This window comes from Kluyvera sp. EC_51 (assembly GCF_019584505.1).
GTDB lineage: Bacteria > Pseudomonadota > Gammaproteobacteria > Enterobacterales > Enterobacteriaceae > Kluyvera > Kluyvera sichuanensis.
On record NZ_VDAG01000092.1, the window covers coordinates 57,672 to 173,014 of the forward strand.

Annotated in this window: 95 protein-coding genes, 1 tRNA gene and 1 pseudogene (2 of these 97 cut by a window edge); 49 read left to right on the forward strand and 48 right to left on the reverse strand. The window is 55.7% G+C overall.

Annotated elements, in window-relative coordinates:
• The 3 genes in view from rhmD to yfaU are tightly spaced (at most 53 nt apart) and all read left to right on the forward strand, a layout consistent with a single transcriptional unit that may run on beyond the window.
• A protein-coding gene (rhmD, locus tag FHC49_RS17075) for an L-rhamnonate dehydratase (protein ID WP_220440393.1) crosses the window boundary here: on the forward strand, positions 1–1,017 show its 3' portion. It extends 189 nt beyond the left edge of the window; 1,017 of the gene's 1,206 nt are visible here — the last part of the coding sequence; its start codon lies off the left edge, out of view; the stop codon is at positions 1,015–1,017.
• Between the two features lie 53 nt (positions 1,018–1,070).
• A complete protein-coding gene (locus FHC49_RS17080) occupies positions 1,071–2,360 on the forward strand; it encodes an MFS transporter (RefSeq protein ID WP_220440394.1) in 1,290 nt (429 codons plus the stop codon).
• 14 nt (positions 2,361–2,374) lie between these two features.
• Positions 2,375–3,178, forward strand: a complete 804-nt coding sequence (gene yfaU, locus FHC49_RS17085) for a 2-keto-3-deoxy-L-rhamnonate aldolase (RefSeq protein WP_185666854.1) — start codon at positions 2,375–2,377, stop codon at positions 3,176–3,178.
• A gap of 26 nt (positions 3,179–3,204) precedes the next feature.
• On the opposite strand, the gene glpC is transcribed toward yfaU, so the two are convergent.
• The 4 genes from glpC to FHC49_RS17105 all read right to left on the reverse strand — a co-directional run bounded on the left by glpC (position 3,205) and on the right by FHC49_RS17105 (position 8,276).
• A complete protein-coding gene (gene glpC / locus FHC49_RS17090) occupies positions 3,205–4,395 on the reverse strand; it encodes an anaerobic glycerol-3-phosphate dehydrogenase subunit GlpC (protein ID WP_220440395.1) in 1,191 nt (396 codons plus the stop codon).
• Positions 4,392–5,651, reverse strand: coding sequence for a glycerol-3-phosphate dehydrogenase subunit GlpB (gene glpB, locus FHC49_RS17095; protein WP_220440396.1), 1,260 nt, complete (start codon positions 5,649–5,651; stop codon positions 4,392–4,394). Before glpB ends, glpC begins: the two co-directional genes overlap by 4 nt.
• The gene (gene glpA / locus FHC49_RS17100) at positions 5,641–7,269 is read right to left on the reverse strand and encodes an anaerobic glycerol-3-phosphate dehydrogenase subunit A (RefSeq protein WP_220440397.1); all 1,629 of its coding nucleotides are present in this window, start codon (positions 7,267–7,269) and stop codon (positions 5,641–5,643) included. Before glpA ends, glpB begins: the two co-directional genes overlap by 11 nt.
• Before the next feature lie 128 nt (positions 7,270–7,397).
• Positions 7,398–8,276, reverse strand: coding sequence for a LysR family transcriptional regulator (locus tag FHC49_RS17105; RefSeq protein ID WP_220440398.1), 879 nt, complete (start codon positions 8,274–8,276; stop codon positions 7,398–7,400).
• A 185-nt stretch (positions 8,277–8,461) separates the two neighbouring features.
• Between FHC49_RS17105 and FHC49_RS17110 the strand changes: the two genes are divergently transcribed.
• Complete coding sequence (locus FHC49_RS17110; RefSeq protein WP_220440399.1) at positions 8,462–9,652, forward strand: MFS transporter; 1,191 nt, start codon at positions 8,462–8,464, stop codon at positions 9,650–9,652.
• A 3-nt stretch (positions 9,653–9,655) separates the two neighbouring features.
• Here the strand turns inward: FHC49_RS17110 and yfaE are convergent, their stop codons facing one another.
• The 4 genes from yfaE to ubiG form a co-directional block, all read right to left on the reverse strand.
• A complete protein-coding gene (gene yfaE, locus FHC49_RS17115) occupies positions 9,656–9,910 on the reverse strand; it encodes a class I ribonucleotide reductase maintenance protein YfaE (protein ID WP_035892620.1) in 255 nt (84 codons plus the stop codon).
• Positions 9,910–11,040, reverse strand: coding sequence for a class Ia ribonucleoside-diphosphate reductase subunit beta (nrdB, locus tag FHC49_RS17120; protein WP_220440400.1), 1,131 nt, complete (start codon positions 11,038–11,040; stop codon positions 9,910–9,912). Before nrdB ends, yfaE begins: the two co-directional genes overlap by 1 nt.
• A gap of 149 nt (positions 11,041–11,189) precedes the next feature.
• Positions 11,190–13,475 carry a class 1a ribonucleoside-diphosphate reductase subunit alpha gene (gene nrdA / locus FHC49_RS17125; protein WP_185666860.1) on the reverse strand — a complete coding sequence of 762 codons (2,286 nt, stop codon included), beginning with the start codon at positions 13,473–13,475 and terminating at the stop codon, positions 11,190–11,192.
• Between the two features lie 399 nt (positions 13,476–13,874).
• On the reverse strand, positions 13,875–14,603 hold the full coding sequence (ubiG, locus tag FHC49_RS17130) for a bifunctional 2-polyprenyl-6-hydroxyphenol methylase/3-demethylubiquinol 3-O-methyltransferase UbiG (RefSeq protein ID WP_185666861.1): 729 nt from the start codon (positions 14,601–14,603) through the stop codon (positions 13,875–13,877).
• Between the two features lie 161 nt (positions 14,604–14,764).
• Between ubiG and gyrA the strand changes: the two genes are divergently transcribed.
• Together gyrA and rcsC are read left to right on the forward strand one after the other, a co-directional pair.
• The gene (gyrA, locus tag FHC49_RS17135; protein ID WP_220440401.1) at positions 14,765–17,401 is read left to right on the forward strand and encodes a DNA topoisomerase (ATP-hydrolyzing) subunit A; all 2,637 of its coding nucleotides are present in this window, start codon (positions 14,765–14,767) and stop codon (positions 17,399–17,401) included.
• Positions 17,402–17,625: 224 nt separating this feature from the next.
• Complete coding sequence (rcsC, locus tag FHC49_RS17140) at positions 17,626–20,472, forward strand: two-component system sensor histidine kinase RcsC (protein ID WP_220440402.1); 2,847 nt, start codon at positions 17,626–17,628, stop codon at positions 20,470–20,472.
• Between the two features lie 112 nt (positions 20,473–20,584).
• Here the strand turns inward: rcsC and rcsB are convergent, their stop codons facing one another.
• Positions 20,585–21,235 carry a response regulator transcription factor RcsB gene (gene rcsB / locus FHC49_RS17145; RefSeq protein WP_064544005.1) on the reverse strand — a complete coding sequence of 217 codons (651 nt, stop codon included), beginning with the start codon at positions 21,233–21,235 and terminating at the stop codon, positions 20,585–20,587.
• 15 nt (positions 21,236–21,250) lie between these two features.
• Positions 21,251–23,926 carry a phosphotransferase RcsD gene (rcsD, locus tag FHC49_RS17150; protein ID WP_220440403.1) on the reverse strand — a complete coding sequence of 892 codons (2,676 nt, stop codon included), beginning with the start codon at positions 23,924–23,926 and terminating at the stop codon, positions 21,251–21,253.
• An 837-nt stretch (positions 23,927–24,763) separates the two neighbouring features.
• Between rcsD and FHC49_RS17155 the strand changes: the two genes are divergently transcribed.
• From FHC49_RS17155 to mgtE, 6 genes are all read left to right on the forward strand, one after another.
• Positions 24,764–25,897, forward strand: a complete 1,134-nt coding sequence (locus FHC49_RS17155) for a porin OmpC (RefSeq protein ID WP_185666865.1) — start codon at positions 24,764–24,766, stop codon at positions 25,895–25,897.
• 103 nt (positions 25,898–26,000) lie between these two features.
• On the forward strand, positions 26,001–27,053 hold the full coding sequence (gene apbE / locus FHC49_RS17160) for an FAD:protein FMN transferase ApbE (RefSeq protein ID WP_185666866.1): 1,053 nt from the start codon (positions 26,001–26,003) through the stop codon (positions 27,051–27,053).
• Between the two features lie 73 nt (positions 27,054–27,126).
• Positions 27,127–28,188 (forward strand): bifunctional DNA-binding transcriptional regulator/O6-methylguanine-DNA methyltransferase Ada, encoded by a 1,062-nt coding sequence (gene ada / locus FHC49_RS17165; protein ID WP_220440404.1) that lies wholly within the window; start codon positions 27,127–27,129, stop codon positions 28,186–28,188.
• Positions 28,188–28,832, forward strand: a complete 645-nt coding sequence (gene alkB / locus FHC49_RS17170; protein WP_220440405.1) for a DNA oxidative demethylase AlkB — start codon at positions 28,188–28,190, stop codon at positions 28,830–28,832. The genes ada and alkB overlap by 1 nt, the downstream gene beginning before the upstream one ends.
• 81 nt (positions 28,833–28,913) lie before the next feature.
• On the forward strand, positions 28,914–30,557 hold the full coding sequence (locus tag FHC49_RS17175; RefSeq protein ID WP_185666869.1) for a multidrug ABC transporter permease/ATP-binding protein: 1,644 nt from the start codon (positions 28,914–28,916) through the stop codon (positions 30,555–30,557).
• A 127-nt stretch (positions 30,558–30,684) separates the two neighbouring features.
• Positions 30,685–32,121 (forward strand): magnesium transporter, encoded by a 1,437-nt coding sequence (gene mgtE / locus FHC49_RS17180; RefSeq protein ID WP_185666870.1) that lies wholly within the window; start codon positions 30,685–30,687, stop codon positions 32,119–32,121.
• Here the strand turns inward: mgtE and FHC49_RS17185 are convergent.
• Entirely contained in the window at positions 32,084–33,322 is a 1,239-nt protein-coding gene (locus tag FHC49_RS17185) for a SulP family inorganic anion transporter (protein ID WP_220440406.1), read from the reverse strand. The genes mgtE and FHC49_RS17185 overlap by 38 nt on opposite strands.
• Positions 33,323–33,595: 273 nt before the next feature.
• On the opposite strand from FHC49_RS17185, the gene mqo reads away from it, so the two are divergent.
• Positions 33,596–35,248, forward strand: a complete 1,653-nt coding sequence (gene mqo / locus FHC49_RS17190; RefSeq protein WP_185666872.1) for a malate dehydrogenase (quinone) — start codon at positions 33,596–33,598, stop codon at positions 35,246–35,248.
• A gap of 77 nt (positions 35,249–35,325) precedes the next feature.
• On the opposite strand, the gene eco is transcribed toward mqo, so the two are convergent.
• Positions 35,326–35,817: a serine protease inhibitor ecotin gene (gene eco, locus FHC49_RS17195; protein ID WP_220440407.1), complete on the reverse strand. Its 492-nt coding sequence runs from the start codon at positions 35,815–35,817 to the stop codon at positions 35,326–35,328.
• 181 nt (positions 35,818–35,998) lie between these two features.
• Here eco and FHC49_RS17200 point away from each other — a divergent pair, with 181 nt between their 5' ends.
• Entirely contained in the window at positions 35,999–36,499 is a 501-nt protein-coding gene (locus FHC49_RS17200; RefSeq protein WP_255581394.1) for a phospholipase D family protein, read from the forward strand.
• 585 nt (positions 36,500–37,084) lie between these two features.
• A complete protein-coding gene (locus tag FHC49_RS17205; RefSeq protein ID WP_220440409.1) occupies positions 37,085–37,627 on the forward strand; it encodes a hypothetical protein in 543 nt (180 codons plus the stop codon).
• Positions 37,628–37,897: 270 nt separating this feature from the next.
• Here the strand turns inward: FHC49_RS17205 and FHC49_RS17210 are convergent, their stop codons facing one another.
• The 4 genes from FHC49_RS17210 to FHC49_RS17225 all read right to left on the reverse strand — a co-directional run bounded on the left by FHC49_RS17210 (position 37,898) and on the right by FHC49_RS17225 (position 40,822).
• Complete coding sequence (locus FHC49_RS17210; RefSeq protein WP_220440410.1) at positions 37,898–38,263, reverse strand: hypothetical protein; 366 nt, start codon at positions 38,261–38,263, stop codon at positions 37,898–37,900.
• Between the two features lie 406 nt (positions 38,264–38,669).
• A tRNA-Pro gene (locus FHC49_RS17215) sits at positions 38,670–38,746 on the reverse strand.
• A 75-nt stretch (positions 38,747–38,821) separates the two neighbouring features.
• Positions 38,822–40,576 (reverse strand): LPS biosynthesis-modulating metalloenzyme YejM, encoded by a 1,755-nt coding sequence (gene yejM / locus FHC49_RS17220; RefSeq protein WP_220440411.1) that lies wholly within the window; start codon positions 40,574–40,576, stop codon positions 38,822–38,824.
• 18 nt (positions 40,577–40,594) lie between these two features.
• Positions 40,595–40,822 carry a YejL family protein gene (locus tag FHC49_RS17225; RefSeq protein WP_035892650.1) on the reverse strand — a complete coding sequence of 76 codons (228 nt, stop codon included), beginning with the start codon at positions 40,820–40,822 and terminating at the stop codon, positions 40,595–40,597.
• A 183-nt stretch (positions 40,823–41,005) separates the two neighbouring features.
• On the opposite strand from FHC49_RS17225, the gene yejK reads away from it, so the two are divergent.
• The gene (gene yejK / locus FHC49_RS17230; protein ID WP_035892652.1) at positions 41,006–42,013 is read left to right on the forward strand and encodes a nucleoid-associated protein YejK; all 1,008 of its coding nucleotides are present in this window, start codon (positions 41,006–41,008) and stop codon (positions 42,011–42,013) included.
• Positions 42,014–42,292: 279 nt separating this feature from the next.
• Positions 42,293–44,257, forward strand: coding sequence for a glycosyl hydrolase family 28 protein (locus tag FHC49_RS17235; protein ID WP_220440412.1), 1,965 nt, complete (start codon positions 42,293–42,295; stop codon positions 44,255–44,257).
• Between the two features lie 52 nt (positions 44,258–44,309).
• On the opposite strand, the gene rplY is transcribed toward FHC49_RS17235, so the two are convergent.
• The gene (gene rplY / locus FHC49_RS17240) at positions 44,310–44,594 is read right to left on the reverse strand and encodes a 50S ribosomal protein L25 (RefSeq protein ID WP_052285124.1); all 285 of its coding nucleotides are present in this window, start codon (positions 44,592–44,594) and stop codon (positions 44,310–44,312) included.
• A gap of 125 nt (positions 44,595–44,719) precedes the next feature.
• A complete protein-coding gene (locus tag FHC49_RS17245) occupies positions 44,720–45,679 on the reverse strand; it encodes a DUF523 and DUF1722 domain-containing protein (protein ID WP_220440413.1) in 960 nt (319 codons plus the stop codon).
• Positions 45,680–45,791: 112 nt separating this feature from the next.
• Between FHC49_RS17245 and FHC49_RS17250 the strand changes: the two genes are divergently transcribed.
• Complete coding sequence (locus FHC49_RS17250; protein ID WP_185666878.1) at positions 45,792–46,325, forward strand: lipocalin family protein; 534 nt, start codon at positions 45,792–45,794, stop codon at positions 46,323–46,325.
• On the opposite strand, the gene FHC49_RS17255 is transcribed toward FHC49_RS17250, so the two are convergent.
• On the reverse strand, positions 46,322–48,079 hold the full coding sequence (locus tag FHC49_RS17255; protein WP_220440414.1) for a DEAD/DEAH box helicase: 1,758 nt from the start codon (positions 48,077–48,079) through the stop codon (positions 46,322–46,324). The two genes, FHC49_RS17250 and FHC49_RS17255, sit on opposite strands and share 4 nt — an antisense overlap.
• Positions 48,080–48,293: 214 nt before the next feature.
• On the opposite strand from FHC49_RS17255, the gene rsuA reads away from it, so the two are divergent.
• The 3 genes from rsuA to FHC49_RS17270 all read left to right on the forward strand — a co-directional run bounded on the left by rsuA (position 48,294) and on the right by FHC49_RS17270 (position 50,875).
• Entirely contained in the window at positions 48,294–48,995 is a 702-nt protein-coding gene (rsuA, locus tag FHC49_RS17260; RefSeq protein WP_220440415.1) for a 16S rRNA pseudouridine(516) synthase RsuA, read from the forward strand.
• 25 nt (positions 48,996–49,020) lie between these two features.
• Complete coding sequence (locus FHC49_RS17265; RefSeq protein WP_220440416.1) at positions 49,021–50,220, forward strand: Bcr/CflA family multidrug efflux MFS transporter; 1,200 nt, start codon at positions 49,021–49,023, stop codon at positions 50,218–50,220.
• A 313-nt stretch (positions 50,221–50,533) separates the two neighbouring features.
• Positions 50,534–50,875, forward strand: coding sequence for a YejG family protein (locus FHC49_RS17270; protein ID WP_185666882.1), 342 nt, complete (start codon positions 50,534–50,536; stop codon positions 50,873–50,875).
• A 3-nt stretch (positions 50,876–50,878) separates the two neighbouring features.
• On the opposite strand, the gene yejF is transcribed toward FHC49_RS17270, so the two are convergent.
• From yejF to FHC49_RS17315, 9 genes are all read right to left on the reverse strand, one after another.
• Complete coding sequence (yejF, locus tag FHC49_RS17275; protein ID WP_220440417.1) at positions 50,879–52,468, reverse strand: microcin C ABC transporter ATP-binding protein YejF; 1,590 nt, start codon at positions 52,466–52,468, stop codon at positions 50,879–50,881.
• Between the two features lies 1 nt (position 52,469).
• Positions 52,470–53,492 carry a microcin C ABC transporter permease gene (locus tag FHC49_RS17280; protein ID WP_255581395.1) on the reverse strand — a complete coding sequence of 341 codons (1,023 nt, stop codon included), beginning with the start codon at positions 53,490–53,492 and terminating at the stop codon, positions 52,470–52,472.
• A gap of 2 nt (positions 53,493–53,494) precedes the next feature.
• Positions 53,495–54,586 carry a microcin C ABC transporter permease YejB gene (locus FHC49_RS17285; protein ID WP_185666884.1) on the reverse strand — a complete coding sequence of 364 codons (1,092 nt, stop codon included), beginning with the start codon at positions 54,584–54,586 and terminating at the stop codon, positions 53,495–53,497.
• A gap of 9 nt (positions 54,587–54,595) precedes the next feature.
• Positions 54,596–56,386 carry an extracellular solute-binding protein gene (locus FHC49_RS17290; RefSeq protein WP_370631772.1) on the reverse strand — a complete coding sequence of 597 codons (1,791 nt, stop codon included), beginning with the start codon at positions 56,384–56,386 and terminating at the stop codon, positions 54,596–54,598.
• 104 nt (positions 56,387–56,490) lie between these two features.
• On the reverse strand, positions 56,491–58,053 hold the full coding sequence (locus tag FHC49_RS17295) for a cyclic di-GMP phosphodiesterase (protein WP_220440418.1): 1,563 nt from the start codon (positions 58,051–58,053) through the stop codon (positions 56,491–56,493).
• Between the two features lie 123 nt (positions 58,054–58,176).
• On the reverse strand, positions 58,177–58,749 hold the full coding sequence (gene mepS, locus FHC49_RS17300; protein ID WP_185666886.1) for a bifunctional murein DD-endopeptidase/murein LD-carboxypeptidase: 573 nt from the start codon (positions 58,747–58,749) through the stop codon (positions 58,177–58,179).
• 418 nt (positions 58,750–59,167) lie between these two features.
• Positions 59,168–59,884, reverse strand: a complete 717-nt coding sequence (locus FHC49_RS17305) for a phosphatase PAP2 family protein (RefSeq protein WP_220440419.1) — start codon at positions 59,882–59,884, stop codon at positions 59,168–59,170.
• 44 nt (positions 59,885–59,928) lie between these two features.
• A complete protein-coding gene (locus FHC49_RS17310) occupies positions 59,929–60,906 on the reverse strand; it encodes a GTP-binding protein (protein WP_220440420.1) in 978 nt (325 codons plus the stop codon).
• A 124-nt stretch (positions 60,907–61,030) separates the two neighbouring features.
• Positions 61,031–62,497, reverse strand: coding sequence for a mannitol dehydrogenase family protein (locus FHC49_RS17315; RefSeq protein WP_220440421.1), 1,467 nt, complete (start codon positions 62,495–62,497; stop codon positions 61,031–61,033).
• Positions 62,498–62,702: 205 nt separating this feature from the next.
• Here FHC49_RS17315 and uxuA point away from each other — a divergent pair, with 205 nt between their 5' ends.
• Positions 62,703–63,893 (forward strand): mannonate dehydratase, encoded by a 1,191-nt coding sequence (uxuA, locus tag FHC49_RS17320; protein WP_035893479.1) that lies wholly within the window; start codon positions 62,703–62,705, stop codon positions 63,891–63,893.
• A 106-nt stretch (positions 63,894–63,999) separates the two neighbouring features.
• Here uxuA and yeiP read toward each other — a convergent pair whose 3' ends face one another.
• Positions 64,000–64,572 (reverse strand): elongation factor P-like protein YeiP, encoded by a 573-nt coding sequence (gene yeiP / locus FHC49_RS17325; protein ID WP_185666890.1) that lies wholly within the window; start codon positions 64,570–64,572, stop codon positions 64,000–64,002.
• A gap of 154 nt (positions 64,573–64,726) precedes the next feature.
• Between yeiP and FHC49_RS17330 the strand changes: the two genes are divergently transcribed.
• Positions 64,727–64,981 (forward strand): YkgJ family cysteine cluster protein, encoded by a 255-nt coding sequence (locus tag FHC49_RS17330; protein WP_185667036.1) that lies wholly within the window; start codon positions 64,727–64,729, stop codon positions 64,979–64,981.
• Here the strand turns inward: FHC49_RS17330 and setB are convergent.
• The gene (gene setB / locus FHC49_RS17335) at positions 64,978–66,159 is read right to left on the reverse strand and encodes a sugar efflux transporter SetB (protein ID WP_185666891.1); all 1,182 of its coding nucleotides are present in this window, start codon (positions 66,157–66,159) and stop codon (positions 64,978–64,980) included. The two genes, FHC49_RS17330 and setB, sit on opposite strands and share 4 nt — an antisense overlap.
• 361 nt (positions 66,160–66,520) lie before the next feature.
• Between setB and fruB the strand changes: the two genes are divergently transcribed.
• From fruB to fruA, 3 genes are read left to right on the forward strand one after another with little or no spacing between them, the layout of a single operon-like run.
• On the forward strand, positions 66,521–67,651 hold the full coding sequence (gene fruB / locus FHC49_RS17340) for a fused PTS fructose transporter subunit IIA/HPr protein (RefSeq protein ID WP_220440422.1): 1,131 nt from the start codon (positions 66,521–66,523) through the stop codon (positions 67,649–67,651).
• The gene (fruK, locus tag FHC49_RS17345) at positions 67,652–68,590 is read left to right on the forward strand and encodes a 1-phosphofructokinase (RefSeq protein WP_220440423.1); all 939 of its coding nucleotides are present in this window, start codon (positions 67,652–67,654) and stop codon (positions 68,588–68,590) included.
• A 15-nt stretch (positions 68,591–68,605) separates the two neighbouring features.
• Entirely contained in the window at positions 68,606–70,291 is a 1,686-nt protein-coding gene (gene fruA, locus FHC49_RS17350; protein ID WP_220440424.1) for a PTS fructose transporter subunit IIBC, read from the forward strand.
• Here the strand turns inward: fruA and FHC49_RS17355 are convergent.
• On the reverse strand, positions 70,278–70,529 hold the full coding sequence (locus FHC49_RS17355; protein ID WP_220440425.1) for a hypothetical protein: 252 nt from the start codon (positions 70,527–70,529) through the stop codon (positions 70,278–70,280). The two genes, fruA and FHC49_RS17355, sit on opposite strands and share 14 nt — an antisense overlap.
• Before the next feature lie 47 nt (positions 70,530–70,576).
• Here FHC49_RS17355 and FHC49_RS17360 point away from each other — a divergent pair, with 47 nt between their 5' ends.
• From FHC49_RS17360 to FHC49_RS17370, 3 genes are all read left to right on the forward strand, one after another.
• Entirely contained in the window at positions 70,577–71,518 is a 942-nt protein-coding gene (locus FHC49_RS17360) for a pseudouridine kinase (protein ID WP_220440426.1), read from the forward strand.
• Positions 71,506–72,441 (forward strand): pseudouridine-5'-phosphate glycosidase, encoded by a 936-nt coding sequence (locus FHC49_RS17365; protein WP_220440427.1) that lies wholly within the window; start codon positions 71,506–71,508, stop codon positions 72,439–72,441. The genes FHC49_RS17360 and FHC49_RS17365 overlap by 13 nt, the downstream gene beginning before the upstream one ends.
• 95 nt (positions 72,442–72,536) lie before the next feature.
• Entirely contained in the window at positions 72,537–73,787 is a 1,251-nt protein-coding gene (locus tag FHC49_RS17370) for a NupC/NupG family nucleoside CNT transporter (RefSeq protein WP_185666897.1), read from the forward strand.
• Between the two features lie 25 nt (positions 73,788–73,812).
• Here FHC49_RS17370 and FHC49_RS17375 read toward each other — a convergent pair whose 3' ends face one another.
• The 3 genes from FHC49_RS17375 to FHC49_RS17385 form a co-directional block, all read right to left on the reverse strand.
• Positions 73,813–74,907, reverse strand: a complete 1,095-nt coding sequence (locus FHC49_RS17375) for a sugar kinase (protein ID WP_220440428.1) — start codon at positions 74,905–74,907, stop codon at positions 73,813–73,815.
• 2 nt (positions 74,908–74,909) lie between these two features.
• On the reverse strand, positions 74,910–75,767 hold the full coding sequence (gene nfo / locus FHC49_RS17380) for a deoxyribonuclease IV (protein ID WP_220440429.1): 858 nt from the start codon (positions 75,765–75,767) through the stop codon (positions 74,910–74,912).
• A gap of 65 nt (positions 75,768–75,832) precedes the next feature.
• The gene (locus tag FHC49_RS17385; RefSeq protein ID WP_185666900.1) at positions 75,833–76,885 is read right to left on the reverse strand and encodes a YeiH family protein; all 1,053 of its coding nucleotides are present in this window, start codon (positions 76,883–76,885) and stop codon (positions 75,833–75,835) included.
• Between the two features lie 118 nt (positions 76,886–77,003).
• On the opposite strand from FHC49_RS17385, the gene yieE reads away from it, so the two are divergent.
• From yieE to cirA, 3 genes are all read left to right on the forward strand, one after another.
• Positions 77,004–77,870: a DNA-binding transcriptional regulator YeiE gene (gene yieE / locus FHC49_RS17390; RefSeq protein WP_185666901.1), complete on the forward strand. Its 867-nt coding sequence runs from the start codon at positions 77,004–77,006 to the stop codon at positions 77,868–77,870.
• Positions 77,871–78,004: 134 nt separating this feature from the next.
• Positions 78,005–79,474 (forward strand): amino acid permease, encoded by a 1,470-nt coding sequence (locus tag FHC49_RS17395; RefSeq protein ID WP_220440430.1) that lies wholly within the window; start codon positions 78,005–78,007, stop codon positions 79,472–79,474.
• Between the two features lie 309 nt (positions 79,475–79,783).
• A complete protein-coding gene (gene cirA, locus FHC49_RS17400; RefSeq protein ID WP_220440431.1) occupies positions 79,784–81,751 on the forward strand; it encodes a catecholate siderophore receptor CirA in 1,968 nt (655 codons plus the stop codon).
• A gap of 118 nt (positions 81,752–81,869) precedes the next feature.
• Here the strand turns inward: cirA and FHC49_RS17405 are convergent, their stop codons facing one another.
• The 3 genes from FHC49_RS17405 to FHC49_RS17415 are packed head-to-tail and all read right to left on the reverse strand — an operon-like array spanning position 81,870 to position 86,159.
• Positions 81,870–83,060: a glycoside hydrolase family 88 protein gene (locus tag FHC49_RS17405; RefSeq protein ID WP_220440448.1), complete on the reverse strand. Its 1,191-nt coding sequence runs from the start codon at positions 83,058–83,060 to the stop codon at positions 81,870–81,872.
• 20 nt (positions 83,061–83,080) lie between these two features.
• On the reverse strand, positions 83,081–84,346 hold the full coding sequence (locus FHC49_RS17410) for an oligosaccharide MFS transporter (RefSeq protein ID WP_220440432.1): 1,266 nt from the start codon (positions 84,344–84,346) through the stop codon (positions 83,081–83,083).
• A 31-nt stretch (positions 84,347–84,377) separates the two neighbouring features.
• Entirely contained in the window at positions 84,378–86,159 is a 1,782-nt protein-coding gene (locus FHC49_RS17415) for a DUF2264 domain-containing protein (RefSeq protein ID WP_255581396.1), read from the reverse strand.
• A gap of 187 nt (positions 86,160–86,346) precedes the next feature.
• Between FHC49_RS17415 and FHC49_RS17420 the strand changes: the two genes are divergently transcribed.
• Positions 86,347–87,216 (forward strand): AraC family transcriptional regulator, encoded by an 870-nt coding sequence (locus FHC49_RS17420; RefSeq protein WP_333009684.1) that lies wholly within the window; start codon positions 86,347–86,349, stop codon positions 87,214–87,216.
• A 39-nt stretch (positions 87,217–87,255) separates the two neighbouring features.
• Here the strand turns inward: FHC49_RS17420 and fghA are convergent, their stop codons facing one another.
• Positions 87,256–88,092 (reverse strand): S-formylglutathione hydrolase, encoded by an 837-nt coding sequence (gene fghA, locus FHC49_RS17425; RefSeq protein WP_185666906.1) that lies wholly within the window; start codon positions 88,090–88,092, stop codon positions 87,256–87,258.
• A gap of 138 nt (positions 88,093–88,230) precedes the next feature.
• Here fghA and FHC49_RS17430 point away from each other — a divergent pair.
• The 7 genes and pseudogenes from FHC49_RS17430 to mglC all read left to right on the forward strand — a co-directional run bounded on the left by FHC49_RS17430 (position 88,231) and on the right by mglC (position 96,403).
• A pseudogene (locus FHC49_RS17430) lies at positions 88,231–89,353 on the forward strand (YbfB/YjiJ family MFS transporter).
• Between the two features lie 112 nt (positions 89,354–89,465).
• Positions 89,466–90,134: a GTP cyclohydrolase I FolE gene (gene folE / locus FHC49_RS17435; protein WP_035893451.1), complete on the forward strand. Its 669-nt coding sequence runs from the start codon at positions 89,466–89,468 to the stop codon at positions 90,132–90,134.
• 21 nt (positions 90,135–90,155) lie between these two features.
• On the forward strand, positions 90,156–91,313 hold the full coding sequence (yeiB, locus tag FHC49_RS17440) for a DUF418 domain-containing protein YeiB (protein ID WP_220440433.1): 1,158 nt from the start codon (positions 90,156–90,158) through the stop codon (positions 91,311–91,313).
• A gap of 156 nt (positions 91,314–91,469) precedes the next feature.
• On the forward strand, positions 91,470–92,492 hold the full coding sequence (gene galS, locus FHC49_RS17445; protein ID WP_185666909.1) for an HTH-type transcriptional regulator GalS: 1,023 nt from the start codon (positions 91,470–91,472) through the stop codon (positions 92,490–92,492).
• A gap of 291 nt (positions 92,493–92,783) precedes the next feature.
• Complete coding sequence (mglB, locus tag FHC49_RS17450; RefSeq protein WP_185666910.1) at positions 92,784–93,782, forward strand: galactose/glucose ABC transporter substrate-binding protein MglB; 999 nt, start codon at positions 92,784–92,786, stop codon at positions 93,780–93,782.
• Positions 93,783–93,856: 74 nt separating this feature from the next.
• Positions 93,857–95,377 carry a galactose/methyl galactoside ABC transporter ATP-binding protein MglA gene (mglA, locus tag FHC49_RS17455; protein WP_185666911.1) on the forward strand — a complete coding sequence of 507 codons (1,521 nt, stop codon included), beginning with the start codon at positions 93,857–93,859 and terminating at the stop codon, positions 95,375–95,377.
• 15 nt (positions 95,378–95,392) lie between these two features.
• Positions 95,393–96,403, forward strand: a complete 1,011-nt coding sequence (gene mglC, locus FHC49_RS17460) for a galactose/methyl galactoside ABC transporter permease MglC (protein ID WP_220440434.1) — start codon at positions 95,393–95,395, stop codon at positions 96,401–96,403.
• Between the two features lie 71 nt (positions 96,404–96,474).
• Here mglC and tnpA read toward each other — a convergent pair whose 3' ends face one another.
• From tnpA to FHC49_RS17505, 9 genes are all read right to left on the reverse strand, one after another.
• Positions 96,475–96,909, reverse strand: coding sequence for an IS200/IS605 family transposase (gene tnpA / locus FHC49_RS17465; RefSeq protein ID WP_061379590.1), 435 nt, complete (start codon positions 96,907–96,909; stop codon positions 96,475–96,477).
• A 259-nt stretch (positions 96,910–97,168) separates the two neighbouring features.
• Entirely contained in the window at positions 97,169–98,404 is a 1,236-nt protein-coding gene (gene preA, locus FHC49_RS17470; RefSeq protein ID WP_185666913.1) for an NAD-dependent dihydropyrimidine dehydrogenase subunit PreA, read from the reverse strand.
• A gap of 2 nt (positions 98,405–98,406) precedes the next feature.
• Positions 98,407–99,639 carry an NAD(P)-dependent oxidoreductase gene (locus FHC49_RS17475; protein WP_220440435.1) on the reverse strand — a complete coding sequence of 411 codons (1,233 nt, stop codon included), beginning with the start codon at positions 99,637–99,639 and terminating at the stop codon, positions 98,407–98,409.
• Between the two features lie 212 nt (positions 99,640–99,851).
• Positions 99,852–100,298 carry a helix-turn-helix transcriptional regulator gene (locus FHC49_RS17480; protein ID WP_220440436.1) on the reverse strand — a complete coding sequence of 149 codons (447 nt, stop codon included), beginning with the start codon at positions 100,296–100,298 and terminating at the stop codon, positions 99,852–99,854.
• 181 nt (positions 100,299–100,479) lie between these two features.
• Positions 100,480–101,214: an outer membrane permeability protein SanA gene (sanA, locus tag FHC49_RS17485; protein WP_185666916.1), complete on the reverse strand. Its 735-nt coding sequence runs from the start codon at positions 101,212–101,214 to the stop codon at positions 100,480–100,482.
• Between the two features lie 188 nt (positions 101,215–101,402).
• Entirely contained in the window at positions 101,403–102,287 is an 885-nt protein-coding gene (gene cdd / locus FHC49_RS17490; protein ID WP_220440437.1) for a cytidine deaminase, read from the reverse strand.
• Positions 102,288–102,416: 129 nt separating this feature from the next.
• Positions 102,417–103,112, reverse strand: coding sequence for a CidB/LrgB family autolysis modulator (locus FHC49_RS17495; RefSeq protein WP_220440438.1), 696 nt, complete (start codon positions 103,110–103,112; stop codon positions 102,417–102,419).
• Entirely contained in the window at positions 103,112–103,510 is a 399-nt protein-coding gene (locus tag FHC49_RS17500; RefSeq protein ID WP_220440439.1) for a CidA/LrgA family protein, read from the reverse strand. Before FHC49_RS17500 ends, FHC49_RS17495 begins: the two co-directional genes overlap by 1 nt.
• Positions 103,511–103,633: 123 nt before the next feature.
• Positions 103,634–104,557: a LysR substrate-binding domain-containing protein gene (locus tag FHC49_RS17505; RefSeq protein WP_220440440.1), complete on the reverse strand. Its 924-nt coding sequence runs from the start codon at positions 104,555–104,557 to the stop codon at positions 103,634–103,636.
• Positions 104,558–104,726: 169 nt separating this feature from the next.
• Between FHC49_RS17505 and FHC49_RS17510 the strand changes: the two genes are divergently transcribed.
• Genes FHC49_RS17510 through FHC49_RS17530 form a run of 5 tightly spaced genes read left to right on the forward strand, consistent with a single transcriptional unit; the run spans position 104,727 to position 109,707 of the window.
• The gene (locus tag FHC49_RS17510; RefSeq protein WP_220440441.1) at positions 104,727–106,085 is read left to right on the forward strand and encodes an aromatic acid/H+ symport family MFS transporter; all 1,359 of its coding nucleotides are present in this window, start codon (positions 104,727–104,729) and stop codon (positions 106,083–106,085) included.
• A gap of 11 nt (positions 106,086–106,096) precedes the next feature.
• The gene (gene gtdA, locus FHC49_RS17515; RefSeq protein WP_185666922.1) at positions 106,097–107,125 is read left to right on the forward strand and encodes a gentisate 1,2-dioxygenase; all 1,029 of its coding nucleotides are present in this window, start codon (positions 106,097–106,099) and stop codon (positions 107,123–107,125) included.
• Positions 107,126–107,139: 14 nt separating this feature from the next.
• On the forward strand, positions 107,140–107,841 hold the full coding sequence (locus FHC49_RS17520) for a fumarylacetoacetate hydrolase family protein (protein ID WP_185666923.1): 702 nt from the start codon (positions 107,140–107,142) through the stop codon (positions 107,839–107,841).
• An 8-nt stretch (positions 107,842–107,849) separates the two neighbouring features.
• Positions 107,850–108,494, forward strand: a complete 645-nt coding sequence (gene maiA / locus FHC49_RS17525) for a maleylacetoacetate isomerase (protein ID WP_220440442.1) — start codon at positions 107,850–107,852, stop codon at positions 108,492–108,494.
• A gap of 19 nt (positions 108,495–108,513) precedes the next feature.
• Entirely contained in the window at positions 108,514–109,707 is a 1,194-nt protein-coding gene (locus tag FHC49_RS17530; protein ID WP_035893422.1) for a 3-hydroxybenzoate 6-monooxygenase, read from the forward strand.
• Between the two features lie 169 nt (positions 109,708–109,876).
• Here FHC49_RS17530 and FHC49_RS17535 read toward each other — a convergent pair whose 3' ends face one another.
• A complete protein-coding gene (locus FHC49_RS17535) occupies positions 109,877–111,259 on the reverse strand; it encodes a Xaa-Pro peptidase family protein (protein ID WP_220440451.1) in 1,383 nt (460 codons plus the stop codon).
• A gap of 86 nt (positions 111,260–111,345) precedes the next feature.
• Between FHC49_RS17535 and dusC the strand changes: the two genes are divergently transcribed.
• The 4 genes from dusC to FHC49_RS17555 form a co-directional block, all read left to right on the forward strand.
• Complete coding sequence (gene dusC / locus FHC49_RS17540) at positions 111,346–112,284, forward strand: tRNA dihydrouridine(16) synthase DusC (RefSeq protein ID WP_220440443.1); 939 nt, start codon at positions 111,346–111,348, stop codon at positions 112,282–112,284.
• Positions 112,285–112,439: 155 nt separating this feature from the next.
• On the forward strand, positions 112,440–113,273 hold the full coding sequence (bglG, locus tag FHC49_RS17545; protein WP_185666926.1) for a transcriptional antiterminator BglG: 834 nt from the start codon (positions 112,440–112,442) through the stop codon (positions 113,271–113,273).
• A 28-nt stretch (positions 113,274–113,301) separates the two neighbouring features.
• A complete protein-coding gene (bglF, locus tag FHC49_RS17550; protein WP_220440452.1) occupies positions 113,302–115,239 on the forward strand; it encodes a PTS beta-glucoside transporter subunit IIABC in 1,938 nt (645 codons plus the stop codon).
• Positions 115,240–115,254: 15 nt separating this feature from the next.
• Positions 115,255–115,343 carry the 5' portion of a glycoside hydrolase family 1 protein gene (locus FHC49_RS17555; protein WP_220440444.1) on the forward strand. It continues 1,306 nt past the right edge of the window, so the window shows 89 of its 1,395 coding nt (coding positions 1–89); it begins with the start codon at positions 115,255–115,257; its stop codon lies off the right edge, out of view.

Genomic DNA, 115,343 nt, shown 5'->3' on the forward strand with positions numbered 1-115,343 from the left:
GGGACGCTGATTGTTGAAGTTGAAGCTGAAAATGGGCAGACCGGTTTTGCGGTATCAACGGCGGGGGAAATGGGCTGCTTTATCGTTGAAAAACACCTGAACCGCTTTATCGAAGGTAAGTGCGTCAGCGATATCAAACTGATCCATGATCAGATGCTCAACGCCACGATGTACTATTCCGGCTCCGGCGGCCTGGTGATGAACACCATCTCCTGTATCGATCTCGCACTGTGGGATCTGTTCGGTAAAGTGGTTGGCCTGCCGGTGTATAAACTGCTGGGCGGCGCGGTGCGTGATGAAATTCAGTTCTATGCCACCGGCGCACGCCCAGACCTGGCGAAAGATATGGGCTTTATCGGCGGTAAAATGCCGACCCACTGGGGGCCACACGATGGCGACGCCGGGATCCGCAAAGACGCCGCGATGGTTGCTGATATGCGTGAAAAATGCGGCCCGGATTTCTGGTTGATGCTTGACTGCTGGATGAGCCAGGACGTTAACTACGCCACTAAGCTGGCTCACGCCTGCGCGCCTCACAACCTTAAGTGGATCGAGGAGTGCCTGCCACCGCAGCAGTATGAAGGCTATCGTGAGCTCAAACGCAATGCGCCAGCCGGGATGATGGTCACCAGCGGTGAGCACCACGGTACGCTGCAATCTTTCCGCACCTTGTCAGAAACCGGCATCGATATTATGCAGCCTGATGTGGGCTGGTGCGGCGGTTTGACCACGCTGGTAGAGATTGCCGCCATTGCTAAAGCGCGCGGTCAGCTGGTGGTCCCGCACGGATCATCGGTCTATTCACACCACGCGGTCATTACCTTTACCAACACACCGTTCAGCGAATTCCTGATGACCAGCCCGGACTGCTCAACAATGCGTCCGCAGTTTGACCCGATTCTGGTCGGTGAACCGGTGCCGCAAAATGGGCGCATTCATAAAACCGTTCTCGATAAACCGGGCTTCGGCGTTGAGCTGAACCGCGACTGCAACCTGAAACGTCCTTATAGCCACTGATCCAGCCGTGCCGTACAGCATTGATGTGCGGCCCATTTTTTGAGGATATTACGATGAGCAACACCTTGCTTGAGAGCGTGGTGAAGAAAAACCGCGCCCGTTTGATCCCCTTTATGCTGGCGCTGTACGTGCTGGCATTTCTTGACCGCTCGAATATTGGCTTTGCCAAAGAGACCTATCAGCTGGACACCGGGCTAAGTAATGAAGCCTATGCGTTGGGGGCGGGGATCTTCTTTGTGGTGTACGCCTTTCTCGGGGTGCCCGCTAATCTGCTGATGCGCAAATTCGGCGCGCGAAAATGGATTGGCTGCACCACACTGCTGTGGGGCGTTCTGTCAGCAGCGATGGCGTGGGCGGATACCGAAGCGAAATTTCTGCTGGTGCGCACGCTGCTCGGTGCTGCCGAAGCGGGCTTTTTCCCCGGTATGATCTACCTGACCTCCCAGTGGTTTCCGCAGCAAAACCGCGCCAGCATTATGGGGCTATTTTATATGGGCGCGCCGCTGGCGCTGACGCTCGGTTCACCTTTATCCGGCGCGTTGCTGGAAATGCACGGTTTTATGGGGCATCCCGGCTGGTTCTGGATGTTTATCATTGAAGGGCTGCTTGCCGTTGGCGCGGGATTCTTCACTTTCTTCTGGCTTGATGACACCCCGCAAAATGCGCGTTTCCTGACGTCCGCCGAGAAACAGGCGTTAATCAGCGAACTGGCCAGCGAAGAGCAGAAAAAGGTCACTTCGCGTTTGTCCGATGCTTTGCGCAATGGCCGCGTCTGGCAGCTGGCGATTATCTATCTGACCATTCAGGTTGCGGTTTATGGCCTGATTTTCTTCCTGCCGACTCAGGTCGCTGCGCTGCTGGGTACCAAAGTGGGGTTTGTGGCCTCGGTAGTGACTGCGATTCCATGGGTTGCGGCGCTGTTCGGTACCTGGCTGATTCCACGCTACTCCGACCGTACCGGTGAGCGGCGTAATATCGCGGCATTCACTCTGCTAGCGGCAGCAATAGGTATTGCGGTCTCCGGTCTGGTTTCACCGGTGCTGGCGATCATCGCGCTGTGTGTAGCCGCCGTTGGCGTTATTGCCGTACAGCCGGTCTTCTGGACCATGCCGACGCAGCTGCTTTCCGGTACGGCGCTGGCGGCTGGCATTGGGTTCGTCAACCTGTTTGGCGCCATCGGCGGTTTTCTGGCCCCGATTATTCGCGTTCAGGCCGAAACGATCTTCGCCAGCAATTCTGCCGGATTACTGACGCTCGCCTGCGTGGCGATTGTTGGGGTCGTTATTATTTTTTCACTGCGAGTTAATCGCACGGTGCCGCAGACTAGCACCTTACAGCATTAATTTAAGGGAGCACTATGAACGCCATTTTATCGAATCCATTTAAAGCGGGACTTTTGCAGGGAGAGGCGCAAATTGGTCTGTGGCTGAGCACGACCTCTTCCTACATGGCGGAAATTGCCGCCACTTCGGGCTACGACTGGTTGCTGATTGACGGCGAGCATGCGCCGAATACGGTCCAGGATCTGTACCACCAACTCCAGGCTATTGCTCCCTACGCCAGCCATCCGGTCATTCGTCCGGTAGAGGGCAATCGTAGCCTGATTAAGCAGGTGCTGGATATTGGCACCAGAACGCTGTTGATCCCAATGGTCGATACCGCCGAGCAGGCGAGGGATATTGTCTCTGCCACCCGCTACCCACCTGTCGGTACCCGCGGCGTTGGCGCTGGGGTGGCTCGCGCCGCGCGCTGGGGACGCGTGGAGAACTATATGGCGCAGGCCAACGACGAGCTGTGTTTGCTGATTCAGATGGAGAGTAAAACGGCACTTGAAAATCTGGATGAGATCCTCGAAGTGGAAGGTATTGATGGCGTCTTTATCGGCCCTGCTGATTTATCCGCCTCGTTAGGCTATCCGGATAATGCCGGGCATCCGGAAGTTCAGCGTGTTATTGAGCAGAGCATACGACGCATTCGCGCCGCGGGAAAGGCCGCTGGGTTCCTGGCCGTGGACCCAGAAATGGCGCAAAAAGTACTCGCGTGGGGAGCTAATTTTGTTGCGGTAGGGGTGGATACCAATCTCTATACCCGCGCGCTTGATGAACGTCTGGCGATATTCAAACCCTTGGCCGAACAACCAAAAGGAAAGGGGAGCTACTAGCGTTCTCCCCCTTTGGAAGGCGTTGTTTAAACTAACGCCCGCGCCAACAGCGTAATCGGATGCTCACAGCGCTTGCTGGTGGACATCTCAATCTGCCATTTGCAGGTTTCGCAGTCGGTAATCACCAGGTCTGCACCGCTCGCTTCAATTTGTGCGAAGAGCGGTGCGCCTATCGCCTGTGATGTTGGGTAGTTCTCCGTTTTGAAACCGTAGGTTCCCGCTATTCCGCAGCATTGTGAGTCCAGTACCTGCAGCTCAACACCCGGTATGCGCCGCAGCAGTTCGAGGGTGTACAGTGACCAGCCCATCTTTTCCATATGACACGGTGTGTGATACACCACCTTCAGTGGCAGCGGCTTTAATGGCAGTGCAGCGCCATCGTCCAGTTTGCGCCACAGCCAGCGGGTCGCCAGCTCAATGTTGTCGCGCAGGTCGTGGTTATCCACATCGAGCAGGTGCGGGTACTCATCGCGTAGCGTAAAGGTGCAGGTAGATGACGTCGCAATCACCGGCAGCTTTTTGCCGCCAATCGCCTCCCTTAGCGAGGCGACGTTGCTCTGCGCCTGGCGGCGAGCTTTGTCAAAGAACCCGTTGGCAATCAGCGGCACGCCGCAGCACTTCTCTTTGCTGAGCAGCTGCACGCCAATCCCCATCGCGTTCATCACTTTAATCAGGTCGAGCCCGAGCTGCGGGTGGTTATAATTGACGTAGCAGCCGTGGAAGAACGCCACCTGTTCGGCAAACTGCGCCTGCTGTACAGCAAGGCGAGCGTAACGGCGGCGGAAGGTGCCGAACGAGTATTTCGGCAGGGTGCGGTGGTGGTCAATCTTCAGGGCGCTATCCAGCAACTGGCGTACCGGCTTCAGGCCGGTGGCGGCGTTGACGATGGGGGCGAACGGCGTAGAGAGCGTGCCCATCAGATCGGTATGGCTGAGGATCGTATCGCGGATGCCCGGCTTTTGCTGGCTATAGTCGGCGCGGGCGCGCTGGATAATATCGCCAATTTTTACATCGGACGGGCAGGCGACTTCGCAGCGCTTGCAGTTGATGCAGTATTTTAGCGCCTCGTCATACAGCCCGGCATCTTTGCGGCGCAGGCGTTCGCCGTCCGGCCCGGCCTGTTTTGGCCCCGGATAGCGCGGGTTGACGCGGCTGACGGGGCAGACGGTGGTGCATACGGTGCATTTAATACAGTTTTCAAAGCTTTGCTGGCTCATGCTTCACCTCCAGCTAAACGGATAATCTGTGCAGCCGCGTGTAGCGCGGTGACGGCGCACACGCCCCCGCCGCAGCCCTCGGCAATCGGGTCGAAACCGCCGAGCACCGAGCCGATGGCAAACAGGTTGCGCATAGGTAAGCCCCGGAGCGCGGGATGCAGTTCGGCATCGACAATAGCGCCGGACTGCTGCCATGGCTGTGGGTCAAAGAAGTCATTGCGGTAGCCTGCGCTGCGCGAGGCGGGCTGCTGAATATCCAGCCCCATGATCGACTCACGAATACCGTCGCGCCCGGCGGTCAGGCCGTTGCTGAAGAAGCTGCCGCTGGCTAGCACCGCAAAGCGTGGGCGCAGAGGGATATCGCCGTGGTTACGCGTCCAGACTTCCCGAACCTCGCCGCAGTCGTGGCTGACGCGCACCGCTTCATCGCCCGGCATCCAGGTGCCGCCCAGCGCAACAAACCGCCGTTGCAGCGAAGCGTGCAGTCGCATGCCCGGCACTGAAGGCGGCAGCGTTGGCAGCAGCGAAAGGGTGCAGGGGAGGTTATGGTTAAGCCAGTCGAACAGCGCGGTATCGCGCAGGCCAAAGCAGGCGGGCATCACCAGCGTATCGCGCCCTTCGCTGAGCGGTAGCAGCGCCTGATGCAGCACCGACCAATGCGCTTTTTCATCCAGCACTCTGGCGATATTGACCGCGCGGAACTCGGTGGGGTTCTCGCGCAGCACATCCAGCTCCGGTAAATCGATTTCAGCGGCATCGGCGTTAAATCCCTGCTGTTGCAGGGATTCGGCAACCAGATGCGGCTGGAAATCGAGAAACCCGCTAATGCCCACCACCCGAATGCGCCCGTGTGTGAGCGGGATAATCGGCACTTCCGACGGGCTGAGCCAGGCTGGACGGTGGGTGCCCAGCGGGGTAATGCGCTGATGCGGCTTTGCCATATCGCCGAGCATGTTCATCCCACACTCTGCCAGCAGGGTCTGCGTCTGTCGCGCGTAGCGCTGCACAAGGTCAGCGCCAATCAGGCTATAGGGATGTTGTGGAGATTGCTCGCGCAGCGCGGCCAGCCCGCTGTCGAGGTCGGTAACCGGCTGGCCGTCGGGCAGAGTGCTGAGCAAGTCCAGCGAGCCGGAAGAGAAGTGCAGCGCGCTCTGGCCTCGACAAACAATCACCGCGCGCAGGCCCGCTTTTTGTAGCTGAATACCGCACAGCAGCCCGGCGAGCCCGCCGCCGATAATTACGCTATCAAATTTCATCTTCAGGCTCCTTTTTCAGGCCGCACAATCCCTGGTACACCCAGCGGGTCAGTTCGCTTTCGCGCAGCGCATCGCCCCAGGCGATCGGCTGCACGCCTTTCCAGCGCTCGTTGAGGAAGGCAGAAAGCTGGGTGAGCGATTGCGCCGAGGTGGCGGCGCGATAGCGCTGGAGCAAACCGGCGGCGCGGCAGGCACACAGCTCGCCCTGACAGGTTCCCATGCCGACGCGGGTGCGACGGCGTAAATCCAACAGGTTATTGACCGCCAGATTTTCCACCGCGTACTCCACTTCGCCTGCGGTCACGGCTTCGCATTCGCAAACCACGCTGCGCTGCAATCGACTGTTGCCGAGCCACTCCGGCGTGCGGTCGCCGTGGCGATAGACCGCCGACCCGCGTAGCGGCGCGGGCAGGGAAATCATGCGCTGGAGCGTTTTCTCTGCGGATTCGCGAGAACCGGGCAGCGGCGTTTGGGCGGTGGTGCAGGTGCCGCTGTGGTTGAGCTTGCGGCAGATAGCATCGGTGGCCCATTCCGCCATCAGACGGTAGGTCATCAGCTTGCCGCCGGTAATGGTAATAAACCCTTCCAGCCCGTCGCGCTCGGCGTGATCCAGCAGGACAATACCCCGGCTAACGTTGCGCCCGCTGGGGTCATCGTCGCTGGCAACCAGCGGACGCACGCCGCAGTAAGCGCGAAGAATGCGGGTGTTCGCCATGATTGGTGACAGCTTCTCACCTTCGCGCAGCAGGATATCCACCTCGTCGGCGGTGACGCGGCAGCGGTCAATATCATCGTAATCAATGTGCGTTGAGGTGGTGCCAATCAGCGAAATCGTGTCGCCGGGCACCAGAATATCGGCATCGGCTGGCGGGCGGCAGCGGTTGATCACGTGCTGGTTGATACGGTTTTCAAAAATCAGCAACGAGCCTTTTGCCGGAAACATGCGGATGCGCAGGTCGGCGTATTCGGCGATGCGCTGGCCCCAGATCCCGGCGGCGTTAACCACCACTGGCGCACGCAGTTCGCGTGGTTGCCCGGTGGTGTGGTTGAGCAGGCGAACGCCGCTGATGCGGTCATTATGGCGAATCAAGCCGGTGACTTCGTGGGCGGTAAAAATCGCCGCGCCGTGCTCGCGCGCGTCGAGCATATTGGCGGCGGTGAGACGGAAGGGGTCAACGGTACCGTCGGGTACGCGCACGGCACCGACTAATGCCGGGTTCACCGCGGGCTCCATTCGACGCGCCAGCGCGGGGTCGATGGCTTCGGCCTGAATGCCCGCAACCTGGCAGGCATCCATAAAGGTGCGCTGGTAGCTGAGGTCGTCTTCGGGCAGGGTGATAAACAGCCCGCTGGTGGGCTCAATGCAGTGACGGGCGATGCGCCGCAGGATCTGGTTTTCGCTGATGCATTCGCGCGCTGATTCGCTGTCGGTCACCACATAGCGTGCGCCGCTGTGCAGCAGGCCGTGATTGCGGCCGGTGGCGCCGGTGGCAATATCAAAGCGTTCAACCAGCGCAACCTTCAGCCCGCGCAGGGAGGCGTCGCGGGCGATACCGGCTCCGGTGGCTCCGCCGCCGATGATGATGGCATCGTATTCATTGACAGAGGCGCTGTCCATAATGTGTCCTCAATGTTCGTTTTAACAACATTAAGTCATGTGTATGGATTATTTTGTTTGATTTCGAACATATTCGCGCATTAATCGAAAAGAGTAATGGCGAGAAATGTGCTGCCTATCGCCTTTTATTAGATGTGCCCGTCGCCGACGAGCTGATGCAGGCAGTCGTGCAACAACTGTAAAGGGCTGCCGCTCACCGGAGGTTCGCTGGCGATAAGCGACACCTGGCGATAGAACGGCGGCTCTAGCGGCACCGAGCGTAGCGGTTGCTCCAGCGTTTTCAGGGTTAGCTCCGGCAGCAGTGCGATACCCAGCCCCTGGCGGATAAAGCTCATCGCCGTGCTGGGGTGGTTAAATTCGTATTTAATGTTGGGGGTAATATTCATGCCGGCAAACAGCGACATGATGCTCATTTCATAGCGCCCTTTACTGACAATCAGCGGCTCGTCAAACAGGGCGTTCAGCGAAATGGCTTTTTTTCCCGCAAAGGGATGATTATCTGGCACCACGACGGCAAATCTGTCTTTATACACCGGTGCCACAAACATACCTTCAACCGGAATATGCACAAAGCCGGCGTCAATATTATTGTCGCGAATCGCGTCGATAATTTCGGCGCTGTTGGCTTCGTGGGGGACGATTTTAATATTCGGATGATGCTGTTCAAAATAGCGCACCACCTCGGGCAGTACGCTGGCGCAAATACTCGGAAAGCAGCCAATGCGCAGCAGGCGTTGCGGCATTTTTTTCTCCTGCTCGGCAATCTCTTTAACCGCGCTGACTTCGCTCATCAGGCGGCGAAGGTGCGACACGATGCGAACGCCTGCGACTGTCAGCGTGATAGCCTTACGGCGCTCGCGGACCAGGATGGCGACGCCCAGCTCCTCTTCCAGCGCAGCAATGGCCTGGCTGACGGCGGACTGGGTCATGTACAGTCGTTTGCCCGCCTCGGTGAATCCCCCGCATTCGAGGACCGTTAACAGCGCGCCGATCTGCGTTAACGTCATTAGTCTTTCCTAATTAAAGTCATTAAAACGATTAATTTTACTAATTTATATCGCCTGCCTATAATTTTTTCTACGGACTGAATCACACAATCACGCACGCAATTATTTGTATTTATAATGCATTCCTGAATTATATATTCGTGATGAATGTGATAATGCGCGCCGTTTAATTAGGTTGCATATAAATGAAAGAAAAATTATGGACTAAAGATTTTTGGGCAATCACGATTATTAGCTTTATTATCTTCTTCGTATTTTATGTTCTTCTCACGCTCCTGCCGATTTACATCGCCGATAACCTCCACGCTACGGCGGAGAAAGCCGGGCTGCTGGTGACCTTTTTCCTCGCCGCCGCGATTATCGTCCGCCCATTTGCCGGGCAATGGGTGGGAAAATATTCGAACAAAACGATTCTGATGCTCTCCTCCCTGGCGTTTTTAGCGGTGACTGCGCTGTATCCGTTCTGTCATTCCATTGAAGCACTGCTTTTTATTCGCGTGCTGCACGGTATTACCTTTGGGGTGATCACCACGGTGAAGGGCACGATCTCCGCGCGCCTGATTCCTGCTTCCCGACGTGGGGAAGGCATCAGTTTTTTCTCTTTAGCCATGGGGCTGGCGATGGTCGTTGGGCCGTGGATTGGCCTGAATATGGCGCGGCATAGCGCGTTTACCCAGGCGTTCTGGATGTGTACCGTCGTCTCGGTCATTGGTATCGTGCTGTCATTGATTGTTCGCGTGCCGCCGGTCATTCGCCATGCCGATGGTTCTCAGCCAAAGCTGGGCTTCTCCGCCATGTTCGACCGCGCCGCCATGCCGTTTGCACTGGTCACCTTCTTTATGACCTTCTCCTACGCTGGCGTTTCCGCATTTCTCGCCCTGTATGCGCGTGAGCTGGATCTGATGGCCGCCGCCAGCAACTTCCTGCTGTGCTACGCCATTTTCCTGATGATCTGCCGCGCCTTTACCGGCAACATCTGCGATAAAAAAGGGCCGAAATATGTGGTCTATCCTTGCTTGCTGGCGTTCACTATCGGCCTGGTCGTGCTGGGATACACTCACGGCAGCGTGTCGATGATTCTGGCAGGCGCGTTAATTGGTATTGGCTACGGTTCGGTGACGCCTATCTTCCAGACGCAAATTATCAGCTCGGTGGAGCCGCATAAAATTGGCGTGGCGAACTCGCTGTTCTTCAACGCGATGGATGCCGGACTGGCAATGGGTGCTTTCGTGATGGGGATGATGGTGGAAGGGGTGGGCTACCGCGCTATCTACCTGGTCGGTGCGCTGCTGGTGGTGTTGGCGGGGGCGCTGTATATTTTGCAGATGAAGCGCCGTGGCGCGATGCCGCTGGTTAGCGCACACGAGGTGCACTAACCGTTACATCTCAATTTCTATATCGCCCTTTGCCCTGCAACAGCAGGGCAAAATTTCACCCGGCTGGATAAAAGCCAGCGGCTCGGTCAGCCAGTCAACCTGGCCCGACACCAACCGCGTGCGGCAGGAGCCGCAGTAGCCTTCGCGGCACTGGTATTCCACCTCAACGTTGTGAGACTCCAGTGCCGCCAGCAGGGAAGGGTGTTCATCCTGGCACTGTAAACGCGTGCCAGAGATGCGCAGAAAAACGCGGCTCATTAGAGCTGGAAGTCGCTGAGATCGTCAGTATTGACTTCCGAGTCAATCTGGCCGACCAGGTAGGAGCTGACTTCCACTTCCTGCGGGGCAACCTGCACGTTATCGGACACCAGCCAGGTGTTGATCCACGGAATCGGGTTGGATCGGGTCTGGAACGGCAGATCCAGGCCAACCGCCTGCATACGGATGTTGGTGATGTACTCAACGTACTGGCACAGAATGTCTTTGTTCAGGCCAATCATCGAGCCGTCGCGGAACAGATAGTCCGCCCACTCTTTTTCCTGCACCGCCGCCTGCACGAACAGGTCGTAGCACTCCTGCTTGCACTCTTCCGCAATCTCCGCCATTTCCGGGTCATCCGCGCCGCTGCGCAGCAGGTTCAGCATGTGCTGGGTGCCGGTCAGGTGCAGCGCTTCATCGCGAGCGATCAGGCGAATAATTTTAGCGTTGCCTTCCATCAGTTCGCGCTCGGCGAAGGCGAAGGAGCAGGCGAAGCTGACGTAGAAGCGAATCGCTTCCAGTGCGTTCACGCTCATCAGGCAGATGTAGAGTTTCTTTTTCAGCTCGCGCAGGTTCACGGTCACGGTTTTGCCGTTGACGGTGTGGGTACCTTCGCCCAGCAGGTGCCAGTAGCTGGTCATCTCGATCAGCTCGTCGTAATAGCTGGAGATACCTTCCGCACGCTTCTGAATCTGCTCGTTGGTAACGATGTCATCAAACACAATCGCCGCATCGTTGACGATGTTGCGGATGATGTGGGTGTAAGAGCGCGAGTGGATGGTTTCAGAGAACGCCCACGTTTCAACCCAGGTTTCCAGTTCCGGAATGGAAATCAGCGGCAGCAGCGCGACGTTCGGGCTACGGCCCTGGATGGAGTCCAGCAGGGTTTGATACTTCAGGTTGCTGATGAAAATATGCTTTTCGTGTTCCGGCAGCGCCTGGTAGTCGATACGGTCGCGGGACACGTCAACTTCTTCCGGACGCCAGAAGAAGGAGAGCTGCTTTTCAATCAGTTTTTCGAAGATGTCATATTTCTGCTGGTCGTAGCGTGCCACGTTGACCGGCTGGCCAAAGAACATCGGCTCTTTGAGCTGATCGTTTTTCGTCTGTGAAAAAGTGGTATATGCCATTGATGTCAATCCTGTCTGGAGAGTAATGCCGGATGGCGGTTACTTACCTGCTTACAATATCATCGCAAATAAATCCGTACACCGAATAAGGTTTTGGTCGATACGGAAATCAAAGGCCGGGTCAGCGTGTTGCTGCCCGGCAATCGTTATTAGATCTTACAGGCGCCGCTTTCGCAGCCATCATCCTGAATGGAAGGGGCCAGATCGTCCTGCGCATCTTCCGCACCGTCACGGGTGTTCTGGTAGTACAGCGTCTTCACGCCAAATTTATAGGCGGTGAGCAGGTCTTTCAGCAGCTGTTGCATCGGGACTTTGCCGGATGGAAAGCGCGTCGGATCGTAGTTGGTGTTGGCCGAGATCGACTGGTCGATAAATTTCTGCATGATACCCACCAGCTGCAGATAACCGTCGTTGTTCGGCATTTCCCACAGCAGCTCGTAAGCGTTGTGCAGGTGTTCGTAGTCCGGCACCACCTGGCGCAGGATACCGTCTTTCGACGCTTTGATGCTCACGTAGCCGCGCGGCGGTTCGATGCCGTTGGTGGCGTTGGAGATCTGCGAAGAGGTCTCGGACGGCATCAGGGCAGAGAGCGTGGAGTTACGCAGGCCGTGGGTCTTAATGGACTCACGCAGCGTTTCCCAATCCAGATGCAGCGGCTCGTTGGCAATCGCATCCAGATCTTTCTTATAGGTGTCGATCGGCAGAATGCCCTGCGAGTAGGTGGTTTCATTGAACCACGGGCAGGCACCTTGCTCTTTCGCCAGCTCGTTGGAGGCTTTCAGCAGGTAGTACTGAATCGCTTCGAAGGTCTGGTGCGTCAGGTTGTTGGCGCTGCCGTCGGAGTAGCGCTTGCCGTTTTTCGCCAGCCAGTAGGCATAGTTGATAACGCCGATACCCAGCGTACGACGACCCATTGCGCCACGTTCAGCGGCTTTAATTGGGTAATCCTGGTAGTCCAGCAGGGCATCCAGTGCGCGCACGGCCAGCACCGCCAGCTCTTCCAGCTCGTCCAGGCTTTTGATAGCGCCCAGGTTGAAGGCGGACAGCGTACACAGGGCGATTTCGCCGTTTTCGTCGTTCACGTCGTCCAGCGGTTTGGTCGGCAGGGCGATTTCCAGGCACAGGTTAGACTGGCGCACCGGCGCGACTACCGGGTCAAACGGGCTGTGGGTGTTGCAGTGGTCAACGTTCTGAATGTAGATACGACCGGTAGAGGCACGTTCCTGCATCATCAGAGAGAACAGCTCGACCGCTTTTACGCGCTGTTTGCGGATGCTGTCGTCGTTCTCATATTGGGTGTACAGACGTTCGAACTCGTCCTGGTCGGCGAAGAACGCATCGTACAGGCCTGGGACGTCGGACGGGCTGAACAGGGTGATGTCGCCGCCTTTCAGCAGGCGGGTGTACATCAGTTTGTTGATCTGTACGCCGTAGTCCATATGACGCACGCGGTTGCCTTCAACGCCGCGGTTGTTTTTCAGCACCAGCAGGCTTTCGACTTCCAGGTGCCACATTGGGTAGAACAGGGTGGCCGCACCACCGCGCACGCCGCCCTGGGAGCAGGATTTAACCGCCGTCTGGAAGTGCTTATAGAACGGAATACAGCCGGTGTGGAACGCTTCACCGCCGCGAATCGGGCTACCCAGCGCACGGATGCGACCGGCGTTGATGCCGATACCGGCGCGCTGGGAAACGTATTTCACGATAGCGCTGGAGGTGGCGTTGATGGAATCCAGGCTGTCGCCGCACTCGATCAGTACGCAAGAGCTGAACTGACGAGTTGGGGTACGCACGCCGGACATAATCGGCGTAGGCAGAGAAATTTTGAACGTGGAAACCGCATCGTAGAAGCGCTTCACGTAGCTCAGACGGGTTTCACGCGGGTAGTTCGAGAACAGGCACGCAGCGACCAGAATATAGAGGAATTGGGCGCTCTCGTAGATTTCGCCGGTGACGCGGTTCTGTACCAGGTATTTCCCTTCCAGCTGCTTAACGGCAGCGTAGGAGAAGGTCATGTCACGGTCGTGAACAATGAACGAGTCCATCTGCTTGAACTCTTCTTCCGTATAGTCTTCCAGCAGATGATTGTCGTATTTACCCAGGTTAACCATGTGTTTGACATGGTCGAACAGTGCCGGCGGCTCAAACTGGCCGTAGGCTTTTTTGCGCAGGTGGAATACCGCCAGGCGCGCGGCCAGGTACTGGTAGTCTGGTGCTTCGCTGGAGATCAGGTCTGCGGCTGCTTTGATGATAGTTTCATGAATGTCGGACGTTTTAATCCCGTCGTAGAACTGGATGTGTGAACGCAGTTCGACCTGAGAAATCGAAACGTTGTGCAGCCCTTCGGCGGCCCAATCCAGCACGCGATGAATTTTGTCGAGGTTAATGCGCTCTGTGCGGCCGTCACGCTTCGTCACCAGCAGACTCTGATTCATGTGATTTTTACCTGTCCGTGAAAAGGAAAATATCCCCTGATTTATCCACAATTGCCGTTGTAGCAAAACCTGTGGATAAATACTACATGTAGGGGTTCGTTGATTAATTAAACGCTATATGGTGAGTATTCTAGTCTGGATTCTTTTGAGCACAAGGGTTGATTTTGGCGTTAACTTGAGGTTGATAAAGGGTAAAAAACGCTAAGTCCACGGCACGTAAGGGCTGGCGGGAATGTCAATAATTTGCAAAAAAAAATGAAAATTTGATCGAGTGCTGATTTCTTCGTCGAAGGGGGAAATTGCGCAATATGATGTAGCGCAATTTTGTCGTAAATACACCCTAATGATTGGTAGGGGGCACGTAGGCCTGATAAGCGTCATCAGGCCATGAGCGCAGATTTACTCTGCTTTTGCGGTGGTGTGTAGCATATAGTTAACGTCTACGCCCGGTGCCAGCTTAAAGCTGTTGGTGATTGGGTTATAGTGCAGGCCAATCATATGGCGCTCTTTCAGCACGGTCTGGTCAACCCAGCTCAGCAGTTCGGCCGGCTTGATGAATTTCTTCACGTCGTGAGTGCCTTTGGGCACCATGCGCAGAATGTACTCCGCGCCAACTACTGCCATCAGCCAGGATTTGCCGTTGCGGTTGAGCGTGGAGAAGAAGACCTGACCGCCGGGCTTCACCAGTTGGGCGCAGGCTTTCACCACCGACTGCGGGTCCGGAACGTGTTCCAGCATCTCCATGCAGGTCACCACGTCATACTGCCCGGCGTGTTTTGCCGCATGCTCTTCGACGGTTTCCTGCACGTAATCGACCGGAATACCGGTTTCCAGCGAGTGCAGTTTTGCCACCTGCAGCGGCTCAAAGCCCATATCCAGGCCGGTGACCGTCGCACCTTCACGCGCCATGCTTTCGGCCAGAATGCCGCCGCCGCAGCCGACATCCAGCACTTTTTTGCCAAACAGGCCGCCGGAACGTTCGGCGATGTAGCCCAGACGCAGCGGGTTAATGCGGTGCAGAGGCTTAAATTCCCCCTCCAGATCCCACCAGCGTGACGCGACGGCCTCGAATTTGGCGATCTCTTCGTGGTCTACGTTGTGCGCTACCGCAGCTTTTTCGGCATTCATGGCTGTTCCTGCTCCTTATTTCGTTATTGAGAGCGAGTATATCAGTACCACGGTGTGAATAAAGCGTTCGCGGGGTGCTAATGGGTTTACCTGTCTTTACGCTAATGTGTTATAATTTGCGACCTTTGAATCCGGGAATACAGTAGAGGGATAGCGGTTAGATGAGCGACCTTGCGAGAGAAATTACACCGGTCAACATTGAGGAAGAGCTAAAGAACTCTTATCTGGATTATGCGATGTCGGTCATTGTTGGCCGTGCGCTACCGGATGTCCGAGATGGCCTGAAGCCGGTACACCGTCGCGTACTTTACGCCATGAACGTATTGGGCAATGACTGGAACAAAGCCTATAAAAAATCAGCCCGTGTCGTGGGTGACGTGATCGGTAAATATCACCCGCATGGTGATACTGCCGTCTATGACACTATCGTCCGTATGGCACAGCCATTCTCGCTGCGATACATGCTGGTAGATGGTCAAGGTAACTTCGGTTCTGTCGATGGCGACTCCGCCGCAGCGATGCGTTATACGGAAATCCGTATGTCGAAAATCGCCCATGAGCTGATGGCCGATCTGGAAAAAGAGACGGTGGACTTCGTCGATAACTACGACGGCACCGAACGTATTCCAGATGTAATGCCGACCAAAATTCCTAACCTGCTGGTTAACGGTGCCTCTGGTATCGCCGTAGGTATGGCCACCAACATTCCACCGCACAACCTGACGGAAGTGATCAACGGCTGTCTGGCATATGTCGACAACGAAGACATCACCATCGAAGGTTTGATGGAACACATCCCAGGCCCGGATTTCCCGACTGCCGCCATCATCAATGGCCGCCGCGGGATTGAAGAAGCCTATCGTACCGGTCGTGGCAAAGTGTACATTCGCGCTCGCGCGGAAGTCGAAGCCGACGCCAAAACCGGTCGTGAAACCATCATCGTGCACGAAATTCCGTATCAGGTGAACAAAGCGCGCCTGATCGAGAAAATCGCCGAGCTGGTAAAAGATAAACGCGTTGAAGGCATCAGCGCGCTGCGTGACGAGTCTGATAAAGACGGTATGCGCATCGTGATTGAAGTGAAACGCGACGCGGTCGGGGAAGTGGTGCTGAACAACCTCTACTCCCAGACCCAGCTGCAGGTCTCCTTCGGTATTAACATGGTTGCGCTGCACCATGGTCAGCCGAAGATCATGAACCTGAAAGAGATTATCGCTGCGTTCGTGCGTCACCGCCGTGAAGTGGTGACTCGTCGTACCATTTTCGAACTGCGTAAAGCACGCGATCGCGCGCACATCCTGGAAGCGCTGGCCGTTGCGCTGGCTAACATTGACCCGATCATTGAACTGATCCGTCGCGCGCCAACCCCAGCCGAAGCGAAAGCGGGCCTGGTGGCACAGTCGTGGGAACTGGGCAACGTTTCCGCGATGCTGGAACGTGCGGGTGATGACGCGGCGCGTCCAGAGTGGCTGGAACCTGAGTTTGGCGTTCGTGACGGTAAATACTACCTGACCGAACAGCAGGCGCAGGCGATTCTGGATCTGCGTCTGCAGAAACTGACCGGCCTTGAGCATGAAAAACTGCTCGACGAGTACAAAGAGCTGCTGGAACAGATAGCAGAACTGCTGCGCATTCTGGGCAGCGCCGATCGTCTGATGGAAGTGATCCGCGAAGAGCTGGAACTGGTTCGCGAACAGTTCGGCGACGCGCGTCGTACTGAAATCACCGCCAACAGCGCCGATATTAATATCGAAGATCTGATCAGCCAGGAAGATGTTGTCGTCACGCTGTCTCACCAGGGTTACGTTAAATATCAGCCGCTTACCGATTACGAAGCTCAGCGTCGTGGCGGTAAAGGCAAGTCAGCTGCCCGTATTAAAGAAGAAGACTTTATCGACCGCCTGCTGGTGGCCAACACCCACGATACGATCCTCTGCTTCTCCAGTCGTGGTCGTCTGTATTGGATGAAGGTTTATCAGCTGCCGGAAGCTAGCCGCGGCGCGCGTGGCCGTCCGATCGTCAACCTGCTGCCGCTGGAAGCGAACGAACGTATCACCGCCATCCTGCCGGTACGCGAGTACGAAGAGGGCGTGAACGTCTTTATGGCGACCGCTAGCGGTACCGTGAAGAAAACGGCGCTGACCGAGTTCAGCCGTCCGCGTTCTGCCGGTATTATCGCGGTGAACCTGAACGAAGGCGACGAGCTGATTGGCGTTGACCTGACCTCCGGTACCGATGAAGTCATGCTGTTCTCTGCCGCCGGCAAAGTGGTGCGCTTTAAAGAAGATGCCGTCCGCGCAATGGGTCGTACTGCGACCGGCGTACGCGGTATTAAGCTTGCGGAAAATGACAGCGTGGTATCGCTGATTGTTCCACGCGGCGAAGGCGCAATCCTGACCGTGACCCAGAACGGCTACGGTAAACGTACCGCTGCCGAAGAGTATCCGACCAAGTCGCGTGCGACGCAGGGCGTTATCTCTATCAAAGTCACCGAGCGTAACGGCTCCGTGGTGGGCGCGGTGCAGGTCGACGACTGCGACCAGATCATGATGATCACCGATGCCGGTACGCTGGTGCGTACCCGCGTGTCCGAAGTCAGCGTGGTAGGGCGTAACACCCAGGGCGTTATCCTCATCCGTACTGCGGAAGATGAAAACGTGGTGGGTCTGCAGCGCGTGGCCGAGCCGGTTGATGACGAAGAGCTGGACGCTATCGACGGTAGCGTGGCGGAAGGCGACGATGATATCGCGCCGGAAACCGACAGCGATGACGACGTCGCGGACGATGCTGAAGAGTAATCGTTGAGCAACGTTGAGAAAGGGCCGGTGAAAACTGGCCCTTTTTTTATGTGTGCGGCATTCCCGGCGTCGCTGCGCTCGTCCGGGCTACATATTACGTAGCCCGGACGAGGTGCAAAGCGCCGACTCCGGGATGTTCTAAGTGACTCTCTGATTGCGGCTAGCGGCTTTTCCCGCTACCTTAACCACATCCTGTTAGCCCTCAACGGCGGAGTTTCGCCACTTTGAAATATCTTGTCTCCTTTCGCACAACGCTGAAAGTTTCACGTTACCTGTTTCGGGCGCTGGCGCTGCTGCTTTGGCTGCTTATCGCGCTGATTTCCGTCTTCTATATCGTGAATGCCCTGCATCAAAAAGAGTCGGAAATCCGTCAGGAATTTATCCTTAACTCCGATCAGGCCCAGCGTTACTTCCAGCGCACCTCCGATGTGATAAAGGAGCTCAAGTACATTGCGGAAAACCGACTCACCGCGGCGAACGGTGCGCTGCCGGGCGGGCAGGTAAAAGACAATTCCGATGTGCCGGATTTTGAACCGCTGTTCCCCGACTCTGACTGCGGCACCCTCGACACCACCTGGCGTGGTCCGCTGGAATCGCTGTCCTGGTTCTTGCGTTACTGGCGGGAAAATTTCTCGGCGGCTTACGATCTCAACCGCGTCTTTTTAATCGGCAGTGACAACCTGTGCATGGCCAACTTTGGCCTGCGCGAAATGCCGGTAGATCGCAGCGAGGCGCTGAAGGCGCTGCACGAACGCATTATGGCCTATCGCAATGCTCCGCAGGACGATCGCGGCGGCAACCTGTTCTGGGTCGGGCAAGGGCCGCGTCATAGCGTCGGCTACTTCTATGCGTTGACGCCGGTCTATCTGGCAAACCGTCTGCAGGCGCTGCTGGGCGTTGAGCAAACCATTCGTGCGGAAAACTTCTTTACCCCGGGCAGTATGCCGATGGGCGTATCCATTCTGGATGATAACGGCAACACGCTGATTAATCTGGCGGGGCCGGATACCAAAATGCATATCAACGCGCGTGGATTGCAGGAGCGACTGTGGTTCGGCTATACCGCCGGCTACCGTGAGCTGGTGCTGAAAAAGACGCTGTCGCCGTCCTCGCTGAGTATTGTCTACTCGGTGCCGCTGGATGCGGTGCTGGAGCGGATTCGTATTCTGGTGCTGAATGCGCTGTTGCTGAACCTGCTGACCGGCATTGCGCTGTTTACCATGGCACGCATGTACGAGCGGCGTATCTTTTTACCGGCTGAATCCGATGCGCTGCGCCTTGAGGAACACGAGCAGTTCAACCGCAAAATTGTCGCCTCGGCGCCGGTGGGGATCTGTATTCTGCGTACTCAGGACGGCACTAACATCCTGAGTAACGAACTGGCGCATAACTATCTCAATATGCTGACTCACGAGGATCGTCAGCGTCTGACGCAGATTATCTGCGGTCAGCAGGTTAACTTCGTCGACGTGCTGACCAGCAACAATACCAACCTGCAAATCAGCTTCGTTCACTCGCGCTACCGCAACGAAAACGTAGCGATCTGCGTGCTGGTGGACGTCAGTTCGCGCGTCAAAATGGAAGAGTCCTTGCAGGAGATGGCGCAGGCGGCGGAGCAGGCGAGCCAGTCGAAATCGATGTTCCTCGCTACCGTCAGCCATGAGTTGCGTACTCCGTTGTACGGCATTATCGGTAACCTCGACCTGCTGCAAACCAAAGAGCTGCCGAAGGGCGTTGACCGCCTGGTCACAGCGATGAACAACTCCTCCGGGCTGCTGCTGAAGATCATCAGCGACATCCTCGATTTTTCGAAAATTGAGTCCGAGCAGCTGAAAATCGAGCCGCGCGAGTTCTCGCCAAAAGAGGTGATGAACCACATTACCGCCAACTACCTGCCGCTGGTGGTGAGAAAACAGCTCGGCATGTACTGCTTTATTGAGCCGGACGTGCCGATGAAGCTGATGGGCGATCCGATGCGCCTGCAGCAGGTTATCTCTAACCTGCTAAGCAACGCCATCAAGTTTACCGATATCGGCTGTATCGTTTTACATCTGAAACGCGAAGGGTATTACCTCAGCATCAGCATTCGTGATACCGGTGTCGGCATTCCGGCTAAAGAAGTGGTGCGCCTGTTTGACCCATTCTTCCAGGTGGGGACCGGCGTACAGCGTAACTTCCAGGGGACCGGTCTGGGGCTGGCGATTTGTGAAAAGCTGGTCAATATGATGGACGGCGATATCGCAGTGGATACCGAGCCGGGTATGGGCAGCCAGTTTACGCTGCGCATTCCGCTGTACGGTGAGCAGGACGCTACGCCGTTGGCGATTGACGGGCTGGCGAAGATTCGTTGCTGGCTGGCGGTACGTAATGCGTCGCTCTCCGACTTTATTCATTCGCTGCTGAGCTGGCACGGTATTGACGTTCGCCTGTACGACGGTGAAGTTCCGGGGCCGGACGATCTGCTGATCGCCGATGACGAACTGTCGCAGCCGTGGGCGGGCAGGGCTGCGGTAGTTTTCTGCCGTCGTCATATTGGTATTCCGCAGGAATATGCGCCAGGCCAATGGGTGCACAGCATTGTCTCTCCGCATGAATTGATGACGCTGCTGGGACGCATCTATCGCGTGAAGGTGGAAACGGGTGATGCGGCGGAGCTGCAGTCTGCCCATGAAGCACCGGCAGACAGTAACGACGATATGATGATCCTCGTCGTCGACGATCACCCAATTAACCGCCGATTGCTGGCCGATCAGCTGGGATCGCTGGGCTATCAGTGTAAAACTGCCAACGACGGCGTTGATGCGCTGAACGTATTGAGCAAGAATCACATTGATATTGTGCTCAGCGACGTCAACATGCCGAATATGGACGGTTATCGCCTGACGCAGCGTATTCGACAGCTGGGACTGACGCTTCCGGTCGTTGGGGTGACGGCCAACGCACTGGCCGAAGAGAAGCAGCGCTGTCTGGAATCGGGGATGGATAGCTGCCTGTCGAAACCGGTGACGCTGGACGTGCTCAAACAGACGCTAACGGTCTATGCAGCACGCGTCCGTAAAGCACGGGAATAAAGTATTTTATGGGTAGCCCGGCCAGGCGAAGCGCCGCCGGGATTATCACAGATGGTACGACGGCAGCATCGCCATCGGGCCTATGTAAAGCAGGCCCGATGTGCAACGCTGTTTAGTCTTTGTCTGACGGCGAAAGCGTCACGGAGGAGAGGTAGTTCAGCAGCGCGATGTCGTTTTCCACGCCCAGCTTCATCATGGCCGATTTCTTCTGGCTACTGATGGTTTTGATGCTGCGGTTCAGCTTCTTCGCAATCTCCGTTACCAGGAAGCCTTCAGCAAAGAGACGCAGCACTTCGCTCTCTTTTGGTGACAGGCGCTTGTCGCCGTAACCACCCGCGCTGATTTTCTCCAGCAGGCGAGAGACGCTTTCCGGGGTAAACTTCTTGCCTTTTTGCAGCGCCGCCAGCGCTTTTGGCAGGTCAGTCGGCGCGCCTTGCTTCAGCACGATCCCTTCAATATCCAGATCCAGCACGGCGCTCAGAATCGCCGGGTTGTTGTTCATGGTCAGCACGATAATAGCCAGACCTGGGAAATGGCGTTTGATGTACTTGATAAGCGTAATACCATCACCGTACTTGTCTCCTGGCATGGAGAGGTCGGTAATCAGTACGTGTGCGTCAAGCTTCGGTAAGTTGTTAATTAGCGCAGTGGAGTCTTCAAATTCGCCAACAACATTAACCCATTCAATTTGCTCCAGAGACTTACGGATCCCGAACAGCACAATCGGATGGTCATCGGCAATAATTACGTTCATATTGTTCATGTAAAGGCTACCTTGCTACAGCAAGCTCTTGACGTAGGCGTCAATGTCGCTGATGTATTTTTCTATGCCTGACGCATCTTTTTCACGAATCAGATGCTCAAGCGATTCACATAACTGCTTGCCAGGTACCAGATTTAGCATGGCAAACACACCCTTAAGGCGGTGAGCTGTCTGTGCCAGTGCGGCAAAATCCTTCGCCGCGGACTCAGTATACAGCCTGCTAACATCTTCCGGTACCGTATCCACAAACAGAGCATAATAGCCACTGGCCTGAAGCTCGGCACTTTCATCTCCGCCCAGCGGCGATTCCGTCACTTCTTCCTGCGCCAGTTGCTCTTCAATAAGCTGGAGTACGGCATCCTGCATGGCGTTGCTCATGTTAAAGTTCACACGCAGCTGACTTGGGCCAATTTTGCGTATCCCAGCCTCATCATCGCTTAAAAGCAAGCCCGAAGCAGTAAGATTAGACGGATTATCTGTTAAAAAAAGGTCAAATTCTTGACTTGTTGCTCGTTCGTCAGGGCTGATACAGGTCGCGCCCCAGCTTTCAAGCTGGCGGGTGACAATGTTGCGGACCTCGTTTGAGGTGATATCCACCATCGCCACCACATCATCCAGCAGCTGCTCTTCGGGCTCCATGTCCTCTTCACGCACCGGCATTTTGACATGCAGCGTATAGCGTGTGCCCAATGACTCTCGTGCCTTAATATTAAGATGACCGCCGAGTTTACGCGCCAGCTGATCGCATAGCCAGAAGGTGAGGGCGTTGGCTTTGCCGTAGCGGTCTGACTGGGTATCGTTCAGGTATGGGAAGTGCAGATTATCGACTTCACCGTGCGACACGCCGTTGCCGGTATCAAGAATACGGAAGGTTAAACGTTCTTCCACCGACTCATCGGCGTTGACCTCAAGGGTAATTTTACCAATTTGCGTGGTGGTCACCGCATATTGGATCAGCAACAGCAGAATGCGGCGCAGCGCATCGCGGTCGCCGTGACGCTGCTCTTTTGCCGGAAGCGGGTTATTGATCAGCAGCTGAAGCCCTTTGCGCTTAATAGACGGCAACACTTCAGGCACCACTTCGTCGATCAGCTCCTGCAGGGAGAACTGTGTGGACGATCCTTTCCAGCTGTCGTTTTCCAGCATATTAGCGAGCTGAATTTCATCGACCAGCCGTACCAGCAGGTCGGCATGGTTCGCGAGCTTCTGTCCATCTGGCGTATCAATGGTGCTGGCCTCGGCGGCGAGCGCTTTGATCGGTTGCTTCAGCGTATCGCTGATGTTTTGCATAAACGCCGCGCGGCCCTGCTGGTTCTTCTCATACAGACGCTGGGCCTGCTTGAGCTTCTTATTCACCAGAATTTCCCGGTCCTGATCGCGAATAATGAAAATCTGGGTGCGCGGTGAAACCTGGCTGCGGAACTGACGAATTTCATACAGTTCATTATTAATGGTGGCCTGAATCACTCCCTGATGCTGATCCGCCATGCTGGTGATGTTTTGCAGGTTGAGGTGCGGTAGTAGATGGTCGGCAATTTTGTTGCTGATTATGGTTCGGTTCGACTCTTGATCGTGCACTAATAGCCCTAGCGGCAGTAATGAGACAATCTCTTCATTGATGGCGCGCAGCACGCGCAGCTCATTATTGGTCCCCGTCGAAGGAACGTTGCTGTTGCTGCCGCGAGTGGGCAGATTACGAAACGTCGAGTAGCCGAATAGCGCCAGCGCCAGCAGCCCAATATTCAGCAGCAGCGGTAGCATGATGTTCTGGAAAGTATCAAGCAGCAGCGTGCCAAACGGCACCTGCCACACCAGGCGCATGCCGGTGCCGTTCAGCGCTGAGGTTATCTCAATGCGTGAGCTATTAAAGTTGATGGAGACGCTGTCGCTCGGGTCTTTTTCCTGAGCGCGCTGGGCATTCTGCGCCGGATCGGGTTCCAGGCGGAAACTGTCCAGCGACATGGTTGGCGGTACCAGGTCGTTAATCGGTAAATCAAAGGCGACGACGGTTGCCAGATGCCCCGGCTGGTTGAAGGTGGTACGCAGGGTAAAGTAGCGGCCGTTCTGCCAGGCGAGACGGCGCAGCGACGAGAAGGTTTCGCGCTCATCCAGAGTGTTAGCCTGCTGTAGCATTTCAGCCCGGCGGGAATCAACAATGCTGCCTACGGTCGACTCTTTAAAGCCGGATGAGAGATCTTTTAACGGCAGGGTAGAGATAAGAATCAGGCTGTTATCCTGGCCGTTGAGATAGTACATCGACCAGGGAACATTTTCCGCGCCCCACAGGGTATCGAGATAGGTCGACATGCGCTGGGTGATATCGAGCGTGGCGCTGTCATGCGAACCGAAGATCAACGCTTCGGTTTTACGGCGTGGCTTCTCAAGGTAATACACATCCTGCTTTAAGCGGGTTTCCTGCAGACCATCGGCAGGCGGCGCATTGGTATTCGCGGCGGCGATGTTGTCGTAGATCTGCCAGGTGGTGTAGCGCCAGGTATCGATGCGCTTATGGACGGCGTGCGTCATATCGACAATCTGATAGCTCTTATCTTTAAGCCAGGCGTTGACGGCGCTTTGAATCATCACGCCCATCGTCACCAGCAATACGATGATCATAAGAAGGAAGAAACGCGTGATGCTCCCCGGAAGCAGAGAGAATTTCGTCGGGTTCATCTTGTCGGACTGACTCATTGGCGTGTGTAACCCATCATAACGGCATCTGAATGAGGAGAAGCTCAAGCCTGAATCGGCATTGAGGCGCGAAGATCCTGTTTTTGCACTGCTGGCAGTATATACAAAAAAGTCGGCAAGATGCATCTACGGGGCAAATTACACTGCGCGGAGCTGGCGGCAATGCTATGCGGAGGAGGGCGTTAGATATTGGCGGTGAGCAGAAATAGTTTGTTGCGGATTAATTGTACAATGTAACATTTATTGTACAGTTATTTACGAATAACGACTTAAAAATAGCACTAAATAACAAGACATTATTAATCGAGTGCCTGGTAGACATAAAAAATGGTATGAGATTTGATTAGTTAATAGTCGTTACAATTTACGTGCGGTAGCACAGTTTGATTCAGTTTACGTAAAGAAAGGTAAAAAAAACCGGATGCGAAGCATCCGGTTGAAATAGGGGTAAACAGACATTCAGAATTGAATGACGGTAATAAATAAAGTTAATGATGATAGCGAGGACTATTTTAGTTGTAGGTGAAGGTTTTGTTTTACCATTCAGTGCTATACCTTTCGTGTTTTTTAACTCATTGATTTAGTGAATTTATTTGCTTTGGTTTTGATTATTAGTGCTATTTTTCCTGTCTTTTTGTGCTTATAAAAGTTCCCTTAAATTTACATTTTGAAACATCTATAGAGATAAATGAAACATTTGAGCGATTTTCGTATCATATTCTTATTGGATTATTCTAATTTTTACAGCACAATGGATCTGCCGACTGATTAATGAGGGTTAATCAGTAAGCAGTGGCATATATAAAGGCATATATATAACAACAGAGGGTTAATAACATGAAAGTTAAAGTACTGTCCCTCCTGGTACCAGCACTGCTGGTAGCAGGCGCAGCAAATGCGGCTGAAATTTATAACAAAGATGGCAACAAATTAGATCTGTACGGTAAAGTCGATGGTCTGCACTATTTCTCCAGCGACGACAGTAAAGATGGTGACCAGTCCTACGTTCGTCTGGGCTTCAAAGGTGAAACTCAGATCAACGACCAGCTGACCGGTTACGGCCAGTGGGAATACAACATCCAGGCTAACAACACCGAAGGCGCTTCTGACCAGGCATGGACCCGTGTAGGTTTCGCCGGTATCCGCATTGCTGACGTAGGTTCTTTCGACTACGGTCGTAACTACGGCGTAGTTTACGATGTGACTTCCTGGACCGACGTCCTGCCAGAATTCGGCGGCGACACCTACGGTGCAGACAACTTCCTGCAGCAGCGTGCTAACGGCGTTGCGACCTACCGTAACACTGACTTCTTCGGTCTGGTTGATGGCCTGAACTTTGCTCTGCAGTATCAGGGTAAGAACGGCAGCGCTTCTGGCGAAGGTTCCACCAACAACGGTCGTGACGATCTGGAACAGAACGGTGACGGCTTCGGTGGCTCCCTGACTTACGATATCGGCGAAGGCTTCAGCGTAGGTACCGCAATTTCCAGCTCTAAACGTACTACCGATCAGAACAACATGGCTTATGGCCAAGGCGATAAAGCGACCACCTACTCCGGTGGCGTGAAATACGATGCGAACAACATCTATCTGGCCGCTCAGTACACCCAGACTTACAACGCGACCCGCTTCAGCGGTAAACAAAGCGCTGCTAATCCTGATCCTATCAGCGGCTTCGCTGAAAAAGCACAGAACTTCGAAGTGGTTGCACAGTACCAGTTCGACTTCGGCCTGCGTCCATCCATCGCTTACCTGCAGTCTAAAGGTAAGGACATTAACAACGGCGTAGACAACTTCGGCGATCAGGATCTGCTGAAATACGTTGATGTAGGCGCGACTTACTACTTCAACAAAAACATGTCCACCTACGTTGATTACAAAATCAACCTGCTGGATGACAACGACTTCACTCGTCGTGCCGGTATCTCTACCGACAACATCGTAGCGCTGGGTATGGTTTACCAGTTCTAATTCGGTTTCGACCGAGACAAAAGGGGCCCTTGGGCCCCTTTTTTAATGTCTGATTTCAGCTAATTAGTGTACTCTTGCGCCGATTGCAGGAGGGTAATAACCGATGGAAATGACTTTTTTACGTACGATGCTGCTTGGCGTCGTTATTTTATTGGCTGGCTGTGACAACACCAGCGCGCCGGCAACCCCAAAGGCGCAGGTGACCGTACTTGATGGTAAAACCATGGGCACGTTCTGGCGGGTGAGCGTGGTTGGCCTCGATCAAAACAGGGCGGAGAATCTTCGTCAGAAGGTGCAGACGTTGCTCGATGGCGACGATCAGCTATTGTCGACCTGGAAAAACGACTCGGCGCTGATGCGTTTTAACCAGTCGCAAAGCACCACCCCATGGCCGGTAAGTGAAGGGATGGCGGATATCGTCACCGAATCGCTGCGCATCGGGCAGAAAACGCAGGGTGCGATGGACATCACCGTGGGGCCGCTGGTCAATCTCTGGGGCTTTGGCCCGGATAAACAACCGGTGAAAACGCCGACTCAGGCGCAGATAGATGCCGCGAAAGCGCGCACCGGGCTGAAAAATCTGACGGTGATTAACCGTGCGGGCCAGCAGTATCTGCAAAAGGCGATCCCCGATCTGTACGTTGACCTCTCGACCGTTGGCGAAGGTTACGCTGCCGATCATCTGGCGCGGCTGATGATAGAAGAGGGGATCTCCCGCTATCTGGTCTCGGTGGGTGGTGCGCTGGTGAGCCGTGGGATGAATGCCGATGGCCAGCCGTGGCGCGTGGCGATTCAAAAGCCAACCGACCGGGAAAACGCGGTGCAGGCGATCGTCGACATTAACGGCCACGGGATCAGCACCTCCGGTAGTTATCGCAACTACTATGAGCTGGATGGTCAGCGGATCTCACACGTTATCGATCCGCAAACCGGGCGGCCGATTACCCATAAGCTGGTGTCGGTCACCGTGATTGCGCCAACCGCGCTGGAAGCCGACGGCTGGGATACTGGTCTGATGGTGCTCGGCACGGAAAAAGCCCAGCAGGTGGTGCGTGAGCAGGGGCTGGCGGTCTATATGATCATGAAAGAGGGTGACGGCTTCACCACCTGGATGTCGCCGCAGTTCCGTGCGTTCCTGGTCAGCGGGAAAAATTAAAAAGCAAGATTGCGGGTTTTTTAATTCCTCCTTTTGGTCACAGTGATGGTTACACTAAAAGGAGGAGCCCGTTATGACATCTCATACCCTATATACCGATGATGACCGCTGGCAGGCGGTGATAAATCGCGACGCCCGCGCCGATGGTCAGTTTGTTTTTGCCGTACAGACCACCGGTATTTTCTGTCGCCCGTCCTGCCGTGCCCGTCATGCGCTGCGCCAGAACGTCCGGTTCTATCCCAATGCACAGGCTGCGCTGGAGGCCGGATTTCGTCCCTGCAAGCGCTGTCAGCCAGATAGCCTCTCTCCCGAACAGCAGAAAATCGACAAAGTTGCCGAGGCCTGTCGGTTGCTGGAGCAGGACAGCCCGGTGACGCTTGAGGCGCTGGCCGAGGCGGTTGCCGTCAGCCCTTACCATTTCCATCGTCTGTTTAAATCCGTCACTGGCGTCACGCCAAAGGCCTGGCAGCAGGCGTGGTGGGCGCGTCGGCTGCGTGATTCACTCAGCGGCGGCGAACCAGTGACCCAGGCGGTGCTGGCGGCGGGATTCCCCTCAAGCAGCAGCTACTATCGTCAGGCAGACAATGTGCTGGGGATGACGGCGCGCGCTTACCGTCAGGGCGGCAAAACCGCTGATATTCATTATGCGACCGACCGCTGCGAGCTGGGCCGCTGCCTGGTGGCGCTGAGCGACCGTGGCATTTGCGCGGTGTTGCTGGGAGATGATGACGCTACGCTGCTGACGGAGTTGCAGCAGAGCTTCCCGTCTGCCCACTTGACGGCAGCGGATGCATCGTCTCAAGCGCAGATTCAAGCCGTTATCGCCAGTCTGAATCAGCGTTCAACACCGCTAACGCTGCCGCTGGATATCCGCGGCACGGCTTTCCAGCAGCAGGTCTGGCAGGCGCTGCGCGCCATTCCAACCGGTGAAACCCGCAGCTATCAGCAGATAGCCGACGGCATCGGCAACCCGAAAGCCGTGCGGGCGGTGGCCGGGGCCTGTGCGGCAAACCGGCTGGCGATTTTGATACCGTGCCACCGAGTGGTGCGCGGCGACGGCAGTTTGTCCGGCTATCGCTGGGGCGTGACGCGTAAAGCGGCGCTGCTGGCGCGCGAAAAAGAGCAGGAGCGGTGATGCTGGATCTGTTTGCTGATGAAGCGCCGTGGTCAGAGCCGCTGGCACCGGGGGCCGTCGTTCTGCGCCGACTGGCGCGTGAACAGAGCGATGCGTTGCTCGCCGCTATTGCGCAGGTTGCCGCCGTCTCGCCGTTTCGTCATATGGTGACGCCGGGCGGGTATACCATGTCGGTGGCGATGACCAACTGCGGGCCGTTTGGCTGGAGTACGGACAGCCGCGGCTACTGCTACGCCGCCATCGACCCGCTGACCGGGCGGCCGTGGCCAGCTATTCCGGATGTTTTTCTCCGCCTGGCGAAGATGGCGGCGGGCCAGGCCGGATACCCGGAATTCAGCCCCGATGCCTGTCTTATCAATCGCTACCAGCCGGGTGCAAAGCTGTCGCTGCATCAGGACAAAGATGAAGCACGGCTGGATGCGCCGATCGTTTCCGTTTCGCTGGGATTACCGGCTACCTTCCAGTTCGGCGGGTTAAAACGCAACGATCCGCTGCAGCGCGTCTGGCTGGAGCATGGCGATGTCGTGGTGTGGGGCGGCGCGTCCCGGCTGTTCTACCACGCCATTTTGCCTCTCAAGGCAGGTAGCCACCCGCAGGTGGGCGCCTGGCGCTATAACCTGACGTTTCGCCGCGCTGCGCAATGACGAATAAAAATAAGAATTATTCTTGATGTCGTTGCTCAGCAGTTTACACTGCTGGCTGTTTTTCTTGCTCTGGTTGCTGTTATGGAACTTCTTTTACTCGTCTGGCGTCAGTACCGCTGGCCCTTCATTGGCGTTATCGCCCTGAGCCTGCTGAGCGCGGCGCTCGGTATTGGACTTATCGCCTTTATTAACGTGCGTCTGATTGAAATGGTCGACACCAACCTTACGGTGCTGCCGGAGTTTCTCGGGCTGCTGCTGCTGTTGATGGCCGTGACGCTGGGCTCTCAGCTGGCGCTGACGACGCTGGGGCATCATTTTGTTTATCGCCTGCGTCGCGAATTTATCAAACGTATTCTCGACACTCAGGTGGAACGCGTGGAGAAGCTCGGCAGCGCCTCGCTGCTCGCGGGGCTGACCAGCGATATTCGCGCCATCACCATTGCCTTCGTGCGCCTGCCTGAACTGGTGCAGGGGATAATCCTGACCGTGGGCTCTGCCGCCTATCTGGCGATGCTGTCGACTAAAATGCTGCTGATTACCGCACTGTGGATGGCGCTGACCATCTGGGGCGGTTTTATGCTGGTGGCGCGCGTCTACAGGCATATGGCGACGCTGCGCGAGACCGAAGATAGCCTTTATAACGACTACCAGACGGTGCTGGAAGGGCGCAAAGAGCTCACCCTGAACCGCGAGCGCGCGCAGTACGTGTTTGAACAGCAGTTCACGCCGGACGCAAAGGCTTATCGCCACCATATTATCCGCGCCGATACCTTCCACCTGAGCGCCGTGAACTGGTCGAATATCATGATGCTGGGCGCGATTGGCCTGGTGTTCTGGATGGCAAATGGCCTGGGCTGGGCCGACACTAACGTGGCGGCAACCTACTCTCTGACGCTGCTGTTCCTGCGTACGCCGCTGCTGTCGGCGGTAGGGGCATTGCCTACGCTTCTGAGTGCCCAGGTCGCGTTTAACAAGTTGAATAAATTCTCACTGGCACCGTTCCGCGAGCCGTTCCCGCAGCCAACGGCGCACCCGAACTGGCAGACGCTGGAACTGCGTGATGTCACCTTCCATTATGAAGACAACACCTTCGCGGTCGGCCCATTAAACCTGACGCTGAAGCGCGGCGAAATGGTCTTCCTGATTGGCGGTAACGGCAGCGGCAAATCGACGCTGGCGATGCTGCTGACCGGGCTGTATCAGCCGATCTCCGGGCAGATCCTGCTTGACGGCCAGCCGCTGGCGGCGGATAAACCTGAAGACTATCGCAAGCTCTTCTCCGCGGTGTTTACCGATGTCTGGCTGTTCGAGCACCTGCTGGGGCCGGAAGGCAAGCAGGCGAAGCCGGAGCTGGTAGAGAAGTGGCTGGCGCAGCTGCAAATGAGCCATAAGGTGAAGCTTGAGGATGGACGAATTCTTGACCTGAAGCTGTCAAAAGGGCAGAAAAAACGCGTGGCGCTGCTGCTGGCGCTGGCAGAAGAACGCGACATCATTATGCTTGATGAGTGGGCGGCCGATCAGGACCCGCACTTCCGCCGCGAGTTTTATCAGGTACTGCTGCCGCTGATGCAGCAAATGGGCAAAACGATTTTCGCCATCAGCCACGATGACCACTACTTTACCCATGCAGATCGCCTGCTGGAGATGCGTAACGGTCAGTTGAGCGAGCTGGTGGGGGAGGAGCGCGAGCGCGCTTCCCGCGATGCCGTTGCGCGTACCGCCTGATTTTTTAGCCGCTTTGCTGAATTTTTCAACGCCTAAGCGGCTTGTTTAACTTTTTTATATTCCCCCGCGCTATGCTTAATGCGCTCAATCATCCGATTGGGCGCACTTTCAGGAATAAGGATTATTCATGTCTCTGTTGAAGAAGAACAGTGCCCGCCTGCGCGACGAAGAGCGCCAGCGGCTCATCTGGCTGCTGACCACCGATAAAGCGGTGACTTCAGCGCTGCTGGGCAAGCTGACGCTGGCCGAGCAGTATGATGAGGGCACGCTGGTTGATGATCTTGCGGAAGTGGGGGCGCTGGTGGCGCACCTGCCGCCGCCGGATCTCGCCGATACCCTGGAAGCGCTGCCGTCAGAAGAGCGTCACGCGCTGTGGAACATGGTTGAAGATGACCGGCGCGGGAAAGTGTTGCTGGAAGCATCGGAGAACGTCTGGGACGACCTCATTGAAGATATGAGCGACCGGGCGTTGCTCGATGCACTGCAAACGCTGGATATCGACGAACAGATCTACCTGGTGCAGCACCTGCCGCGTGACCTGACCGGGCGCCTGCTGGCCTCTATGGATCCCGCTGAACGCGCGCGCGTTCGCCAGGTCATGAACTATGCCCACGAGCAGGTGGGCTCGATCATGGAGTTCGAGGTGATCACCATTCGCCCGGACGTCACGCTAGCCTCGGTGCAACGCTTTTTGCGTCGGTTGGGCAAAATGCCGGAGAACACCGACAAACTGTTCGTGGTAAAGCGCGATCAAACCCTGATTGGCGAACTGGAGCTTAAAACGATCCTGCTGAATGCGGCCGAACGTTACGTGCATGAAGTGATGGAGGCCGATCCGGTCGCGTTTCACCCGGAGGAGCGATCGGAAAGCGTCGCCCGTACCTTCGAGCGTGACAACCTCATCAGCGCCGCAGTCATTGACTCGGAAGGCAAGCTGATGGGGCGTTTGACCATCGATGAGATCGTTGACGTGGTCTACGAAGAGACCGACAGCGATCTGCGCCGCATGGGCGGCCTGAGCAGCGAAGAAGATGTGTTTGCGCCAGTGATGAAAGCGGTGAAAACCCGCTGGGCGTGGCTCGCCATTAACCTCTGTACCGCTTTTATTGCCTCGCGCGTGATCGACGGTTTCGAACATACCATCTCTCAATTGGTGGCGCTGGCTTCACTGATGCCAATTGTGGCGGGGATAGGTGGCAATACCGGCAACCAGACCATCACGATGATCGTGCGCGCGCTGGCGTTACAGCATATCCAGCCGGGCAACTTCTCGTTTTTGATTCTGCGCGAAATGGGCGTAGCGCTGATTAACGGCATCGTCTGGGGCGGCATTATGGGCACCGTCACCTGGCTATTGTACGGCGATCCACATCTGGGTGCCGTGATGACCCTGGCGATGATCCTCAACCTGCTGGTGGCTTCGGTGATGGGGGTATTGATCCCGATGATCATGGCTAAACTGGGGCGCGACCCGGCGGTCGGCTCCAGCGTGATGATCACCGCGATCACTGATACCGGCGGCTTCTTTATTTTTCTGGGGCTGGCGACCGTGTTTCTGCTTTAAGCTTTGCGCGGTGCTTCAGGCGGGCAGGGACGACAACCATCATCATGATGCCCGCCAGCACGCCAATTGCCAGATTCCCCGTGCTGACCGTCGCGCCGACGGTGACCAACATCACCAGCGTTTCCGGCCACGGCGTGCGCTTCAGCGTGCCGGGCTGCAGGCTGTGCCAGTTAAAGGTTTTGAAGGCGACAATCACCATAATGCCCGCCAGTACCGACATCGGGATTTTTGCCATCACTTCGCTTAAGGCGGTGACCAGCAGCAGCAGTACCAGCGCTGCCGCGATGGTTGATATCCGGGTGCGGCCTTTGCCCATCTCCACGTTCACGATGGTCTGACCGATCATGGCGCAGCCGGCGATGCCGCCGTAGCAGCCAGCCAGAATATTGGCGATGCCGAGACCCGCGCTCTCACGCGTTTTGTTCGATGGCGTGACAGTGAGGTCATCGACCAGCTTCGCGGTCAGCAGCGACTCCATCAGGCCAACAAAAGCAATACTCAGCGCGCACGGCCAGATAATCTGCAACGTTTCAAGATTCATCGGCACCAGCCACTGGGTGAGGCCCGGCAGCCCGCCACTCATCGAACCTTCATCGCCGACGGTTGGCAAAATCTGCCCGCTGGTGGCGGTATAGAGGGTGAGTAGAACGACGGCGATAAGCGGCGATGGAATGCTTTTCATCACGCGCGGAAGCCACAACACGATGAGTATTGTGGCGGCAAACAGCGCGACAATCAGCGGGCTACGGCTCCAGAAATGGGGTACCTGAGCAAAGAAAATCAGAATACCCAGCGCATTCACAAACCCAGTCATCACCGACTGTGGAATAAAGCGCATCAGCTTTGCCATCCCGCAGGCGGCAAACAGAATTTGGATGATACCGGCCATCACTACGGCTGGCAGGATGTAGGTAACGCCGTGCTGGTGTACCATCGGGCCGATGACCAGCGCCACCGAACCGGCAGCGGCGGTGACCATCGCCGGGCGGCCGCCGAGAAACGACATCGACAGGCACAGCACCACGGAGGCAATCAGGCTGACCTTCGGGTCAACGCCCGCAATCACGGAAAACGAAATAACCTCGGGGATCAGCGCCAGCGCGGTAATCACGCCCGCCAGAACTTCACGCGTCAACATGGAAGGTGACGTCAGGACGGCAAGCAGAGAACCAGAAAGAGGGGAGGGAGAAGCATTCGACATAGGGTATTCACAGGTTATCGATGGCGGGTTTTCTATAATCCCCAGCGTCCGTGCGTACCATCACAAAGGGGAGAATAATACCGCTTCCCGTCACACTCTACCAGTACCAAATCTCATTTTCTGTACACATTTATTAAACATTTTAATAACAGATCTCAAAACTCAACTTAAATTTTAAACAATATTTAAATTTACCGTGGCTGGTGGTAACGTAACCGTACGGATGTTTTTACCTGCATGTAACAAATCGCAAGTCAAGTAAGGCCCCCTACGATGAAAAAAAAGATAGCTGTACCCAACGCACAGAAATCGGGTACCGAGAAGGTTTCTGTGGCGACTAAGGCGAAGACTCGTGTGGTGCACGAGACAGATGTATTGCTGATCGGTGGCGGCATTATGAGCGCTACGCTGGGTACATGGCTGCAGGAGCTGGAGCCAGACTGGTCGATTACCATGGTTGAGCAGATGGAAAGCGTGGCCGAAGAGAGCTCCAACGGCTGGAACAACGCCGGCACCGGGCACTCGGCCCTGATGGAACTCAACTATACCCCGCAGAAAGCCGATGGCTCCGTCAGCATCGACAAAGCTATTGATATCAACGAAGCCTTCCAGATTTCCCGTCAATTCTGGGCCCACCAGGTGACGCGCGGCGTGCTGACGCAGCCGAAGAGCTTTATTAACACCGTGCCACACATGAGCTTTGTGTGGGGCGATGACAACGTCAATTTCCTGCGTGCGCGCTATCGTGCACTGCAAAAGAGCCCGCTGTTCAACGGCATGCGCTACTCCGAAGATCACGAGCAGATTAAAGACTGGGCGCCTCTGGTGATGGAAGGGCGCGATCCGCAGCAGAAGATTGCCGCGACGCGAACTGAAGCAGGCACCGACGTGAACTACGGCGAGATTACCCGCCAGCTCATTCAGGGCCTCAAAAAGCGCGAACGCTTTACGCTGCAGCTCAACACCGTGGTGCGCCGTTTCCGTCGTAATCCAGACAACAGCTGGAATGTGACGGTTTCTGATGCCAACGGCAGCCATGAAAAACGCACCATCAAAGCGAAGTTTATTTTCATCGGCGCGGGTGGTGCGGCGCTGAAGCTGCTACAGCAAACCAAAATTCCTCAGGCGAAAGAGTACGCAGGCTTCCCGGTTGGCGGTCAGTTCCTGGTGTGCGAAAACCCGGAAGTGGTTAACCATCATCTGGCGAAGGTCTACGGTCAGGCTTCCGTGGGCGCGCCGCCGATGTCTGTGCCGCACATCGACACCCGTATCATCGACGGCAAACGCGTGGTGCTTTTTGGGCCGTTCGCCACCTTCTCTACGCGCTTCCTGAAAAATGGTTCGCTGTGGGATCTGCTGGCCTCGACCAATAAATCCAACATCCTGCCGATGCTGAACGTTGGGCTGGATAACTTCGATCTGGTGAAATACCTGGTAAGCCAGGTGCTACAGAAAGATAAAGACCGCCATGCGGCTCTGCGCGCTTACTATCCGATGGCGAAAAAGCAGGACTGGCGTTTGTGGCAGGCCGGTCAGCGCGTACAGATCATCAAACGTGATGCGCGTATCGGTGGCGTACTGCGTCTGGGCACTGAAGTGGTCAGCGATGATGAAGGCACCGTTGCCGCGCTACTGGGGGCATCTCCGGGGGCATCAACCGCCGCGCCTATCATGCTGGAGCTGATGGAAAAGGTCTTTAAGGATAAAATGCAGACGGCGGAATGGCAGGAAAAAATTCGCGCCGTAGTACCGACCTATGGTTCTACGCTGACGGAAAACCCGCACCTGATTGAAAAAACGTTGGCCTATACCAGCGAAGTGCTGGGACTACGTCATGAAGCAACCCGTGAAGCGGATCCGACGCCAGCGGTGCAGGTATCGTCCAAACCGGTTGTAGCAAAAGAGATGGCGGATATCGCACTCTAAGAAAGAAAAAATCCCGGCCAGACCGGGATTTTATTATTTGGTAGCCCGGGCGAGCGCAAGCGACCCCGGGTTTTTTATTAACGCGCGACGGCGTTATGTACCGTTTCCTGGGCTTCCCAGATACGGTATTTCACTTCTACGTTCTCAGGCGCGTAGATAACAATTGGCAACTTGCTGTTGTAGCGCAGCATGCCATCGTCGCCCAGTGATGCGGTGACGAATTTTTTCGTTTTCTTCTGGTCAGGGCAGGCCATCATGGTCGACACTGGTCCGGAGATTTTCTCCACCACGTAGTAGTCGTAGCCCCAGCCTTCCAGCGTTTTACTTTCCAGCTCGCCGCCAAGGCGCTGATGGTTACAGTCGACGTCCAGCGTTTTACCAATCAATAATTCCACCTTGTAGGCAGACTCATCTTTCTGTTCCGGCAACTGAATCACCTGACGCGTCATACCTTTTTCCGCTTTAGGGAAAGGCGCAACCTTTTCCAGCGGCTGTTCTGCAGCCCAGGCGGAGCTGGTAGCGCAGGCGATGGCCAGTAACGAAGCGGCAAGTTTATGTGTGTTTTTCACTGTTCATCCTTTTTATCAGTTTGCAACGAGAGGAGAATATCATTCCTGACATCAATGGTAATCGTATTTTACTGAATTTTGCATTAGGACTAGTTCTAAATATTGTGTTTATGAATGAATATAGCGATTAAGACTGTTTTATTCGCATGATAGCGTACGGATATCCTGAATAACGATGAAAATGACCAGATTTCTTATTATAGCTGCGCTTCTCGGCGTTATCCCTGCCGCACAGGCCACAATCCAGGTTGGATTCTCACCTGAAGGCTCCGCCCGTGAGTTGGTGCTGAGCACTATCGATGGCGCACAGCGCTCCATTGATATGATGGCCTACTCGTTTCAGGCCAAAGATATTGTCGACGCGCTGATTCGTGCCCAAAAACGCGGTGTGAAGGTACGGGCGGTGATTGATAAGCGACGAAATCAGGGGGAGGTCAGCCAGAAGGCCATTGCCCGGGCGGTAGAAAACGGCATTGATGTTCGCATTGACGGCCACTACCACATTCAGCATGACAAAGTGATGATCGTGGACGGCAATACGCTGGAGACCGGGTCGTTTAACTTCGCTAAATCGGCAGAGACGGAAAACTCAGAGAATGTGTTGGTGATCCGAGATGAGCCGGAGGTGATTCGCCAGTATCAGGCGCATTTTGACAGCCGCTGGGAGATTGCCGGCAAATGAATTAACCACCAGTACACGTTGTACTGGTGGTTATCGGTTACCGTTGTGATACTGCCTATAGGGAATGCCGATGATTTATTCTTTTTAATAAATTCCGAACGGTTAAATTGCCAGATTTATAGTATTGGCAATGTGTTTTTTTCGTGATGATTATGAAGGTATAGGCGTGTAGCAGAGTTGTTCGAGTTCACCATTAAAAAAGTTAAATAAATGGACTCGCTGTATGTATGATTCAGTGAATCTGATGATCTATTTTTGGTTTCTTATTGCCTATTATTTTATTGTGATGGTGTGTTTTGTTAAATTATTTTTTATTTCATTGAAAAACATGAAGATTATTTATCATTAATATTTACCAAACAATATTTGTTTATATTTTTAATTTTAATTTAAAGACCATCAATAATTTAATGTAAATGAGATTTTATTCTGTTTTTAAGCCACTAAATATGATTATTTTTCATTCCACCTATTGAAAGTTTATATATATGGGAATAGATTTCTTTCCCTTGTTATTCCTTCGTTTTATTCATTCGTTTTTATACAAATATTCAACATATTAGATTGATGGTGGTAGTGTTTCAAATGAAAGTTTCAATTGTAACCGCAGTTATTTTATCAGCTTTTTCTTCATTTGCCGCTAATGCGACTTCAGTTGCACAAGCTGAACATAATTATGATGTTGCGCAGCGTAACTACAGCGCTTTTGAACGTGCAAACGGTGGTACCGCGATGGAAGGCAGTACTGCAAAAGCAATCATGAACCGAACTGGAGAAGTTCGCGCCCAAGCTTATGCCGATGCACGCGTAGCGGCAGAAGCGGAGAAGGCGGAGCAGTCTCGCTATGGTGTTAAGGGAGATCGGAATCTGACCTCTCAAGTGAACAAGGATTCAAATCCAGCGCAAATCACTAAAACGTCACAGCGTCCAGCAGGATACGTTGTCACGGTTCACCCCCCGTTTGCTGGTGAAACCTGGGGCAACCATAGCGACAATAGTGCTGGGAGCGAAAACCACGGCGGCCGTGGTAATGGCGGAAATAACGCGGCTAACTCTAATAGTGCGCATGGCTTAGGTGGTGGTTCGAACATTGGTGGCGGTCGTAGCGGCGGTGGTTTCCACTATTGATAAGAAACAGGGGCTCAGGTCAGGGCAAAAAATTAGCGCAAAACAACTCATGACCGAGACAGGGAATGATTCGTCTTGCGCTAATGCTCTTGAAAAACAATAAATTAAACTCGAATCTTGGGGGCAGAATGCTTTCAGGGGGTAAGTTTGGGGGCATCAAAAACACCGTATATGTCCCTATATGTCCATACCTTACTTTTCCTAACCTACTGATTATCCTCTAAGTGCTTGATTCACTGAAACCCTCAAAACCGATTAAATAAATAGGCACTATTCTACGATCTGACATGTCATACCAATCACTTCGACTTTCTTGGTCGGGTTAGTATAGGTGAGAGCGATAAATTCGTTAGGCTTTGTTATTGTCAGTGCGAAAAAGTCAGCATTAGCTGATGTTGGGGTAGGCCTGACATATTGAACAGACAAAAAACCAGGTGCTTCATCCGTAGCAGGCTCATTTTGGCTGGATTGTAATTTGTACCCCTCATCACCCCCAATCTGTGCAACCAATCCGGCAGTCTTGACAACAAGTCCAGTGTCACCACACAGATAAGTAGTATGCGTCATTGATTTAATCGTAGGCTCAGCAGTTGCGACGGATGATATTAATATCGACAAAGCTATAATTTTTTTCATTTGATTGACCCTTACGCTCTAAGTTTCCTGCTGAAGCTTTCTTGTTGTATTAGCTCAAACATTGAAATACCAAAAGTAGTTGCTAACTGCCTATGTGAATGCACAATTTTCACTGTTTAAAAGTAATATATTTGCTTTGCAAATTTGCATGCCAGCACCTTCCAGGAATGATGCCTTTTGCATCAGGAAAGCCATCAAAAATCCTTTTATCATAAACGTGTACATTATCAACGATGCCATAACGGGAGGGTTTGACGATTGCCCAGTGATGTGACGAGTCGCTTTTGGCTGCTAAAACGGTGTCAAAAAGTTGGGGGTTATTCCCCAGTAATTCCCCAATGCTTCCCCGTCCAGAAAAAAGGCATAAAAAAAACCAGCCATAACAGGCTGGTTTATATAATCTTTTTGGTCGGCACGAGAGGATTTGAACCTCCGACCCCCGACACCCCATGACGGTGCGCTACCAGGCTGCGCTACGTGCCGACGCATGGAGAAAATACTACCGCTTTTATCCCTGATTGCAAGTCAGGGTTCACCAATTGATTTAAAATTAATCAATCAGTTAGCGATAAAGCGTTTTTCATCCGTCAGCACCTGCAGCAGCAAACTGAGTTGGGCTTTTTGATCCCGTTCCTTCTCACCCGCCGCGTTCCAGGTCTTATAGTGACCATTATGGCTGAGCACGACGGTAATTGATGGCGTGGTGATCGCCAGGGTATCGTTATCTGCCGACGTCACCCAATTATGGCGGCGCGCGGCGCTGAACAGATCCTGCCCCTGCGAGTATTCGTTTGCCGGCGTGCTGACGTGCAGCAGGCGTTGCATCAGGGTGGTCATAATATCTTTATGATCGGTCAACAGGTCGATGCGCTGAGCAGGGGTGCCCGGCCAGTGGATGACCAGCGGCACCTGAAGCTGGGCGCGTGACCAGTTAAAGGTGCTGTTCTCGTCGCTGAGCGGCACGCCGTGACCGGCGGTAATAATCACCACGGTGTCATCAAGCTTGCCGGAGTCGCGCAGTGCGTCCAGTACCTTAGCAATTTGTGCATCCACATCCGCTGCCGCACGAGCATATTGACGGTCGTTGGCCTGAGCGTTGTTGATGGTGGTTCCGTTAAACGACACCCACGAGAACCAGCGGTTTTCGTCCTGGGCGTTGTTTTTAAGCCAGTTAGTCCACTGGCTTGCCGTCTGGGCATCGTTCTGCGATTTGCCCGGCGGCAGTGAGAAATCAGACAGCAGCGCCTGGCGATAAATCGGGCTGGTGAAGCCGTCAGAAGAGAACAGACCCAGCTGATAGCCCTGTTGATTAAGGGCGCTAATCAGCGCTGCCGGAATACGTGCCGACAGGACGCCGTCCATATAGGACGGTGAAATACCGTAGAACAGGCCAAAGATGCCGTTATCGGCGTTGTTGCCCGCGCTCATATGCTGGGTAAAGTTGACGTTGCTGTCCGCAAAACGGGCCAGCGATGGCATTTGCTGTTCGAAGCGCGAATAGTTCAGGCCATCGACGGTAATCAGCAGGACGTTCTTGCCGACACCCATATCGCGATAGCGCAGATCGCTGAGCGGATACTGCACGGTTACCGCTTCCGGATCGCCTTGTTCCACCAGACGGCGCTGGTAATCCTGCGCGTCAAGCAGCCCGTGCTTCTCAAGGAAGCGGCGCGCGGTCATTGGATATGACAGCGGCAGGTTGGCGCGCTGCATGGTGACCGGACGATAGAAGTTAGCATCGGCCCAGATGTACATCACGTGCGAGGCGATAAACGACGCGAAGAAGAACCAGGCGACCGGGCGGGCGTAGTGACGGCGACGCGTCAGGCTGCGCAGCTTCTGCCAGCTCCAGGTGGCAAACAGCATCTCGACCAGCAGAATCACCGGCACACTGATAAACATCAGCTGCCAGTCTCGGGCGGTCTCGTTTTGATCGGGGTTGATAACCAACTCCCACACCACCGGGTTAAGGTGCAGGTGGAAGCGGGTAAAGACCTCGCTGTCGATAAGCAGCAGCGTCATGCCCGCCGTCGCCAGAATGGCGGACAGGAAGCGCATCAGGCGCTGAGACATGACGATAAAGGTCAGCGGGAACAGAATCAGCAGATAGGCGGAAAACACCAGAAAACTGAAATGCCCGACAAGGCTGATGTAGGAGAAAATGCGTCCAGTCAGCGTCGTCGGCCAGTCGGCGACAAAAAGATAGCGGCTACCGAGCACCATGGCCAACAGCATGTTGAACAGGGCGAACCAGTGCCCCCAGCTAACCATCTGGGAGACTTTTTCTCGGTAAGGCTGACGATGAGTCACCATAAACTGTTGCTTGTACCCTTAGTGCGCAGGATCGCTGTTAATAGAAGACTGGAGCGCCTGGGCAAAAGAACGTGCGATAGCCTGGCGTTGAGCCGGAGCCACGCTGCTGTTAATCAGGTTGGTCACCATATTGCCCAGCACCATCAGCGAAAGATCGGTCGGGGCTTTATGTTCTTCCAGTACGTTGGCGAGCTCGCTCAGCAGTTTTTCAACGTGTTCATCACTATAGCGGGATTGTTGTGGCATAAATCGAAATCTGTCTATTCATTAAAGGGCAGTATATTACCGTAGCAGCAGCATTTTTTCCGCTTTTTTTCAGCGGAACGCGTTATCCTTTCACCATTATGCTGCCGCGAGGGCGGTAATGTGTGAGTTGCACTGTCGCATCGGGGGTGATTGAATACACCCGATCTTAAAGGAGAGTTTAACATGAGTCTGGATATCGACCAGATTGCTTTGCATCAGCTCATCAAACGCGATGAGCAAAACCTGGACGTGGTGCTGCGCGACACGCTGCTGGAGCCGACCGCGCCGGTTGAAGAGATGATGGCTGAGCTGCATCGGGTGTACAGCGCGAAGAATAAAGCCTACGGCCTGTTTACCGAAGAGAGCGAACTGGCACAGGCGTTAAAGCTGCAGCGTCAGGGTGAGGAAGATTTCCTCGCCTTCAGCCGCGCGGCCACCGGCCGTCTGCGCGACGAGCTGGCGAAATATCCGTTCGCCGACGGCGGGATCGTGCTGTTCTGCCACTACCGCTATCTGGCGGTGGAGTATCTGCTGGTGGCGGTGCTGAATAATCTCAGCAGCATGCGCGTTAACGAAGAGCTGGACATCAGCGCGACCCATTATCTCGACATCAACCATGCGGATATCGTCGCGCGCATCGACTTAACCGAGTGGGAAACTAACCCGGAATCGACCCGCTACCTGACCTTCCTGAAAGGGCGAGTCGGGCGCAAAGTCGCGGATTTCTTTATGGACTTCCTCGGCGCGAGCGAAGGCCTGAACGCGAAAGTGCAAAACCGCGGCCTGCTGCAGGCGCTGGACGATTTTGCCGCCGAAGCGCAGCTCGACAAAAACGAGCGTCAGAACGTGCGTCAGCAGGTCTACTCCTACTGCAACGAACAGCTGCAGGCCGGTGAAGAGATTGAGCTGGAGTCGTTGTCAAAAGAGCTCTCCGGTGTGAGCGAAGTGAGCTTCAGCGAATTTACCGCGGAGAAGGGCTACGAACTGGAAGAGAGCTTCCCGGCGGATCGTAGCACCCTGCGCCAGCTGACCAAATTTGCCGGTAGCGGCGGCGGCTTAACCATTAACTTCGATGCCATGCTGCTTGGTGAGCGAATTTACTGGGACCCGGCCACCGATACGCTGACCATTAAAGGCACGCCGCCAAACCTGCGTGACCAGCTCCAGCGCCGGACCTCCGGAAAAAGCTAAGTCCTCCCGCTAAAGCCCGTTCATCCCCGAGCGGGCTTTGTCTATCCGTATTTCCGCCACTTTTGAGTGATGTTCCTCTCATTTTCTGTATCGATGCTTTTCCATCCAGGTTAAAACTTGAGCTGACTCTCGGTTAAGACCTAATGAAATAAATAAAAATACGTTTCATTTTAAATGTAAAAACATTTTGATTTTGTAAATGGAGAGCCACTCTGATTCAGGAGGGCTCAAGGACGCGGCAGCTGGGTGCCGCGAATCACTGAGAGGAAAAATAACAAGATGCACAATACCTTCAGGCACTCCCGACTGGCGCTGGCCACCACCATGATGCTCGCGGGTGCATTAAGCGGCTGCGATGATAGCGAAGCCGCTCAGGCGAAGGCGTCAGCGGCGCCACAAAACGTGCAGTCACCGGTGCTCTCCGTCGACGATAACAGCGTGGTGCTGGTGTGGGAAAAACCGTTGCTGGAGGCGGACAAGGTGGTGGACTATCACGTCTACCATGGCGGCGAACTGCTGGGCAGCGCACGCGACAATCAGGACGCATTCTCCCCTGCGAAACCCTATATCGACAACTTCTACCAGACGCTGGATAACGACCACTGGCAGCAGAAGGTCGATCTGCGCAGCTTCACCGTCGAAGGGTTGAAAGCCGATACCGATTACCAGTTTACCGTTCGCGCGGTCTATTCAGACGGCAACGAGTCCGCCGACAGCGCACCGATTTCTCTACGCACCACGAAGGTGCCGCACGTGGTGGATGCCAAAGCGACAGGTGCCGTCGGCGACGGAACAACGCTTGATACCGCCGCGCTGCAAAAAGCCATTGATAGCTGCACGCTGGCACAGTATCCGCAAGGGTGCAAAGTCAGCGTGCGCGGCGGTGTGTTTAAAACCGGCGCGCTGTTCTTACACAGCGATATGACGCTGGAGATTGCCGAAGACGCGACGCTACTGGGCTCGGATGACCCAGCGCAGTACCCAATGAACAAAGGTTACTTTCTTTACCCCTATACTGATAATCCGCTGCCGAAGCGTCCACCGTCGTTAATTAACGCACTGGAGGCCGACGACAAAGGAAGCTCTCACGCGGGCACTTTCCGCAATATTCGCATCATCGGCAAAGGCACCATCGATGGTAATGGCTGGACGCGAGGCGTGAAGCACGGCGGGCCGGAGTCTATCGTTGATGAAGCCGGCAATGCCCTGCCGCAGTATCGCGCCAGCAACGCCAATAAGGTGGGCGAAGACGGGATTCTGGCAAAACATCAGACCGAGCTGGCGGTATCCGAAGGGATGGACCGCGACAGCGCCTACAAAAACCGCCGCTCCAGCCTGATGACGCTGCGCGGCGTCAGCAATCTCTACATTGAAGGGTTGACGATTCTCAACCCGGCATTTCATGGGATTATGGTGCTGGAGTCGGAAAATATCGCGCTGAATGCGCTCAGCCATAAGACTTTCGACGGTAATAACGCTGACGGCATTGAACTGGGTAATAGCCAAAATAGCCTGGTCTTTAATAACTTCTTTGATACCGGCGACGACGGGATGAACTTCGCAGCGGGTTACGGCAAGGGTGTTGAAACCTTTGGTCAGAAACAGCAGAGCGGGGCATGGATTTTCAATAACTACTTCCGCAAAGGCCACGGCGCGGTAGTGACCGGCAGCCATACCGGCGCCTGGATCGAGAAGATCAAAGCGGAAGATAACGTTATGTATATGACGGATATCGGCCTGCGAATGAAAAGCCGCCCGTACTACGGCGGCGGGGCGCGCGACGTACTATTCCGTAATAACGCGATGAAAGATCTGGCGAAAGAGCCGTTTATCTTCACCATCAAGTACAGTGCCGACGTGAATGACACCACGCCAGCAACTGAGCCCGCGCAGTTCCGCAACGTGACCGTTGAGAACGTCACCGTTGACGGCACGGCGGCGAAGAAAAGCATTCTGGTGGATGGCATGACGGTGCAGGAAATGGCGGCGGCCTACGGTATTACTTACCCGCGCGATGCTTATCACCAGAACCTGGCGTTCAGCAACGTGAAGTTCCGTAACGTGCAGGCGAGCAAAATCACTTTCCTGCATGACAGCCAGTTTACCAACGTCACGTTTGATAATACGGAGCATGCCTGGAACGTTGCGCAGGTGAGCGGTATTACGCTTTCAGACAGCGTGAATAATGAGGTGATAACGTCGGCAGGGAAGGAGACGGTCGTGCGAGAGGCGGCGAAGCAGTAAAAAAAACGGCTCCAAAAGGAGCCGTTTTTTCGTCACGAAGACTTGTCGGCGATTAAGCGCGAACGAAGTCGATGTGAGCCAGTTTTGGCTTGAACGGGTGACGCTGCACCGCCTGAGCCTTAACTTTTTCTTCTTTACCATCAACAACGATGGTCAGAACTTCGCTGTAGAATTCAGCGTTGTTCTGCAGGTTCCACAGCTTGTCGTGATCCAGTTCGATAGCAACAGGAGCTGCTTCGCCACCATAAATGATAGCTGGGAACTTGTTAGCTGCGCGCAGGCGGCGGCTCGCACCCTTACCCTGCTCTTTACGTACTTCTGCGTTAATAGTAAACATTGATAGCTCTCTTAATTAATCCTGCTACAGGCGACCCAGCAGCAGGCAAATGATCTGCTTCACGGATGTGAAAGCGGGCGGCATTATAGCCGCCTATTGCCTTACGGGCAATGAAAACCTCACCTTCAGTTGGCCGTTAAGCGCAGCCGTAAACTGTCCGGGTAGGGCGAAAAATAGCGCTGCGTCAGCAGGTAATCATCCGGGTGCTCGGCGAGGTAGTGCTTCAGCAGCGTTAGCGGCGCGAGGATTGGCAGGTGCCCGGCGTGGTAGTTGACGATAACGTCGCGAAGCTCTGCCCGCTGGCGGTCGTTGAGCTGTTTGCGGAAATAACCCTGAATGTGCATCAGCACGTTGGTGTGATTTTTACGTGAGGCGGGGTGACGCAGAATCGCCATCAGCTTGTCGCGATAGGCAACAAAAAAGGCATCCAGATCCTGCCACTCATGTAGATGAGCGATAAAGGGACCAATTTCACGATAGCCCGGCTGGTTGTGGGCCAGCAGATGCAGCTTATAGCGGCTGTGAAACGCCAGTAGAGCCTGACGGGTTAATCCCTCTTCCCGCAGCGCATTCAGCTCGTGCAGCGCAAAAATTCGCGCCACGAAATTCTCCCGCAGTACCGGGTCGTGCAGTCGGCCGTCCTCTTCCACCGGCAGCCACGGATAGCGGGCCTGCAGCGCCGCGGTAAACAGGCCAACGCCTTCCTTCGCACCCCGGTTGCCACGTTCATCGTACAGCCGTACCCGCTCCATTCCGCAGCTGGGGGATTTTGCACAGACGATAAAACCCGCGAACTGCGCCGCGCCCGGCAGCATCTCATCGGCAAACTGGTGCATTTTATCGGTGAGGTCGCAATCCAGGTCCTGGCTCATGCGCACGCGGGTATCGCCATCTGCGGTCTTCACCAGCCGCAGCGCCGGGCGCGGTGTGGGCAGGCCAATGCCCATTTCCGGACAGACGGGTTTGAAAGTTACCCATTCGGCAAGCTCATCCATAATAAATCCCATCCGCTTATGCCCGCCGTCAAAGCGAACGGCAGCACCGGTCAGGCAGCCGCTGATGCCGAGTATCGGTTTGTCGTTCATATTATTGTCCTGTTTGTGGTGGGCCATAGCTCAAGCATAGGTTCTCCCGCTTCCGGCCGCGTGGCTTTTTATCCTCTACACTTAAACGAGGATCGTAAAGAGAGGAAACTGCATGAAGCTATGGCCCGTAGTCACCGGAGTGGCGTTGTCGCTCGCGCTGGTGGCCTGCCGTTCACCCACTCCGCCAAAAGGGGTGACGCCGATTCGCCATTTCGATGCTAGCCGCTATCTGGGGAAATGGTATGAAATTGCCCGTCTGGATAACCGCTTTGAGCGCGGTCTGGAGCAGGTGACCGCTCACTATGGTAAGCGTAAGGACGGTGGCATTAGCGTGTTGAACCGTGGATTTGACCCAATGAGAGGCGAGTGGAAAGAGAGCGAAGGGAAAGCATACTTCACCGGCGAGCCGAGCGTTGCCGCACTGAAGGTGTCGTTCTTTGGCCCCTTCTACGGCGGCTATAACGTCATCGCGCTGGATGATGACTACCAGTACGCGCTGGTCAGCGGGCCGAACCGCGACTATCTGTGGATTTTATCGCGCACGCCAACGCTGCCGCCACAGGTACAGCAAAACTACCTGACCATCGCCCGTGGGCTCGGGTTCCCGGTCGACAGTTTGCTGTGGGTGAAGCAGACGCGCGGCTAGCGCAGTTCGTTAGCCCGGCGATAGCGGCCTTCGTAGTCGAACACTTTTTCGCGCACCTGCCAGTAGACACCTTTCTTACGGGCGACGACAAAATCCGGCGCCCGCAGCAGCGCCTGCTGGGCGATGATATCGGCAGACGTTATCCAGCGCAGCGGTACGCCGGGCGTGCGGGTGTGCGGGCGGATAAACAGCTGCTCGAACGCCGTTTTCTGCGCGGGGGTGTGCAGACGAAAGCGCTCACTGACATCCGCACCGTCCTCGTCGTAATAGGTTATCTTAAGCCAGCCGCCTTTCTCATCCATGCCGTCCTGTAACACCATGCCGCTACAGCGCAGCACCAGCGCGTCTTTCAGCTTGAGCGCGGCTTTCAGCATGTCGTCTGGGTCGACCAGCACCGTGTCGCATTCCCGACAGCGGCGGGCGGCAATGTCGTTTTCGGCGTTGCATTGCGGGCAGTTTTTAAAGCGGAAGCGGTAGTCGCACTGCTCGCGATGACCTTCATCATCCTCCAGCCAGCCCTGACAGCGGCGGCCAAAATGCTCAATAATGGTGCCGTCGGCGGTGGTTTTTCCCCAGAAGGTGTTGGCAAAGCCGCAGCCGGGGCAGAAAACCTGCACCGGCACGTTATCGCTCTTGCCCTTGGGTGAACCCACTTCCGGCGTGTAGAGGTCGTGCGGGTTACCGGCGTAATCGAGGATCAGACAGTCCGTTTTCCCCGGCGCCAGACGCAGGCCACGGCCCACAATTTGCTGATACAGGCTGATGGACTCGGTAGGGCGCAGAATCGCAATCAGGTCAACGTGCGGGGCGTCAAAACCGGTAGTCAGTACGGCGACGTTAACCAGATAGCGGAACTGCTGATTTTTAAAGGCTTCAATCAGCTCGTCGCGCTGCGGGCCGGGGGTTTCGCCGGTGATCAGCGCTGCGTCATTGGCGGGCAGCAGCCCGGTAATTTCGCGAGCGTGCTCGACGGTGGCGGCAAAAATCATCACCCCTTTGCGCGTCTGCGCAAACTCCTCAATCTGGCTGATGATATGCGGCGTAATGCGCTGCTGCTGTTTCAGCTCACGGTTGAGGTCAGACTCGCTGAACAACCCGTTGCTGTTGGCCTGAAGGCGGCTGAAATCGTACTGCACCACGGGCATATCCAGCCGCTCCGGCGGCGTCAGATAGCCGTGCTTGATCATATAGCGCAGCGGCAACTCATAGATGCAGTCACGGAACAGCGCTTTCTCGTCGCCGCGCACCATGCCGTGGTAGTGGAACTGATAAATCCAGCCTTTGCCCAGACGGAACGGCGTGGCCGTGAGGCCCAGCAGCCGAATGTGAGGATTCACTTTCCCCAGATGGCTGAGAATCTGCTGGTACTGACTATCATCATCGTCGCTGATGCGGTGGCACTCATCGACGATCAGCAGGGAAAACTCACCCTGGAAGTGGTCGAGATTACGCGCCACCGACTGCACGCTGCCGAACACCACTTTGCCGTGGCTCTCTTTACGCTTCAGCCCGGCCGCATAAATATCGGCCTCCAGCCCCAGTGCGCAGTATTTCGCGTGGTTCTGCGCCACCAACTCTTTGACGTGAGCCAGCACCAGCACGCGGCCGCGCGCCAGCCGCGCCAGTTCGGCGATCACCAGGCTTTTCCCGGCGCCGGTGGGCAATACGATAACCGCAGGTTGCGTGTGGCGGCGGAAGTAGGCCAGGGTGGCGTCAACCGCTTCCTGTTGATAGGGGCGAAGTGTAAAAGTCATTGGCGTGATGATTGTCCTTAACAGCCAAATAGTATGCCATGAATCTTTTCACTTGAGTGGGATAACAAGCCCGTTATACTTACGGATTGTTATACTCGCTGTCTCACCCGTTGCCGGTGGCATTTTCCCGCTCTGCGGCAGGCATCGAGTCGATTACCCCATTTTTCGGACCTTTCGTCCGGCACCCGGCACTATTACAGGCTAAAAATACTTCATGCGACTTGATAAGTTTATCGCTCAGCAACTCGGCGTCAGCCGTGCTATTGCCGGGCGTTTGATCCGCGGTCAACACGTGACCGTTGATGACGAAGTGGTGCGCGATACCGCGTTTAAACTGCTACTAGAACACGACGTAGCCTACGAAGGCAACCCGCTGACCCAGCAGAATGGCCCGCGCTATTTCATGCTGAATAAGCCGCAGGGCTACGTGTGCTCCACGGAAGACCCGGATCACCCAACGGTGCTCTATTTCCTCGATGTCCCGGTGGCGCACAAGCTACATGCCGCGGGTCGTTTAGACATTGATACCACCGGTCTGGTGCTGATGACCGATGACGGTCAGTGGTCCCATCGCATCACCTCGCCGCGCCATCATTGCGAGAAAACCTACCTGGTGACGCTGGAAAATCCGGTCAGCGATGACACCGCCGCGCAGTTCGCCAAAGGCGTTCAGCTGCACAATGAGAAAGATCTTACCAAGCCAGCGGTGCTGGAAGTGATTACGCCGACCGAAGTGCGTCTGACCATCAGTGAAGGTCGTTATCACCAGGTGAAACGCATGTTTGCCGCAGTGGGTAACCACGTTGTCGGTCTGCATCGCGAACGTATCGGTGAGATTGCACTCGATCCAGACTTAGCGCCGGGCGAATACCGTCCGTTAACAGAAGCAGAAATCGCCAGCGTTGGCGCACCGTAGCGCTAACCAACAACCGAGGTAAATTGTGACGTCCAGGCCGCGCTCGTCGTTAAAAATTGTGTTTATTCTTGGCCTTCTGGCCATGTTAATGCCGTTATCGATCGACATGTACCTTCCGGCGCTGCCGGTCATTTCGCAACAATTTGGCGTGCCGGCAGGCAGCGCACAGATGACCCTGAGCACCTATATTCTGGGCTTTGCGCTGGGTCAGCTGCTGTACGGGCCGATGGCGGACAGCCTCGGGCGTAAGCCAGTCATTCTGGGCGGTACGCTTATCTTTGCCGCGGCGGCGGTGGCCTGTGCGCTGGCACCGACCATCGACTACCTGATCGTCACCCGCTTTTTCCACGGGCTAGCGGCCGCGGCGGCAAGCGTCGTGATCAACGCCCTGATGCGCGATATCTACCCGAAAGAAGAGTTCTCGCGCATGATGTCGTTTGTCATGCTGGTGACGACTATTGCCCCGCTGGTGGCGCCGATGGTGGGTGGTGCGGTGCTGGTCTGGTTTAGTTGGCATGCTATCTTCTGGATCCTGGCGGTTGCCGCATTGCTAGCCTCGGCGGCGATCTGGTTCTTTATTGACGAAACGCTGTCAGCCGATAAACGGCAGCCGTTCCGCTTGAGCACCACGCTCGGCAACTTTGCGTCGTTGTTCCGCCACAAGCGCGTGCTGTCGTACATGTTGGCGAGCGGCTTTAGCTTTGCGGCGATGTTCTCGTTCTTAAGCGCCGGGCCGTTTGTCTATATCGAGCTTAACCATGTGTCGCCGCAGCACTTCGGCTACTACTTCGCGCTGAACATTGTGTTCCTCTTTGTCATGACCACCATTAACAGCCGCTTTGTTCGCCGGGTTGGGGCGCTGTGGATGTTCCGCGCCGGGCTGACAATCCAGTTCGTTATGGCAATCTGGATGGTGGTTTGCGCGCTGCTGGATGTTGGTTTCTGGTCGCTGGTGCTGGGCATTGCGGTGTTTGTCGGCTGCGTGTCGATGGTCTCCTCGAACGCCATGGCGGTGATCCTCGATGAGTTTCCGCATATGGCGGGTACGGCGTCATCGCTGGCGGGGACGTTCCGCTTTGGGATTGGGGCCATTATCGGCGCGCTGCTGTCGATGGCGACCTTCACCACCGCATGGCCAATGCTGATTTCCATCGCCCTGTGCGCGACCTGCTCGATCCTCTTCTATCTCTACGCCAGTCGCCCCCGCAAAACCGCGCACTCATAAGCCTTTAGGGGGGCGAAATACGCCCCTTTGTTGATATGTATCAACAGAAATGGCATTCCTGATAGGGTGTGATGTTTCTTTTATGTAAAATCCATTTATGTAAAAAGTCACATTGTTGTAGATAAAAAGGTTGCGTTAGATCACAGATACGGGTACATATAGCGCGAAAACGCATCAGTACACCGAACTATGTCGTAAGAAGAATGTTGAATGCTGGCGTTTTTTTTCTGGATGCAGGACGATTTGTCAACAATGTGTTAATATGGATGTGAAATAATTGTGAAGCACTGTCGCTTCCGGGGAAAAGAACGTAATGACATTACAGCTATCAATCGTACATCGACTGCCGCAGGACTATCGTTGGTCTGCGGGTTTTGCAGGTTCGAAAGTTGAACCGATTCCGCAAAACGGCGCATCCGGCGAAAATGCGCTGGTGGCCCTCAAACTGCTGAGCCCGGACGGCGATAGCGCCTGGCCGGTGATGCATTCCCTGAGCCAGGCGTTAACCGATATCTCCGTCGACTGCTCGGTGCTCGAGTGCGAAGGGGAGCCGTGCCTGTTCGTGAAACGTCAGGATGAGTTTGCGGCAACCTGCCGCCTGAAAAATTTCGGCGTGGCAATTGCCGAACCGTTCTCCGGCAACAACCCGTTTTAACCGTCAGCTCAGCGCAATGAGCTGACGCGTATATTCCTGCTGCGGTGCTGAAAATACGCGCCGACACTCTCCCTGTTCGACGACTTCTCCCTGACGCAGCACCATCACCTGATGGCACAGCGAACGAACGACGTGCAGATCGTGGCTGATGAAGATGTAGGTCAGCTGATGCTTTTCCTGTAACGCTTTAAGCAGCGCCAGAATTTGCGCCTGAACGGTGCGATCGAGCGAGGACGTGGGTTCGTCCAGCACGATAAGCTCCGGCTGCAGGATCAGCGCCCGCGCGATGGCGATACGCTGTCGCTGGCCGCCGGAAAACTCAGACGGATAGCGCTGCCGGGTCTCCGGCTCCAGGCCCACCTCCTGCATGGCTGCCATCACCCGCTGCTCGCGTTCTGCTGCGGTGAGGGCAGGGTGATGAACCCGTAGACCTTCTTCAATAATCTGTAGCGCGGTGAGCCGTGGATTGAGCGACGAGTTAGGGTCCTGAAACACCACCTGAATCCGACGACGCAGCGGCAGCATCTGCTGACGGTTACGCCCCTGAATAGCCTCCCCGGCAAAACGAATATCGCCCTGCGAGGCGATTAAACGTAGCAGCGCCAACCCGGTGGTGCTCTTACCTGAACCGGACTCACCGACCAGCCCCAGCGTCTCCCCTTGGCGCAGCGTAAAGCTCAGGTTGTTGACCACCGTGTTGTGACTAACCACACGGCGCAGGATACCTTTGCGAATCGGGAAGGCCACGCTGAGCTTGTTGACTTCCAGCAGCGGGGTAGCCTCCGGCGGTAAAGGCACCGGATCGCCCGCTGGTTCGCTGTCCAGCAGCTTACGGGTGTACGGATGCTGCGGCGCGGCAAAAAGCGCGCTAGCGCTGTTCTGCTCAACGCAGTGGCCATGTTGCATTACCGCCACGCGGTCAGCCAGCTTGCGCACGATACTCAGATTATGGGTGATGAACAGCAGCCCCATATTCAGCTCGGTGCGCAACTCTCTGAGTAGCTGAAGGATTTGCGCCTGCACCGAAACGTCCAGTGCGGTCGTCGGTTCATCGGCAATCAATAATTCCGGGCGCGTCAGCAGAGCCATGGCGATCATCACGCGCTGGCGCTCACCGCCGGAAAGCTGGTGGGGAAAATCGCTCAACCGTTTTGCGGCGTTGCGAATGCCGACCCGGTCAAGGCAGTCGAGGATCTCGCCGCGCGCCGCCTCTTTGCGCATGCCCCGGTGCAGCGACAGCACTTCATAAAGCTGCTTTTCCAGATTGTGCAGCGGGTTCAGTGACACCATCGGTTCCTGAAAAATCATCGCAATGCGGTTGCCGCGCACCCCGCGCAGCGTCTGCGGGCTGGCGTGCAGTAGTGACTCCCCGGCAAAGCGGATATCGCCCGTTGGGTAACTGACCGGTGGCTCTGGCAGCAGGCGCAGAATCGACAGCGCCGAGACGCTTTTCCCCGAGCCGGATTCCCCGACCAGCGCCAGCGTCTCTCCGGCGGCGAGCGTCAGTGAGAGCTGTTCAACCACGGTGGTGGTTATGCCCTGCTGGCGGAAGGCGATGGAGAGGTTATCGATCTCCAGAAGTGGTTGCTGCATCTTATACCGCCTTAGAAGGATCGAAGGCGTCGCGCACCGCCTCGCCGATGAAGATCAGCAGCGAGAGCAGTACGGCGACGCAGAGAAACGCGGCGATCCCAAGCCAGGGGGCCTGCAGGTTATTTTTGCCCTGAAGCAGCAGTTCACCGAGCGACGGTGAACCGAGCGGCAGGCCAAAGCCAAGAAAGTCGAGCGAGGTCAGCGTAGTGATGGAGCTGCACAGGATAAACGGAGTAAAGGTCAGGGTGGCGACCATCGCATTGGGCAGCATATGTCGCAGGATAATGCTGCGATCCCCGACGCCCAGCGCCTGCGCGGCGCGAATATAGTCATAGTTGCGGGTCCGCAGGAATTCGGCGCGCACCACGCCGACCAGCGACATCCAGCCGAACAGCACGGTAATCGCCAGCAGCCACCAGAAGTTTGGCTGCACGACGCTTGAGAGCAGGATAATCAAAAACAGCGTCGGCATACCCGACCACACTTCGATAAAACGCTGCCCCCATAGGTCAATACGCCCGCCGTAGTAGCCCTGCACGGCGCCGACAATCACCCCCATCACGCTGGAGCAGACCGTCAGAATCAGGCCGAACAGCAGTGAGATACGCGTACCGTAGAGAATACGCGCCAGCACATCACGGCCGTTAGCATCGGTGCCCAGCCAGTTTTGCCGCGATGGTGGAGCGGGGAAGGGGATATCGGTGCTGAAGTTAATGCTGCTGGCGCCGAAGCGTATGGGCGTCCACAGCACCCAGCCATTTTTCTCCAGCCGCTGCTGCAGCCACGGGTCCTGATAATCGGCGGCGGTGGCGAACTCTCCGCCGAAGGTTTTTTCGCTGTAGTTTTTCACCACCGGGACGTACAGGCTGCCCTGATAGCTGACCAGCAGCGGGCGATCGTTGGCGATAAGCTCTGCGCCCAGGCTACAGACAAAGATAACCAGAAAGATCCACAGCGACCAGTAGCCGCGTCGGTTGTGGCAAAAACGCGCCCAGCGGGCCTGGTTGACGGCGTTCAGGGTCATGATTAGCGGCCCTCAAAATCAATGCGTGGGTCCACCAGCGTGTAGCTGATGTCGCTGACGATGTTCATCAGCAGCCCTATCAGGGTGAAAATATAGAGTGTGCCGAACATCACTGGATAATCGCGGGAGACGGTCGCTTCGTAGCCCAGCAGCCCCAGTCCGTTCAGGGAGAACATCACCTCGATCAGCAGCGAGCCGGTGAAGAACATGCTGATAAAGGTGGCGGGGAAGCCAGCAATAACCAGCAGCATGGCGTTACGGAAGATATGCTTCCAGAGGATCTGCTTTTCGCCGACCCCTTTTGCCCGCGCGGTGACCACGTACTGTTTGCGGATTTCGTCGAGAAATGAGTTTTTCGTCAGCATGGTGAGTGCGGCAAAGCCGCCGATCACCGTTGCCAGCACCGGCAGGGTAATGTGCCAAAGGTAGTCGGTGATTTTCTGGTACCACGGCAGGGTGTCAAAGTTCGCTGAGACCAGCCCGCGCAGCGGGAAGATGTCGTAATAGCTGCCGCCGGCGAAGAAGACGATCAGTACGATGGCGAAGAGAAACGCCGGAATAGCGTAGCCGATAATAATGCCGGTGCTGCTCCAGATATCAAAGCGGCTGCCGTTGTACACCGCCTTACGAATGCCCAGCGGAATAGAGACCAGATAGATAATCAGCGTGCTCCAGAGCCCGAGCGATATGGAGACCGGCAGGCTCTCTTTCATCAGTTGCATAACCGAGGCGTTGCGGAACAGGCTGTTGCCGAAATCAAAGCGCAGATAGTCGCCGAGCATCTTGAAGTAGCGTTCGTGCAGCGGTTTGTCGAAGCCGTAGCGATGGGTTATCTCGGCGATAACCTCTGGGTCAAGGCCGCGTCCGCCGCGGTACTGACTTTCCGCGATATTGCCAACGCCCGCCCGCGCCTGGCTACGTTCCAGCCCGCCGCCACCGCCGGGTAGCCCGCCCTGATGGCCGAACTCTACCGCCGCAATCGCCTGGTCAACCGGGCCGCCGGGCGCTATCTGTACGATAAAAAAGTTGAGCGTGATGATTGCCCATAGGGTCGGGATAATCAGCAGCAGTCGGCGAATCAGATAGGCACCCATGTTCTCTCCTTAACGTCGGGAAGCGGGTAAGGTTGCCGCTTTATTCACGTCGTACCACCAGGTGTCGAAGCCCGGCGCATCCGTGCCGGAGGCATAGAGCGGGTGGATGCTGGGATAAGAAAACTTATTCCAGTAGGCGGTTCGACTGCCGGACATATACCACATCGGCAGCATGTAATAGTTCCAGGTCAGTACCCGGTCGAGGGCGCGCCCGAGCGGCAGCAGCTTCTGCTTATTGCCCTGCCAGCGGATGATTTGGTTGATCAGGTTATCAATCGCCGGGCTTGCCACCCCAGGCGAGTTGTAGGAGGAGTTGATGTATTCCGATGACCAGGAGATTTGCAGATCTGAACTAGGCCACGGCATCGCCCGCCACAGGCGCGGCATCATGTCGTAGTCGCGCTTACGCATCCGGTTGGTGATTTGCGAGATATCGACCTGGCGGATATCCATTGTCACACCCAGACGCTGTAGATTGCGCTGGAAGGGCATCACCCACTGATCGTTGCCGCCGGAGGGCAGCAGCAGTTCAAAGCGCAGCGGCTGGCCGGTTTTTGCATTGATGCGCTGCTGGCCTTTCAGCACCCAGCCGGCGTCGGTCAGCAGATTTCCCGCCTTCAGCAGGTTGTTGCGGTCAAAGCCGTGCCCGTCTGACGCGGCGGGCTGGTAGATGGAGGTGAACACTTCCGGTGGTAGCTCACTCTTGAGCGGAGCCAGCAGCGTTAGCTCGTCGGCATTCGGGTAGCCACGCGCGGCGTATTCGGTATTCTGGAAATAGCTGTCGGCACGACTGTAGGCGTTGTAAAACAGGGCTTTGTTCATCCATTCGAAATCAAATGCCATGCTGACTGCCTGACGCACGCGGCGGTCGTTGAATACCGGGCGCTGGATATTAAAAGCCAGCCAGCGGGTATCCTGCGCGGCGTTGTTCTTCTGTTCATCCTTAACGATGTAACCGCTGGCAAAGTTTTTGCCGATATAGCGCGTCGCCCAGTTTTTAGCGCTGCTCTCGGTGCGCACGTCATAGGCACCGGCCTTGAAAGCCTCAAACGCGACGTTGTCATCGAGGTAGTAGTCATAGCGGATGGTGTCGAAGTTCCAGCGGCCACGGTTTACCGGCAGGTCGGCGCCCCAGTAATCTTTCTCGCGCTGATAGACGATATATTGCCCCATCTTCCAGTCGCTGATGCGATAGGGGCCGCTTGCCAGCGGCGGCGTGCTGAGCGGTTCACTGAGGTTATGATCTTTCCAGAACTTTTCCGGCAGAATCGGCAGGGTAAACAGGCTCAGCATATCTTCCTTGCCCGGTTTCGCCAGCTCAATGCGTACCGTCAGTGGGGCGATAGCCTTGACGGTAGTGCCTTTGTAGACCAACCGGAACTGCGGCACGCCTTCGGTCATAAATTTGTTAAAGGTGAAGGCGACGTCACGCGCGGTAATAGGGCTGCCGTCGTGGAAGCGGGCGCGCGGGTTGATGGTCAACTCCACCCAGGAATAGTCATCGGCGTAGCGCGCCCGGTCGGCGACCAGCGGATAGTAGCTGCCCGGCTCGTCGTCGGAGGTGGTGAACAGCGCGTCGTACAGCGAGTCGGTGCGCACCGCGGCGTTTCCGCGCAGCGCAAAGCGGTTGAAGTTATCAAAGGTGCCGAGTGCGGCCAGCGTGACGTTGCCGCCTTTCGGGGCGGCAGGATTGACGTAATCAAAGTGGTTGAAGTCGACGGCGTATTTAGGTTCACCGATCACCGCAAACGCGTAGCTCTCTTTAATGGTCTGCGCCTGCAGGGACAGGCTGAACAGCATCAGCAGGGTCAAACAGACACGCGCTACGATCACGATAGGGCTACCCCGCATTGAAAAGTATTGATTGAAAACGTCTTTTATCCCTGAATCTTAAATGACCTTGCTTAACTTGTGAAATACTTTGCTGGCTTACGATATTCCACAATCAGCTGCTGCAGCGTGAGCGGGCGGCTTATCAGATAGCCCTGAAGATAGTCGACGCCGTGATCGCGAAGCCAGCTTGCTTGCTCCTCCGTTTCCACCCCTTCGGCAACCGTCACCAGGTTCAGGCGATGCGTCAGGGTCAGTACCGCATCCAGCACCGGTGAGGTGATGGTCTCCCGACCGATAGCGTTGACAAAACCGCGGTCGATTTTCAGATAGTCGAGGGTGAAGCGTTCAAGGTAGATAAGCGCGCTGTGCCCGGTGCCAAAATCATCGATAGCCACTTCAATGCCTTCACCGCGCAGCCAGGTAAACAGGCTCATGGCCTTCTCCTGGTGCAGCATGTCTCGTTCGGTTATCTCCAGCACCAGCTGGAAGTAGTTTTGCGGTAGGCTGGCCGCCAGGTTGCGGATATCCTGCTGGAAGCTCTCGGCATGCAGGTGACCGGGCGCAATATTGATGCCGAGCTTGGCGCCCGGCGGCAGAAGATCTTTTAGCACCGGCGCATCGCGGGCGATCAGCTCAAACAGATGGTGGGTGAGGGGGACGATGAGATCCTGCGCTTCGGCATAGCTGATAAACGCATCCGGGGGAATATTCCCGGCGGTTGGGTGCGACCAGCGCATCAGCGCCTCTGCGCCGGTAATCTGGCGATTCTTCGCATCCACCACCGGCTGATAGACCACGTAGAACTGACGGTGTTTGATGGCAGAGAGGATCTCTTTTCCTGGACGCGAGCGAATGGCCAGAATATAGAGGCACAGCAGGCCGCCGATCAGGCCGCAGGTGAGCCCAAGCAGGATGGAATAGAGCGAGTTATCGCTGCTGAGCGCGTTGCTGTAGAGATAGACCTCCAGCGGCACGTCGTTGATCTTCACGTGGCGAACGGCGGTATCGGTGATGTCGTTGACCGCAAGGGGTTTGCTGCTAAAGGTAGAGATGGCCGTCTTACCGTTAACCACCAGCGCGACGCCGTTATACGGGGTCTGCTTTGACGAGTAGAGCACCCAGGGCATCAGGTTGGCGTTAATCGAGGCGAAAACGCCACGGTTCTCCAGCAGCGGGCTTTTTACCCACAGCACAAAGGCTGGGGTGGTTGGCATCATCGGCGTACCGGGGACGATCCCCATCACGTGCGTTTTGCTGAGATCGAGATCTGGCACCAGATCCTTAAGCCCCAGCGACATCTCCCCGGTAGCCGATGAACAGTAGGCTATCTGATCTTTCACCAGCAAAAATGCTCGCACGTTCATGCTGAACGCAGCGCGTTCGGTGAGTTCCGACGACACGGCATGGCATGGATCCATGGTCAGCGGCTGCAGGGAATCCATCGTCACCAGGATCTGCCTGAAATAGTTATTTAAGTAGTTTTGCAGGCTGGAGATAGTGTTATCAAACTGGACCGAGCGGCGGTGATGGAAAATAGAATACTGTGCCAGCCCGGCCGCGAGCGCAATCAGCAGGCCAGCGACAATACTGGTGAGGACGATTCGACGGTTAATTGATGAGTGGCGAGTGAACATGCAACTTCTCTATGCTACGGAACTCTAAAGAAAAGAATAATGATGAAGCATAAAAAAAGCACTGCCGGAGCAGTGCTTTTTTTATGCTTACCGTCAGCCAAGGGAAACTGACGGTAAACGACATTACGAACGACTCAGGACGCGGCGTGCTTCGTTGTAACGTTTATTCCAGTACGGTTCATTCATGCTGGAAATCGTCACACCACTGCTGGTGGAAGCATGAACAAACTGGTTGTTGCCGATGTAGATGCCAACATGGCGACCGGTAGAGCCGGCGCGGAACAACACTAAATCACCGGTTCGAAGCTGATTGCGTTTAACGGATTTGCCCGTTTCCTGCTGCTCCCAGGTGGAGCGCGGCAGCTCTAAACCAAACTGTTCGCGGAAGGTACGCTGCACAAAGCTGGAGCAGTCGATACCGCGCTTGGTGTCGCCGCCCAGACGGTAACGGACACCTTTCCATCCTGCGTATTGATCCATCAGACGGGACTTCACGTCGAGGTTACGCACCATGGTTTCAAATTCATCCTGAGAGGCTTGCAGTGACGAGGCATCTTCGGTGCCCACTGCATGCGTCTCAGAATGCATGTTCTTAGCGGTGTTGCTGGTGTTACTACAGGCAGAAAGCAGAACCGCAACTGCTACTGCTGGAATCGCTCGCAAGATATATCTCAAAATCGGCTGAGATTTGACCATTTTCGTTGTTTTCCCTTGAAGTCCTTAACGATGGAGTCGTTATAAAAAATGCCAAACGCGTCTGAGACTAAATACACGCAATCAATGAGACAATTCTTTGAATTCATTTTTGTGGCTTAGCGCACAAAGTTTTATTTACGAACCAAATAATTGCTCTTTGAAACGACAAACGCGAATGAGATTACCTTAACGAAAGCGGCATTGCGAGCGCTTTTGCCCGATTTTTTATAAGAAATCGTGATACACAAAGTTAAAAATTGTGAATGGCCAAAATTGCGTCACTGGTGAATGAAAAATGGGCAACTCATTCATTATCAAAATGAATGTTGTGACGGGAAGATGACAATAACGCGGCGGGATAAAAAAAAGAAAAAGAGGGCGAATACCCTCTTTCTGGAATATCAGATGAATTGGTTATTTATTGCGCCGATTTCGCTTTGGATAAATGGGGCAAATTTCGTTCAAAGAGGCCGATCACATTATCGCTTAATGGCGTCATCAGCACCCACGGTACGCCAATCAGCACTGCGGTTAACGAACCGACGGCAATATCGGTAAACCAGTGTGCGCCGATCATCACGCGCGGGAAGGCGAAAACCACAAAAATAATCAGCGAAATAATGAACGCTTTCTGACCGAAATAGCGCCACATGAAGGTGGCGAATATCAGCAGCATCATTCCGTGGTCACCGGGGAAGCTGTCCCGCGAGCCGTCTTTGGTCGAGAAGTCGATAAAGTCGCTGACGCGGTGTACGCCCGGCACGGAGAGCGACGGGCTGCTACGGGTGACCGGCATCAGGTGCTGCGCCAACTGGTTAATGATGACCGCCGACAGCAGCATCACCAGCCCCATCACCACGATTCGGCGACGGCCCTGGGTGGTTTCTTTAAGCCAGAAACTCAGCATCAGACAGCCCATTGCCAACAGCGAACAGCCGTCAAAGGCGCGGTTATTAATAATGGCTAAGAACCAGGCGTAGCCCAAATTATCTGCGGTTAAACCCCGGTTAAAGAAGTGAAAAATGCCAAGGTCGGCCGCGGACCAGAATCCGTGATTTGCCGGCAGGAACCAGGAGAGAAACAACGCCACGCCGGCGGCGTTGAGTAAAATAATCAGGGGATAACGTGTACGCATCTTAGTATTCATAGCAATTAGTCTCGGTGGAAACCTTAGCGGTTTCAACCTAAACGAAGTTTCAACAGCGCCGTTTGTAGCGAATTCCAGTCGGTTTGCGCGTCGTTTATCAGCTCAATACGGCTATCTGGTGGCGCAACGTTCTGTGTTTCAATGTGCAGATCGACGCCCTGGCGATTAATACGCACCAGTCCTTCAGGAATACGCATCACCGCTTTCAAACGAGTCACCGGAGAGAGACGCGCCCACTCCAGCAGGCCGATGGTGTCAAACACGGTTTCGGCGTCAAAAATCCAGCCGCAGGCGTAATAGCCCTGGCCCTCGTTGACGCTTCTGCGCCAACGCTGGTGCTCCGGCAGGTTTAACGCCGCGAGGCCTTTGTTTGACGGATGTGAGTGCGAGTGCGCCGCACTGGCCTTGAGCGGCGCCGTGTTGCTGAGTGGCGTATCCAGCAGGGCATTATCGATGCTGCCTTGAGTGGCTTCTACCAGCTGGCGTTCAGCGCCGTGCTGCAGCCACCAGGCGGCCAGCGCCTGCTGGCTTTCGGCGGTGGCGCGGTCCGTTTTGTTGCTGACGATAATGTCTGCCGCCGCGAGTTGGTCGCGGAAGTTTTCATTGTTGGCGACCTTGTCGTCCAGCAACTGGCGAGGATCGATCACGCACAGCGTGGCGCGCAGGTCTATCCACGGCTCGTAAACCGGGGCGGTAAGCAGGTCGAGGATCTGCTTGGGATGACCGAGGCCAGTAGGCTCAATCAGCAGACGATCCGGTTTGCCCTGGCGCAGCAGCGTATTCAGGCCGACCTGCATCGGCAGGCCGTTAACGCAGCACATGCAGCCGCCGGGGATCTCTTTGAGCAACGCGCCGCTGTCGGCCAACAGGGCGCCGTCGATGCCGACTTCGCCAAACTCATTGACCAGCACGGCCCATTTTTCGTCGGCAGGTTTATTGGCCAGCAGGTGCAGAATTGAGGTAGTTTTCCCGCTGCCGAGAAAGCCGGTGATCAGATTGGTTTTAGTCACGAAAACTCCGCAGAGGACATAGTGATAGTGTTATCTGGATCACTTTATCCTGGCGAAGCGACGTCGAAAAGAGAAGTGTTAAGGCGGGCTAATCTAATATTAGCCCGCGAAATAGCAGAAAAGGTTAACTATTGAGCGCGGTCAGCACCGCCTGGCGTGCGCCTTGTTGCACCAGATGCTGCCAGGCCTTCTCGATGGCCTGAACAAACTGCGGGTTGGCTGGCAGGTCGCTGCCGAAAATTTCCTGCAGCGTGAGCAGCGCAGCAACCCGGTTCTCGTCGCTACTGTTCGCCACGATGCCGCGAATTTTCTCCGCCAGCGGGTCACGAACATCAATCGGCTGCCCGGCATCATCCACGCCGCTCACGTAGCGCATCCATCCGGCGACGGCCAGCGCCAGCAGCGGCCAGCGGCTGCCGTTCTGGAGATGAATACGAATGCCGTCCAGCAGACGCTGTGGCAGCTTCTGGCTGCCGTCCATGGCGATTTGCCAGGTACGGTGCTGGAGCGCCGGGTTGCTGAAGCGCACGATCAGGCTATCGGCATATGCCCCGAGATCGACATCGGTAATACGCAGCGTAGGGGCCTGCTCGGCCATCATCAGATGGCGCGCCGCCCGGCGGTAAGATTCGTCCTGCATGCAGTCGCTGATGTGCGCATAGCCCGCAAGATAGCCGAGATAGGCAAGGAACGAGTGGCTGCCGTTAAGCATACGCAGCTTCATCTCTTCCCACGGCAGAACGTCGCTGACCATCTGCGCCCCAACGCTGCCCCAGTCAGGGCGTCCGGCGACGAAATCATCTTCTATAACCCATTGGATAAACGGCTCGCAGCTGATGGCACACGGATCTTCGACACCCAGCTCCAGGGTGATTTCTGCCAGCGACGCTTCGGTTGCGGCTGGGACGATACGGTCAACCATGGTGCCGGGGAAGCTGACGTATTCCGCAATCCAGCTTGCCAGCTCAGGGTCCCGACGAGTTGCCATATCCAGCACCGCATTTTTGACCACATGACCGTTATCAGGAATGTTATCGCAGGAGAGGACGGTGAAGGCCGGGAGACCACGATCGCGACGGCGAGATAGGGCTTCGACCAGAATGCCCGGCGCGGAGTGGGGCTCCGTGGGTGATGCAAGATCGTGAACGATCCGCGGCTGGGTGAAATCGAGATGACCGGTCGCCGGATCGATGCAATAGCCTTTTTCGGTGATCGTCAGCGAGACAATCGCCACCTGCGGCTCACAGAATTTTTCGATAATCGCCGCCAGAGAATCAAGCTTTGCGTTCAGGCACTCGTGGACCGCGCCAATAATAATCGGCTGATTGCCCGCAGCGCTCTTCTCCATCACGGTAAACAGATGATCCTGCTGACGGAGCTGGCTCATCAGCACGTCGCCGCTAAACAGGCTGATTTCACAAATCCCCCAGTCGCCGCCGTGCTGGTTCAATACCCGGTTGGTTAACAGCGCCTGATGGGCGCGGTGAAAAGCACCAAAACCGAAGTGCACAATCCGCGAACGTAGCTGTTGTCTATCATATTGAGGGCGCTGGACGCTGACGGGAAGGGCACTTGTGGCGATTGTATTCATTGTTCACACATCCGATTAACGATTAATTAACGTATGCAGTGTAAAGTTATATGACAACAAATTGAATTGGTGTGCCGTATTTATCGCGTTAATGTGAGCTTGATCAATCAATCCCAGCGGATTTATTGACGGTTCTGAATAAACATGTATGGTAGTCGTCATTGAAGATGATTTTATTGGTATAACAACTTTAGAGGGTGAGGCAATGGAACAAACCTGGCGTTGGTACGGCCCGAACGATCCGGTATCTCTTGATGATGTGCGTCAGGCTGGCGCGACGGGCGTCGTAACGGCATTGCACCACATTCCAAACGGTCAGGTATGGCCGGTTGAAGAAATTAAACAGCGTAAAGCGATGCTGGCTGAAAAAGGTCTGACCTGGTCCGTGGTGGAGAGTATCCCGGTTCACGAAGATATTAAGACTGGCTCCGGTGAGTACAAAACCTGGATTGCCAACTACCAGCAGAGCATCCGCAACCTGGCTGAATGTGGCATTGACACCGTCTGCTATAACTTCATGCCGATCCTTGACTGGACGCGTACCGACCTCGAGTACACTCTGGAAGATGGCTCTAAAGCGCTGCGCTTTGACCAGATCGCTTTTGCGGCGTTTGAGTTGCACATCCTGAAGCGCGAAGGAGCACAGGCGGATTACACCGCGGAAGAGCAGCGTCAGGCGCAGGAATACTTCAAGGCAATGACCGAAGCGGAAGTCACCAAGCTGACCCGCAACATCATTGCTGGCCTGCCGGGCGCGGAAGAGGGTTACACCCTGGACCAGTTCCGTGCGCGTCTGGCGGAATACGACCACATCAGCAAAGAAAACCTGCGTGAAAATATGGCGGTGTTCCTGCGCGCTATCGTGCCGGTAGCGGAAGAAGTCGGCGTGCGCCTGGCGGTTCACCCGGACGATCCACCGCGTCCAATCCTCGGCCTGCCGCGTATCGTTTCTACCATTGAAGATATGCAGTGGCTGAAAGAGACCGTTGATAGCATCAACAACGGCTTCACCATGTGCACCGGTTCTTACGGCGTGCGTGCAGATAACGATCTGGTGAAAATGATCGAGACCTTCGGCGACCGTATTCACTTCACGCACCTGCGTTCTACCTGCCGTGAAGGAAACCCGAAAACCTTCCACGAAGCAGCACACCTGCAGGGCGATGTGAACATGGTTGCGGTGGTTGATGCGATTCTGACCGAAGAGCAGCGTCGTAAGAAAGCGGGCGATCTGCGTCCTATCCCAATGCGTCCTGACCACGGTCACCAGATGCTGGATGACCTGAAGAAGAAAACCAACCCAGGCTATTCTGCGATTGGTCGTCTGAAAGGTCTGGCGGAAGTGCGCGGCGTTGAGCTGGCGCTGAAAATGACCAAGTTCCGCGATCTGCTGTAATTCGTCATTTTCGCAAAATAAAAAAGGGTAGCCATTTGGCTGCCCTTTTTGTTGGCCTATTTCCGTAGCCCGGCGTCGCGTTGCTCGGCCGGGCTACTAAAGACAGTTAGTCCGCGCGGCACATATAGCGTTTTTCTTCGATATGAACGCGAATTTTTTCGCCAGTGGTCAGGTATTCAGGAACCTGCACAACCAGACCGGTAGTCAGGGTTGCTGGCTTGGTACGGGAGCTGGCGGAAGCGCCTTTGATGCCCGGTGCCGTTTCCACGATTTCCAGATCGACCGTCTGCGGCAGTTCCAGCGCCAGAACTCGGCCATCCCACAGCAGAACCTGCATTTCCGGCATACCACCTTCAGGAATGAACTGCAGCTCTTCAGCAATCTGGTCGTGGGTGAAGATGTACGGGGTGTAATCTTCTTTATCCATAAACACGTATTCGTTGCCATCGATGTAGGAGAAGTCAACGAAGCGGCGGTTCAGGGTCACGGTATCAACCATGTCGTCGCCTTTAAAACGCTCTTCAACCTTCAGGCCGGTGCTGACATCGGAGAAGCGCATTTTGTACAGCGTTGCTGCGCCACGGGCGCTCGGTGACTGAATATCAATATTTTTTACAATCAGCAGCTTGCCGTTGTAATTCAGCACCATACCTTTTTTAATTTCGTTCGCTCTTGGCATTGCAATTATCCTGTGAACTAGGGTGTCAAAAATATCGCGTAAAAGTACTCGTGCCGAGCGTTTCAGGCAAGAGGATTTAAAGGCTTTTGCTATGGCTGCTCAAAAGGTGGTAATGTGCGCGCCACCACCTTATCCACACTACAGAGAACCCGCGATGGAATGTCGTCCGGACTGCGGGGCTTGCTGCACTGCACCTTCAATCTCCAGCCCCATTCCCGGCATGCCCAACGGCAAACCGGCTAACACGCCCTGTGTGCAGCTCGACGAACGCCAGCGGTGTAAAATCTTTGGCTCGCCGCTGCGCCCGAAGGTGTGCGCAGGGTTACAGCCCGCGCCTGAAATGTGCGGCGTCACCCGCGACGCGGCGATGACCTATCTGCTTCACCTCGAAGCGCTGACCGCGCCCTAAACGTCTTTAATCCGCACCAGGCAGCAAAGGGTGCCGACGCACAGCGCCAGCGCAATCCAAAATACGGTGTGGTAGTTCCAGATTTCCGCCACGACGCCCGCCAGCGAACCGGCAATGATCCAGCCGACGCGCGAGGTATTGGCGTACAGCGTGGTGGCTGAGCCGGCTTGCCCCGGCATCAAATCCTGGAAGTACAGCATGCCTATCCCGCCGAGAATCCCGATATACACCGCGTTCAGCAGCTGCATGGCCAGCAACAGCGTTGGGCTGCTGAAGGTCAGCATACCTATATAGAAGAATAGCCCAGCCACGGCGGCCAGACGCATCAGGAAGCGTTTACCCAGGCGCTTGGCGAAGTAGCCCGCAATCAGCATCGTCGGGATCTCCAGCCCGGCGGCAGTGCCCATCATCACCCCGGCCAGCTTCTCCGGCAGATGCAGTTCATTAATGATGTACAGCGGCATATTGATGATATAGAGGCTGTTAGTGCCCCACATCAGGGTACAGATAACAAACAGCAACAGCGCATCCCGACGGTTGGTGCGTGGTGCCTGAATCGTACCGCTGGCCGCCGCTTTCTCCTTGCGCATGGTTGGCAAAAACAGCCAGACCATCGCGCCGCAGACCACAAACGCCACCGCAGCCGACAGATACATCACTGTAAAGCTAAAGCCCATGGCCAGTGCGTAGGCCAGCGGCGGGCCAATCACCCACGCCAGCGATACCTGAGCACGCATAATCGAGCTGAACATTACCGCCTCGCGGCCGGTTTTATCGGCGTGCTCGCGGGCGAGGGCAAACATTTGCGGGTTGGCCGTGGAGCCAAAACTGCTGAGGAAGACGCCGACAAACAGCAGAATAAAGTAGTTACGGTTCCAGGCGAACAGCACGCAGGCCAGCACGCCGAGCAGGCAGCAGACCACGATCAGATTTTTACGGTCGCCGCGTTTATCCGAGTAGCCCGCCAGAAATTGGCTGACCAGAATGCCGATAACGGCGCTGCCGGTGAAAAAGAAGCCCACCATCGCCGGGCGAACGTGCACTTCATTACTGAGGAACAGGCTCAGCGTTGGGGTCTGTAGTGCGCCGGCAATACCGGTTAAAAAGGCAACAATCAGAAAGGATGACGAGGTGAAATCAAACGATCGCCGTGGGGCGGCGGCGGTGCTGTTTTGCATGTTGTTTTATCGGTCGCTTTAGGAGAGGCGGGGAGTTTACGCCGCGACTCAGAAAATGAACAGTAACCTAAATCAAATTCGGCACGAAAAATTAAAAGGCCATTTCAAAATCCAGCTTACGTCTTGCTGAAGCCGTTGTTGAGTCGCCATCAGCGCGTCAGCAGTTGTGGCGAGAATGCTAATGAAATGTGCTGTAGATCTAATTTATGCAATCAAATTGTCAGCAAAACTTGCAGGCTGATTAAGAAAGGCACAATATTATTGAAACGTTTCAGCGTCGTCTTCAGCACCTCACTCGCTAAGTACGACGATTTTTTCTCACCAAAGCTGAATCGATTCAATTCAGCGCGCGAGGGGAACCATGTTCCAGTTAACTGTTCAGGATATTCATCCCGGCCAGCAGGCCGCGAATAAAGAAGAGGCTATTCGGCAGGTTGCTGCAGCGCTCGTCAGCGCAGGCAACGTTGCTGACGGTTACGTTGCCGGCATGCTGGCGCGTGAGCAACAAACCTCCACTTTCCTTGGCAACGGCATTGCGATTCCGCACGGCACCACCGATACCCGCGATCAGGTGCTGAAAACCGGTGTTCAGGTTTATCAATTCCCGCAGGGCGTCACCTGGGGCGAAGGCCAGACGGCGTACGTCGCTATCGGTATCGCCGCCAGCTCCGATGAGCACCTCGGCCTGCTGCGTCAGCTGACGCATGTGCTGAGCGATGACGCGGTGGCTGAACAGCTGAAAACCGCCACCACCGCGGAAGAGCTGCGTGCGCTGCTGATGGGTGAAAAGCAGAGCGAAGTGCTGAAGCTTGATAACGACACGCTCTCGCTTGACGTGGTTGCCAGTGACCTGGTGACGCTGCAGGCGCTGAACGCCGCACGTCTGAAAGAAGCGGGTGCGGTAGATGCCAACTTTGTGGCGCGCGTGATTAACGAGCAGCCGCTGAACCTGGGCCAGGGTATCTGGCTGAACGACAGCGCGGAAGGCAACCTGCGCAGCGCTATCGCGGTAAGCCGCGCGGCAACGCCATTTACCGTCGGTGACGCTTCTGCTTCGCTGCTGATCTCCGTCGCCATGGCCGATGCTCAGCCGACCGCAGTGCTGAACCGCCTGGTCAATATTCTGCTGGACAACAAAGCTGAACGCCTGCTGAAAGCCGATGCCGCTACGCTGCTGGCGCTGCTGACCAGCGATGAAGCGTTGGCTGAAGACGTGCTGAATGAAGAATTCGTGGTGCGTAACGAACACGGTCTGCACGCCCGTCCGGGCACCGTGCTGGTGAACACCATCAAACAGTTTAACAGTGACATTACCGTCACCAATCTTGACGGCAGCGGCAAACCAGCCAACGGGCGTAGCCTGATGAAGGTTGTCGCGCTGGGTGTTAAAAAAGGTCATCGCCTGCGCTTTACCGCACAGGGTGATGATGCTCGTCAGGCGCTGGACGCTATTGGCGAAGCCATTGCTTCAGGCCTCGGGGAGGGCGCATAAATGAGCAGAAGAGTAGCCACAATTACCTTAAACCCGGCCTATGATTTGGTAGGGTTCACGCCAGAAGTTGAGCGTGGCGAAGTGAACCTGGTGCGTACCACCGGGCTGCACGCGGCGGGTAAAGGCATTAACGTGGCCAAAGTGCTGAAGGACTTAGGCATCGACGTCACCGTAGGTGGTTTCCTGGGCAAAGACAACCAGGATGGTTTTCAGCAGCTGTTCAGCGAACTGGGCATTGCTAACCGTTTCCAGATCGTCCAGGGCCGTACCCGTATTAACGTCAAGCTGACGGAAAAAGATGGTGAAGTTACCGACTTCAACTTCTCTGGTTTTGAAGTTACCCCGTCTGATTGGGAGCGTTTCGTCAATGATTCCCTGAGCTGGCTGGGTCAGTTCGACATGGTGTGCGTGAGCGGCAGTCTGCCAGCGGGCGTGAGCCCTGAAGCGTTCACCGACTGGATGACGCGTCTGCGTAGCCAGTGTCCGTGCATTATTTTCGACAGCAGCCGTGAAGCGCTGGTTGCCGGGCTGAAAGCCGCGCCGTGGTTGGTGAAGCCAAACCGTCGCGAGCTGGAGATCTGGGCTGGCCGCAAGCTGCCTGAAATGAAAGATGTGATTGAAGCGGCCCACGCGCTGCGCGAGCAGGGTATTGCTCACGTGGTGATTTCGCTGGGTGCAGAAGGCGCGCTTTGGGTTAACGCCTCCGGCGAATGGATCGCCAAGCCGCCGTCAATGGAAGTGGTAAGCACCGTAGGGGCAGGGGATTCAATGGTTGGCGGCCTGATTTACGGCCTGCTGATGCGTGAATCCAGCGAGCATACCCTGCGTCTGGCGACCGCCGTTGCAGCGCTGGCGGTAAGCCAGAGCAACGTCGGGATCACCGACCGTACCCAGTTGGCCGCGATGATGGCGCGTGTCGACCTGAAACCTTTTAACTAACAGCGGGAGAGGCGTATGAAAACGCTGCTGATTATCGATGCCAAACTCGGACAGGCTCGCGCTTATATGGCGAAGACCCTGCTGGGTGCGGCGGCGCAGAAAGCGCGCCTGGAGTTCATTGATAACCCGAACGACGCCGACCTGGCGATCGTGCTGGGCACTGCTCTGCCAGCGGATACCGCGCTGGCTGGCAAACAGGTTTACCTTGGCGACATCAACCGTGCAGTTTCCCATCCGGAACTGTTCCTGAGCGAAGCCAAATCCCACGCGTTGCCTTACGAGGCTCCGGCGCAGGCGGAACCAACCGCCAAAGGTGCGGTAAAACGCATTGTGGCGGTCACCGCGTGCCCAACCGGCGTGGCACACACCTTTATGGCGGCTGAAGCCATTGAAACCGAGGCTAAAAAACGCGGCCTGTGGGTGAAAGTGGAAACCCGTGGCTCCGTGGGCGCTGGGAACGCGATTACGCCAGAAGAAGTTGAGCAGGCGGATCTGGTTATCGTGGCGGCGGATATTGAAGTGGATCTGGCGAAATTTGCTGGTAAGCCGATGTATCGCACCACCACCGGCCTGGCGCTGAAGAAAACCGCGCAGGAACTGGACAAAGCAATGGTTGAGGCGAAGCCGTATCAGCCAGCTGGCCAGAGCAAATCCCCGGCGGATTCTGCGAAGAAAGAGAGCGGCGGCGGGGCGTATCGTCACCTGCTGACCGGTGTTTCTTATATGCTGCCAATGGTCGTGGCGGGTGGTTTGTGTATCGCCCTGTCCTTTGCCTTCGGTATCAAAGCGTTTGAAGTGAAAGGCACGCTGGCGGCGGCGCTGATGCAGATCGGCGGCGGTTCAGCCTTCGCGCTGATGGTGCCGGTGCTGGCAGGCTTTATCGCCTTCTCCATTGCTGACCGTCCGGGTCTGACCCCAGGTCTTATCGGCGGTATGCTGGCGGTGAGCGGCGGTTCTGGGTTTATCGGCGGTATCATTGCAGGCTTCCTGGCCGGGTACGTCGCGAAACTTATCAGCACCAAGCTGAAGCTACCGCCAAGCATGGAAGCGCTGAAGCCAATTCTGATAATCCCGCTGGTCTCCAGCCTGATTGTTGGCCTGGCGATGATCTACCTGATCGGCACCCCGGTTGCGGCGCTGCTGAACTGGCTGACCCACTGGCTGCAAACCATGGGTACCGCGAACGCCGTCCTGTTGGGTGCGATCCTCGGTGCGATGATGTGTACCGACATGGGTGGCCCGGTGAACAAAGCGGCATACGCGTTCGGCGTTGGTCTGCTGAGTACCCAAACCTACGCGCCGATGGCGGCGATTATGGCGGCCGGTATGGTTCCACCGCTGGCAATGGGTATTGCCACGCTGATTGCGCGTAAGAAATTCGATCAGGGTCAACGTGAAGGTGGTAAAGCGGCGCTGGTTCTTGGCCTGTGCTTTATCTCCGAAGGGGCGATTCCGTTCGCGGCTCGTGACCCGATGCGCGTCCTGCCTTGCTGTATCGTCGGCGGTGCCGTTACCGGTGCTATCTCGATGGCGGTTGGTGCAAAACTGATGGCACCGCACGGTGGTCTGTTCGTCCTGCTGATCCCTGGCGCTATCACGCCGGTACTGGGTTATCTGGTGGCGATTATCGTGGGTACGCTGGTGGCTGGCCTCTCTTACGCGGTGTTGAAACGCCCGGAAGTCGTCGCTAAACAGGCGTAAGTTTACCTTTATTCGGAAAGGGCAGAGCGATCTCTGCCCTTTTTTTATTTTTCAAATTTGTGTCCTGCCTTTCAATTTTTTCCTCGCTTTCAGTCGCCTGCAATAAAAATTTGTGACTCCCCTCATATCTATTCATTTTCGCGCTTGCGGATGGATTTACTTTATCTAAATCCAGCATATTATGAACATATGTTTGATAATGAACATGTGCTCTAATAAATTTCATTGCGATCAACATCGTTAACGAACTCATTTTTATGGCAATTTATTGCCAGAGGACGTGCTATGCGTGAAAAGGAATACATTGTCACTATTGGCTCTGCCAATATGGACGTGGCAGGATATTCGCATGCTTCTTTAAACTATGCAGATTCCAACCCAGGCAAAATAAAATTCACTCCTGGCGGCGTCGGGCGCAACATTGCACATAATTTGGCACTGCTGGGAAAGGACTCGTGGTTATTAACGGCCGTCGGCAGTGACTTTTATGGTCAATCATTATTAGCCCAGACCAGTCAGCCAGGTGTGCACGTTGATAAATGTCTTATCGTTTCTGGGGAAAATACCTCAAGTTATTTATCTCTGTTGGATAATACTGGTGAAATGCTGGTAGCTATCAACGATATGAGTATCACCGAATATATTTCTGCTGAGTTTTTAGCGCAGCATGCAGATTTTATTCGTGGGGCAAAGGTGATTATTGCTGACTGTAATATCAGCGAAGCGGCGCTGACCTGGGTGCTGGATAACGCTGGCTCCACGCCGGTATTTGTTGACCCAGTTTCAGCCTGGAAGTGCGTCAAAATTCGCGAGCGGTTGGGCAAAATACATACCCTGAAACCGAACCGTCTGGAAGCTGAAACCCTAAGCGGTATCACGCTCTCAGGGCGAGAGGATGTCGGCAAGGTTGCCGCATGGTTCCATGAGCATGGCCTGAATCGCCTGGTGCTTAGCATGGGCGGCGACGGCGTTTACTACAGCGATATTCACGGCGAACACGGTTGGTCACGACCGCTGAAAACCAACGTTATTAATGTTACCGGGGCCGGTGATGCGATGATGGCTGGGCTAGCTTCCTGCTGGGTTGATAACGTGCCGTTTATTGAGTCTGTCCGATTTGCGCAGGGTTGTTCATCAATGGCGCTGTCCAGTGAATATACCAATAACCCTGATCTGTCTATTGCGAACGTTACATCGTTAGTGGAGAACATAGAATGTCTGAATTAACTCTTTCCCCTGAATTATTACAAATTTCACCAGAAGTCCAGGAAGCTTTAAACAGCAAAAAGCCGATTGTTGCACTGGAATCGACCATTATTTCTCACGGCATGCCTTTCCCGCAGAATGCGCAAACGGCGATTGAAGTTGAAGAAACCATTCGCAAGCATGGTGCTGTTCCTGCAACGATTGCGATTATTGGCGGCGTAATGAAAGTCGGCCTGAGCAAAGAGGAAATCGAATTATTAGGCCGCGAAGGGCATAGCGTAACGAAAGTCAGTCGCCGTGATTTACCGTTTGTGGTTGCCGCCGGAAAAAATGGCGCGACCACCGTTGCCTCTACCATGATTATTGCCGCACTGGCCGGTATTAAAGTCTTTGCAACCGGCGGTATTGGCGGTGTTCACCGTGGTGCAGAGCATTCATTCGATATTTCCGCTGATTTACAAGAGTTAGCGCATACCAACGTTACGGTTATTTGTGCAGGCGCGAAATCTATTCTCGACCTCGGCTTAACTACTGAATATCTGGAAACCTTTGGCGTGCCGCTGATTGGTTATCAAACCCAGGCGCTGCCCGCATTTTTCTGCCGCACCAGTCCGTTTGAGGTCAGCATTCGCCTCGATAGCGCGAAAGAAATTGCTCGTGCAATGGCGGTGAAATGGCAGGCCGGTCTGAACGGCGGTCTGGTGGTGGCAAACCCTATTCCAGAACAGTTTGCGATGGCGGAAGAAGCAATCAATGCCGCTATCGATAGAGCGGTGAAGGAAGCGGAAGAGCAGGGCGTTGTGGGCAAAGAGAGCACGCCGTTCCTGCTGGCTCGCGTGGCGGAGTTGACCGGTGGCGATAGCCTGAAATCCAACATTCAACTGGTGTTCAACAACGCGGTGCTGGCTTGTGAAATTGCGAAGGAGTATCAACGCCTCGCATAAACCAACTTCACGGGCAGCGTGCGGTCGCCCGCGAATATCAAACATACCAAAACCTGGCGTTTACGCCGGGTTTCCTGGCATGAAGGGAAATCATTATGGATATAATGAGAAGTCTTGTGGGTATGGTGGTATTACTGGCCATCGCGTTTTTGCTGTCAGTGAATAAAAAGCGCATTAGCCTGCGTACCGTTGGCGCGGCGCTGGTGCTGCAAATTGCCATCGGCGGCATTATGCTCTATTTCCCGCCGGGGAAATGGCTGGTTGAGCAAGCGGCGCTGGGCGTTCACAAGGTGATGTCCTACAGCGATGCGGGCAGCGCCTTTATTTTTGGCTCGCTGGTGGGGCCTAAGATGGATGTACTGTTTGACGGTGCGGGTTTTATCTTCGCCTTCCGCGTGCTGCCCGCCATTATCTTTGTTACCGCACTTATCAGCCTGCTTTACTACATTGGCGTGATGGGGCTGCTGATTCGCGTCCTCGGCGGCATTTTCCAGAAAGCGTTGAACATCAGCAAAATTGAGTCCTTCGTGGCCGTGACCACCATTTTCCTCGGGCAAAATGAGATCCCGGCGATCGTCAAACCGTTTATTCATCGCCTGAACCGCAATGAGCTATTTACCGCAATTTGTAGCGGTATGGCGTCTATCGCGGGGTCGATGATGATTGGCTATGCGGGCATGGGGGTGCCGATTGATTACCTGCTGGCGGCCTCGCTGATGGCTATTCCTGGTGGGATCCTGTTTGCCCGTATGCTGAGCCCGGCAACCGAGGCATCAACCGTCACCTTCGAAAACCTGTCATTTACCGACACACCGCCAAAAAGCATCATCGAAGCCGCGGCGAGCGGGGCGATGACCGGCCTGAAAATTGCGGCTGGCGTAGCGACGGTGGTGATGGCTTTTGTCGCTATTATCGCGCTTATTAACGGCATTATCGGCGGTATTGGTGGCTGGTTTGGTTTCGGTCATGCGACCCTGGAAGGGATTTTTGGCTGGGTGCTGGCGCCGCTTGCCTGGATTATGGGCGTCGACTGGAGCGATGCGACGCTTGCGGGCAGTTTGATCGGGCAGAAGCTGGCGATCAACGAATTTGTCGCCTATCTCAACTTCTCTCCGTACCTGCAAGCCGGCGGTTCGCTGGACGTGAAGACGATTGCGATTATCTCGTTTGCCCTGTGCGGTTTTGCCAACTTTGGCTCTATCGGGGTGGTGGTCGGGGCATTTTCCGCCATTGCGCCTCAGCGAGCGCCGGAAATTGCCCAGCTCGGGATGCGGGCGCTGGCGGCGGCAACGCTCTCTAACCTGATGAGCGCCACCATCGCCGGGCTCTTTATCGGATTGTCATAATTAACGGAACCGTAAAGCCCAGGCGTTATGCCTGGGCGTTTTGCAGTAAGTAGATGGCGTTGTCAGCGGAGAGGGTAGGGTTATTGATGCTGACGCTGGCGCGCGACAGCGCAGCGCAGGCCATGGCGAAATTCGCGCGGTCGCGAAACTCGCTCCCTTCCAGAAAACCGTAAATCAGCCCTGCCATAAAGCCGTCATCGGCACCGAAGCTATCGACAACGGTGTGCGCAGGTGGCGTCAGAACGAACTGCTCGCCATCTTTCTCGCTGCAGAAAACCGACTCATCTTCCAGACAGACAAAAATATGCTGAATGCCCTGTTGATGCAGCGAATTGACGGCCTGAACGCGGTCGGCTGCGGAAACAATAGGCTGGCCCCACAGGATCTCCAGCTCTTTCTGCGTCGGTTTCAGGGTATGAATACGTGAGAACCAGGTCTTGATTTTAGCCGCTTTAAACTCGGATACGGTATCCACGAACACCGGAATATCATCGGCAATGGTAAAGACCCACTCAATGGCTTCCGGCGTCAGGTTACAGTCAGCCAGCACGACGCCCGCGTGGCGAATCAGCTCTCGCGAACCGTTCAACAGCTGTGGCGTGAGCTGCTCAAGAATATGGGTGTCGTTAATGGCCAGCACCGTCTCTTCCTGCTGATTGGCAATGGAGAGATAGGTGGCGGTGCTATGCCCGTGCAGGCGAATACAGCTGGAGATATTCACTCCGGCCTGGCGGGTCTGTTCCAGCAGCGTTTCGCCGTAAAAATCACTGCCGACCGCCGAGATAAGATGCACATCGCGGCCCAGTAACGCCAGGTTGTGGGCAATATTGCGCCCCACGCCGCCGGCTGAACAACGGATGTTACCTGGGTTAGAGGCGGCCTGCGGGTAGTGAATATCTGCAATACCGCGAATATCCATATTGATGGCACCCACCGCCACGCAGTACTCCTGTTCGGTGAGGATATAGCCTTTACCTTTGATCATTCCTTTGCGCATCAGATCCATAATATGCGCCGCCACGCGAGAGCGGCTGATCTGCAAAATATCGGCAATCTCGTTTTGCTGAATCAGCGGATTGCGACGCAGGATCTTGAGTATCTGCTTTTCCCTGTCGTTCATGATTAGGCTTCCACCGTTTCCTGCTGTTGCGCCTTCAGCCACGCAATTTCTTCACCCCAGATATCCGGGTTGGTGGTTTCCAGCACCAACGGGATACCGTCAAAGCGGTTGTCCTGCATGATAAAGCGGAACGCATCGTGGCCGATGTTGCCGAGGCCCAGACTCTGGTGGCGGTCAACGCGACTGCCGAACTCGCTTTTGGCGTCGTTGAGGTGCATGCCGCGCAGATACTGGAAGCCGACAATGCGTTCGAATTCAGCAAAGGTTTCCGCGCAGGCTTCGGTGGTACGCAGGTCGTAGCCCGCGGCAAACGCGTGACAGGTATCGATGCAGACGCCGACGCGAGACTTATCTTCTACGCCGTCAATGATGGCCGCCAGATGCTCGAACTTAAAGCCGAGATTGCTGCCCTGACCGGCCGTGTTCTCAATCACCGCCGTGACGCCTTCGGTTTGTGCCAGCGCGATGTTGATGGATTCGGCAATACGCGCCAGGCACTTATCTTCGTCAATTTGCAACAGGTGGCTGCCCGGGTGGAAGTTCAGCAACGTCAGCCCCAACTGCTGGCAGCGTGCCAGTTCGTCGATAAAGGCTTCGCGGGATTTCTCCAGCGCCTCTTCAACCGGGTGGCCGAGGTTAATCAGGTAGCTGTCGTGAGGAAGAATTTGTGCCGGGGTGTAGTGGTATTTTTCACAGGCGGCTTTGAAGTCGTCGATAACCTCGGTGGTTAACGGCGCGGCGCGCCACTGGCGCTGATTTTTGGTGAACAGGGCGAATGCGGTCGCTTCGATTTCCGCAGCCCGAATTGCGGCGTTTGCCAGGCCGCCCGCGGCGCTGACGTGCGCTCCAATGTATTTCATATCGTTAAACCCGCCATACTCAAAAGGGGGAGTATAGCGGGTTAAAAGCGCTTAGTCGTTGTCGATTATGCCATCACGCTATGGATAGCGTAGTTAATCGCACCGCCGCCAACAATCAGCCAGATGAACAGCACCAGCGCCATCATCAGCGGTTTTGCACCGGCTTTTTTCAGTGCGCTAACGTGAGTGGTCACACCCAGTGCCGCCATGGCCATGGCCAGCATAATGGTGTCCAGCGTAATCAGCATTTGCACCACGCTGTTTGGCAGCAGGTGGAACGAGTTAAAGATGGTGACCACGATAAACATGATGGCAAACCATGGGATCGTGATTTTGCTTTTCTCGGTCGCACCGGCTGGAGCCAGTTGTTTAACGCGAGCGGCCATAAACAGCAGGAACGGTGCCAGCATCATTACGCGCAGCATTTTGGCAATGACCGCTGCGTTTTCCGTTTCTGGCGTTACCGCATGGCCAGCTGCCACAACCTGCGCCACTTCGTGCATGGTGGAACCGATATAGATCCCGTAAGCCTCAGGGCTAAACCAGTGCGCCAGCAGCGGGTACATGGCTGGGTAGATGAAGATAGCCAACGTACCGAAGATAACCACGGTCGCTACCGCGACGGTCACTTTGCTTGCCTCAGCTTTTACGACGGGTTCGGTCGCCAGTACTGCCGCCGCGCCGCAGATACTGCTACCTGCACCAATTAGCCAACTGGTGTGTTTATCCAGACCAAAGACTTTTTGCCCGAGCCAGCAGGCCATCATAAAGGTACTGCAAAGCGTCAGGGCATCGATCACAATCCCACTTACGCCCACGTCTGCAATCTGGGAAAAGGTCAGGCGGAAGCCGTAAAGAATGATCCCCAGACGCAGTAAATGCTGCTTGGCGAACAGTACGCCGCCGTCGCAGGACTGCCAGAGTTTCGGGTAAATCGTGTTACCAATCACCATCCCAAACAGGATGGCCAGCGTCAATGCGCTCATGCCGACGCCTGCAACGGCCGGGATATTGCCGATCCAGACTGCGGCGCCGGTAATCACGGCGGTCAGCGCAAGACCTGGGATAAAATGTTTGATACCGCGATGATGATGCGTTTCTAAGGTGACCTGTGTCATAGCCTTCTCCTTTGTCTGGCTAAAAGAGTACGCCTCGCTGGTTTAAAGATAAAATTGATTATATATTTATAATTAATCGTAATAACTGGTAAGGGCGGCCCAGGCGGGCTGAAGCGCTATGCATATCACGCTGCGGCAGTTAGAAGTTTTTGCAGAGGTACTGAAAAGTGGCTCCACCACCCAGGCATCGCAGATGCTGGCGCTGTCGCAGTCGGCGGTCAGCGCGGCGCTCACCGATCTGGAAGGCCAACTCGGCGTTCAGCTTTTTGACCGCGTCGGTAAACGGCTGGTGGTTAACGAGCACGGCCGTCTGCTCTACCCGCGCGCGCTGGCGCTGCTTGAACAAGCCGGGGAGATAGAACAGCTGTTTCGTGAAGATAACGGCGCGATTCGCGTCTATGCCAGTAGCACCATCGGCAACTATATTCTGCCGGGCATTATCGCTCGCTACCGCAAAGACTTTCCTGCGCTGCCGCTGGAACTGAGCGTGGGTAACAGTCAGGATGTAATTAACGCGGTGGCGGACTTCCGCGTCGATATCGGCCTTATCGAAGGCCCATGCCACTCGGCGGACATTATTGCTGAGCCGTGGCTCGACGATGAGCTGGTGGTGTTCTCCGCGCCAAACAGCGCCTGGTTGTTGGGAGAGGTGACGCTCGAAAAGCTGGCAATGGCGCCGTGGATCCTGCGTGAGAAGGGGTCGGGCACGCGGGAGATCGTCGATTATCTGCTGCTTTCACACCTGCCGCAGTTCCAGATGGGTATGGAGCTTGGCAACTCGGAAGCCATTAAACACGCAGTACGCCATGATCTTGGCATCAGCTGCCTGTCGCGGCGGGTCATTGCCGAACAGCTTGAAGCCGGGACGCTGGTGGAAGTGACCATTCCGCTGCCGACGCTCAGCCGCACGCTGTGGCGCATCCATCATCGGCAAAAGCACCTCTCCAACGCGCTCAAGCGTTTTCTGCACTACTGCGATATCTAAAATCGCCATCGGATGCTTTACTTATAATAAGAGAGCGATCATGAAGCTCTCTTATAACTGCGCATTTCTACCATGATATGCCGGAATCGTCTGTTACAATCGCGCCTCATTTTTTGGATGGATAGCATTTTCACATGGGTTCCGAAACAAAAACCACACAAGCGCCCGCGTTACGTCGCGAACTCAAGGCGCGTCACCTGACGATGATCGCCATTGGCGGTTCCATTGGTACAGGTCTGTTTGTTGCGTCCGGCGCAACCATTTCTCAGGCGGGCCCGGGCGGCGCGCTGTTTTCCTATATTCTGATTGGCCTGATGGTGTACTTCCTGATGACCAGTCTTGGCGAGCTGGCAGCCTATATGCCGGTATCCGGTTCTTTTGCCACCTATGGCCAGAACTATGTGGAAGAGGGCTTCGGCTTCGCGCTGGGCTGGAACTACTGGTACAACTGGGCGGTAACGATCGCCGTTGACCTGGTGGCCGCACAGCTGGTGATGAGCTGGTGGTTCCCGGATACCCCAGGCTGGATCTGGAGTGCGCTGTTCCTGTGCGTCATCTTCCTGCTGAACTACATCTCGGTTAAAGGCTTTGGCGAAGCGGAATACTGGTTCTCGCTGATTAAAGTCGCGACCGTTATCATCTTTATTATCATCGGCATCATGATGATCCTCGGCATCTTCAAAGGTGCGCAGCCGGTGGGCTGGAGCAACTGGACAACCGGCGACGCGCCGTTTGCCGGTGGGTTATCAGCGATGATTGGCGTGGCGATGATCGTCGGCTTCTCCTTCCAGGGTACCGAACTTATCGGTATTGCGGCGGGCGAATCTGAAGATCCAGAGAAGAACATTCCGCGCGCGGTCCGTCAGGTGTTCTGGCGTATCCTGCTGTTCTATGTGTTCGCGATCCTGATTATCAGCCTGATCATCCCTTACACCGACCCAAGCCTGCTGCGTAATGACGTGAAAGATATCTCCGTCAGCCCGTTCACGCTGGTGTTCGAACACGCGGGTCTGCTCTCTGCGGCGGCGATTATGAACGCGGTTATCCTGACGGCGGTGCTGTCGGCGGGTAACTCCGGGATGTACGCTTCTACCCGTATGCTCTACACCCTGGCCTGCGACGGCAAAGCGCCGCGCATCTTCGCGAAGCTCTCCCGTGGCGGCGTGCCGCGTAACGCGCTGTATGCGACAACCGTGATTGCTGGCTTGTGCTTCCTGACCTCAATGTTTGGCAACCAGACCGTTTACCTGTGGCTGCTGAACACCTCCGGGATGACCGGCTTTATCGCCTGGCTGGGGATTGCGATTAGCCATTATCGTTTCCGTCGCGGCTATGTGATGCAGGGTCATGACCTGAATAATCTGCCGTACCGTTCCGGGTTCTTCCCACTGGGGCCAATCTTTGCCTTCGTACTGTGCCTGATCATTACCTTGGGCCAGAACTACGAAGCCTTCCTGGCCGATACCATCGACTGGGGCGGCGTAGCGGCAACCTATATCGGTATTCCGCTGTTCCTGGTTATCTGGTTCGGCTATAAGCTGACCCGCGGTACGCACTTCGTGAGCTATAGCGAAATGCACTTCCCGGAACGCTTCAAGAAATAATCAGCCGTTCGGCATAATGTGAAAACCTCTCTTCGGAGAGGTTTTTTTATGCCTGCCGTCTATGAAGTAGACGCAAATAGTTACTTCTTGACATAACTTTAAATAAACTTAATTGATAATCATTATCATTACGTTTATTATCACGCCTCATATAAATAGATGAAGCCATTTCCACTCCTGATAGATAAAACCTGGAGGGACCAGCCACATCTGCATAAAACAACAGGCCGTCGGTCAACGGCATTGCAGCAGCATTTGTGAGTAAGACCTCTTTGTTTTAATTCAGTATTCACCTCATGGAGATAGGAAATGTTCAGGTTAAACCCCTTGGTTCGGGGCGGGCTTTGTGCGTCCGTAATGTCCCTGGCGCTGCCGGTCAGCGCTGCAGATGATAAAGACGTGATGGTCGTGACGGCGGCTGCCACCGAACAAAGCGTGAAGGATGCGCCCGCGAGTATCAGCGTCATCACCCAGGAAGACCTGCAGCGCAAGCCGGTGCAGAACCTGAAGGATGTGCTGAAAGAGGTTCCGGGCGTTCAGCTCACCAACGAAGGGGATAACCGTCAGGGCGTGAGTATTCGCGGCCTGGACAGCAGCTATACCCTGATTCTTATCGACGGCAAACGCGTCAACTCGCGTAACGTCGTCTTCCGCCACAACGATTTCGACCTCAACTGGATCCCGGTAGACGCTATCGAGCGCATTGAAGTGGTGCGTGGGCCGATGTCTTCGCTGTACGGCTCCGATGCGTTGGGCGGGGTGGTCAACATCATCACCAAAAAGATTGGCGCCAAATGGACCGGCACCGTCACCGCTGACACCACCATTCAGGAACACCGCGACCGTGGCGACACCTGGAACGGCCAGTTCTATACCGCCGGCCCGCTGGTGGACGGCGTGCTGGGCATGAAAGCCTTTGGTAGTCTGGCAAAACGCGAGAAAGACGATCAACAACCCTCCAGCACCAGCGCGACCGGTGAAAGCCCACGTATTGAAGGCTTCACCAGCCGCGATGCCAATGTCGAGTTCGCCTGGACGCCAAACGAGAGCAACGATATCACCGCAGGCTATGGTTTCGACCGCCAGGACCGCGACTCCGATTCGCTCGACCGTAACCGCGTTGAACGCCAGAACTACTCGTTAAGCCACAATGGCCGCTGGGAGTTGGGCAACAGCGAGCTTAAATATTACGGCGAGAAGGTGGTGAATAAGAACCCGGGTAACGCCAGTGAAATCACCTCTGAAAGCAACACCATCGACGGTAAATATGTACTGCCGCTGGGGGCGATTAATCAGTTGGTGACCTTAGGTGGCGAATGGCGTCACGACAAGCTGAGTGACCCGGTTAACCTGACGCGCGGCACCAGCAGCGAAACCTCAGCCAGCCAGTACGCGCTGTTCCTTGAAGACGAATGGCGCATCTTTGAACCGCTGGCACTGACCACCGGTATCCGTATGGACGATCACCAAACCTATGGTGACCACTGGAGCCCGCGTGCGTACCTGGTCTATAACGCGACCGATACCGTGACGGTGAAAGGGGGCTGGGCCACGGCGTTTAAAGCGCCTTCGTTGCTGCAACTGAGCCCGGACTGGGCCACCAACTCCTGTCGCGGCGGCTGCCGAATTGTCGGTAGCCCGGACCTGAAGCCGGAAACCAGCGAGAGCTATGAAATCGGCCTCTACTATCAAGGGGAAGAGGGCTGGCTGGAGGGCGTGCAGGCGAACGTGACCACCTTCCAGAACGATATCGACGACATGATTAACATCAGCCGTACGCGCGATAAAAATGCAGCGCCGGGCTATCCGAACTTTGTCGGCTTCGATAACGGCGTGCCGGTGTTTGCCTACTACAACGTCAACAAAGCGCGTATCCGCGGCGTGGAGTCCGAGCTGAAGGTACCGTTTGGTGACGACTGGAAGGTGACGCTGAACTACACCTATAACGACGGTCGAGACCTGAGCAACGGTGGTGACAAGCCGCTGCAGGAGCTGCCGTTCCACACCGGTAATGGCCGCGTGGACTGGAGCCCGATTCAGGACTGGACGTTCTATCTGGCGGGAAGCTACACCGGTAAGCAGCGTGCTACCACGGCAACCTCGAAAACGCCGGGCGGCTATACCACCTGGGATATCGGCGGGGCATGGCAGGCGACCAAAGACGTTAAGCTGCGCGCGGGCGTGCTCAACGTGGGGGATAAAGACCTGAATCGTGATGACTACAGCTATAACGAAGACGGTCGTCGCTACTTTATGGCGGTGGATTACCGCTTCTAAACCTGTGCAAAACCCGGCGGCGCTGACGCTTGGCCGGGCTACATACGAGGGTAGCCCGGGCGAGCGCAAGCGACCCCGGGAAACTGGCCCGAAAAGCGCAACGCCATCGGGCCTTTTATTACCAGTAGCTCTGCCAGTTCTGCGTCGCGCGCACCATCGCTTCCATCAGGAAATAATCCCCCCAGCTACAGCACTCGTCCACGCCAATCCCGCCTTTAAAGTAATAGACCGAATGCTTAAGCAGCCCCTGGCCCGGCGTATGCTCGCGGTTAATGTAACCGTCGATCATATTGCCAATCATCCGTAGTGCTATGGTTTCATAGCTCTCGCGATCCGGATGTGTGACTGGCAGATGTTTAACCAGCTCCAGTAGGGCGCAGGCTACAATCGCCGCCGCTGAACTGTCGCGCTCGCTGGCAGGATCGGTCAGCGCCAGATCCCAATAGCAAATGAGATCCTCCGGCAGCCGGTTCAGGTAGTAATTCGCCAGCGTCTGGCTCAGCGCCAGCAGGCGTTCATCGCCGGTGTGCAGGTAGTTCAGCAGGAAACCGTACACGCCCCACGCCTGGCCGCGCGCCCAGCATGAATCGTCGGAGAAGCCCTGATGGGTGTTGCCAAAGCGCGGCTCGCCGGTTTCCACGTCCATATACCAGGTATGGAAGGTCGAACCGTCTTCACGCACGATATGGCGGCGCGCCCGCTCAATGTGCTGCTTTGCCGCCTCGGCGTAGCGCGGGTCGCCGCTGGCCGCGCTGGCTTCATACAGCAGCGGCAGGTTCATGTTGCAGTCGATGATCATGCGGCCCTGCTGCTCAGGGTTATTCAGCTCGCCCCATGCCTGAATAATCCCAGCTTTCTCGTTGTAGCGCTCCATCAGCGCCTCGGCGGCGAGCAAGGCGATGTAGCCCGCTTCACGGTTGCCGGTCAGGCGTTCGCCCGCCACGCAGGAGAGGCTATAAAGAAAGCCCAGATCGTGATGGTTGGTGTGGTCGCGGTTAATAATCCGCTGGCCGAAGGAGTGGATATGCTGTTCCGCCAGCGTGCGGTAGCGCTCAAGTCCCGTCCACTCATAGGCCAGCCACAGCTGCCCGGTCCAGAAGCTGGTGGTCCATTCGACGTTATCAATAATCGGATAGACCCCGTTTTTACAGGCTGCATCCGGGAAGCGAGTGCCGAAATAGTCGGCGTTGTCATCAATTGCCTTCAGCAGCGCGGGCATCGCCCCGCGAATTTTACGGCCAATCTCTTCACGTTCGCCCGGTTTCAGGGTGTGTAAGGCGAGCGGTTCTTTTCTGATCTGTTCAGACATCATGCTGGCATATTCCCGTTTTAATTCAGCGCTTGCTGCTTGATTTCCTGTTCTACAGCGCTTTTTTTATGGCTGTAGCAGGTCGATAAGGTGAGGGCTGAGACGCCGGTGAACACCAGGGCGATAATGCCCATGATGAGATAGGTGTGCTCGAAGCCGATGGTTTGATAGGCGTAACCCGCCGGTGGCGCGACAACGATAGAACCGACGTAGATCATCGCCTGGTAGCCCAGCAGATACATGGTGGCGTTAACGCGTTTGTCGAAATGCTCGGCAATGTATTTGAAGACCGACACCAGAATCAGGGCAATCTCAATACCGTAGAGCGGCTTGACGAGGCAGATAACCAGCGGGTCGTTAGTCATGCCGGAGATAATCAGGCGCAGGCTGATCACCAGCCCGGTGAGCAGCATGCCCTGCTTGGCACCGATGCGGTTGATAATGGCCGGTACTAGCATCATGCCGAAGAATTCAGCGGCGGACTGCGCGGTGCTCATATAGCCGAACATCGCGTTGCCTTCCTCTTTGGTGGTGAAGAAGGTGACGAAGTAGCGTGAGAACTGCTGCTCGGCGATAAACATCATCCAGGCCACGCCTGCAATATAGAGCGCAAACATCCAGAACTTGCGGTTTTTCAGCAGGTTCAGCACGTCGGTAATGACGATTTTCTCTTTTGATAAAACGTTATTCTCTTCTTTGCCGAAGTGGTCCACCTTGAGCGTCAGCAGCACGGCAAACATGCATAGGGCTGACACGCTGCTGATGGCGAAGTTGATTTTTGGCGAAATGTTGTAGAGGAAGCCAGAGAAGGAGGAGGCGGTCGCCCAGCCGAGCGCCGCCCACATGCGAATACGGCCAAACTCCATGTTATACAGGCGGCTGAAGCGATCGACGTAGGACTCTTCCGCCGCCACGCCCGCGTACCAGCCGAGGCTAAAGAACAGCGCGCCGACAATCATGCCGGTGATGAAATGCGTTTGCAGCAGCGGCAGGTAGATCCAGATATAGAACGGTGCCATCAGCGCTGAGACGATGCAGACAAAATAGAGCAGATGCTTCTTCATGCCGATTTTGTCCATGATGTAACCGTACACCGGCTTAATCACCACCGCGAAAACACCGTTCACCGCGAAGACGGTGCCGATATCCACGGCATCAAGCCCCGCTTTATCACCAAGCCAGATGGCGTACAGGCCGAAGCTTGCCGCCCAGGTAAAGGTAAACAGAAAAACAAAGAGACTGAGTTTTATATACGCCGAACGTGTCGACTGAATCATCGTGGTCATTGCGGTCTCCGCCGTTATCCAGAGGTCAGGGTTATTTTAGGGTGAGCGTCAGGTCGTTCACGGTTAACTGCTGTGTCGTCACATTAAAATGCAATGGCCCCGGCAGCTCACGCACTGCACCCGGGTCGGCGCTGACGTAACAGGCGAGCCAGTGGGTTCCGGCGCTAAGCTGTGCGCGCAGACAGGGGATAGTGGCAGGTGCGGCGTACAGCAAATTGCTGTTTGGCGGCGTGGTGACGATGAACGGTTGGCGGCTGTCGGTCAGACCCACCATCCGGCTGTAGTGGTGTGTGGTTTCAAGGGTGACGCTGTTGTCGGTAACGGTCTGGCGCATTTGCTGGTGGCAATTAGCGGCAAACCCGCCTTCAACGCACTCCAGCGTTCGCGGCGTGTGTACGCGGTGCACGCGCACGTGGCCTTCCTGCAGCGCAACCAGCCAGGTACTGACGGTCACATCGGCCCACGGACGCCATTCGCTGCGTACCCAGTCATCCGTTACCTCAGCGATGTCGCACTCGCGGCGGCCGCGATAGTAGTCATCGCCGTTGCTGAACAGCAGCATGGAATCTACCGCCGCATGGCTCAGGCCAAAGCGCCCGCGCTCGAGGGTAAAACCAAACTGGCTGGAGTAGGCGAATTTGCAGTACTTCTGCTCGAAGTTGACGAAGTTGTTTTTGTCGAACTGACCGGACATCAGCATCCACGCGTGGCGCTGTTCATCGCTGTGGACGATGATTTGCCCGGCTTCGGGAACAGGGTGAACGGTATCCAGCGTCGGCAGCGGTTCGCAGGCGGCCTGCCAGAAGGCGCTCTCTTCCGGCAGCGCCAGAATCAGCATCGCTTTCAGTGCCCAGTAAGGGGAGCCGGGGCTGTTGTAGTCCTCGGCCATAATCAGGTTTGGATAGCTGTAGCCAATGGTGAACAGGCCATCGGCGCCGATAAACGGCTTATCGAGCCAGCCTTCAAGGTGGCGCAGAATCAGCCCCTTCACTACGCCCGGGGTAAAGACCTCCAGTTCGGTAAAGGCGACCGCGCTCCAGAACGCGACCTGCACAAAGCGGTAGGTCAGGCTGCGGCCAAACGGAATCCCCTCGCCGTTAGCAGCAAAGTAATAGGCGTAATCTTTGGCAAACTGCTGGGCGCGCTGGCGATAGCGCAGGCAGCGCTCGGGGTCGACATCCTGCATAAAGTGGCTGTAGATCAGGCCATAAAAATGGAAGGCGCTGGAGATGTAATAGTCGCGCGGTTTGCCCGCACCGTCGCTGTACCAGCCGTTGCCGAGCCAGAAGGGCTCAATGGCGTCGAGATGACGATTGATGACCGCCATGTCGTAGGGGCGTCCGACGCATTTCAGCCCCAGTTGGATCAGCACCGGGAAGAAGTGCCAGTTATTGTCCGGCACCGCAACGTCTGCGCTCTGGCTGAGCCAATGGGTGAGGTTATCCTGCTCTTTGGCTGAAAGTGATGACCACAGCTTACCGTTAGGCAGCGCGAGGCCAAGGCTAAAGGCCGCCATTTCCACGCAGCGCTGGTCGTTGTCGCCTACATCGCCCCAGTATCCCGCATGCTGCGGGTTGCTGCCGTTACGCACTCCAGTGACGAAAGCGTCGTGCCACGCCGGCACGCTGCCGCCGCTCACCAGCGGAAACAGTCCCCACATCAAGCGAACAAAACCCTCCATTCCGGCGACATCGTCCGGGTATTGCGCAGCGGTATCGCCCGCATGAAGTTGCGTGCAGTCTGCCGATAAACGGGGAACTGCCGCCGCTATCCAACCCTCGACTAATGCACCGTATTCTTGTTTCGTCCGCATGATGAAATCCCGTTTCAGTTTGTTGATGGCGGACGAATAATAGGAATTTGGCGTGGTTGGCAAATGTGATTACGCTCTTATTTTTAAGCATGAAGGGTAATTAAAAATAATTTTATGGCGTAATTTGGCGCAAAAGTTTTATTACGATGATGAAAGTTTAAGTTTATTAACATGTGGGGCTGGCGCAGTGGCACATTCACAACCTACGGAAGACACTACCTATCTCGAGCAGATTCATCTCAACGATAAATCTATCTATTTCAACCGGATGCAGAATCTTCCCGCTAACTATTACCACTGGCACCAATGCGCGGAGATCCTCACCGTTTCACGGGGCGTGGGTATCGCGCTGATGGAGCATCAGCAATATACGGTGAAGCCGGGGCGGCTGTTTATTTTCCCGCCGGGCAAGCTGCACAAGGTCTACGTCGAGCAGAGTGAGCGCAACCTCTATCACCGCACCACGCTGCACTTTAACCCGTCGTTGATTGAGCCCTGGCTGCGGGATTTTCCTCGTCAGCAGATGCTGTTGCGCCATCTCTGCGGACGCGGCGAAAAGGCGAGGGTGTTTGACGTTGGCGACCTGCAGCCGGTGATTGAAACGCTGTTACAGCGTTTTGAAACCTTAACGCATGAAGAAAACTGGAGCACCAGCGACAGCGCGTTTTTAATTATGCAGCTGATTAGCCTGCTGCCACAGCAAGAACAGGCGGTGGGGCATAACACCTTCTCATCGACGATTATCCGCTGGCTGGAGAATCACTATCATGAACGCTGTTCGTTAGAGGAGATTGCCGCCGTGATGGGCTGCTCGCGCGGGCATACTTCGCGGCGATTTCATGATGAAACCGGCGGGACGATTCAGGAATATTTGATGATGCGGCGCATTCGCCAGGCCTGCGAGCTGTTGCTGCACTCACAGCATTCAGTGAGGGAGATTGCCGAAAGGGTCGGCTTTACCGAATACGCGTGGTTTATTACCTGTTTTCGCAAGAATATGGGGAAAACGCCGTTGCAGTATCGCAAGGCGTATCCGTACACGTTGCCGGAGAGGTAGCCCGGATGAGGCGCGTAAGCGCCGACACCGGGACCATCATTATTTCAATAGATACTCGGCGTGGAAACGCAGGTGATCTTCAATAAACGTGGCAATAAAGTAATAGCTATGGTCGTAACCCGGCTGAATGCGCAGGGTGAGCGGCCAGTCTTTCTGCCGTGCTGCCTCGGCGAACACCGCAGGCTGGAGCTGGTCGGCGAGGAACTGGTCGTTATCGCCCTGGTCAATGAGCATCGGGATAGCATGCTCCGCCTGACTTGCCAGCAGCAGCTCGGTGCTGTCCCACTCTTTCCAGCGAGCAACGTCATCGCCCAGATAGGCGCTAAAGGCTTTCTGCCCCCACGGCACCCGGCTTGGGTTGACGATCGGCGCGAAGGCCGACGCGCTGCAATATTTGCCCGGATTTTTGAGCGCTAGCATCAGCGCACCGTGGCCGCCCATGGAGTGGCCGCTAATCGCGCTGCGTGCGCTCACGTTGAACTGTGCCTGGATAAGCGCCGGGAGCTCATCGCACAGATAATCATACATCCTATAGTGCGCGGCCCACGGGGATTCGGTGGCGTTCAGGTAGAAGCCTGCGCCCTGGCCGAGATCGTAACCGGCATCGTTGGCAACGCCGTCGCCGCGTGGGCTGGTATCGGGCATTACCAGCACAATGCCCAGTTCAGCGGCAACCCGCTGCGCCCCGGCTTTGGTGGTGAAGTTCTCATCGTTACAGGTCAGGCCGGACAGCCAGTACAGCACCGGTGGCGGCGTTTTTTTCCCTTCCGGAGGTAAAAACAGACTAAAGGTCATCGGGCAATTTAGCGTGGCAGAATGGTGCTGCCAGCGCTGCTGCCAGCCGCCATAACAGCGGTGCTCTTCAAGCATTTCCATGCGGGCTCCTCGCGGTTTTGGTCAAAATATATCAGTCCATCATACAGATAATTCATCGGCGGTGAGTAACTTTCACTTCCGCATAACATCCACATGTTGCATCATAAAGATAACTTTACATTTACATCCGGGGCGTTCATGCCGGTACGTATTGCGCTAAGTGGGTTTCTGGTACTGGTAGTGGCGATGGGGATAGGGCGCTTCGCGTTTACCCCACAGGTGCCGTTGATGATCGGCGAAGGCGAGCTGACGCTGACCAGCGCCGGGCTGGTCGCCGCGCTGAACTATCTGGGGTATCTGGTTGGCGCGTGGGATGCCATGCGCGCCCATCGCGGTGTGGAAATGCGTCTCTATTTAGGGATTGTGGGCGCCGTTGCGCTGACTTTTCTCTCGGCGCTGGCGGATAACGCCTGGCTGCACGGCGCGCTGCGTTTTGTCATTGGCTGCATGAGCGGCTGGGCAATGGTGCTGACGGCGGCGTGGGTTAACGAACGGCTGGCGCGCTATGCGAGACCTGGCCTCAGCGCGGCGGTATTTGCCGGGCCGGGCGCCGGTATTGCGCTAAGCGGTTTGCTCGGCGTGTTTATTCATGCACAGTCGCTGAGCGCGGCGGCGGGCTGGCAGCTTTATGGCGTACTGGCACTGCTGCTGGTGGCGTTGATTGGCCGCTGGCTGCCGCGTCCGGGTGAACTGCACCGCAGCGGCGAAAAGCCCGAGCCGCTGACTTTAACCACTAATCTGAAACGGCTGGTGTGGAGCTATAGTCTGGCAGGCTTCGGCTATATCCTGCCCGCTACCTTTTTATCGCAGATGGCGAGCCATCGCTTTCCTGAGAGCCTGTTTGCGCAGTTTATCTGGCCGATTTTCGGTCTGGCGAGCGTTATGGGTATTGGCTTGAGTATCGCCATGCGTGGGGTAGGTCACGCGCATCAGCGTCTGGCCGTCGTACTGTGGCTTCAGGGGCTGGGCGTACTGCTGGCCTGGCTGCTACCGGGGATGAGCGGGCTGGTGTGCGGCGCGCTGCTGGTCGGCGGCGGTGCAGCTGTCGCTGCTGTATGGCCGCGAACTCGCGCCAAAACACGCGCGCTATATGGCCGGACTGCTGACCACCGGTTACGCCGTTGGGCAATTAGTGGGACCGATGACCTCGGCAATATCCACCTGGCTCACCCAACGGCTGGAGCCCGCGCTGGGCATTGCCGCCGTGGCCTTACTGATTGGCGGAGCGCTGGTCTGGCGTCCGCAGGTTGAAAGAGAATAACGATTGCAATAATTATCGCGACGAATACTGGATTCTGTGCGTCGCCTCACGCACAATGAGTGCAAACTTTGCACCGAAAAAGCAAAGCGCCACACCTGCAGGAGAATAAACGATGTCATCACTGAGTAAAGAAGCGGTCCTGGTTCATGAAGCGCTGGTCGCCCGTGGCCTGGAAACGCCGCTGCGCCCATCGGAGCGCGAAATGGATAATGAAACCCGTAAGCGTCTGATCACCGGGCATATGACTGAGATTATGCAGCTGCTGAATCTCGATCTGAGTGATGACAGTCTGATGGAAACGCCGCATCGCATTGCCAAAATGTATGTCGATGAGATTTTCTCCGGGCTTGATTACGCTAATTTCCCGAAAATTACCGTCATTGAAAACAAAATGAAGGTCGACGAAATGGTGACGGTGCGCGATATCACCTTAACCAGCACCTGCGAACACCATTTTGTCACCATCGACGGTAAAGCGACCGTGGCCTATATCCCGAAAGATTCGGTGATTGGTCTGTCGAAAATCAACCGTATCGTGCAGTTCTTCGCTCAGCGCCCACAGGTGCAGGAGCGTCTGACGCAGCAGATTCTGACCGCGCTGCAAACTTTGCTCGGTACCAACAACGTGGCGGTTTCTATTGACGCGGTGCATTACTGCGTGAAAGCGCGTGGCATTCGTGATGCGACCAGCGCCACCACCACAACCTCGCTGGGCGGCCTGTTTAAGTCCAGCCAGAATACCCGCCAGGAGTTCTTGCGCGCGGTACGTCACCACAATTAATTGACCAACGGAGCAGGGTACATGGAGCGAAACGTCACGCTGGATTTTATTCGTGGCGTAGCCATACTGGGTATCCTGCTGCTGAACATCAGCGCCTTCGGCTTGCCGAAGGCCGCCTATCTTAACCCTGCCTGGTACGGCGAAATTACCTCTCGCGATGCCTGGACGTGGGCCATTCTTGACCTGTTTGCGCAGGTGAAATTCCTCACCCTGTTTGCGCTGCTGTTTGGTGCAGGTCTTCAGCTATTGCTACCGCGCGGTTCACGCTGGATCCAAAGCCGTCTGACGCTGCTGGCGCTGCTTGGGTTTATCCACGGGCTACTGTTCTGGGACGGCGACATTTTGCTGGCCTATTCGCTGGTGGGGCTGGTTTGCTGGCGGCTGGTGCGCGACGCGCGTGAAGTGAAAGCATTATTCAACACCGGCGCGATGCTGTACGTGATTGGCGTGGCCGTGCTGCTGTTACTTGGGCTGATTGCCGATAACGGACAAAGCCGTTCATGGGTGCCGGATGCTTCAAGCCTGCTCTACGAACATTACTGGAAGCTGAATGGCGGAATGGAAGCCATCACTAACCGCAGCGATATGCTGTCGGCGAACCTGCTGGCGCTCGGTGCGCAGTACGGCTGGCAGCTGGCGGGCATGATGCTGATGGGCGCGGCGCTGATGCGCTGCGGCTGGCTGAAAGGGCAGTTCAGCCACCGCCACTATCGTCGCTGCGCGGCGGTGTGTATTTCGCTTGGTATGCTGATTAACCTGCCGGCGATTGCCGCCCAGTGGCATCTCGACTGGGACTATCGCTGGTGTGCGTTCCTGCTGCAGGCGCCGCGTGAAATCAGCGCGCCTATCCAGACGCTGGGCTATGCGGCGCTGGCCTACGCTTACTGGCCGCAAATCAGCCGTAGCCGGCTGGCGGCGGCGGTGGTCTGCGTCGGGCGCATGGCGCTCACCAACTATCTTCTGCAAACGCTTATCTGCACCACGCTGTTCTATCACTTCGGCCTGTTTATGGAATTCGATCGCCTGACGCTGCTGGCGTTTGTCGTTCCCATCTGGCTGGTCAACCTCGCGTTCTCGCTGCTGTGGCTGCGCTATTTCCGTCAGGGGCCGGTTGAATGGCTCTGGCGACAATTGACGGCAAAAGCGTCAGGTGTGTCATTTCGCGGCACATTTAGATAACGATCCAGATCACAACCATTAACAAAATGGATGTAACCGTTTCCAACCCTGTGACCTCACTCACGTAGTTGCCGCAAGCTCGCTGCCAGAATAGCGCTCACGCTGGACATAGGGGGTGTATCGTGAACTGCAGCAATTTTCAACCGGGCGGTGTGTATGGTCACCATTCGTGATGTCGCCCGCCAGGCGGGCGTCTCCGTTGCCACCGTTTCGCGGGTGCTGAACAACAGCGCGCTGGTCAGCCATGAGACGCGCGACATGGTGATGAAAGCGGTGTCAGCGCTGGGCTATCGCCCGAACGCCAACGCGCAGGCGCTGGCTACGCAGGTCAGCGATACCATTGGCTGCGTGGTGATGGATGTGTCCGACGCCTTTTTTGGTGCGCTGGTCAAAGCGGTGGATACCGTCGCCCAGCAGCATCATAAATATGTTCTTATCGGCAATAGCTACCACGAAGCAGAAAAAGAGCGTAACGCCATTGAGGTGCTGATTCGTCAGCGCTGTAGCGCGTTAATCGTCCATTCAAAAGCCTTAAGCGATCGTGAACTGAGCGAGTTTATGGCGCAGATGCCCGGCATGGTGCTCATCAACCGCATCGTTCCCGGCTATGCCCATCGCTGCGTCTGCCTTGATAACGTCAGCGGTGCGCTGATGGGGACGCGAATGCTGCTCAATCATGGTCATCAACGTATTGGTTATCTCGCCTCCAGCCACCGCATTGAAGATGATGATATGCGGCGGGAAGGGTGGGCGCGTGCGCTGCTGGAGCAGGGAATTGTGGCACCCGATAGCTGGGTCGGCACCGGCTCGCCGGATATGCAGGGCGGGGAAGCGGCGATGGTTGAGCTGCTCGGACGCAATGCCGGGCTGACGGCAGTGTTTGCCTATAACGACAATATGGCGGCCGGGGCGCTTAGCGCGCTTAAAGATAACGGCATTGCCGTGCCGCAGCAGGTGTCGGTCATTGGCTTTGATGATATTCCCATCGCCCGCTATACCGACCCGCAGCTGACAACTATCCGCTACCCGATTGTTTCTATGGCAAAACAGGCCACGGAACTGGCGCTGTTAGGGGCGGCAGGAAAGCTTGACGGCGAAGCAACGCACTGCTTTATGCCGACCTTGGTTCGCCGCCATTCGGTGGCGCAACGGCAATTTGTGCATCCCATCACGAACTGATTTGTTAGCTCGATGTAACCGTTTTCAATCTGTGAGTAAATTCACAGATTGTTAACATCGGCATAGCTATGATGGCAGCGTTTATCAGGCTGAAACATGATGTAACGGTGATTAATCACTTTTTATAACGTATTCCAGCTGCAAAAACAGTTTAGAACGTAATCTGGATTGTTACTCAACACGGAAGAACAAATTTTTATCAGTGAATTTCGTCGAGCAGTAACATTCCGTTAACGCTGCCCGCCGATTATTTTCACCCGAACTACCCTGCATAATAAAACCGGAGATACCATGAATAAGAAGGTGTTAACCCTGTCTGCCCTGATGGCCAGCATGTTTTTCGGTGCAGCAGCTCACGCTGCCGATACGCGTATTGGTGTGACAATTTATAAATACGACGACAACTTTATGTCCGTTGTGCGTAAAGCTATCGAGAAAGATGCGAAAACCGCGCCGGACGTTCAGCTGCTGATGAACGACTCCCAGAACGACCAGTCCAAGCAGAACGACCAGATTGACGTGCTGCTGGCAAAAGGCGTGAAAGCGCTGGCAATTAACCTGGTTGACCCAGCGGCGGCGGGCACGGTTATTGAAAAAGCGCGCGGCCAGAACGTGCCGATCGTCTTCTTCAACAAAGAACCTTCTCGTAAAGCGCTGGATAGCTATGACAAAGCGTTCTACGTCGGTACTGACTCTAAAGAGTCCGGTATTATCCAGGGCGACCTGATTGCTAAACACTGGGCGGCGAACCCGAACTGGGACCTGAACAAAGACGGCCAGATTCAGTTCGTTCTGCTGAAAGGCGAACCGGGCCACCCGGATGCTGAAGCGCGTACCACCTACGTTATCAAAGAGCTGAACGACAAGGGCCTGAAAACCCAGCAGCTGGCGTTAGATACCGCAATGTGGGATACCGCTCAGGCTAAAGATAAGATGGACGCATGGCTGTCCGGCCCTAACGCCAACAAAATTGAAGTCGTTATCGCCAACAACGATGCGATGGCAATGGGTGCGGTAGAAGCGCTGAAAGCACACAACAAATCTTCCATCCCAGTATTCGGCGTTGATGCCCTGCCAGAAGCGCTGGCGCTGGTGAAATCCGGTGCGATGGCCGGTACCGTGCTGAACGATGCGAACAACCAGGCGAAGGCGACCTTCGATCTGGCGAAAAACCTCGCGGCCGGTAAAGGTGCTGCTGATGGTACCAACTGGAAGATCGAGAACAAAATCGTCCGCGTTCCTTACGTTGGCGTAGATAAAGACAACCTTAGCGAATTCACCGGTAAGTAATCTTTAAATATATAGGGCGCGCATTTGTGCGCCCTATAAATACTGACGCAGAAATATCGCAGCCAGGTATATATATGGACAACAATAATAGAGAGCCGTCTGGTGAATTCTTGTTGGAAATGAGCCAGATCAACAAGTCATTTCCGGGCGTAAAAGCACTCGATAATGTTAACCTGAAAGTTCGTCCGCACTCGATCCATGCATTAATGGGCGAGAACGGTGCGGGCAAATCAACGTTATTAAAATGTCTATTTGGGATCTACCAAAAAGATTCCGGCAGTATTCTCTTCCAGGGCAAAGAGATTGATTTCCATTCTGCTAAAGAAGCATTGGAGAATGGTATTTCGATGGTTCACCAGGAACTTAACCTGGTATTACAACGCTCGGTCATGGACAACATGTGGTTAGGTCGTTACCCAACCAAAGGCATGTTTGTCGATCAGGACAAAATGTATCGCGATACTAAAGCCATCTTTGATGAGCTGGATATTGATATCGACCCGCGTGCGCGCGTCGGTACGCTGTCCGTTTCGCAGATGCAGATGATTGAAATTGCTAAAGCCTTCTCCTATAACGCGAAAATCGTGATTATGGATGAGCCAACGTCATCGCTGACGGAAAAAGAGGTAAACCACTTGTTTACCATCATCCGTAAGCTGAAAGACCGTGGCTGCGGCATCGTCTATATCTCGCACAAGATGGAAGAGATTTTCCAGCTGTGTGATGAAATCACCGTTCTGCGCGACGGGCAGTGGATTGCCACCCAGCCGCTGGAAGGGCTGGATATGGACAAGATCATCGCCATGATGGTGGGCCGTTCGCTGAACCAGCGTTTCCCGGACAGGCAGAACGAGCCGGGCGAAGTCATCCTCGACGTGCAGCACCTGACGTCCCTGCGTCAGCCGTCGATTCGCGACGTGTCGTTCCAGCTGCGCAAAGGGGAGATCCTCGGCATCGCCGGGCTGGTGGGCGCTAAGCGTACCGATATCGTGGAAACGCTGTTCGGCGTGCGCGAAAAATCGGGCGGCACGATTACCCTGCACGGTAAGAAAATCAACAACCATAGCGCCAACGAAGCGATAAATAACGGTTTTGCGCTGGTCACCGAAGAGCGCCGCTCAACCGGTATTTATGCCTACCTTGATATTGGATTTAACTCATTAATCTCGAATATCAAGAGCTATAAAAACAAAGTGGGCCTGCTGGATAACTCCCGCATGAAGAGCGACACCCAATGGGTTATCGACTCGATGCGCGTGAAAACGCCAGGGCATCACACGCAAATTGGTTCGTTATCCGGTGGTAACCAGCAGAAAGTGATTATTGGACGTTGGCTGTTAACCCAGCCTGAAATCCTGATGCTGGATGAACCAACCCGTGGTATCGACGTTGGTGCAAAATTTGAAATTTATCAATTAATCGCCGAACTGGCGAAGAAAGATAAAGGGATCATTATTATTTCTTCAGAAATGCCAGAGCTGCTGGGTATTACTGACCGCATCCTTGTCATGAGTAATGGCCTGGTTGCCGGGATTGTAGAAACGAAAACCGCAACGCAAAACGAAATTCTCCGTCTTGCGTCATTGCACCTTTAATTTCAGGGGCTCGACATGAGTGCGTTAAATAAAAAAAGCTTTCTCACTTATCTGAAAGATGGCGGTATTTACGTTGTTCTTTTGGTTCTGCTGGCTATTATTATTATCCAGGACCCGACTTTCTTAAGTTTGTTGAACCTTAGTAATATCCTGACTCAGTCTTCTGTGCGTATTATCATCGCCCTCGGCGTGGCGGGTCTGATTGTTACCCAGGGTACCGACCTGTCGGCAGGTCGCCAGGTTGGCCTCGCGGCGGTGATTGCAGCGACGCTGTTACAGTCGATGGAGAACGCCAACAAGGTCTTCCCTGAGATGGCAACCATGCCAATCTTCGTGGTAATGATTATTGTCTGCGCTATTGGCGCGGTGATTGGCCTGATTAACGGGATTATCATTGCTTACCTGAACGTGACGCCGTTTATCACCACGCTGGGCACGATGATCATCGTTTACGGTATCAACTCCCTGTACTACGACTTCGTGGGCGCATCGCCGATTTCTGGCTTCGACGGCGGCTTCTCGACATTCACGCAAGGGTTTATCGCGCTGGGTAGTTTCCGCTTGTCGTACATTACCTTCTACGCGCTGATTGCCGTTGGCTTTGTCTGGATCCTGTGGAACAAGACTCGCTTTGGTAAAAACATCTTCGCTATCGGCGGTAACCCGGAAGCAGCGAAGGTTTCCGGCGTGAACGTTGCTCTGAACCTGCTGGTGATTTATGCGCTGTCCGGCGTGTTCTATGCCTTCGGCGGGATGCTGGAAGCAGGGCGTATCGGCTCGGCAACCAACAACCTCGGCTTTATGTATGAACTGGATGCGATTGCCGCCTGCGTGGTTGGCGGGGTGTCATTCAGCGGCGGCGTCGGTACCGTACTGGGCGTGGTGACCGGTGTGATTATCTTCACCGTTATCAACTACGGCCTGACCTATATCGGCGTGAACCCGTACTGGCAGTACATCATCAAGGGCGGGATTATTATCTTCGCCGTGGCGCTGGACTCCCTCAAGTACGCACGTAAGAAGTAAAAGACCACCTTCTTAGAAGGTGGCTTTTTAGAATGCCCCCTGTAAGGGGGGCTATTGTCACTTCCCGCTTACTACTCTAACAATTCCATCTGCTGTTCATGCGTTTGTTCCGTTTTCTCCTGATGCCGCACATATCGCCTGATAATTTCCTCGTTCACACCGACTGTATCTACAAAGTATCCACGTGACCAAAAGTGGTTACCCCATAGCTTTTTTCGTATATGTGGAAAACGATTGTAGAGCCTGATAGCGCTGCGGCCTTTCAGATGCCCCATCAGAGTTGATATCGAGATTTTAGGTGGGACGATTACTACAAGATGTACATGATCTGGCTGAATATTTAGCTCCAGAACCTCACAGTCTTTTATTCCACAGAGAATGTAGATTGTCCTGTAAAGTTCCTTACCCAACTTATCTTTCAGGATCCTGAAGCGGTACTTTGGCGTCCAGACTATGTGGTATTTGCAACGCCAATATACATGTGATGAACTCCTGTAAAGCCCCATGTCGGTTTGTCTCCTTTTACTTGTGGTGAGTAAGCAGAGATATTCCGGCATGGGCATTCTTCAGGCTATAGCCTTACAGGATCAATCACCACCTCCCTAGGAGGTGGTTTAGGGGTGACAATAAAAAGAAGCCCGGCGAAATGCCGGGCTTTTACGTTGTAGCCCGGCCAAGCGCAGCGCCGCCGGGGTTTACCACCGAACAACCCCGGAGTCGGTGCTGCGCACCTCGTCCGGGTTACTTGCTCAACGTTGAGAGGTGTTAAAGCGCCACCGCATGCGCTGTTTCACCCGGTTTAAAGGCTATCTCCCCAAGGCTAATGCAGGCCACCGGACAGACGTGTCCGCAGAGCAGACAGCCGACGCATTTTTCGGTATTGCAGTGCGGTGTGCGGGTCTCTTCATTCCACTCCATCGCCTGATGCCCGCCGTCATAGCAGGAGATATAGCAGCGGCCGCAGCCGACACATTTTTCCTGATTAATATGCGGGTAGACAATGTAGCTGCGGTCGAGCTCTTCGGCCGGCACGATGTTGTGATTGGCGAGACCAATCATCTCATCAAGCGAATGGAAGCCCTGATCGTTAAGGTAGTGGGAGAGGCCGCTTATCATATCTTCGACGATACGGTAGCCGTACTGCATGATGCCGGTCGTAACCTGCAGCGTCGCCGCGCCCAGCAGTAAAAACTCGGCGGCGTCTTCCCAGGTTTCAATCCCGCCGATCCCGCTGATGGGGAAATCCTTCAGCTCGGGGTGCGTGCGCAGTTGCTGAATGAAGCGCAGCGCAATTGGCTTCACGGCTTTACCGGAATACCCGGAGACGCTGGATTTACCGTTGACCACCGGCATGCCGATTTTACGGTTTAGGTCGATATTGGTAATAGATTTAACGGTGTTGATGGTCGCGATACCGTCGGCACCGCCGCGTTTGGCCGCCAGCGCCACTTCGCACATATCGCCGATGTTCGGCGTCATTTTCGCGAGCATCGGCAGAGAGGAGCCGCGCTTCACCGCCCGGCAGTATTTCTCTACCAGCTCCGGGCTTTGCCCGACGTCGCTGCCCATCGCGTGGGAGGTCATCTGCGGGCAGGAGAAGTTACACTCAATCATGTCGGCCCCGGCTTCCTCGACGAGCTTCGCCAGATCCTGCCATTGCTGCTCATTTTCACCCATGATCGAAGCGATCAGCACCTTATCGGGATAATCCTGTTTGAGTTGGCGGATTGCCGCCAGGTTTTCCGCCAGCGGGTGTTCGGCAATCTGCTCCATATTCTTAAAGCCGATAAACCCGGTATCTTCTTTGGTCAGATGATCGAAGCGCGGAGAGACTTCGTTGGCAATGAAGAAGCCGATAGTTTTAAACACGATCCCGCCCCAGCCGCTGTCATAGGCCTTGGCGCACATGTCGTAACAGTTGCCTACTGGTGAAGACGAGAGGCAGAACGGGTTAGGGAATTTAACGCCGCAGAAGGTGACAGACAGATCTTTGGTTAACATGTTCATGCCTCCTCTAAATAGTGATGAATGGCCTGAGCGGCTTCTTTCCCGGTCTTCACGGCATAGACCACAGTTTTATCTCCTTTGACGATATCGCCCGCGGCGAACAGCGCAGGATCGCTGGTCTGGTAGTCGTGCGTTTCCACGACGTTGCGCTGTACCTGAATGCCCGCAAAGGCATTTAGCTCAGCGCGTTGGCCCACCGCCAGATAAATACGCTCCGCCGTCAGCGTTAGCTCGCCGGGCAGGCGGACGTGCTGGAATGTGACTTTGTTGCCCGCCACGCTGACAGGCGTAAAGCCATCGATAATCGACACGCCCAGCGCCTGGGTAGTGGTGAACTCTTTATCGCTTGCCGGGAAGTCGGCCAGCTCTTCGCGCGCGACGCAGGTGACGGAGGAGCAGCCGAGAATTTTCAGCGTGCTGGCTACGTCCATTGCCACGTCGCCGCCGCCGACAATCAGGGCGCTTTGCGGTACGGTGATGTTGCCGCCAGAGGTACGGGTGCGCTGGAGAAAATCGACGGCAATCTCGACCGGGTCTGCGTTGTTAAACATTGGTAGCGTTGCGCCTTTGGACATCCCAACGGTCAGCAGCACGGCGCGGTAGTCGGCTTTTAGCTCGGCGAGGGTCAGGTTTTTGCCGACTTCACAGCCGCAGAGAATCGTCACGCCCATTTCGCTGATGCGCGCAATCTCTGCATCCAGCACCTTTTGTGGCAGGCGGAATTCAGGAATACCGTGACGCAACCAGCCGCCCGGCTGGGCCGCCTTTTCGAAAAGGGTCACGTCATAACCCAGATTGGTGAGGGTGACGCTGGCCTGTAATCCGGCAGGGCCCGCGCCAACAATCGCCACTTTGCCCTTATCCTTGCGGCCCGGTTGGTAAATCTGCATCGCCGTCTGCTGCTCAAAGTCGGTAATAAAACGCTGCAGGCGGCCGATATCAATCGGCGTATCGATTCCCGAGCGGGAACAGCCCTGTTGGCACAGTTTTTCCGTTGGGCAGACGCGTGCACACACCGCCCCTAATGCATTATTTTCCCGAATGGTTTCGGCCGCGCCTTTAACGTTGCGGAAATAGAGTGAGCGAATGAACTTGCCCGGGTCGGTCTCCGCCGGGCAGGACTGGCTGCACGGCGCGTCGTGGCACAGCAGGCAGCGGGAGGCTTCTTTGATCGCCAATAGCGGCGTAAAGGCGGGAATCAGCTCATCCAGGTATTCGTGTTGCGACATAATTGCTCCCTTAATGATTAGTTTAATTAAGGCAAATAAAGTGAAACAACTACTGGCAGGCTAAGCGGATGAGGGGGAGGGTTCTGTGAAAGTATTCACAAATAACCTGGTAATTGGTGTGGTTTATTGGGGATCGCAAGAATACATAAGATGCAAATAGGAACAATTACCGCAATGAGAATTCATTAGATCGATTTATCTGAAGCTGAGGTTTACTCCGATGAAAGCAGCGTCGTCAGCAGGCTTTTTGCGATCGGTACCAGACCTATTTGTAGACCGAGGGGTTTATAGATTCGATTGATCACCTCGACGGAGTAATTTCCTTTGTCGTTTTCAATATCTGACAGCGTTTTGCGTGATACGGAAACCAGTTCGGCGTAGGCGTCCTGTTTTAATCCCATGATGTGGATTCGAAACTGCTTTAGTGCGACGCCCTGTGAAATCTCACCCAGCAGTAGCTGTCTGATGAGGTTATTCATCACCGTTTTACGTTCCTGAGTGGTGATTTTATCCGTCGTTGAGGAGACGCGCTTTTTTTCCACCAGCGGTGTCTGTCGGGTGACGTTATAAATCCCCGTCGCCTGATTTAAGTCGTTATTAGACTGACGTAAGCGTTCGACGGTGGCTTTAATCTCATCTTTTTTGTTTTGCGCACTCATAGCAGCCCCCACCGTGTCAGTTTGTCTGTCATAAATTTAAAGCCAATCGACGGCATCAATAAAATGGCCTCCGGTACGCCGCGTGCCTGGAGCCTTTCCGGTAAGTCGACGAGCGAAGCTGCTGTTTTATGTACCTTATATCACGCGTTATTCACATTTTACGTTTTTAGTGACACATATATCACTCATCAGCTTTAGCGGCGGATTTCTTCTTCTGCAACTCCAGCAGCTGTTCTGGCGTCACCGCCGGATAACCTTGAGCGCCTTCCGGCACTTCCTGCTGGGCAGGAATGGGGATCAGCGGGCCTAAGAAACGCGGTTCGCGCTTGAAGAGGTAGAGATCGGCCAGTGCGCCGAAGCGGGCGCCGAACTCACGCAGTCGAACGCTCCACATATCTTTCGGTGACGGCACGGCGTAGCACTGCGCCTGAATACCCATATGCAGGGCGATAAACAGCGCGCGCTCGCAGTGGAAGCGCTGGGTGATGATGATGAAATCGTTGGTGTCGAAGACTTTGCGGGTACGCACGATGGAGTCGAGCGTACGGAAACCGGCGTAGTCGAGCACAATATCCGCAGGATCGACGCCTGCTTTAATCAGATCGCGACGCATGGTCATCGGTTCGTTATAGCTTTGCAGCGCGTTATCGCCGCTCAACAGCAGGTAGTTGACCTTACCGCTGTTGTAGGCGTTCAGCGCACCCTGAATGCGGTAACGATAATACTGGTTGATAACCCCGGTGCGGTAATACTTGGCAGTGCCGAGCACCACGCCAACCTGGCGGTAGGGGAGATCCTGCAGTTCATCGTAGATATAAGGGGCGGTTTTCCAGCTCATCCAACGGTCAAGACCCAGCACGGTCAACAGCAGCAGGCCGCATAGGACTAACAGGCTGTATAACACACGCTTTAACATGAACTTGACTCAATAGTGGACGAGGGAGACATCAGGCTACTTTACCCGTCGGGCAAGAGCAAGAAACCATCGTTTAATTGCGGGGAAATTAACCGGTGTTTTGTCGCCCGGCTAAGCGAAGCGCCGCCGGGACGGGGTACCGAGTCACCCCGGAGTCGGCGTGTTTACGCCTCGTCCGGGCGACATCGTTAACCTAACAGCACGCGATCGATATTGTGGCAGCCCAGCGCTTTCAGCGTAGCGGCGGTGGCATCCCATTGAATCAGCGGCGCATCGGCGCGTTCGGCCAGAATGGCGCGCTGGATGTCCGGGTAGTCGTAACCGTTCAGGCTCAGCAGGTTCAGGGCACCCTGCAGCGGTGGCAGCGTTGGGTTAAACGCCGCGTTTTCCGCATAGCTGCCGCTGAAAATGGTACCGTCACGCAGTTCCAGCGCCACGCCGGAAGGCGCTTTACTGTATGGGGTATGGCTGTGGTTCGCGGCCCGAATGGCAGCCTGCGCCAGCGCATCGCCCTCGAGCGGATAACCATGATCCTGCTCGTCCATCAGCAGGGTTTTGATATCGAGGTCTTTTGGCCCGAACGCGTCCGGCAGGTAGTCTTGCAGAGTATGTGGCTGACGGCCCGGCAGGTTGATACGCAGCGCCAGCCCGCTGTTCAGTTCATTCATAAACTGACGGCAGTGGCCGCACGGCGTGTAGTTAACGGTAATGGCCTGCAAGGATTTTTCGCCGCGCAGCCAGGCATGGCTGATGGCGCTCTGTTCTGCGTGCACGGTCTGCTGCATGGTGGCACCGAGGAATTCCATGTTGCCGCCAAAGTACCAGGTACCGCTCACGCCGCGGGCGATAGCGCCCACGTTAAAGTGAGACAGGTCGGCACGGGCGCAGGCTGCTGCCAGCGGCAGGAGCGCGAAAGCGAGCGCGTCTTCGTCCAGCCCCGTCGCCGTTTTAAGCGAAGAGACCTGCTCGGCGCTCAGCAGAGCAGGGAAGTGCGGATCGGCTAGCAGGGGAGCGATAGCGGTCTGCAGATCTGCCGCCAGTTGCGAAAAAGCAGATTGAAAACGTGGATGCATGGCGTTGTGCCTCATAACAATGTAATGGGATCGTAGTGTACGGGGCGCAAGCGCCCCGATTAGTGATCAATATCTCATTGTTAATGCAACGTGTGTAACATCAATTAAAAATGTGTGATTTGTCTCGTTTTATCCCACTACCGACAGAATAATCGGGAACAGGAATGGCGCAATCAGCGAGGTAATGATGCCGCAGATAACCAACGCCAGCGAACTAAACGCCCCTTCCTGATAGTCCATCTCGGCGCAGCGAGCGGTGCCGAGGGCGTGCGAGGCGGTGCCCATTGACAGCCCGCGTGAGGCTTTGGTGGTAATCCGCATCAGGTTCAGCAGGGTATGACCAAATACTGCCCCGAGAATACCGACGTAAATCACGCACACGGCGCTAATGGCCGGAATACCGCCGATGCTGCCGCTGACCGCCATCGCAATCGGGGTGGTCACCGATTTCGGCAGAATAGAAGCGGCGATTTGCGGTGAAGCCCCCATCATCAGCGCTACCGACGTCCCGGTGATCATCGCCACCGCGCTGCCGACGAAGCAGATAGTAATGATGGATTTCCAGCGGGCGCGGATCTGGTGCAGCTGTTCATACAGCGGATAGGCCAGGGCGACCACCGCAGGCTGCAGCAGATCGTTCAGCACTTCACTGCCCTTAAAGTAGTGATCGTACGGAATATCGGTCAGCAGCAGGAACGGAATAATGACTACCATCGACACCAGCAGCGGGTTAAGCAGCGGCATCTTAAAGCGCGCGGCAAGCTTACGGGCGGCGAAAAAGACGACTAAGGTCAGCGGTAAAGACCACCAGATATAGTGCAGCATTATTTATCCGCTCCCTCACGACCAACGACGTTACGCTCACCGTGAATCAGGTGAGAGCTCCAGCTCACCACCACCAGCACCACCAACGTACTGATGGTACAGGAGACGACCACCGGGCCGAACTGCGCGCTCAGCAGCGAGAAGTACTGCATCACGCCCACGCCAATCGGCACGAACAGCAGCGCCATATAGCGGATAAGGATGTAGCAGCCGGGGTTGACCCACTTCGCGGGCAGGATTTGCAGCGCCAGCAGCACAAACATAATAAGCATGCCGATAATGCTGCCGGGAATGGTAATCGGCAGCAGCGACGAAATAAAAATACCGGCATACAGACAGGCGTAAATCAGCACGAATGCACGCAGGTATTGCCAGATTAAATTCAGCGATTTGAGCATGGGATTCACCTTTGGTGGAATGCATTCATCATACAATTAAACCCTGAAATGTGCTACCGATCACATCATGAAATCTGAGCATACCTGATATAGATAACGCGAACATCAGGCATCTGCCCGGCGTTATTCCGCCATTTGTACCGGATGCGACAAATAGTGGAGAAACCGGCTTAGCGCAAGCGAAGGCGTGCTCGATTTGCGCCAGAATACGCCAACGCTGCCTTTCTGCTCAACACGTGGCAGCGCCAGAATGGCGAGCTGGCCCTGGCTCTGGTATCGCTCCGCCAGACGCAGTGACAGAATTGAGATCATATCGCTGCTTTGCAGCAGGTTGACGCTGACATTCATCGAGGCCGACTCAATGGTATTTTCAGGCAGCATGACGCCGTTTTCCACCAGGGCGTTGTCGATGCTTTGGCGAATCGGCGTGCCGTTAGGCCAGACTATCCAGCGCCATGACGCCAGGTCCTCCCACGACAGTCGGCTGCGGTGGGCGAGGGGATGGTCGGTTCGCGCCACGAAACAGACCGGTTCGGTATAGAGCACCTCATAATTCAGCGGCAGTTCCAGCGCCCGGCCGCCAATACGCCCAACCACCACGTCCACGACGCCGGACTGCAAATCATGCAGCAGCGGGGTCATCACCTTCTCTTCAATATTCAGATGCAGCGTTGGCATTTCGGCCAGCAGCGGGAAAATGGCCTGGGAGACGCAGTCGGTCGCCACCGGCGAGCAGCCGATTTTCAGGCTCCCCACAAGGCCGCCCTGTTTAAAACGCTCCATCTCAAACTGCGAGCGTTCGATGTCGTTAATCAGCCGCTGTGCGTGCTGAAGCAGCAGCTTACCGCCCTCCGACACGCGCAGCCCTTTGCTGTGACGCTCAAAAAGCGTGATGCCCAGTTCCTCTTCAAACTGGGTTAACCATTTTGAGAGCGCGGGTTGGGTGATGTGCATCATTTTAGCGACCTGAGTTAGGTTTCCCTGCTCGCCAAGTGCCACCAGCATCTTCAGATGGTGGAGCTTCAGCTTCTGCGTCCAATCGGCCATGAGATATAACCTCCAGGTTATGGATAGGCATGAAATGCCATTGTACAACTCATTTCACATGTCACAAGATAGCAACATAAAAGCAAAAAAATAAACATCTTACTCTGAGCCGTTCTGGCGAAAGCGTGAACGGCGACGTGGATAACCTGCATATACCGAGGCCCTCCCTATGACGCAACGACGTGAACTACAGGCACTCATCGATGTCGCTCCGATCGGCAAGATGCAGTGGCGCGTCATCATCTGCTGTTTTCTGGTAGTGATGATGGACGGTTTTGATACCGCCGCGATTGGCTTTATCGCCCCAGCCATTCGCGACCACTGGCAGCTAACTGCAGGCGATCTGGCACCGCTGTTTGGCGCAGGTCTGCTGGGGTTAACCGCAGGCGCCTTGCTGTGCGGCCCGCTCTCTGACCGGCTCGGGCGCAAACGCGTTATCGAATGGTGCGTGGCGCTGTTCGGCCTCTTCAACCTGCTGTCGGCGTTCTCACCGAATCTGGAAGCCTTAATCATCCTGCGCTTTTTAACCGGCCTCGGACTTGGCGGCGCGATGCCTAATACCATCACCATGACCTCTGAATACCTGCCGGCCCGCCGTCGCGGCGCGCTGGTCACCCTGATGTTCTGCGGCTTTACGCTCGGCTCGGCGCTGGGCGGTATCGTCAGCGCGCAGCTGGTGGCGGTGATTGGCTGGCACGGCATTCTGGTGCTGGGCGGCGTCTTGCCTATCGTGCTGTTCTTCGCGCTGTTGGCCGTGCTGCCGGAATCCCCGCGCTGGCTGGTACGCCGTCAGCGTCCGCAGGCGGAAATTCGCCGCACCGTGAGCGCCATGACCGGCGAGCGTTATGACGACGCCGAGTTCTGGCTTGATGAACCGGCGGCAACCCAGAAGGGCAGCATCAGCCAGCTGTTCGCCGGGCGTCAGCTCACTATCACGCTGATGTTGTGGGTGGTGTTCTTTATGAGCCTGCTGATCATCTATTTACTCTCCAGCTGGATGCCAACCCTGCTGAACCATCGCGGTATCGATCTCCAGCACGCCTCGTGGGTAACGGCGGCGTTCCAGGTAGGCGGTACGCTGGGGGCGCTGATGCTCGGCGTGTTAATGGATAAATTCAACCCGTTCTGGGTGCTGGCGGTGAGCTATGCGCTGGGGGCGGTGTGCATTGTGATGATTGGCCTGAGCGAAAACGGCCTGTGGATGATGGCGCTGGCGATTTTCGGTACCGGCATCGGCATCAGCGGCTCGCAGGTTGGCCTGAATGCACTGACCGCCACGCTTTATCCGACCCAGAGCCGCGCCACTGGCGTGAGCTGGTCAAACGCTATCGGCCGCTGCGGCGCGATTGTCGGCTCCGTTTCCGGCGGCGTGATGATGGCGATGAACTTCTCATTCGACACCCTGTTCTTTGTGATTGCCGTACCGGCCGCCATTAGCGCCGTGGTGCTGACGCTCCTGACGCTGGTCGTACGCCAATCTTCCCGAGTACCCGAATCGTCGCCTGTGATGGGCGCGGTGAAAAGTTAAGGAGAATAATAATGACCTCGGACGTAAAACACGATCGCCAGCAGTTCTACCAGCATATTTCCGGGCAAAACCTGACGCCGCTGTGGGAATCGTTGCATCACCTGGTGCCAAAAACGCCGAACGCCAACTGTGCCCCGGCCTACTGGAACTACCAGGAAATTCGCCCGCTGCTGCTGGAAAGCGGCACGCTGATTGGCGCAAAAGAGGCGGTACGCCGCGTGCTGGTGCTGGAAAACCCCGGCCTGCGCGGTCACTCATCGATTACCTCGTCGCTGTACGCGGGCCTGCAGCTGATCATGCCGGGTGAGGTGGCACCAAGCCATCGCCATAACCAGTCGGCGCTGCGCTTTGTGGTAGAAGGCCACGGCGCGTTTACCGCCGTTGACGGCGAACGCACCCAGATGAGCCCCGGTGACTTTATCCTCACCCCGCAGTGGCGCTGGCACGACCACGGTAACCCGGGCGACGAACCGGTTATCTGGCTCGACGGCCTCGACCTGCCGCTGGTGAACTACCTCGGCTGCGGCTTCGCGGAAGATTACCCGGAAGAACAGCAGCCGGTCACCCGTAAAGAGGGCGACTACCTACCGCGCTACGCCGCCAACATGCTGCCGCTGCGCCATCAGGTGGGTAACTCATCGCCGATTTTCAACTACCGCTACGACCGCAGCCGTGAAGCGCTGCATGAGCTGATGCGCATGGGCGATGCCGATGAGTGGGATGGTTACAAGATGCGCTACGTCAACCCGGTGACCGGGGGCTACCCGATGCCGTCGATGGGCGCCTTCCTGCAGCTGTTGCCGAAAGGCTTCCAGACGCGTCAGGCGCGCACCACCGACAGCACCATCTACCACGTGGTGGAAGGTAGCGGTGAGGTGACCATCGGCGAGCAGACCTTCAGCTTTAAAGCGAAAGATATTTTTGTCGTGCCAACCTGGCACAGCGTGTCCTTTAACACGCCAGAAGAGACCGTGCTATTCAGTTTCTCGGATAGGCCTGTCCAGGAAGCCCTGGGACTGTTCCGCGAAGCGCGCTATTAATCAGGAGAAGAAAGATGAGCAAATACGTATTTGAACCCCAGGCGCCGGTTGCCGTGCCGGTTGTTGGCAGCGATGAGAAATTCCCGGTGCGCCGCGTGTACTGCGTGGGTCGTAACTATGCCGCCCACGCCCGTGAGATGGGCTTTGATCCGGATCGCGAGCCGCCATTCTTCTTCTGCAAACCGGCGGATGCCGTGGTTCCCGTTGCCGCTGGCGAAACCCTGAACCTCGCCTACCCGGCGCAGACCGACAACTATCACTATGAAATCGAGCTGGTGGTCGCCATTGGTAAAAAAGGCAGCGATATCCCGCTGGAGAAAGCTGAAGAGTATATCTGGGGCTACGCAACCGGGCTGGACATGACCCGCCGCGACCGTCAGATGGAGATGCGTCAGATGGGCCGTCCGTGGGAAATCGGCAAAGCCTTTGACCTGTCCGCACCGATTGCGCCGCTGCATAAAGTCGCCGACGCACCGTCTCTGGATAACGCGCCAATCTGGCTGCAGGTTGACGGCAAAGACCGCCAGCGCAGCGATATCCAGCACCTGATCTGGGACGTGAAAGAGACCATCAGCTACCTGTCTGGCTTCTTCGAACTGCAGCCGGGCGACCTGATCTTCACCGGCACGCCGGAAGGCGTTGGCGCGGTCGTGAAGGGCGAAACCATCACCGGTAATGTGGAAGGATTAACGCCCATCGCGGTCAAAATTATTTGAGGTGAATGATGAAGCTGTACAGTTTTTTTAATAGTTCGGCCTCTTACCGCGTACGTATTGCGATGGCGCTGAAGGGCATTGACCACCAGACCGTCGGGGTCAACATCCGTATCGGCCAGCAGAATGCGCTGGAGTACCGACGCCTGAACCCGGTGGGATTAGTGCCTGCACTGGTCACCGACGAGGGTGAATCGCTGGGGCAGTCGCTGGCGATTATTGACTGGCTGGACAGACATTTCCCGCAGACGCCGCTGCTTCCGGCGAACGATCCCCAGTGCATGCGCGTGCTGGAGGTGGTGTACGCCATCTGTTGCGACATCCACCCCATCAACAACATGCGCGTATTGCGCTACCTCAGCGACGAGCTGAAGGTGAGTGAAGAAGAGAAAAAACGCTGGTATGCACACTGGATCCAGCAGGGGCTGAGCGCGGTAGAACAACTCCTGCGCCGCGGCCAATCAGGGGCATTTTGCTTCGGCGATACGCCGACGCTGGCCGACTGCTGCCTGGTGCCGCAGTGGGCGAATGCGGAGCGTATGGGCTGCGATTTAAGCGGTTTCCCACGCTGTAAAGCCGTGTTTGATGCGTGTACGGCGCTGCCGGCGTTTATTGCGGCGGCCCCTGAAAACCAGCAGGATAAGATCCCGGCGTAGTGAGAACAGGAGAAGAATCATGGCTAAAGTAACGCGTGCAATCATTGTCGGCGGCGGTATTGGTGGCGCGGCCACCGCGCTGTCGCTGGCGCGTCAGGGCATCCAGGTGATGCTGCTGGAACAGGCGCACGAAATTGGCGAGATTGGTGCCGGGATCCAGCTCGGGCCGAACGCCTTTTCCGCGCTCGACAGCCTCGGCGTGGGCGAGGTCGCCCGTCAGCGTGCGGTCTTTACCGACCACATCACCATGATGGATGCGGTCAACGGCGAAGAGGTGATTCACATTGAGACGGGGCAGGCGTTCCGCGACCACTTCGGCGGCCCGTATGCGGTTATCCACCGCGTCGATATTCATGCCACCGTCTGGGAAGCGGCGTTGCAGCACCCGGGCGTGAAGTACCGTACCTCTACCCACGTAGTGGATATTCGCCAGACCGCCGACGATGTCACCGTGTTTGACGACAAAGGCAACAGCTGGACGGCGGATATTCTGATTGGCTGCGACGGCGTGAAATCGGTGGTGCGCCAGAGCCTGCTCGGCGACACGCCGCGCGTGACCGGCCACGTGGTCTATCGCGCCGTGGTGGAACGCGACGATATGCCGGAAGACCTGCGTATCAACGCGCCGGTGCTGTGGGCTGGCCCACACTGCCACCTGGTGCACTATCCGCTGCGCGGCGGTAAGCAGTACAACCTGGTGGTGACCTTCCACAGCCGCGAAACCGAGCAGTGGGGCGTACGTGATGGCAGTAAAGAAGAGGTCATGTCGTATTTTAAAGGCATTCACCCACGTCCGCGCCAGATGCTGGATAAGCCCACCTCCTGGCGTCGCTGGTCGACCGCTGACCGCGAGCCGGTAGAGAAGTGGGGCAACGACAGAATTACGCTGGTGGGCGACTCCGCTCACCCGGTCGCGCAGTATATGGCCCAGGGGGCGTGCATGGCGCTTGAAGATGCGGTGACGCTCGGTAAGGCGCTGACCCAGTGCGACGGCGATGCCGCCAGCGCGTTTGCGCTGTACGAGTCGGTGCGTATTCCGCGCACCGCGCGTATCGTCTGGTCTACCCGTGAAATGGGGCGTCTGTATCATGCGGCTGGGGTAGAGCGTCAGGTGCGTAACCTGCTGTGGAAAGGCAAAACCCAGGAAGAGTTCTATCGCGGCATCGAGTGGTTGTACGGCTGGAAAGAAGATAACTGTCTGCAACCGCGGTAATAGCGGTTGGCACCATGTGCTCCCTCTCCCTTCTTAAGGGAGAGGGGCGGGGTGAGGGTCGGTGCGCCTATGCCCCTCACCCTAGCCCTCTCCCCAAAGGGGCGAGGGGACCGAATGGAGCAGGGTTTGTAGCCCGGCCAGGCAAAGCGCCGCCGGGAATATCACCGCACTACCCCACCAGCGCCTTATCTTTGGCTAACATAAACGGCCGCAGATACCCCACGGTGTTAGATAGCGGCAACACGTCATCGCTCAACGCAATATTCAACGTCTCGCGAATATACGCCCGCCGCGCCTCGATGCGCGCCCACAGCGCTGGATACGCCTGCGCTATCTGCTGGCGTAACGTCGTGTCGGCCAGGGCAATGCTCTCTTCCGCGCTGGTGCCCGTATACCCCGGTACCGACGGAATAATATCAATCTGCATCACCATGCCGCTTTTCAGCGTCTCGCTTGAGCCTGAATAGACCGGTGACGACATCCACTCTTCATCCGCGCTCAGGTGCCCTGGGTTAAGGTGCCAGCCGTACTGTGCTTTTGGTAGCACGCGCTCGACTAAATCATAAAGCTCACCGCCCTGCATCCCGACCTTAATATTCTCAAGCCACGTCGCCACCGCGCCAAAATAGGGCTTCACCACGCGGTCCAGATAATCACGCTGGTTCTCCGGCAACTCGCTCTCCTCAGCAATCACAAACCCGGTGCGGCTGGAGAGCCCGCCTTTAAACCCGGTGGTCATCGACAGCGGCTGGCCGCGCTCGACCTTTTTCCATGAAGGGTAGAGGTTGGCTTTCTCAAAACGTTGTCCGGCTGCGGCGATGGTGACAACAGACGGTGCCTGCCCTTCGGCGGCGAGCAGCGCGCCCAGATCCACTTCACGGACGCCTGGTTCGACGGCATCCAGCGCCGCCAGCATGCAGCGGGACGCGAGGTTGGCGCCATATTCGTAATGGGCAATTTCGTTGGCGTTATTCACCGTTCTCACCCCTTTATCACCGCGAATAAACAGATGCGCCGCGTTGACCAGATCGGCATGGGTGCTCTGTTTTATCGCCTCGACGATAAACCACGGCAGGTCGAACAGCTTTGCGTTATCGCGCCCGGCGGTGGTAAACATCTTCCAGCCGACCAGCCCCACTTTAGACATCGCGCTCAGCCCGGTTTCGCTGAACAGCTGCGCCAGCGGCTTTTCGTTATCCATCGGCTGATTAGGCAGCGAGAACAGCGGGCAGTGTTTTAACGTCACCGGAATGCGCGAATGCGCTGCCATCTTCAGGTTTTCATTGCCGAGAATGGCGGTGGCGTGCCCGGATTTATGCAGCACCAGCAGGCCCTCTTCAAAGCGCGGTATAAAGCCGGTCAGGTACTCAAAATTACCGCCGTGCTCTTTATCGGCGTAAATCACCAGCGCATCAAAGCGTTCTTCCTGCATCCGTTCGAGCAGTTTATTTTTACGCTCTAGCAGGGTGGCATCGGTCAGCGTGACCGGCGGTACGTCGCTGAATCCGTGCGGCGGCTGGATGGCTTTAAGCGTAATATCCCTTGAATTCATCATTCACCTCCTGGTGTGTTGACTGGCAGTGGAAAGCGGCATACTAAGACGTTACCATAGCGCCTCTTTTTTTTCCGGATAACGATATGCGTGTTTTACTGGCACCGATGGAAGGCGTGCTCGACTCGCTCGTGCGCGAGCTGCTGACCGAAGTGAATGATTACGATCTGTGCATCACCGAATTTCTGCGCGTGGTGGACCAGCTATTGCCGGAAAAATCGTTCTACAAGCTATGTCCCGAACTGCATAACCAAAGCCGCACACCTTCCGGTACCCGCGTGCGTATTCAGCTATTAGGGCAATACCCCGAGTGGCTGGCGGAGAACGCCGCCCGCGCGGTGGCGCTAGGTTCCTGGGGCGTAGACCTCAACTGCGGCTGCCCGTCGAAAACGGTAAACGGCAGCGGCGGTGGGGCGACGTTGCTAAAAGATCCGGAGCTTATCTACCAGGGTGCGAAAGCGATGCGTGAAGCGGTGCCAGCGCATCTGCCGGTGACGGTAAAAGTGCGTCTGGGCTGGGACAGCGGGGCGCGACAGTTTGAAATTGCCGATGCGGTGCAGCAGGCGGGGGCTACCGAGTTGGCTGTCCACGGGCGCACCAAAGAGGATGGCTACAAGGCCGAGCGTATCAACTGGCAGGCGATCGCCGAGATTCGCCAGCGGCTCACCATCCCGGTTATCGCCAACGGTGAAATCTGGGACTACGACAGCGCGCAGGCGTGTATGGCCGTCACCGGCTGCGATGCGGTGATGATTGGCCGCGGCGCACTGAACGTGCCGAACCTCAGCCGGGTTATCAAATACAACGAGCCACGCCTGCCGTGGCCGCAGGTGGTGGATTTACTGAAAAAATATGTTCTCCTGGAAAAACAGGGGGATACCGGGTTGTATCATGTGGCGCGTATTAAGCAGTGGCTTGGCTACCTGCGTAAAGAGTATGATGAGGCTAGTGAACTGTTTAGCGCCGTGCGCGCACTGCAGGAGTCGAAGCTGATTGCGCGGGCGATTACCGACTGGCGCGTATAAAGTATCAGATCTCCATCACAAATTTTTCTTTGCTTCATTGAGCTTCACTACGTGAAAGTGAAATACTCCTGAACGATTGTTACTGCTTCGGCAGGCAAAACCTGATTATCTGGCTCCTGTCAGAAGTCAGGTTTTTTTGTTTCTGGGGTTCATAAATGCAAATCGCCAAAGTACTTAATAATAATGTGGTGGTGGTTCTGGATGAACACCGGCGTGAGCAGGTAGTGATGGGGCGAGGGCTAGCCTTTCAGAAACGCGTCGGCGACTCACTGGATGAGACGAAAATCGAGAAAATTTTTGCCCTGCAAAGCGATGAGCTGGTAGGGCGTTTAGGTGAATTACTCAGTCAGATCCCGCTTGAGGTGATGACCACCTGCGACCGGATTATCGAACGGGCGCGCGAGCGGCTCGGCAGGCTGCAGGAGAGCGTTTACATCACCCTGACCGACCATTGCCACTTCGCCATTGAGCGGCAGAAAAAGGGCGTAGCGCTGCGTAACGTGCTGTTGTGGGAGATAAAGCGGCTCTACCCGAAAGAGTTTGCGCTGGGGCAGGAGGCGCGAGCGCTGATTGAAAAGCGGCTCGGCGTGGCGCTGGCGGAGGATGAAGCCGGATTTATCGCCCTGCATCTGGTCACGGCGCAGCTCAACAGCGAAATGCCGGAAGTGATGCACGTCACCCGGGTGATGCAGGAAATTTTGCAGCTGGTGAAGTACCAGCTGCGTCTGGAGTACAACGAAGAGTCGCTAAGCTATCAGCGCTTCGTGACCCACCTGAAATTTTTCGCCCAGCGAATGCTGACGCGAACGGTGGTGGAAGACGATGACGCCGAACTGCATAGCGCGGTGAAGGACAACTACGCCAAAGCGTGGAAGTGTGCGGAAACCGTCGGTTTGCATCTGCAAAACAGCTATCAGCGGCCGTTGACGACGGAAGAGATTATGTTTCTCGCCATTCATATTGAACGGGTGAGAAAAGAGGGGCGTTAATCCCCCAATACAATGGGATTGTTACTGCATAACGCAGGCAAAACCCGAGCGCGGTGCCATCTGGCGTCGTTCTCGGGTTTTTTTGTTTTTATACTCGGTCAAGGAATTTGGTATGAAATATCATGAACTTGCGCAGGATATTCTCCGCCACGTGGGCGGTAAAGAGAATATGGTGAGTCTGGTTCACTGCGCTACCCGGCTGCGTTTTAAGCTTAAAGACAGCAGCAAAGCTGACGCTGAGGCGCTGAAGGCGAACCCCGGCGTGATTATGGTGGTTGAGAGCGGTGGTCAGTTTCAGGTAGTGATCGGCAACCACGTCCACGACGTCTGGCTGGCGGTGCGCGAGGCGGCAGGTATTACCGACGATAGCGAACCGGTCGCGGTCAAAGGCGAAAAAACTTTAGTGCTGGGCCAGGTTATCGACGTGGTGTCCGGTATTTTTGCGCCGTTTATCGGCGTGATGGCGGCCACCGGTCTGTTGAAAGGGTTGCTGGCGCTGGCAGTAGTGTGCGGCTGGCTGAACACCGAACAGGCGACCTACAAAATCTGGTTTGCGGCAAGCGACGCGCTGTTCTTCTTTTTCCCGCTGTTCCTCGGCTACACCGCCGGGAAAAAGTTTGGTGGTAACCCGTTTATTACGATGGTGATCGGCGGCGCGCTGACCCACCCACTGATGATTCAGGCCTTTGAGGCGGGGCAGTTACCGGGTGCCACGGCGGAGTATTTCCTCGGCATCCCCGTCACCTTTATCAACTACAGCTCCTCGGTTATCCCTATCATCCTTGCTTCCTGGGTGTGCTGCTGGATTGAGCGGCGCAGCAACGCGTTGCTGCCGTCGGCGATGAAGAACTTTTTTACCCCGGCTATCTGCCTTGCCATTGTGGTGCCGCTGACGTTTCTGGTTATCGGGCCAATCGCCACCTGGCTTAGCGTGATGCTGGCGAACGGTTACCAGGCGGTTTACGTCGTTGCGCCGTGGCTGGCGGGGGCCGCACTGGGCGGGCTGTGGCAGGTCTGCGTTATCTTCGGCCTGCACTGGGGGCTGGTGCCTCTGATGATCAACAACCTGAACGTGCTGGGCCACGACTCGATGCTGCCGATTATTCTGCCGGCGGTGCTGGCGCAGGTGGGGGCGGTGCTGGGAATTTTCCTCGCCACTCGTGATGCGCGCCAGAAAGTGCTGGCGGGCTCTGCGTTTTCTGCCGGGCTTTTTGGTATCACCGAACCGGCGATTTATGGCCTAACGCTGCCGCTGCGTCGCCCGTTTATCTTTGGCTGCGTCTCAGGTGCCCTCGGTGGCGCGATTACCGCCTTCAGCAACAGCGCGACCTACTCGTTTGGCCTGCCGAATATCTTCTTCCCGGCGCAGATGATCCCGGCAAGCGGTATTGATGCCAGCGTATGGGGCGGGCTTATTGGTACGGCGGTGGCCTTTATCCTCTCCGGCTCGCTGACCTTCTTCTTTGGGATGCCGCGCAAAGCCGCAGAGGCCACAGTGGTGGCAAAAGCCGCGGATAACGACGTGCTGGCACCGATGACCGGCAGCGTGCTGGCGCTGGAAAATGTCCCGGATACCACCTTCGCCAGCGGCCTGTTGGGTAAAGGCGTGGCGATGATTCCGGCGGAAGGCAAAGTGATTGCCCCCTTTAACGGCGAAGTCGCCTCGATTTTTCAAACCAAACACGCCATCGGTCTTGAGAGCGACAGCGGCATTGAACTGCTGATCCACGTTGGTATTGATACCGTCAAGCTGGACGGCGCGCCGTTTACCGCCCATGTGAAAGAGGGCGACAAGGTGCGGGCGGGCGATCTGCTGCTCACTTTCGACCGCCAGGCCATTCTGGACGCCGGTTACGACCTGGCGACCCCCATTATTATCAGCAACAGCGATGATTATCCGGAGCTGGAGATCGTTGCCGGCAGCGCAGTCAGCGCCGGTCAGCCGCTGTTGTCCATTACGCATTAATCACAGGAGAGAGAGATGAAAGCATTCCCACAGACGTTTTATTGGGGCGGCGCGACCGCAGCGAACCAGGTTGAAGGCGCCTTTCTTGAGGATGGCAAAGGGTT

Coding starts and splice junctions, on each gene's coding strand:
- FHC49_RS17080 (WP_220440394.1), top strand. CDS start 1,071: ATGAGCAACACCTTGCTTGAGAGCGTGGTGAAGAAAAACCGCGCCCGT.
- yfaU (WP_185666854.1), top strand. CDS start 2,375: ATGAACGCCATTTTATCGAATCCATTTAAAGCGGGACTTTTGCAGGGA.
- glpC (WP_220440395.1), bottom strand. CDS start 4,395: ATGAGCCAGCAAAGCTTTGAAAACTGTATTAAATGCACCGTATGCACC.
- glpB (WP_220440396.1), bottom strand. CDS start 5,651: ATGAAATTTGATAGCGTAATTATCGGCGGCGGGCTCGCCGGGCTGCTG.
- glpA (WP_220440397.1), bottom strand. CDS start 7,269: ATGGACAGCGCCTCTGTCAATGAATACGATGCCATCATCATCGGCGGC.
- FHC49_RS17105 (WP_220440398.1), bottom strand. CDS start 8,276: ATGACGTTAACGCAGATCGGCGCGCTGTTAACGGTCCTCGAATGCGGG.
- FHC49_RS17110 (WP_220440399.1), top strand. CDS start 8,462: ATGAAAGAAAAATTATGGACTAAAGATTTTTGGGCAATCACGATTATT.
- yfaE (WP_035892620.1), bottom strand. CDS start 9,910: ATGAGCCGCGTTTTTCTGCGCATCTCTGGCACGCGTTTACAGTGCCAG.
- nrdB (WP_220440400.1), bottom strand. CDS start 11,040: ATGGCATATACCACTTTTTCACAGACGAAAAACGATCAGCTCAAAGAG.
- nrdA (WP_185666860.1), bottom strand. CDS start 13,475: ATGAATCAGAGTCTGCTGGTGACGAAGCGTGACGGCCGCACAGAGCGC.
- ubiG (WP_185666861.1), bottom strand. CDS start 14,603: ATGAATGCCGAAAAAGCTGCGGTAGCGCACAACGTAGACCACGAAGAG.
- gyrA (WP_220440401.1), top strand. CDS start 14,765: ATGAGCGACCTTGCGAGAGAAATTACACCGGTCAACATTGAGGAAGAG.
- rcsB (WP_064544005.1), bottom strand. CDS start 21,235: ATGAACAATATGAACGTAATTATTGCCGATGACCATCCGATTGTGCTG.
- rcsD (WP_220440403.1), bottom strand. CDS start 23,926: ATGAGTCAGTCCGACAAGATGAACCCGACGAAATTCTCTCTGCTTCCG.
- FHC49_RS17155 (WP_185666865.1), top strand. CDS start 24,764: ATGAAAGTTAAAGTACTGTCCCTCCTGGTACCAGCACTGCTGGTAGCA.
- apbE (WP_185666866.1), top strand. CDS start 26,001: ATGGAAATGACTTTTTTACGTACGATGCTGCTTGGCGTCGTTATTTTA.
- ada (WP_220440404.1), top strand. CDS start 27,127: ATGACATCTCATACCCTATATACCGATGATGACCGCTGGCAGGCGGTG.
- alkB (WP_220440405.1), top strand. CDS start 28,188: ATGCTGGATCTGTTTGCTGATGAAGCGCCGTGGTCAGAGCCGCTGGCA.
- FHC49_RS17175 (WP_185666869.1), top strand. CDS start 28,914: ATGGAACTTCTTTTACTCGTCTGGCGTCAGTACCGCTGGCCCTTCATT.
- mgtE (WP_185666870.1), top strand. CDS start 30,685: ATGTCTCTGTTGAAGAAGAACAGTGCCCGCCTGCGCGACGAAGAGCGC.
- FHC49_RS17185 (WP_220440406.1), bottom strand. CDS start 33,322: ATGTCGAATGCTTCTCCCTCCCCTCTTTCTGGTTCTCTGCTTGCCGTC.
- mqo (WP_185666872.1), top strand. CDS start 33,596: ATGAAAAAAAAGATAGCTGTACCCAACGCACAGAAATCGGGTACCGAG.
- FHC49_RS17200 (WP_255581394.1), top strand. CDS start 35,999: ATGACCAGATTTCTTATTATAGCTGCGCTTCTCGGCGTTATCCCTGCC.
- FHC49_RS17205 (WP_220440409.1), top strand. CDS start 37,085: ATGAAAGTTTCAATTGTAACCGCAGTTATTTTATCAGCTTTTTCTTCA.
- FHC49_RS17210 (WP_220440410.1), bottom strand. CDS start 38,263: ATGAAAAAAATTATAGCTTTGTCGATATTAATATCATCCGTCGCAACT.
- yejM (WP_220440411.1), bottom strand. CDS start 40,576: ATGGTGACTCATCGTCAGCCTTACCGAGAAAAAGTCTCCCAGATGGTT.
- FHC49_RS17225 (WP_035892650.1), bottom strand. CDS start 40,822: ATGCCACAACAATCCCGCTATAGTGATGAACACGTTGAAAAACTGCTG.
- yejK (WP_035892652.1), top strand. CDS start 41,006: ATGAGTCTGGATATCGACCAGATTGCTTTGCATCAGCTCATCAAACGC.
- FHC49_RS17235 (WP_220440412.1), top strand. CDS start 42,293: ATGCACAATACCTTCAGGCACTCCCGACTGGCGCTGGCCACCACCATG.
- rplY (WP_052285124.1), bottom strand. CDS start 44,594: ATGTTTACTATTAACGCAGAAGTACGTAAAGAGCAGGGTAAGGGTGCG.
- FHC49_RS17245 (WP_220440413.1), bottom strand. CDS start 45,679: ATGAACGACAAACCGATACTCGGCATCAGCGGCTGCCTGACCGGTGCT.
- FHC49_RS17250 (WP_185666878.1), top strand. CDS start 45,792: ATGAAGCTATGGCCCGTAGTCACCGGAGTGGCGTTGTCGCTCGCGCTG.
- FHC49_RS17255 (WP_220440414.1), bottom strand. CDS start 48,079: ATGACTTTTACACTTCGCCCCTATCAACAGGAAGCGGTTGACGCCACC.
- rsuA (WP_220440415.1), top strand. CDS start 48,294: ATGCGACTTGATAAGTTTATCGCTCAGCAACTCGGCGTCAGCCGTGCT.
- FHC49_RS17270 (WP_185666882.1), top strand. CDS start 50,534: ATGACATTACAGCTATCAATCGTACATCGACTGCCGCAGGACTATCGT.
- yejF (WP_220440417.1), bottom strand. CDS start 52,468: ATGCAGCAACCACTTCTGGAGATCGATAACCTCTCCATCGCCTTCCGC.
- FHC49_RS17280 (WP_255581395.1), bottom strand. CDS start 53,492: ATGACCCTGAACGCCGTCAACCAGGCCCGCTGGGCGCGTTTTTGCCAC.
- FHC49_RS17285 (WP_185666884.1), bottom strand. CDS start 54,586: ATGGGTGCCTATCTGATTCGCCGACTGCTGCTGATTATCCCGACCCTA.
- FHC49_RS17290 (WP_370631772.1), bottom strand. CDS start 56,386: ATGCTGTTCAGCCTGTCCCTGCAGGCGCAGACCATTAAAGAGAGCTAC.
- FHC49_RS17295 (WP_220440418.1), bottom strand. CDS start 58,053: ATGTTCACTCGCCACTCATCAATTAACCGTCGAATCGTCCTCACCAGT.
- mepS (WP_185666886.1), bottom strand. CDS start 58,749: ATGGTCAAATCTCAGCCGATTTTGAGATATATCTTGCGAGCGATTCCA.
- FHC49_RS17305 (WP_220440419.1), bottom strand. CDS start 59,884: ATGCGTACACGTTATCCCCTGATTATTTTACTCAACGCCGCCGGCGTG.
- FHC49_RS17315 (WP_220440421.1), bottom strand. CDS start 62,497: ATGAATACAATCGCCACAAGTGCCCTTCCCGTCAGCGTCCAGCGCCCT.
- uxuA (WP_035893479.1), top strand. CDS start 62,703: ATGGAACAAACCTGGCGTTGGTACGGCCCGAACGATCCGGTATCTCTT.
- yeiP (WP_185666890.1), bottom strand. CDS start 64,572: ATGCCAAGAGCGAACGAAATTAAAAAAGGTATGGTGCTGAATTACAAC.
- FHC49_RS17330 (WP_185667036.1), top strand. CDS start 64,727: ATGGAATGTCGTCCGGACTGCGGGGCTTGCTGCACTGCACCTTCAATC.
- setB (WP_185666891.1), bottom strand. CDS start 66,159: ATGCAAAACAGCACCGCCGCCGCCCCACGGCGATCGTTTGATTTCACC.
- fruB (WP_220440422.1), top strand. CDS start 66,521: ATGTTCCAGTTAACTGTTCAGGATATTCATCCCGGCCAGCAGGCCGCG.
- fruK (WP_220440423.1), top strand. CDS start 67,652: ATGAGCAGAAGAGTAGCCACAATTACCTTAAACCCGGCCTATGATTTG.
- fruA (WP_220440424.1), top strand. CDS start 68,606: ATGAAAACGCTGCTGATTATCGATGCCAAACTCGGACAGGCTCGCGCT.
- FHC49_RS17355 (WP_220440425.1), bottom strand. CDS start 70,529: ATGTTGATCGCAATGAAATTTATTAGAGCACATGTTCATTATCAAACA.
- FHC49_RS17360 (WP_220440426.1), top strand. CDS start 70,577: ATGCGTGAAAAGGAATACATTGTCACTATTGGCTCTGCCAATATGGAC.
- FHC49_RS17365 (WP_220440427.1), top strand. CDS start 71,506: ATGTCTGAATTAACTCTTTCCCCTGAATTATTACAAATTTCACCAGAA.
- FHC49_RS17370 (WP_185666897.1), top strand. CDS start 72,537: ATGGATATAATGAGAAGTCTTGTGGGTATGGTGGTATTACTGGCCATC.
- FHC49_RS17375 (WP_220440428.1), bottom strand. CDS start 74,907: ATGAACGACAGGGAAAAGCAGATACTCAAGATCCTGCGTCGCAATCCG.
- nfo (WP_220440429.1), bottom strand. CDS start 75,767: ATGAAATACATTGGAGCGCACGTCAGCGCCGCGGGCGGCCTGGCAAAC.
- FHC49_RS17385 (WP_185666900.1), bottom strand. CDS start 76,885: ATGACACAGGTCACCTTAGAAACGCATCATCATCGCGGTATCAAACAT.
- yieE (WP_185666901.1), top strand. CDS start 77,004: ATGCATATCACGCTGCGGCAGTTAGAAGTTTTTGCAGAGGTACTGAAA.
- FHC49_RS17395 (WP_220440430.1), top strand. CDS start 78,005: ATGGGTTCCGAAACAAAAACCACACAAGCGCCCGCGTTACGTCGCGAA.
- cirA (WP_220440431.1), top strand. CDS start 79,784: ATGTTCAGGTTAAACCCCTTGGTTCGGGGCGGGCTTTGTGCGTCCGTA.
- FHC49_RS17405 (WP_220440448.1), bottom strand. CDS start 83,060: ATGTCTGAACAGATCAGAAAAGAACCGCTCGCCTTACACACCCTGAAA.
- FHC49_RS17410 (WP_220440432.1), bottom strand. CDS start 84,346: ATGACCACGATGATTCAGTCGACACGTTCGGCGTATATAAAACTCAGT.
- FHC49_RS17415 (WP_255581396.1), bottom strand. CDS start 86,159: ATGCGGACGAAACAAGAATACGGTGCATTAGTCGAGGGTTGGATAGCG.
- fghA (WP_185666906.1), bottom strand. CDS start 88,092: ATGGAAATGCTTGAAGAGCACCGCTGTTATGGCGGCTGGCAGCAGCGC.
- folE (WP_035893451.1), top strand. CDS start 89,466: ATGTCATCACTGAGTAAAGAAGCGGTCCTGGTTCATGAAGCGCTGGTC.
- yeiB (WP_220440433.1), top strand. CDS start 90,156: ATGGAGCGAAACGTCACGCTGGATTTTATTCGTGGCGTAGCCATACTG.
- galS (WP_185666909.1), top strand. CDS start 91,470: ATGGTCACCATTCGTGATGTCGCCCGCCAGGCGGGCGTCTCCGTTGCC.
- mglB (WP_185666910.1), top strand. CDS start 92,784: ATGAATAAGAAGGTGTTAACCCTGTCTGCCCTGATGGCCAGCATGTTT.
- mglA (WP_185666911.1), top strand. CDS start 93,857: ATGGACAACAATAATAGAGAGCCGTCTGGTGAATTCTTGTTGGAAATG.
- mglC (WP_220440434.1), top strand. CDS start 95,393: ATGAGTGCGTTAAATAAAAAAAGCTTTCTCACTTATCTGAAAGATGGC.
- tnpA (WP_061379590.1), bottom strand. CDS start 96,909: ATGGGGCTTTACAGGAGTTCATCACATGTATATTGGCGTTGCAAATAC.
- preA (WP_185666913.1), bottom strand. CDS start 98,404: ATGTTAACCAAAGATCTGTCTGTCACCTTCTGCGGCGTTAAATTCCCT.
- FHC49_RS17475 (WP_220440435.1), bottom strand. CDS start 99,639: ATGTCGCAACACGAATACCTGGATGAGCTGATTCCCGCCTTTACGCCG.
- FHC49_RS17480 (WP_220440436.1), bottom strand. CDS start 100,298: ATGAGTGCGCAAAACAAAAAAGATGAGATTAAAGCCACCGTCGAACGC.
- sanA (WP_185666916.1), bottom strand. CDS start 101,214: ATGTTAAAGCGTGTGTTATACAGCCTGTTAGTCCTATGCGGCCTGCTG.
- cdd (WP_220440437.1), bottom strand. CDS start 102,287: ATGCATCCACGTTTTCAATCTGCTTTTTCGCAACTGGCGGCAGATCTG.
- FHC49_RS17495 (WP_220440438.1), bottom strand. CDS start 103,112: ATGCTGCACTATATCTGGTGGTCTTTACCGCTGACCTTAGTCGTCTTT.
- FHC49_RS17500 (WP_220440439.1), bottom strand. CDS start 103,510: ATGCTCAAATCGCTGAATTTAATCTGGCAATACCTGCGTGCATTCGTG.
- FHC49_RS17505 (WP_220440440.1), bottom strand. CDS start 104,557: ATGGCCGATTGGACGCAGAAGCTGAAGCTCCACCATCTGAAGATGCTG.
- FHC49_RS17510 (WP_220440441.1), top strand. CDS start 104,727: ATGACGCAACGACGTGAACTACAGGCACTCATCGATGTCGCTCCGATC.
- gtdA (WP_185666922.1), top strand. CDS start 106,097: ATGACCTCGGACGTAAAACACGATCGCCAGCAGTTCTACCAGCATATT.
- FHC49_RS17520 (WP_185666923.1), top strand. CDS start 107,140: ATGAGCAAATACGTATTTGAACCCCAGGCGCCGGTTGCCGTGCCGGTT.
- maiA (WP_220440442.1), top strand. CDS start 107,850: ATGAAGCTGTACAGTTTTTTTAATAGTTCGGCCTCTTACCGCGTACGT.
- FHC49_RS17530 (WP_035893422.1), top strand. CDS start 108,514: ATGGCTAAAGTAACGCGTGCAATCATTGTCGGCGGCGGTATTGGTGGC.
- FHC49_RS17535 (WP_220440451.1), bottom strand. CDS start 111,259: ATGAATTCAAGGGATATTACGCTTAAAGCCATCCAGCCGCCGCACGGA.
- dusC (WP_220440443.1), top strand. CDS start 111,346: ATGCGTGTTTTACTGGCACCGATGGAAGGCGTGCTCGACTCGCTCGTG.
- bglG (WP_185666926.1), top strand. CDS start 112,440: ATGCAAATCGCCAAAGTACTTAATAATAATGTGGTGGTGGTTCTGGAT.